The 115,343-nt window shown below is 51.5% G+C and carries 114 protein-coding genes; 101 read left to right on the forward strand and 13 right to left on the reverse strand.

Annotated features, from left to right (window positions below):
• Positions 1-1,268: 1,268 nt before the first annotated feature.
• The 9 genes from G7W63_RS08010 to G7W63_RS08050 all read left to right on the forward strand — a co-directional run bounded on the left by G7W63_RS08010 (position 1,269) and on the right by G7W63_RS08050 (position 7,273).
• Positions 1,269-2,744 (forward strand): PH domain-containing protein, encoded by a 1,476-nt coding sequence (locus tag G7W63_RS08010; protein ID WP_166255869.1) that lies wholly within the window; start codon positions 1,269-1,271, stop codon positions 2,742-2,744.
• A 97-nt stretch (positions 2,745-2,841) separates the two neighbouring features.
• Positions 2,842-3,273, forward strand: a complete 432-nt coding sequence (locus G7W63_RS08015; protein WP_166255872.1) for a hypothetical protein — start codon at positions 2,842-2,844, stop codon at positions 3,271-3,273.
• 104 nt (positions 3,274-3,377) lie between these two features.
• A complete protein-coding gene (locus G7W63_RS08020) occupies positions 3,378-3,536 on the forward strand; it encodes a hypothetical protein (protein WP_166255875.1) in 159 nt (52 codons plus the stop codon).
• Positions 3,537-3,769: 233 nt separating this feature from the next.
• Positions 3,770-4,231, forward strand: coding sequence for a hypothetical protein (locus G7W63_RS08025; protein ID WP_166255877.1), 462 nt, complete (start codon positions 3,770-3,772; stop codon positions 4,229-4,231).
• Between the two features lie 13 nt (positions 4,232-4,244).
• Positions 4,245-4,586, forward strand: coding sequence for a DUF805 domain-containing protein (locus G7W63_RS08030; protein WP_166255880.1), 342 nt, complete (start codon positions 4,245-4,247; stop codon positions 4,584-4,586).
• 438 nt (positions 4,587-5,024) lie between these two features.
• A complete protein-coding gene (locus tag G7W63_RS08035; protein ID WP_166255883.1) occupies positions 5,025-5,357 on the forward strand; it encodes a DUF559 domain-containing protein in 333 nt (110 codons plus the stop codon).
• A gap of 299 nt (positions 5,358-5,656) precedes the next feature.
• Positions 5,657-6,127: a metal-dependent hydrolase gene (locus G7W63_RS08040; protein ID WP_166255886.1), complete on the forward strand. Its 471-nt coding sequence runs from the start codon at positions 5,657-5,659 to the stop codon at positions 6,125-6,127.
• 111 nt (positions 6,128-6,238) lie between these two features.
• Positions 6,239-6,712 carry a hypothetical protein gene (locus G7W63_RS08045; RefSeq protein WP_166255889.1) on the forward strand — a complete coding sequence of 158 codons (474 nt, stop codon included), beginning with the start codon at positions 6,239-6,241 and terminating at the stop codon, positions 6,710-6,712.
• Positions 6,713-6,835: 123 nt separating this feature from the next.
• The gene (locus G7W63_RS08050) at positions 6,836-7,273 is read left to right on the forward strand and encodes a hypothetical protein (protein WP_166255892.1); all 438 of its coding nucleotides are present in this window, start codon (positions 6,836-6,838) and stop codon (positions 7,271-7,273) included.
• A 125-nt stretch (positions 7,274-7,398) separates the two neighbouring features.
• Here G7W63_RS08050 and G7W63_RS08055 read toward each other — a convergent pair whose 3' ends face one another.
• Positions 7,399-7,932, reverse strand: a complete 534-nt coding sequence (locus G7W63_RS08055; protein ID WP_166255895.1) for a hypothetical protein — start codon at positions 7,930-7,932, stop codon at positions 7,399-7,401.
• Between the two features lie 166 nt (positions 7,933-8,098).
• Here G7W63_RS08055 and G7W63_RS08060 point away from each other — a divergent pair, with 166 nt between their 5' ends.
• The 13 genes from G7W63_RS08060 to G7W63_RS08120 all read left to right on the forward strand — a co-directional run bounded on the left by G7W63_RS08060 (position 8,099) and on the right by G7W63_RS08120 (position 20,573).
• Positions 8,099-8,905, forward strand: a complete 807-nt coding sequence (locus tag G7W63_RS08060) for a hypothetical protein (protein WP_166255898.1) — start codon at positions 8,099-8,101, stop codon at positions 8,903-8,905.
• Between the two features lie 97 nt (positions 8,906-9,002).
• Positions 9,003-9,638 (forward strand): uracil-DNA glycosylase, encoded by a 636-nt coding sequence (locus G7W63_RS08065; RefSeq protein WP_166255901.1) that lies wholly within the window; start codon positions 9,003-9,005, stop codon positions 9,636-9,638.
• Positions 9,639-9,763: 125 nt separating this feature from the next.
• Positions 9,764-10,153, forward strand: a complete 390-nt coding sequence (locus tag G7W63_RS08070; protein ID WP_166255904.1) for a hypothetical protein — start codon at positions 9,764-9,766, stop codon at positions 10,151-10,153.
• Between the two features lie 13 nt (positions 10,154-10,166).
• Positions 10,167-10,676, forward strand: coding sequence for a hypothetical protein (locus G7W63_RS08075; protein WP_166255907.1), 510 nt, complete (start codon positions 10,167-10,169; stop codon positions 10,674-10,676).
• 94 nt (positions 10,677-10,770) lie between these two features.
• Positions 10,771-11,682: a hypothetical protein gene (locus G7W63_RS08080; protein ID WP_166255910.1), complete on the forward strand. Its 912-nt coding sequence runs from the start codon at positions 10,771-10,773 to the stop codon at positions 11,680-11,682.
• 69 nt (positions 11,683-11,751) lie between these two features.
• A complete protein-coding gene (locus tag G7W63_RS08085; protein ID WP_166255913.1) occupies positions 11,752-12,957 on the forward strand; it encodes a hypothetical protein in 1,206 nt (401 codons plus the stop codon).
• 10 nt (positions 12,958-12,967) lie between these two features.
• On the forward strand, positions 12,968-13,315 hold the full coding sequence (locus tag G7W63_RS08090; protein WP_166255916.1) for a hypothetical protein: 348 nt from the start codon (positions 12,968-12,970) through the stop codon (positions 13,313-13,315).
• Between the two features lie 119 nt (positions 13,316-13,434).
• Positions 13,435-13,860 (forward strand): hypothetical protein, encoded by a 426-nt coding sequence (locus tag G7W63_RS08095; protein WP_166255919.1) that lies wholly within the window; start codon positions 13,435-13,437, stop codon positions 13,858-13,860.
• A gap of 2 nt (positions 13,861-13,862) precedes the next feature.
• On the forward strand, positions 13,863-14,429 hold the full coding sequence (locus G7W63_RS08100) for a hypothetical protein (protein WP_166255922.1): 567 nt from the start codon (positions 13,863-13,865) through the stop codon (positions 14,427-14,429).
• 2 nt (positions 14,430-14,431) lie between these two features.
• The gene (locus G7W63_RS08105) at positions 14,432-14,815 is read left to right on the forward strand and encodes a hypothetical protein (protein WP_166255925.1); all 384 of its coding nucleotides are present in this window, start codon (positions 14,432-14,434) and stop codon (positions 14,813-14,815) included.
• A 1,242-nt stretch (positions 14,816-16,057) separates the two neighbouring features.
• A complete protein-coding gene (locus G7W63_RS08110; protein ID WP_166255928.1) occupies positions 16,058-17,818 on the forward strand; it encodes a hypothetical protein in 1,761 nt (586 codons plus the stop codon).
• 151 nt (positions 17,819-17,969) lie between these two features.
• Entirely contained in the window at positions 17,970-18,470 is a 501-nt protein-coding gene (locus G7W63_RS08115; RefSeq protein ID WP_166255931.1) for a PilZ domain-containing protein, read from the forward strand.
• A 12-nt stretch (positions 18,471-18,482) separates the two neighbouring features.
• Complete coding sequence (locus G7W63_RS08120; protein ID WP_166255934.1) at positions 18,483-20,573, forward strand: DNA topoisomerase III; 2,091 nt, start codon at positions 18,483-18,485, stop codon at positions 20,571-20,573.
• Between the two features lie 74 nt (positions 20,574-20,647).
• Here G7W63_RS08120 and G7W63_RS08125 read toward each other — a convergent pair whose 3' ends face one another.
• Complete coding sequence (locus G7W63_RS08125; protein ID WP_166255937.1) at positions 20,648-21,124, reverse strand: hypothetical protein; 477 nt, start codon at positions 21,122-21,124, stop codon at positions 20,648-20,650.
• A gap of 789 nt (positions 21,125-21,913) precedes the next feature.
• Between G7W63_RS08125 and G7W63_RS08130 the strand changes: the two genes are divergently transcribed.
• The 3 genes from G7W63_RS08130 to G7W63_RS08140 all read left to right on the forward strand — a co-directional run bounded on the left by G7W63_RS08130 (position 21,914) and on the right by G7W63_RS08140 (position 25,040).
• Positions 21,914-22,777, forward strand: coding sequence for a ParA family protein (locus G7W63_RS08130; protein WP_166255940.1), 864 nt, complete (start codon positions 21,914-21,916; stop codon positions 22,775-22,777).
• The gene (locus tag G7W63_RS08135) at positions 22,774-23,889 is read left to right on the forward strand and encodes a ParB/RepB/Spo0J family partition protein (RefSeq protein ID WP_166255943.1); all 1,116 of its coding nucleotides are present in this window, start codon (positions 22,774-22,776) and stop codon (positions 23,887-23,889) included. Before G7W63_RS08130 ends, G7W63_RS08135 begins: the two co-directional genes overlap by 4 nt.
• Positions 23,890-24,080: 191 nt before the next feature.
• Positions 24,081-25,040 carry a S49 family peptidase gene (locus tag G7W63_RS08140; RefSeq protein WP_166255946.1) on the forward strand — a complete coding sequence of 320 codons (960 nt, stop codon included), beginning with the start codon at positions 24,081-24,083 and terminating at the stop codon, positions 25,038-25,040.
• Between the two features lie 56 nt (positions 25,041-25,096).
• Here G7W63_RS08140 and G7W63_RS08145 read toward each other — a convergent pair whose 3' ends face one another.
• Entirely contained in the window at positions 25,097-25,507 is a 411-nt protein-coding gene (locus G7W63_RS08145; RefSeq protein WP_166255949.1) for a hypothetical protein, read from the reverse strand.
• Between the two features lie 97 nt (positions 25,508-25,604).
• Positions 25,605-26,288 (reverse strand): hypothetical protein, encoded by a 684-nt coding sequence (locus tag G7W63_RS08150; RefSeq protein ID WP_166255952.1) that lies wholly within the window; start codon positions 26,286-26,288, stop codon positions 25,605-25,607.
• A 253-nt stretch (positions 26,289-26,541) separates the two neighbouring features.
• Between G7W63_RS08150 and mobH the strand changes: the two genes are divergently transcribed.
• The 20 genes from mobH (at position 26,542) to traN (ending at position 54,741) form a co-directional block, all read left to right on the forward strand.
• Complete coding sequence (gene mobH, locus G7W63_RS08155; protein ID WP_166255955.1) at positions 26,542-29,529, forward strand: MobH family relaxase; 2,988 nt, start codon at positions 26,542-26,544, stop codon at positions 29,527-29,529.
• Positions 29,526-31,370, forward strand: a complete 1,845-nt coding sequence (gene traD, locus G7W63_RS08160) for a conjugative transfer system coupling protein TraD (RefSeq protein ID WP_166255958.1) — start codon at positions 29,526-29,528, stop codon at positions 31,368-31,370. Before mobH ends, traD begins: the two co-directional genes overlap by 4 nt.
• Complete coding sequence (locus tag G7W63_RS08165; protein WP_166255961.1) at positions 31,367-31,903, forward strand: hypothetical protein; 537 nt, start codon at positions 31,367-31,369, stop codon at positions 31,901-31,903. The genes traD and G7W63_RS08165 overlap by 4 nt, the downstream gene beginning before the upstream one ends.
• On the forward strand, positions 31,860-32,480 hold the full coding sequence (locus tag G7W63_RS08170) for an IncC plasmid conjugative DNA transfer DtrJ family protein (protein ID WP_166255964.1): 621 nt from the start codon (positions 31,860-31,862) through the stop codon (positions 32,478-32,480). The genes G7W63_RS08165 and G7W63_RS08170 overlap by 44 nt, the downstream gene beginning before the upstream one ends.
• A gap of 275 nt (positions 32,481-32,755) precedes the next feature.
• On the forward strand, positions 32,756-33,040 hold the full coding sequence (gene traL, locus G7W63_RS08175) for a type IV conjugative transfer system protein TraL (RefSeq protein WP_166255967.1): 285 nt from the start codon (positions 32,756-32,758) through the stop codon (positions 33,038-33,040).
• Positions 33,037-33,645 (forward strand): TraE/TraK family type IV conjugative transfer system protein, encoded by a 609-nt coding sequence (locus tag G7W63_RS08180; RefSeq protein WP_166255970.1) that lies wholly within the window; start codon positions 33,037-33,039, stop codon positions 33,643-33,645. Before traL ends, G7W63_RS08180 begins: the two co-directional genes overlap by 4 nt.
• Positions 33,645-34,733 carry a TraK domain-containing protein gene (locus G7W63_RS08185; RefSeq protein WP_166255973.1) on the forward strand — a complete coding sequence of 363 codons (1,089 nt, stop codon included), beginning with the start codon at positions 33,645-33,647 and terminating at the stop codon, positions 34,731-34,733. The genes G7W63_RS08180 and G7W63_RS08185 overlap by 1 nt, the downstream gene beginning before the upstream one ends.
• Positions 34,733-36,097, forward strand: coding sequence for a TraB/VirB10 family protein (locus G7W63_RS08190; protein ID WP_166255976.1), 1,365 nt, complete (start codon positions 34,733-34,735; stop codon positions 36,095-36,097). The genes G7W63_RS08185 and G7W63_RS08190 overlap by 1 nt, the downstream gene beginning before the upstream one ends.
• 17 nt (positions 36,098-36,114) lie before the next feature.
• Entirely contained in the window at positions 36,115-36,756 is a 642-nt protein-coding gene (gene traV, locus G7W63_RS08195; RefSeq protein ID WP_166255979.1) for a type IV conjugative transfer system lipoprotein TraV, read from the forward strand.
• Positions 36,757-36,882: 126 nt separating this feature from the next.
• Positions 36,883-37,254, forward strand: a complete 372-nt coding sequence (gene traA / locus G7W63_RS08200; protein ID WP_166255982.1) for a TraA family conjugative transfer protein — start codon at positions 36,883-36,885, stop codon at positions 37,252-37,254.
• A gap of 173 nt (positions 37,255-37,427) precedes the next feature.
• A complete protein-coding gene (locus tag G7W63_RS08205; RefSeq protein WP_166255985.1) occupies positions 37,428-38,009 on the forward strand; it encodes a porin family protein in 582 nt (193 codons plus the stop codon).
• A gap of 2,732 nt (positions 38,010-40,741) precedes the next feature.
• Complete coding sequence (locus G7W63_RS08210; RefSeq protein WP_166255988.1) at positions 40,742-44,374, forward strand: hypothetical protein; 3,633 nt, start codon at positions 40,742-40,744, stop codon at positions 44,372-44,374.
• Positions 44,375-44,544: 170 nt separating this feature from the next.
• Positions 44,545-45,405 (forward strand): disulfide isomerase DsbC N-terminal domain-containing protein, encoded by an 861-nt coding sequence (locus tag G7W63_RS08215; RefSeq protein WP_166255991.1) that lies wholly within the window; start codon positions 44,545-44,547, stop codon positions 45,403-45,405.
• Positions 45,406-45,415: 10 nt separating this feature from the next.
• Positions 45,416-47,941, forward strand: a complete 2,526-nt coding sequence (gene traC, locus G7W63_RS08220; RefSeq protein WP_242634360.1) for a type IV secretion system protein TraC — start codon at positions 45,416-45,418, stop codon at positions 47,939-47,941.
• Entirely contained in the window at positions 47,941-48,261 is a 321-nt protein-coding gene (locus G7W63_RS08225) for a hypothetical protein (protein ID WP_166255994.1), read from the forward strand. The genes traC and G7W63_RS08225 overlap by 1 nt, the downstream gene beginning before the upstream one ends.
• Positions 48,262-48,265: 4 nt before the next feature.
• Complete coding sequence (locus G7W63_RS08230) at positions 48,266-48,775, forward strand: S26 family signal peptidase (protein WP_166255997.1); 510 nt, start codon at positions 48,266-48,268, stop codon at positions 48,773-48,775.
• The gene (locus G7W63_RS08235) at positions 48,738-49,955 is read left to right on the forward strand and encodes a TrbC family F-type conjugative pilus assembly protein (protein ID WP_166255999.1); all 1,218 of its coding nucleotides are present in this window, start codon (positions 48,738-48,740) and stop codon (positions 49,953-49,955) included. Before G7W63_RS08230 ends, G7W63_RS08235 begins: the two co-directional genes overlap by 38 nt.
• Positions 49,956-49,971: 16 nt before the next feature.
• On the forward strand, positions 49,972-50,637 hold the full coding sequence (locus G7W63_RS08240; protein ID WP_166256002.1) for a hypothetical protein: 666 nt from the start codon (positions 49,972-49,974) through the stop codon (positions 50,635-50,637).
• 11 nt (positions 50,638-50,648) lie between these two features.
• The gene (locus G7W63_RS08245; RefSeq protein ID WP_242634361.1) at positions 50,649-51,662 is read left to right on the forward strand and encodes a TraU family protein; all 1,014 of its coding nucleotides are present in this window, start codon (positions 50,649-50,651) and stop codon (positions 51,660-51,662) included.
• 112 nt (positions 51,663-51,774) lie between these two features.
• Positions 51,775-54,741, forward strand: coding sequence for a conjugal transfer mating pair stabilization protein TraN (traN, locus tag G7W63_RS08250; RefSeq protein WP_166256005.1), 2,967 nt, complete (start codon positions 51,775-51,777; stop codon positions 54,739-54,741).
• Positions 54,742-55,415: 674 nt separating this feature from the next.
• On the opposite strand, the gene G7W63_RS08255 is transcribed toward traN, so the two are convergent.
• Positions 55,416-56,117 carry a hypothetical protein gene (locus G7W63_RS08255; protein WP_166256008.1) on the reverse strand — a complete coding sequence of 234 codons (702 nt, stop codon included), beginning with the start codon at positions 56,115-56,117 and terminating at the stop codon, positions 55,416-55,418.
• A 497-nt stretch (positions 56,118-56,614) separates the two neighbouring features.
• On the opposite strand from G7W63_RS08255, the gene G7W63_RS08260 reads away from it, so the two are divergent.
• From G7W63_RS08260 to G7W63_RS08345, 19 genes are all read left to right on the forward strand, one after another.
• A complete protein-coding gene (locus tag G7W63_RS08260) occupies positions 56,615-59,503 on the forward strand; it encodes an adenosylcobalamin-dependent ribonucleoside-diphosphate reductase (RefSeq protein WP_166256011.1) in 2,889 nt (962 codons plus the stop codon).
• A gap of 266 nt (positions 59,504-59,769) precedes the next feature.
• Entirely contained in the window at positions 59,770-60,192 is a 423-nt protein-coding gene (locus G7W63_RS08265) for a hypothetical protein (RefSeq protein ID WP_166256014.1), read from the forward strand.
• An 84-nt stretch (positions 60,193-60,276) separates the two neighbouring features.
• Positions 60,277-60,825: a hypothetical protein gene (locus G7W63_RS08270; protein ID WP_166256017.1), complete on the forward strand. Its 549-nt coding sequence runs from the start codon at positions 60,277-60,279 to the stop codon at positions 60,823-60,825.
• A gap of 135 nt (positions 60,826-60,960) precedes the next feature.
• Positions 60,961-61,173 (forward strand): hypothetical protein, encoded by a 213-nt coding sequence (locus tag G7W63_RS08275; protein ID WP_166256020.1) that lies wholly within the window; start codon positions 60,961-60,963, stop codon positions 61,171-61,173.
• Between the two features lie 42 nt (positions 61,174-61,215).
• Positions 61,216-61,596, forward strand: a complete 381-nt coding sequence (locus G7W63_RS08280) for a toxin of addiction system (RefSeq protein WP_166256023.1) — start codon at positions 61,216-61,218, stop codon at positions 61,594-61,596.
• A 115-nt stretch (positions 61,597-61,711) separates the two neighbouring features.
• Positions 61,712-62,284, forward strand: a complete 573-nt coding sequence (locus G7W63_RS08285) for a hypothetical protein (RefSeq protein WP_166256026.1) — start codon at positions 61,712-61,714, stop codon at positions 62,282-62,284.
• Positions 62,285-62,406: 122 nt separating this feature from the next.
• The gene (locus G7W63_RS08290; protein WP_166256028.1) at positions 62,407-63,564 is read left to right on the forward strand and encodes a hypothetical protein; all 1,158 of its coding nucleotides are present in this window, start codon (positions 62,407-62,409) and stop codon (positions 63,562-63,564) included.
• Between the two features lie 191 nt (positions 63,565-63,755).
• The gene (locus G7W63_RS20205; protein ID WP_423202285.1) at positions 63,756-63,917 is read left to right on the forward strand and encodes a ribosome modulation factor; all 162 of its coding nucleotides are present in this window, start codon (positions 63,756-63,758) and stop codon (positions 63,915-63,917) included.
• Between the two features lie 633 nt (positions 63,918-64,550).
• Complete coding sequence (locus G7W63_RS08295; protein ID WP_166256030.1) at positions 64,551-64,700, forward strand: hypothetical protein; 150 nt, start codon at positions 64,551-64,553, stop codon at positions 64,698-64,700.
• Between the two features lie 229 nt (positions 64,701-64,929).
• Complete coding sequence (locus G7W63_RS08300) at positions 64,930-65,112, forward strand: hypothetical protein (RefSeq protein ID WP_166256033.1); 183 nt, start codon at positions 64,930-64,932, stop codon at positions 65,110-65,112.
• A 199-nt stretch (positions 65,113-65,311) separates the two neighbouring features.
• Positions 65,312-65,533, forward strand: coding sequence for a hypothetical protein (locus tag G7W63_RS08305; RefSeq protein WP_166256036.1), 222 nt, complete (start codon positions 65,312-65,314; stop codon positions 65,531-65,533).
• 250 nt (positions 65,534-65,783) lie between these two features.
• A complete protein-coding gene (locus G7W63_RS08310) occupies positions 65,784-66,764 on the forward strand; it encodes an AAA family ATPase (protein ID WP_166256039.1) in 981 nt (326 codons plus the stop codon).
• Positions 66,765-66,903: 139 nt separating this feature from the next.
• Positions 66,904-67,932, forward strand: a complete 1,029-nt coding sequence (gene bet / locus G7W63_RS08315; protein ID WP_166256042.1) for a phage recombination protein Bet — start codon at positions 66,904-66,906, stop codon at positions 67,930-67,932.
• 166 nt (positions 67,933-68,098) lie between these two features.
• On the forward strand, positions 68,099-69,118 hold the full coding sequence (locus tag G7W63_RS08320) for a YqaJ viral recombinase family nuclease (protein ID WP_166256045.1): 1,020 nt from the start codon (positions 68,099-68,101) through the stop codon (positions 69,116-69,118).
• 271 nt (positions 69,119-69,389) lie between these two features.
• Positions 69,390-70,394: a DUF3150 domain-containing protein gene (locus G7W63_RS08325; RefSeq protein WP_166256048.1), complete on the forward strand. Its 1,005-nt coding sequence runs from the start codon at positions 69,390-69,392 to the stop codon at positions 70,392-70,394.
• 62 nt (positions 70,395-70,456) lie between these two features.
• The gene (locus tag G7W63_RS08330; RefSeq protein ID WP_166256051.1) at positions 70,457-72,367 is read left to right on the forward strand and encodes a cobaltochelatase CobT-related protein; all 1,911 of its coding nucleotides are present in this window, start codon (positions 70,457-70,459) and stop codon (positions 72,365-72,367) included.
• A 74-nt stretch (positions 72,368-72,441) separates the two neighbouring features.
• Positions 72,442-72,810 carry a hypothetical protein gene (locus G7W63_RS08335; protein WP_166256054.1) on the forward strand — a complete coding sequence of 123 codons (369 nt, stop codon included), beginning with the start codon at positions 72,442-72,444 and terminating at the stop codon, positions 72,808-72,810.
• Positions 72,811-72,976: 166 nt separating this feature from the next.
• Positions 72,977-73,441: a single-stranded DNA-binding protein gene (ssb, locus tag G7W63_RS08340; RefSeq protein ID WP_166256057.1), complete on the forward strand. Its 465-nt coding sequence runs from the start codon at positions 72,977-72,979 to the stop codon at positions 73,439-73,441.
• 135 nt (positions 73,442-73,576) lie between these two features.
• Positions 73,577-73,789 carry a hypothetical protein gene (locus G7W63_RS08345; RefSeq protein ID WP_166256060.1) on the forward strand — a complete coding sequence of 71 codons (213 nt, stop codon included), beginning with the start codon at positions 73,577-73,579 and terminating at the stop codon, positions 73,787-73,789.
• Between the two features lie 5 nt (positions 73,790-73,794).
• Here the strand turns inward: G7W63_RS08345 and G7W63_RS08350 are convergent, their stop codons facing one another.
• Positions 73,795-73,971: a hypothetical protein gene (locus tag G7W63_RS08350; protein ID WP_166256063.1), complete on the reverse strand. Its 177-nt coding sequence runs from the start codon at positions 73,969-73,971 to the stop codon at positions 73,795-73,797.
• A 472-nt stretch (positions 73,972-74,443) separates the two neighbouring features.
• Here G7W63_RS08350 and G7W63_RS08355 point away from each other — a divergent pair, with 472 nt between their 5' ends.
• The 15 genes from G7W63_RS08355 (at position 74,444) to G7W63_RS08425 (ending at position 85,333) form a co-directional block, all read left to right on the forward strand.
• On the forward strand, positions 74,444-74,926 hold the full coding sequence (locus G7W63_RS08355; protein WP_166256066.1) for a hypothetical protein: 483 nt from the start codon (positions 74,444-74,446) through the stop codon (positions 74,924-74,926).
• Between the two features lie 13 nt (positions 74,927-74,939).
• Positions 74,940-75,185: a hypothetical protein gene (locus G7W63_RS08360; protein ID WP_166256069.1), complete on the forward strand. Its 246-nt coding sequence runs from the start codon at positions 74,940-74,942 to the stop codon at positions 75,183-75,185.
• Between the two features lie 65 nt (positions 75,186-75,250).
• Positions 75,251-76,279: a phosphoadenosine phosphosulfate reductase domain-containing protein gene (locus G7W63_RS08365; protein WP_166256072.1), complete on the forward strand. Its 1,029-nt coding sequence runs from the start codon at positions 75,251-75,253 to the stop codon at positions 76,277-76,279.
• A gap of 65 nt (positions 76,280-76,344) precedes the next feature.
• On the forward strand, positions 76,345-76,575 hold the full coding sequence (locus G7W63_RS08370) for a hypothetical protein (RefSeq protein WP_166256075.1): 231 nt from the start codon (positions 76,345-76,347) through the stop codon (positions 76,573-76,575).
• A gap of 191 nt (positions 76,576-76,766) precedes the next feature.
• Entirely contained in the window at positions 76,767-77,117 is a 351-nt protein-coding gene (locus G7W63_RS08375) for a hypothetical protein (protein ID WP_166256078.1), read from the forward strand.
• A gap of 126 nt (positions 77,118-77,243) precedes the next feature.
• Positions 77,244-77,738: a DUF3085 domain-containing protein gene (locus tag G7W63_RS08380; protein WP_166256081.1), complete on the forward strand. Its 495-nt coding sequence runs from the start codon at positions 77,244-77,246 to the stop codon at positions 77,736-77,738.
• Positions 77,739-78,025: 287 nt separating this feature from the next.
• A complete protein-coding gene (locus G7W63_RS08385; protein ID WP_166256084.1) occupies positions 78,026-78,370 on the forward strand; it encodes a hypothetical protein in 345 nt (114 codons plus the stop codon).
• A 304-nt stretch (positions 78,371-78,674) separates the two neighbouring features.
• Positions 78,675-80,129: a DUF7146 domain-containing protein gene (locus G7W63_RS19815; RefSeq protein ID WP_207308924.1), complete on the forward strand. Its 1,455-nt coding sequence runs from the start codon at positions 78,675-78,677 to the stop codon at positions 80,127-80,129.
• Positions 80,119-80,421, forward strand: a complete 303-nt coding sequence (locus tag G7W63_RS08395) for a hypothetical protein (RefSeq protein ID WP_166256087.1) — start codon at positions 80,119-80,121, stop codon at positions 80,419-80,421. The genes G7W63_RS19815 and G7W63_RS08395 overlap by 11 nt, the downstream gene beginning before the upstream one ends.
• Positions 80,422-80,690: 269 nt before the next feature.
• Complete coding sequence (locus G7W63_RS08400) at positions 80,691-81,179, forward strand: PilZ domain-containing protein (protein WP_166256090.1); 489 nt, start codon at positions 80,691-80,693, stop codon at positions 81,177-81,179.
• A 135-nt stretch (positions 81,180-81,314) separates the two neighbouring features.
• The gene (locus G7W63_RS08405) at positions 81,315-81,737 is read left to right on the forward strand and encodes a hypothetical protein (protein WP_166256093.1); all 423 of its coding nucleotides are present in this window, start codon (positions 81,315-81,317) and stop codon (positions 81,735-81,737) included.
• Between the two features lie 77 nt (positions 81,738-81,814).
• Complete coding sequence (locus tag G7W63_RS19820; RefSeq protein WP_207308925.1) at positions 81,815-82,210, forward strand: hypothetical protein; 396 nt, start codon at positions 81,815-81,817, stop codon at positions 82,208-82,210.
• Between the two features lie 94 nt (positions 82,211-82,304).
• On the forward strand, positions 82,305-84,164 hold the full coding sequence (locus G7W63_RS08415; RefSeq protein WP_166256096.1) for a phosphoadenosine phosphosulfate reductase domain-containing protein: 1,860 nt from the start codon (positions 82,305-82,307) through the stop codon (positions 84,162-84,164).
• A gap of 120 nt (positions 84,165-84,284) precedes the next feature.
• Positions 84,285-84,905 carry a hypothetical protein gene (locus G7W63_RS08420; RefSeq protein ID WP_166256098.1) on the forward strand — a complete coding sequence of 207 codons (621 nt, stop codon included), beginning with the start codon at positions 84,285-84,287 and terminating at the stop codon, positions 84,903-84,905.
• 56 nt (positions 84,906-84,961) lie between these two features.
• The gene (locus tag G7W63_RS08425; protein WP_166256100.1) at positions 84,962-85,333 is read left to right on the forward strand and encodes a hypothetical protein; all 372 of its coding nucleotides are present in this window, start codon (positions 84,962-84,964) and stop codon (positions 85,331-85,333) included.
• Positions 85,334-85,473: 140 nt separating this feature from the next.
• Here the strand turns inward: G7W63_RS08425 and G7W63_RS08430 are convergent, their stop codons facing one another.
• Positions 85,474-85,677 carry a hypothetical protein gene (locus G7W63_RS08430; RefSeq protein WP_166256103.1) on the reverse strand — a complete coding sequence of 68 codons (204 nt, stop codon included), beginning with the start codon at positions 85,675-85,677 and terminating at the stop codon, positions 85,474-85,476.
• A gap of 420 nt (positions 85,678-86,097) precedes the next feature.
• Here G7W63_RS08430 and G7W63_RS08435 point away from each other — a divergent pair, with 420 nt between their 5' ends.
• The 17 genes from G7W63_RS08435 (at position 86,098) to G7W63_RS08515 (ending at position 100,604) form a co-directional block, all read left to right on the forward strand.
• Positions 86,098-86,385, forward strand: coding sequence for a hypothetical protein (locus G7W63_RS08435; RefSeq protein ID WP_166256106.1), 288 nt, complete (start codon positions 86,098-86,100; stop codon positions 86,383-86,385).
• A 41-nt stretch (positions 86,386-86,426) separates the two neighbouring features.
• Positions 86,427-87,077 (forward strand): hypothetical protein, encoded by a 651-nt coding sequence (locus tag G7W63_RS08440; RefSeq protein ID WP_166256109.1) that lies wholly within the window; start codon positions 86,427-86,429, stop codon positions 87,075-87,077.
• 80 nt (positions 87,078-87,157) lie between these two features.
• Positions 87,158-88,576 (forward strand): DNA cytosine methyltransferase, encoded by a 1,419-nt coding sequence (locus G7W63_RS08445; RefSeq protein WP_166256112.1) that lies wholly within the window; start codon positions 87,158-87,160, stop codon positions 88,574-88,576.
• A gap of 94 nt (positions 88,577-88,670) precedes the next feature.
• On the forward strand, positions 88,671-88,946 hold the full coding sequence (locus G7W63_RS08450) for a hypothetical protein (RefSeq protein ID WP_166256114.1): 276 nt from the start codon (positions 88,671-88,673) through the stop codon (positions 88,944-88,946).
• Positions 88,943-89,191, forward strand: a complete 249-nt coding sequence (locus G7W63_RS08455; protein WP_166256117.1) for a hypothetical protein — start codon at positions 88,943-88,945, stop codon at positions 89,189-89,191. The genes G7W63_RS08450 and G7W63_RS08455 overlap by 4 nt, the downstream gene beginning before the upstream one ends.
• A gap of 61 nt (positions 89,192-89,252) precedes the next feature.
• Complete coding sequence (locus G7W63_RS08460; protein ID WP_166256120.1) at positions 89,253-89,696, forward strand: hypothetical protein; 444 nt, start codon at positions 89,253-89,255, stop codon at positions 89,694-89,696.
• Between the two features lie 289 nt (positions 89,697-89,985).
• On the forward strand, positions 89,986-91,494 hold the full coding sequence (locus tag G7W63_RS08465) for a hypothetical protein (RefSeq protein WP_166256123.1): 1,509 nt from the start codon (positions 89,986-89,988) through the stop codon (positions 91,492-91,494).
• Positions 91,495-91,598: 104 nt separating this feature from the next.
• A complete protein-coding gene (locus tag G7W63_RS08470) occupies positions 91,599-91,784 on the forward strand; it encodes a hypothetical protein (protein WP_166256126.1) in 186 nt (61 codons plus the stop codon).
• Between the two features lie 706 nt (positions 91,785-92,490).
• On the forward strand, positions 92,491-93,447 hold the full coding sequence (locus G7W63_RS08475) for a hypothetical protein (protein ID WP_166256129.1): 957 nt from the start codon (positions 92,491-92,493) through the stop codon (positions 93,445-93,447).
• A 13-nt stretch (positions 93,448-93,460) separates the two neighbouring features.
• Positions 93,461-94,129 carry a hypothetical protein gene (locus tag G7W63_RS08480; RefSeq protein WP_166256132.1) on the forward strand — a complete coding sequence of 223 codons (669 nt, stop codon included), beginning with the start codon at positions 93,461-93,463 and terminating at the stop codon, positions 94,127-94,129.
• Positions 94,130-94,174: 45 nt separating this feature from the next.
• On the forward strand, positions 94,175-94,459 hold the full coding sequence (locus tag G7W63_RS08485) for a hypothetical protein (protein WP_166256135.1): 285 nt from the start codon (positions 94,175-94,177) through the stop codon (positions 94,457-94,459).
• 91 nt (positions 94,460-94,550) lie between these two features.
• Entirely contained in the window at positions 94,551-94,877 is a 327-nt protein-coding gene (locus G7W63_RS08490; RefSeq protein ID WP_166256138.1) for a hypothetical protein, read from the forward strand.
• Between the two features lie 604 nt (positions 94,878-95,481).
• Entirely contained in the window at positions 95,482-96,039 is a 558-nt protein-coding gene (locus G7W63_RS08495) for a hypothetical protein (protein ID WP_166255866.1), read from the forward strand.
• A gap of 163 nt (positions 96,040-96,202) precedes the next feature.
• Positions 96,203-96,949 carry a hypothetical protein gene (locus G7W63_RS08500; protein ID WP_166256141.1) on the forward strand — a complete coding sequence of 249 codons (747 nt, stop codon included), beginning with the start codon at positions 96,203-96,205 and terminating at the stop codon, positions 96,947-96,949.
• 79 nt (positions 96,950-97,028) lie between these two features.
• Entirely contained in the window at positions 97,029-97,901 is an 873-nt protein-coding gene (locus tag G7W63_RS08505) for a DsbA family protein (RefSeq protein ID WP_166256144.1), read from the forward strand.
• A 166-nt stretch (positions 97,902-98,067) separates the two neighbouring features.
• Positions 98,068-98,997, forward strand: coding sequence for a hypothetical protein (locus G7W63_RS08510; protein ID WP_166256147.1), 930 nt, complete (start codon positions 98,068-98,070; stop codon positions 98,995-98,997).
• Positions 98,997-100,604 carry a S8 family peptidase gene (locus G7W63_RS08515; protein ID WP_166256150.1) on the forward strand — a complete coding sequence of 536 codons (1,608 nt, stop codon included), beginning with the start codon at positions 98,997-98,999 and terminating at the stop codon, positions 100,602-100,604. Before G7W63_RS08510 ends, G7W63_RS08515 begins: the two co-directional genes overlap by 1 nt.
• Positions 100,605-100,659: 55 nt before the next feature.
• Here the strand turns inward: G7W63_RS08515 and G7W63_RS08520 are convergent, their stop codons facing one another.
• Together G7W63_RS08520 and G7W63_RS08525 are read right to left on the reverse strand one after the other, a co-directional pair.
• Positions 100,660-101,361 carry a hypothetical protein gene (locus tag G7W63_RS08520; RefSeq protein WP_166256153.1) on the reverse strand — a complete coding sequence of 234 codons (702 nt, stop codon included), beginning with the start codon at positions 101,359-101,361 and terminating at the stop codon, positions 100,660-100,662.
• A 218-nt stretch (positions 101,362-101,579) separates the two neighbouring features.
• Entirely contained in the window at positions 101,580-102,995 is a 1,416-nt protein-coding gene (locus G7W63_RS08525) for a hypothetical protein (RefSeq protein ID WP_166256156.1), read from the reverse strand.
• Positions 102,996-103,473: 478 nt separating this feature from the next.
• Between G7W63_RS08525 and G7W63_RS08530 the strand changes: the two genes are divergently transcribed.
• The gene (locus G7W63_RS08530) at positions 103,474-104,931 is read left to right on the forward strand and encodes an RES family NAD+ phosphorylase (protein ID WP_166256159.1); all 1,458 of its coding nucleotides are present in this window, start codon (positions 103,474-103,476) and stop codon (positions 104,929-104,931) included.
• Positions 104,932-105,302: 371 nt separating this feature from the next.
• On the opposite strand, the gene G7W63_RS08535 is transcribed toward G7W63_RS08530, so the two are convergent.
• A complete protein-coding gene (locus G7W63_RS08535) occupies positions 105,303-106,892 on the reverse strand; it encodes a KAP family P-loop NTPase fold protein (RefSeq protein ID WP_166256162.1) in 1,590 nt (529 codons plus the stop codon).
• 498 nt (positions 106,893-107,390) lie between these two features.
• Between G7W63_RS08535 and G7W63_RS08540 the strand changes: the two genes are divergently transcribed.
• The 4 genes from G7W63_RS08540 (at position 107,391) to G7W63_RS08555 (ending at position 111,421) form a co-directional block, all read left to right on the forward strand.
• Positions 107,391-108,191, forward strand: a complete 801-nt coding sequence (locus G7W63_RS08540) for a hypothetical protein (RefSeq protein WP_166256165.1) — start codon at positions 107,391-107,393, stop codon at positions 108,189-108,191.
• A gap of 156 nt (positions 108,192-108,347) precedes the next feature.
• Positions 108,348-108,677 (forward strand): hypothetical protein, encoded by a 330-nt coding sequence (locus G7W63_RS08545; RefSeq protein WP_166256168.1) that lies wholly within the window; start codon positions 108,348-108,350, stop codon positions 108,675-108,677.
• Positions 108,678-108,826: 149 nt separating this feature from the next.
• On the forward strand, positions 108,827-110,089 hold the full coding sequence (locus G7W63_RS08550; RefSeq protein WP_166256171.1) for a tyrosine-type recombinase/integrase: 1,263 nt from the start codon (positions 108,827-108,829) through the stop codon (positions 110,087-110,089).
• Positions 110,090-110,554: 465 nt separating this feature from the next.
• Positions 110,555-111,421 (forward strand): SIR2 family protein, encoded by an 867-nt coding sequence (locus G7W63_RS08555; protein WP_166256174.1) that lies wholly within the window; start codon positions 110,555-110,557, stop codon positions 111,419-111,421.
• 478 nt (positions 111,422-111,899) lie between these two features.
• Here the strand turns inward: G7W63_RS08555 and G7W63_RS08560 are convergent, their stop codons facing one another.
• Genes G7W63_RS08560 through G7W63_RS08570 form a run of 3 tightly spaced genes read right to left on the reverse strand, consistent with a single transcriptional unit; the run spans position 111,900 to position 115,177 of the window.
• Positions 111,900-112,313 carry a type 2 periplasmic-binding domain-containing protein gene (locus G7W63_RS08560; RefSeq protein ID WP_166256177.1) on the reverse strand — a complete coding sequence of 138 codons (414 nt, stop codon included), beginning with the start codon at positions 112,311-112,313 and terminating at the stop codon, positions 111,900-111,902.
• Between the two features lie 11 nt (positions 112,314-112,324).
• A complete protein-coding gene (locus tag G7W63_RS08565; protein WP_166256180.1) occupies positions 112,325-113,527 on the reverse strand; it encodes a hypothetical protein in 1,203 nt (400 codons plus the stop codon).
• Between the two features lie 36 nt (positions 113,528-113,563).
• On the reverse strand, positions 113,564-115,177 hold the full coding sequence (locus tag G7W63_RS08570; RefSeq protein ID WP_166256183.1) for a methyl-accepting chemotaxis protein: 1,614 nt from the start codon (positions 115,175-115,177) through the stop codon (positions 113,564-113,566).
• Positions 115,178-115,343: the final 166 nt, after the last annotated feature.

The following is a 115,343-nucleotide window of genomic DNA, read 5'->3' on the forward strand; positions in this document are numbered from 1 at the left end:
TGCGACTCTCCGGGGATAGTTTTTGCATAACCTCTACCCGCCTGAGGGTAGTTTTGTGGAACCCTTTACCTGGTTGAGCACATCGAATAGAGGGTAGTTCCATGGAACCGTTCCTCTACAGGGTGGTTCTATGGAACCGATCAGCGCTTTATTCAGAGCCAGAGGGTGGGTAGTTCCATGGAACCTTATAGCGGGCACTGTGCGATCGGTAGGTAGTTCTATGGAACCCTTGGGGCGTGAGAGTAGTTCCATGGAACCCTTTGCCGTGAGGGCGGTTCCTGCAACCTTTCAGCTGGCACTGTGCGATCGGTAGGTAGTTCTATGGAACCCTTAGGGCATGAGGATAGTTCCGTGGAACTCTTTGCCTTGAGGGTAGTTCCATGGAACCTTTTAGCCAGCACCGGACGATCGGTAGGTAGTTCTATGGAACCCTTGGGGGCGGCAGGGTAGTTTTATGGAACCTTTAACGCTCCAGTGCACCGCTTCTGGGCCGAAGTAGGTAGTTTCTTGGAACCTTTCGGCAGTGGTACCGGCCTTCAGCGCTTGGAAAGCCTCAGCGGATAGCTGGATAGTTCTATGGAACTTTAGCTCATCAGATCCCCTGTTTGCCCGCCTGGACGGCGTCACCGTAGATAGTTCTATGGAACCTTTAGCCGGCCCGGCCGGAAAACAGGGGCTTCAGGAGGTATTCATGCAGGACCGAGAGAATGACCAGGTAGTTCTGTGGAACCGCACGGACTGGCAGGTAGTTTCATGGAACCTTTCATAGGTAGTCTGGTGGAACCGTTACGCTGCAGCTAGGTAGTTCTGTGGAACCGAAGTGGGTAGTCTGATGGAACCGTTCGTAATTCGCCTCCAGATTACCACTCTAGCTCATGAATACAGGCGTTTCGGTGTCTGGTTTACCACCACATAGCCCGGATCATAGGTAGTTTTGTGGAACCTGAGAGTTTCTACCTGTGGATAACTAGTTGTTTAGGCAGGGATTGAGCAAAATACTGGGTAGTTTCGTGGAACCGAACTAGGTAGTTGTGTGGAACCTTTGGCAAGGATTATTGATAGGTAAGGGTTTGATTATCGGGAATAAAGGAGCAATAGAACAGGCTACTAACCCTTCTCTTAGCCTTTAACCCTTTATATAACCTTTGTCGCCTGGAACAACGACCGTTGCAAATTAAAATACCATGGCAATATCAGTCATGCCTGCGCAAAGCCCTGATAAAGCCTAAAATATCGCCAAAGGTTCCATCACTTTCAGAGATCCGTTGATGCAGTACGAAACCGGACTTCCAATTAGAGGCCTCCTCCCAGTCCTCATTGAAAAACTGAAAGACTTCCGCGACGGCTGGTGGCTCAAAATCATCCTGGTCGCTGCCGTTCTGGGTGTCGCTCCAGTTCTGAAGTCCAATGCGATACTGGCACTAAGCATTATCGGTATTAGCATTGCTGCCTACACTTTCGTTCTCTGGCGTACCTATCGCTACTCTCGAAACGAAGATGACATCCATATCCAATCCGGCCTAGCGGAAAAACTGAGGGTCCACTATCACACCTCACAGATCAGCCGGCTGGAACTGGAACGAGACTACTGGTGCCTAATGTTGGGCCTGGTAACAATATCGATCTATACGGAAGGCAGTGATACACCGTCTGCGAAGGCCCAATATATTACTCGTGAGATCGCCCTAAAACTTGCTGGAGACCTTCTGCCAGAGGAAGAAACTAAGGACGACCAGGACCTGTTCTATCGGATGACGTTTCTGGACGCCATTAAGGGAGCTATTCTCGTCCCCATCAAACAGCTACTGCTGCCCGCGCTGGTGATATTCGCCTTGGCCATGCCCTTACTGGACTCTTCAACCGAAAGGCCCGACGAGAAGCTGCTCAAAGAAGGCGCTATGGAGAACGCCTCCAGCTTACTGACCACCAAAATTCATCCTGGGGTCATCAGCACAATCACATTTATGTCTATTTCACTGGTTGTCATGCTTTCTACAGCTTCCCGCGTCTTGTATGCCCTACCCTACTTTCTACGGACAGAAGTCCGTATCACAGACGGCGTAGTGTTCGTGAGATCCGGTATATTCAATCTCCGGCAATGGCGGCTTCGGATCAGTGATATAGCGTCCATCGAAACCCGACATGGGATTTTTACACGTCTGCTTGGCGGCTCTGCTGCGCTACTGCAAACCCGAAGCGCTGATCTTACGCCGGGCATGCACGGGAATTACCTCGCATTTCTGCCTGAGGCAAAGATACAAGAGCTTTACCGCGCCATTGGCATTCAGCCCGTCACCATGGCTGACAGGAGGCTGAATATGCGCAACTTCATCATGGATAGCCTCCGGGTGGTCATCGAGGCGAGCCCTATAGTGCTGGCGGTCGTGTTATTCCTTCCAGCCTCGTTTTGGAATGGCCACGACCTGGTGTATTACTCTGCTGAAGCGGTTGTGCTTTTCCTCGTTTATACGCTCTGGCGCTGGCGGAAGCACTGGAACTCTGGGTTTGCAATGACTGCAGGAAACGTGGAAGTGGCTCAGCGCCGCTGGACAAACAACCATTCCTCCGCACGAGCTGCAGATCTTCACGGTATGACCACTTACTCACTACCCTGGTGTGGAAATTCGTTGATCGCCTTGAAACCGGGACTGCCAGGACTCGATCAACGGGTTACCGCGACCTCCCCTTGGGACGCTGAGAGTTGTTTCGGGATAACAAAGCAAGCGGCTTTGAAAACCAGCTGACCAGCCCGGCCTGTACTATCCGTTCCCTCTTCCGACCTCCCCTTGCATTTCTAACTCCCGTGAGACGCTTTCAGTAATCAACCACGGGAGATTTCTCATGCAAGCAATGATCACTATCAGTCGTGACAGCAATGACCGGATGAAAATCAGACTGGTGGACAGCACATCCCTTGCTCCGATTTATGAGGGCAGCATGACCCTTTCCGGGTTTACCAGGGCACTGACCGGCGAGGCCCGCATACTTACTGAGACAGACCGCATCTGCACGCCAGAAGAAGCCGCAAAATTCGGACTTAACCGGATTGTTAAGCATAAGCATTGCCGCAAAGTCTCCCTTTCCGACATGCAAAGCCAAAGAGAAGCTGTCCTTGAAGACTTCGAGAGGTATTGGAAGCCAAACCACTTTCAACTTCTCGACGACGGCACTGGCACCCAACAGCCCACCCAACACCATGCCTACCTTATTTGCCGCTGGCTTACAGACGAAGAAATTGAGCTCGAAAAGCTGCATGGCGAGGTGTCGTTTTAACCCGATACCGCTTTGTGCAACAAAAAAGCATCTACTCAGGAATCAGTTCCCGGAATAGATGGGATGCTTTCGACATCACCGAAAAGCAATTCGAGGGCGCATCAATGACATCTTTTGATCGGGATCTCACCAGAGCTCTGTATGAAGTTGCCTTTGCAGCACTGGACCTCCCGCAACCTGAAGCAATGAGCGAGCTTTCAAATGAAGAAATCGAGACACACATCGATCGGGAACTGCAGTTCGACAGCGACCTGGTTGCCTGAGAATCATGACGGACTGCTAATCGCCGTCGAAATCGAGCTGGACGATGATGTTCATGTAAAACCTTGCCCGCTTATGAAGCTGCCTTGCGGGTCAACCGATTATTCGGCCATCCGCGATTACTTCGAGCGCCAGAATTTTGCAGTCGGCCAGATTCTGGCTATTCGGCACGGAATGCAGACGTTTTTATAAGCCCTTCTGGACAACAGCAACAGCCAGTATTGAGTGAGCCAATATGACAGCCAATGAGTTCCTATCAGCCAGAACCGTCCTTGAAGCCATCAAGCCTCAGGATCTGGCTAAGCATCGCAAGGACTTCCTTTACATAAACAAACTCCACATGGGCTCGGACATCATCTGCTATTTGATTGGATCTGCATGTCTCGCCGCCTTAGGTGCCTTTTCAGAAAACTGGGCTATGGTTATTGTCGCCAGCATTGTCGCGTTAGCACTCGTCGCAATGTATCTTCTTGCTGGCTTAAACGATCAGAGAGACTTTGCTAAAGCGACAGCGGCAGTAAATGTTCAAAAACTTCCGAACAAACTAACGTTGACCAGCGAGGCCGATCCTGTTGTCCGTACTCAGCTTTTCTATTTGCTGAATTGCCAGGGCAATATCGTATACCGGTATCAGATTAGTGGCCTGTACGACGTAGGCCGTAAACAGCGCATTAGCGCACTTCAAACAGCACAGTAGTAAGGAGTCGTGCATGGAAAACTTTACCGCTGCATTTCGCAATTACGCCAACTTCTCGGGTCGGGCCACCCGAACTCAATTCTGGATGTTTTTTCTCATCTACTTGGGGATCATGATAGCTCTGTATTTTCTTGAGGGTCTTATCAGATTATATTTTTTAATTGATATCTTCAGTTTGGCTCTCCTTATCCCCACTTTTTCTTACGGGGCCCGACGTCTCCATGACACCGGCCGAAGTGGCTGGTGGCAATTACTGTTAATCATTCCAATCTTGGGGCCTATCATCCTGTTGGTAATGCTAGCTCTGCCCTCCAAAGAAACCGCTGCTGCCAAGTTTTCCCCTCAAACTCCCTGATGCTGGAGTTTGGGCATCCGATTTAACTTGGTACTAGCAGAAATATTCAGTTTGCCAGTCCTGGAACAACGGGCTCACTTTGCCTCCGCGTGCAGAGCCCCACCTTCGCTATCGAGCTGGTAGAAATTCACGAACCATCCCCTTACTGCACGGTAGTAACACTTCATGTCTGGGCTTCGAATAAAAACAGTTCATGATCTTAACCAGATGCGCGAAAACAAAATGCTGGGTGATCGTGCCGCTTCGCGCATCTAGCGGGAACTGGAGGCTGCGAAGCAGCACGCAAAGAGGAGAGGGTTAGAACGACGACCCGCACAGGCGAAGACACAAGCCCTTCAAGACCAGTCATTCTGTCCTCTTCCACCACTCCAGCCAGCTGACCGGCTCTACCAGGCTCTGGTGAGCCGCTGGGGGCGCTTTTACTCCGGGGGTGAGGTCGTGTGGGAATTGCAGCCGTTTAGCGATTCTGGGTACCGTCTGGACGCAGCAGTGGTCAATTACAGAGTAGGCCTGGAGTTGGATGGCTGGCAATTCCACGGCAAGACACTTTCTGGCTTCAAAGAAGACCGCAAAAAGCAGCTGCTTTTTTGCAGACGCGGCTGGCTACTCTTCCGGATATCCAATGATCAGGTCCGCAATAGTCTGGATGATGTTATCGAGGCTGTAGAGGAAGCGATGTCGTTTCAGGTTCGCCGAGAAGTACAGCTTTACCAGCTGCCTAAAGGCTGGTCACGTATCGTTGAGAACAAGGAGCCTACGCCAGGACAGTAACCGGCCCGGCTCTTTTAAATCTACTCTCTTCCCGACAGCCAGCAAGACGGTCTCCCGATGCTGTTCTATCGTTGAGACATCATCAATGTCTACACCCACCTGCCTGAATATTTCTGCATACGTTGTTCGGCCAATGTCTGTGTAACTGATAGTCCCGTCGGAATCGTGCTGGTACCAGATGGAACTCAGATCCTGCCCGGATAGATTCATTGTGAAAGTCCCCCCTATTGAGCGGAGAGTTGCATTTTCGGGGCTCGCGATACGATCACTTAAAGATACAGCCAAAGAGCGACACTTTTATGAATCGTATAGGGCACCATGCAACCGGGGCGATATCAGGGGTGGGCGCAGCGACTTACTTGGGCCTGCTGCAGCCAGAAAGCGTTTTGGCTGGCGTGATCTGCATTCTGGCGGGCTGGCATGGGGGCGTCTTCCCAGATGCTGTAGAGCACATCAAGGGACGCTACTGGATAACCCATCGAACGGTAACCCATTGGGTACCGTTATGGTTGGCGTTGGCGGTCTGGCTCTTAATTGACCCGTACAGCGGCTCGCTCCCATACGCGGCGCTTACCTACCCTGCCCTTCTGGGGTTTGCGATTGGCGGATTAACCCACTTGGTGTTCGACTGGCCCAATCCTACCGGGATACCGTGGCTACACCCCTGGAAGCGCCATTCGTTGAGACTTTGGAAGTCCGGTCGAGCCGACCTTATCCTGGTCGTGCTCTGGGGAGCCGCGATCAGCTCCGTAACCATCACTCAAACCTGAAAGCTGCCAAAACACGCCGAATTTGCAGAAAAAAAACATCATCTCTGACCAACTAAGTTTCGCCGGGCAATAAGCTAACCAGGTACCGGGCTCCAACGTCAGAGGTAATGGATGAAAGAATACTGGTCGATCTATCCAAAGTACGGCAACTTCGGTGTTGAGCTGTACCTGCGCATGACCCGCGAGAGAAAAGTCGATTACAGCGTCCTGGTTGCTAAGACCGAAATAGACCAGGCCTCCGCCATTGCCCTTGAAAACCTGCGAGGTCGATCGGAATCGGATGCGGCAACACCCGAACGAGAAAGGAAGATTTGGCAGTCCTGCTACCAAAACTGGGATCTCGCCCGTGCCATGCTGCTGGAACAAATGACCCCTTGTGAAAAGCACCTGGTGGCGCTGATGAACAACAACGCTACTTGGAAATCACCTGCGAGCTCTGTTCCTGTATTCAGTGTCGTAGCCGACATCGTGCCGAAGCCTTCAGTTCATCTTTTGTGGCTAAAAAATGACCGTTGCAAGCTTGGCCAAGAAAATCAGCCACTAAACGAGGAAATTCCTGAAGTTATCAACGAAAACTGTGGATAAGTCCGTGCGGCTACCGAATCTGTGGATAATTTCATTCTTGAATTGAAACCATAAATTGTCCGTCTTGGACAACTTATGCTTTCAATACCAATTCGCTCCAGAAACCCCTTGTATAGCGACCCTATGAGCAAGCGTTTAGCCAGTCTCCCACCGAATATTGCAGAGCTCGATTATCAGTCTCAGCTTGGCTACGTAGCTTTGCGAGCATTCTTCCAGATCTGCGAAGACTGGAACACCACTGTCGCTGAGCAATGCAAACTCATGCGAGTCGGCCTGCTTGAGCTGGAACAGCTCCGGAAGTTGCCTGCAAGGCCACTGGAACGCGAGACGTTGATTCGAATTCGCTGTTACGTGCTGATCTATAAGAAAACGGCTAGACGTGCTGGCACTGTCGACAAAGCACAGCGTGAACTCCGGCTGGCACGTACTGGCCACCCCTTCTTCGGCAAGTCACCAATTCATCTCATGATGCATGGCGGAAAGGATGGCGTAGCTGATGCGTGTATGGCACTAACTGGCCGAGTCCCGGAAATGCGGGAATATGCCCGGAAGGCCTCGTAACCCAAAGCCTGCCGCCCGGTACTACTGAAATAAATCCCGCTTCTATTTTCGTCAGCCGTGGGCCGAAGGCCTCTCTGAGTGCTTCGCTCCCGAAGGCAAAACTGAGCTGGCGGAAAAAAATGAGCTCAGGACACTTCAGTACGTTCAGCGAATTGCGATGAAGGTCGCACAGATGGTTTAGGTTCTGCTACCCCCTTGAAGCTTCTGGTTAGCAAGTTCATAAGATCAGTTTTAGACATGGTCTGGACGTTTTGATGTAGCTGGTCTATTGCCATGTCCGCTACCCAGAAAACCTCGTCTCCAGTTAAGGCGATGAAATGCTTTTTACCAGGTTTCGAGAGATCCAGGCGCAACCCTCCCCCACTCTGCCACTGCAGCTGGTAGCTCTTGTTCTTGTGTTCACCGTGATACTTGAACTCAACTTGGGTCAAAATCCTCAGCAGGCATGCGCAAAAGCGTGGTAACTCAACAGAGCTGACCTGCACCGTGGTTTTTTCGTCCCAATTAGCCTCCCGGTTAGATACAGGAGCCAGCTCCAGGTTTAGCGTTCGATTGCCCCCACGCGTCGATACTTTCTGGACAGAACAGGCTACCTGGGGCCGGAAAAACTTTAGGGCCTCTCCAAACTGGCCATCGGAGCTTGCTGGTTGTCTTTGCATAAAATGACGCCATACGGAGTTGTAATAAAATTGGTACCTGGTAAGCAACGCCAAAAAGCGTCACCGCCGGGAAAATGTGCTGGGACGAAAACAGCGTCCTCTTACCAACAGACCTGCTCCCACTTAGTCACAATGACATGAAATCACAAAACGCAATGAGATCCAGATGGTTGAATTATCGATCCAGCTCATTTTGGAGTTTCTCTGGCTTGGCATGTATATCGTCGCCCCAGGAATTTTCCTATACGTAGCGAACGAAGCTTGGTACCGGGGGTTTCGCCGGCACACCCGCCGCATTGAACTGTCTACTGGTCTTGTCGGTGTACCTATTCACGAACTGTCGCATGCTATTGTCGCGAGACTGTTTGGCATGAAGGTCATTGAGCTAGCTCTTTACCGGCCAGACCCGCAATCCAGAACGCTCGGGTATGTTAACTACAGCTACCAGCAAGGACACGCCTGGCATTCGATCGGTCGTTTTTTTGTGGGTATCGCGCCACTCATCGGAGGAAGCCTGGCTGTGTTGACCCTGTTTCATCTGACCGGCCTACCGAAACTAACCCAGTACGTCTCTCGTCCGGATTTTGGGGTTTTTGTCGGATTCGCTGGATGGCTAAGAGATCTTGCGACCGCCATAGACTCCCCGGAACAAATCGGAGCGATTGTGTTGAGCATCATGATCGGAACGCACGCCAGTCCCAGCCGATCAGACATGAAAGGCGCGGCAGCTGGCCTGGTAAGCGTTTTGGTTCTGTATGTGGTCTATCGGCTGGCAACGCTGGCGTTGCCAGTAGTCTTTGATCGGTATATCGACCCTTATTTCGATCTACACGCAAGCGCTATGGATCTAGCCGCCTTGATTGCTCAGATGGCTGCTGTAGGGGCCATCGCATCACTAGTATTAGCTACGCTGTCATTTGCAATTGGCCTCAAACGAAAACCCTTCGTCAGCGAGGAAGCGCCGTCTGGTTAATTAAACCGCACCCTCTCGACCGCAACACTCAAATGAAACTGACATACTCCTGGCAATTAGCGCCCTGCGAATTATTCCGAGATAGGAGAGCCAGAAAATGATGAACCCAAAAATATACGTTGAGGCGCTTGCGGTCCCCATGCTTCCACGGGTGCATAATCCCTGGTCGCAAACGTGCCCGATGGAGGTTAGCTATACAGGTGCTGAGGACCGCCAGAAAAGACTTGAGGCGCATCTTGATTGTCCAGCACCGGTGCTGATTCTTGTCGGTAATGCCGCAGGCTATGAGGAAACACGATTCACTGGCATTCCATTCACAAGCGAGAAAGTGATCCTCGACGGTCTTGTGCCCCGCGTATCGCTTCCGATCGGCACTACCCGCCTGTCGAAGCTCCATGAGCCCTTGCACGAGCGAATGGCGGACATTGTGTGGAAGGCGCTTCATGAGCATGGAATCGCTCATAAAACCGTCCTATGTAACGCAGTACCCTGGCACCCTGAGGGAGAGAGAGGTAGTAAGTCGAACCGAAACCCCTCTGCCAGAGAGATCCAGCTGGGCCGAATTTACCTTCAATCTCTGCTCGATATGTACCCCAACGTCCCCATAGCAGCGGTTGGAGCTGTAGCCCAAGCATCTCTTGCCGATCTCGGTGCCCATTTCAACTCCCTGGATGATCCGAGTGTATTCGGATACCAGGCTTTCATCGAATCGATCGAAAAGCTGTTTCTGTAGCATTGCATTCCCAGTATACGTGGCATGATCACCGTGCTTTAAGAGGATGGCCACTTCGAGAAAGCTTCTTTGAGGCGAATGACCGGCACATGAAGTCGGCAACTCCAAGTTTGATAGAGGTACCCATGAAAAAGAACACCACTGTTTCACGTCTTTTGAGCCAGTATGTTGGAAATTCGCAGCAGAAAGTTGTGGCTCTGATGCTCGGGGACGGCATAAACGCTATTCCAGATGATGTCGCGTCCTCAAAGCTGAGATACGCAAGAGTCGGTACAGGGAAAGATCACGATCTCACTGACCTGGTAGACGCAGACTGCGTGATCATCGACTTTTTCACCACGGATAGCCGTGCTATTGCAGCTCTTAAAGCATTCCTTTACTCCATTCAGGACAACAAGGACTACTTGATCATAACCGAGGCTTCAGACATTTTTGGCTCCGAAATAGTTGAGCTGCTGGAGTCCTTTCGTCCCAGATTAATCGTCACATCTGACCGCATGGGCAAGTGCGCTTAAAAACGAGGATTTCATGCAAGGAATCAGGTTCAGGAAATACATCCGGAAAGGTTACTTCGATCTCAACTTATTCGCCTCAGACCTTGTCATTTCACTTCAGCAGGATGGCTGCCCAAGCGCAACGCCTTGGCTTATCCATGAGTGCTTTGAGTCGGCCCAGTTACTAGGATGGGCGGAAGAGGGCCAGAATTACGCACTTGAGACCGCAGAAGGCTGCTTCGGCCTGTACTCCCACGCTATGGGGTTGGTTGGCTCGCGCATTGAACCTAGATCGACACAAGAAGCAGGTTCGTTTTACCGTGACGATTCTTGGGTTGATGAATCATGGCCCACGGTTGAGGCAGTCGTGGATCATTTGAATGCTCAGATGGCACAGGCCCTCTCTGTCGATGACGACCAACTGAATCACTATGAAGCTCCTGGTGACCCCGGCTGGGGGAAAGTTCAAACATTCATCCAGTCTGCCCTTGGGACAGCGACGAACCAGGCTCAACATTCCGCTGTTATTTATAAAATATCCTGACCACCGTGCATAGCCCCGTGCAGGCACGGGGCCCTTGCATTTTCTGAACTCATGAGACACTGAAATTAGATACAACGCCAAGAAGGAAGCATTCATGAAAAACATTATTTTCACATCACGCCGCTTAACTCAGGCGTTGTTAATGATTGCGGTAGCTGCCCTGTTCACAGGGTGCGCCGGTCAACCCAAATCCCAGGCGTACATGCTCAATGAGACGCTGGGCGGGCATCGCGTCAACGATGAAGCAAGCAACGAAGAGCACCAGAAAGGGTCACCCGTTGTTAAACACGGAATTCTGATTGCGGGCAGCACAGCTGGCGGATCTGGTGGTCTTGCCCTGACTGGTCTCAGCTATGAAGCACTGACTGCTTCGCTGATTACTGCAGCTTTGGACATTGTGACCCCGAAAACCTACGAGAAAACGTGGATCGTTGGTCGAATTCCTAAGAGCGAAGCTGAAGACCCCTATAAATTGCATTCTGAGATATTTGATTCCTATAACCAAGCTACACAAGAGACGCTGGACCAGTGGGGGTTAGAGTATGAAACCTTCACGCTGAAGGAGCCGATTAAACGGAATCCAGATCTCGATCTTGATGAAATCTTTGAGGCCAAGCTCTACCTGATCAATGCCCCGGAAGCCAACTGCACATTCCGCACCGATGATACTGGTAGACAAAACAGTAACTGTGCCGTCCTTGTCCGTGCCGGGGGCTTAGAAAGGGGCATTGCTCCAATGGGACATCCTCATGCAGGTAAGGAGGTATGGGTGGTCGATTCAGGTGAATACCACAACGTGCGGTTCATCATGGATCAAGCCCAGCTGCCGACGATGGAACTCCACCAGGCGATCTCTGAAAAACTCCCGGAATGGGCCTATATGTTCATGCCCGATTCACCGAATTATCTGGTCGTGAACACCGAGGGGAAGGCCAAGGGTTACCCATACTTCCTGAGATCTGGTGAAGAGATTCACTTTGTGACACCCGAAGAAGCTCAACAGTAACCCCCTCCCCTACTCCCCGAGAGGCTTTCAATCTCTCGGGCCAGTTGGCGCTCCAGGATAAAACAGTTCATGAACAAAGCATTCGTAAATATATTATTCGCCATCCTCGCCAGCGCTTTTTTGGCGACTAATACAGCCTGGGGCTGGGAAAAGAACGTTACCGTCGACTACGCCCTTGGGGATGCTGACAGCCGTATTACGGCACGAGAGGCTGCCTATGAAGCTTTGAAAGTAGAAGCCGCCAGATCAGCCAAAACTTATGTGCAGACAACCCAGACCCTCAAGAACGATGAGCTTTCAGAATCTATAGAAGTGCTTGGGGCGTCAATGATCAAGCTTCAAGGGGTCCAGGAAGCGTTTGATGGGGCAAAATCCCGGAACGGCATACTAACGGTTGCCGGAACAGCTGTGATCGATGAGGGCGAGCTCAAGGCCCGTGTGGCGCAGTTGCAAGGGAGCAGCGAGAAAGCCGGGTCTATGAAGGCACTCACAGCTGAGAACAAGCGGTTGCGCCAGCGGCTAGAAGATCTGCGCCTGGATCTGCAAAGCAAGCGGATCTCAGCCCAACAGATCCCAAGTGTTCTGGAGCAACAAAACAAAGCTCGCGAAGAGTTGGAGGTAGTCACCCGGAAGATAAACAGCGTATTTGAAAAAGGGACTCTTCTGGAGATGGCGTCCAGTAGTGAAAGTGAACTGCAATCTATAAAAGATGAATTGACCGACAGCGTGCTAAGTGTAATCCAGAACGCGGATTATCAGGTGTCCATTGAAGATGTGAGACAGACTGGGGACGCTTATACCGTGCTCGTCGACCTTCGATGGAATCTTCCGGAGACGGCGCTTTCCACAGCTCTAGGTAAATATTTAAAAACGACGAAAAGCTACAACTATCTCGAAATTGGAAGCAACGAAAATACTGATAATCGAGGCCCAGGCAAGCACTCGGAAGCCCTTATAGGTTGGCTCAGAAACCATGAAATTGTCGCGCAAGTAAGTGTCGCAGGAGTAACCGTCGCAATACCGATTCTATATGTTCAGCGCTCTTTTTTTAACAGATGCACAGACTCCGCCAGTCAAGCAGGATCGAATGTGAATACTCCACACTTCGAGATTTGTATTCCCCTTAAGCCTGGCTCGATGGTGTATGGCAATGGTAGAGACCCAATGCCCTTGCGGCTTCCCATGACCCAACAACAGGCAGCCTCAGCCACTGGGGTTGATCTGGACATCATCATGCGGGAACCGACTCCCAGAGCTTTAGGGGTCGGTCAGTGAGGACAGGAAGATGAATCATAGGCACGCATTGCCCCTCATTGTCATTACAGCAGTAACCGCAGCCATGATCGGTCTGTCCAGTGCAAAACCGGATTGCACGGTACTGCCGGCAAACGCTTCAGCCCAAAGGATCAAGATCGAAAAGATCAAGTTGCTGGCGGAGCACACTCAAGACAGGGTTGAGATCGATGGTCGCTCCAAGCTGAAGGACTCACAGCTCGATGAGGAAATTCGACGCAGAGCATACGGGTACACCAGCGCCAACGAGATTGAAATTCATCGATCAGATACCTCTGTGCGGGTCTGCTTGTCTTCCGCACAGGACTTTTCTCAACCTGAAATAGGAGAAAACCAATGAGGGCTCTGACTACACTTGTTATTGGTGCAGTTCTAGGGGTCGCTGTTCTACGCCAGAACCCTGAAATGACGCCGTTAGTGCTCGATATCTTCGTCATGCTTCGAGGCCTGGTGTAAGCCATGCTAAAGCCCAACCTGACATCCGTTGGATTCGTTGTCCCAGCCACACTGGGGATGGCGCTTCTAGGGATGTGTCTGAATTTTTTGGTTATCCAGTACGGCCCCGAAACAATGGCTCTGTCCGCGTTGATCTACGGCCCATTTTCCAAAGGGGCTGGAGCAAATGGGTTTATGCTTATGGGCATAGCTGTGTTGTTTGCCCTATCGCACCGTTGGATAAAAGGAGTGGTCTTCTTAATTCTCGGAGCCGCCCTGCTCTACTTCAGTTACGGGATTTCGCTTGAGATGGCTCTTGTGTCCCGCCCGACCCTGATACCTAACATGATCGCTACCGATATGGGGTGCTACCCGAATCACTTGATAGGCGTCCTTCAGGAACTTGAGATCCCACTCGCCGACTCGACCAAGCTGTGTGAGGAAGGTTAACCGTGGCCAAAAGTGCTGAACATATCCCTGCTGAAGTTAGAGACCTGTTAGCTGAATCGCGGTTTGGCATCACTTTCCCCTGCCCGACCGGGTGCCAGATGCGTTTCATACAGGAAGGAAAAGATCTGGGACAGTTTTATGCCTATAGCCACTGGGGAGGAATGCGGGGGGCTGTCGAAGCAGCCATTTCCAGAAACCAACAGTTGCGGGCGCTGTATAAGCGCAACAAATCCGGGCGGCCACGGTCTCGTGAACGTTCGCCAAGCCGAAGCAATACCGGTGTGCTTGGCGTGTCGAAAAACACCTATTTTGATAAGCGTCGAAATCGCTATTACGCCCGCTACATGGCGTCCTGGCGCAAGAATAGCGAGAACCGCTCCAAGGGCTTTCACTTAGCGGCTGAAGCCACTCCAGGCCAACATCTTCACGCATTCCGCTCGGCGATGGCCTTCCGGCATGACTGGGAGGAACACGGGGACACGTTTGATCCGGCCCGGTTCAAGCCCTGGAAGCAAAAACGACTGTACGAGCCAGGAAGCCCAGATCTTCCTTCCGGTTTCTGGGAATGACTATGGGCAATACGGGACTGACACTTAGTGAAGACGCTCTTGATGACATCGATCTGTTCCTGGATCGCGTCGACGAGCTCTCTGCTTTGGAATGCAACGCCATCACAGATCTAATCTCCCATGAACTTGAGCGCGAGTGTATTCCACACCAACGAATGTGTGGGTCTGCCAGGCAGATTTACTCGGGCGATACCGTGTTTCCACATTGTTGGATTCAGCTTGCAGATGGGCAGATCCTGGATGTCCGGCTGAGGATGTACTTCCCCTACTGTGAAGATGTACCGCACGGGCGCTTCAAGCCAACCGTCACCCACTATATTTATACAGGCCATGCCAACCCTGAAGAACGCCTCGATGAATCGCTTTTAATATCAATGATTGGCTGATCCAGACTAAAAGTTGCGCATGCGCAACTTAGCAGGACAATTCCGCCCCCCTCACCTCCTTGAAAAAGTTGCGCATGCGCAACTTTCGACGTCCCGACATTGCTTTCGACCGCCCTATCCCTTTAATCATAGTGATTGCTCAGATGCGTCCCGACATTGCTTTGCGCCAGGGCCTGTATAACCAACGCAATGAAAAGCGTCCCGACATTGCTTACTCATAGCGAAACACGTCCCGACATTGCTCTGGCACAAGATTGATCCGGCCTTCAGCAGAGCTCCCTACCACAAGCCCAGTATGATCAAAGCCTGTCTCCTAATGAAATTAATGCGTGATAAACCATGAGCTTAGGGGTGGCCCACCTGGAGTAGAAAAGCGTCCCGACATTGCTTTTGTATGAATCCAAGCCTTGGCCCCTATAACCGGGCTTAAATGGCATCAAAAATTAGCTAAATAAACAGCTGGCAAACCAGCCTTAAGCACAATAAATATAAGCATTCCAACCAGTTAGGGGCGGTGCAGGTGTAGGGTTCTAGTTTTTATTATCAGCCAAGCCCCTACCTACCGAACCAAAGCGTCCCGACATTGCCCGAATACGTCCCGACATTGGAACGTCATAACTACAGGTATAAAAGTTCAAGGAAAACAGAGACATGAGCGGGGATAGATTGCATAACAAAAAAACGTCCCGACATTGCTCGTCCTGTGGATAACCAAGTTATGCACACGTCCCGACATTGGTAATTCGCGTCCCGACATCGAACAAAGTCGTCCCGACACTGCAAAAAGCCGTCCCGACATTGAAAAAACATCAAAAAACACCTTAGATATTAATAAGCTACGACGCTGTAATAGTAATAGTAAAGTTAAGAGATAAAAGAATGGCTGGTTGAGCAATCTCTTAATATCAGGCCCATACACCAGATTCTGTAATCCGTTTTGTCGAATACGCACAAAGCAATGAAGGAAAAACTCCCGGTACAACCGACGTAAAAAAACACGAACCTTGAACACAATGACAAAAAAATGTGATAGGAGCTGATTTTCAACAGAAAACGCACATTCACTGCAGAGCCGGGCTTGTACTTATGTAGCCAATTCACACGCAATGAAGGTAGAGAGCCTAAACAGCAAACGAATGACGGCCTAAACGCCTTATAACAGACGAATGAAGGGAAAATTCCTACTTGACGGACGATCAATCTGTGTCCAAAATCGCCGTGCTCAATAACAGGTGTACGGAAATGACAGCAAAATCCCAGCAAAGCAAAACAACAAAAAAAATAAGCAGCTTTGTAGTCCCCAAGCAGCTCCGAGATAACGTTGAGCTGGTACTTGAATACCTTGAGCGGGACACTCACCTGTCTTCCGCTGATAGAAATTTCATTCGGTGTTTGATCGAGACCTCCTACAAGCACAAGGCGGACGACCTAACCAGTGATGTGACTTTCACCTACGTTGACCTCCAGTCCAAGCTCAAAGACTCGAAGCTGGGTTCTACTCGTCCGACCATAATGGAACGCGCAAAAACCCTGGTTGATTATGGGATTTTGAAGTCACGTTCGATCTACAACGAAGGGGGCGGTCGGCCCGTTCAGTTCTTCTACCTGAGCGACATACATCGCGCCGACTTTAGAAGCACCCTCCAAGAAGCTGCGGATCAGACAATGGGCGGTCGGGTACCCAACGGAACAACATTCCGAGCAGCCCTCAAGCGCCTGGCAAACAACAATAGCGCTCCCCTATTCCTTAAAGGTGATAATCCGGTCACAGCTCGAACAGACACGTTGTTTTGTGGCTTGCTGGATAAGAGCATGCGTATCTCTCAAGGCGAGCATATCAATGGCAATCGCATTACTTCGTCGACAACGATTAAGAAGTGCAAAGTGGTTGTGCAATCAACGACGCTCACCAAAGAAGGTTCTGAGCTGGTGTGTCTTGCTGATCAACGCGTAATGCGTGCTTTGACCTCTGAGTGTATTGCGTTGATAGAACGTCAGATCCAGAAATTGATTGAGGACCAGGCTGGTAGCCAGCTGGCTCTTACCTATGAAACCCAAGATTTACTAATTGACGTAGATGCGGCAGGCAATCATTCGGTCACAGAGCAAGTGAAAGATAAGAAGATCGATATCGACCGCGTCTACTCGATGATCCCAAACGAATTTTTCATCGACGTCACTGCCCTGGCGAAGCTCATGGGATATAAAACCCCCTCTGCCGGTTCCGTCCGTGAGCCAATCAATAAGGCGCTCAGGCGGCTCAGTGATACCAACTTCACGATCCATATCACGCACCCAGAGTCTGAAGAGGCAGAGCAACTTAGGAATCTGTTTGGCCTCGATGACACAACATCAGAGTTCAGGTTCATTACATCGCTGAAGTCGCAATACGAGTCAGGATTTTATAGAGATGCTACCGGTGAACAGTATGACTTTGACAAAGAGCTGACACTCACAGGAGACGTGGCGAGCGAACAAGACGCAGAACGCTTGGTCAGCCATTACCAGGACCAGGATATGAAACGCGTTCGGTTCTGGAAGATCTCACTTGACCCCCATCTCTTCAAGATCCTTCTCGATGAGGATGCCCGACGCTATTACACGTTTACGGCTCATGAAGAAATCATGCGTGAGTCATCAGGTCTTGCCCAGATGTTGTACAACTACATAACGGGAATACTTGGGCGTAAAATGGGCCCTAATGGCAAGCCTCGCGTGTTCAAACAGCCCGTCTCATATCTTCATCAGCAGTTGGCTGGCTACCGACCTGACTGGCAGTTTCGCGAAGATCTTGTTCGGCTTTTGAAGCGGCACACAAAGCCTGGCAAATGGGATGAATCGTTGAAGCTCAACGTTGTCAGGATGTTTGGCTACGTCTTCACGCTGACTCGCGAAGTCAGGTCGATCAAAGATAAGCCCACTGACGTCTATTATCTCAGTGTTCAACTCGATGCCAATGACCCGATCAATCGCCGAGTCCTGGAAATGACCGACGCTGCGTGACCCTGCCAAAAGTTGCGCATGCGCAACTTTCTGTCGCCTTCGCTCAGATACCAGACTTTCAGACTGACTTCGTAAAAAAAACCGCACTAACCCTTTCCGCGCATCTCGCGCAAACCAGTAACCTCCTGTTATTGACTACCAGGAGGTTACGATGTCCGTCTCACAATTGCCCTATAGATATTCTGATTCGGCGCAATCAAACGCGCTGTACGAAGATGTAAGCAGGGAATTGGTGCAAGCTACCAGACAGCTTTACGGTGGCGATCGCCGCTTTCATAAGCGCCGAGTCCTACAGGGCTGCGAAGTTAAAATTCGCCACTACGATGGTGCCGAAGCGTTCTGGAACCTTGTAACCGTTGAGGACTTTTCTCGGGGCGGCACTCTTATCTCATCAAGACATCGGTTCCAGAAAGGGAAGCTTGTTTGGCTCAAGATCGCTCCTGACCGGAGTTCTACGAACCTGGACGCTTTCCTGATAGGTGGTGAGGTTCGTCACTCGACTCAGGTCGGCGAAGAGCATCGTGTAGGCATCGAATTTCGCGTCGATTTGATTCAGGACATGCGCCGGGTTCATGCAGAGCATGCGCTGATTCGTCTTGAAGATTTTCAGCATGCCTTGGAGATCAACCAAGATTCGGATAGTGGCCTGTAGGGGGCGTCATCGATGAAACTTTACTTGTGTGAAAAACCCAGTCAGGCGAAAGATCTTGCCGCAGTGCTCGGGGCTCAGAAAAGAGGTGATGGTTTTATCCAATGCCAGGGCGATCAGATCGTCACCTGGGCATTTGGGCATCTTGCTGAACAGTTCATGCCTGATGATTACGACGACGCCTGGAAGCGCTGGGAAATAGAGCCACTACCGATTGTGCCTAAACCATGGAAAATGAAGGTTAAGAAATCGGGTGCAAAACAGTTCAAAGTGATCAAGGGCCTGCTGAGCAAAGCAGACACCGTATGTATCTCCACCGACTATGATCGTGAAGGGGAATCAATAGCTCGTGAGCTGATGGCGTTGTGTCGATATACCGGACCCGTGACCAGGTTAAAGCTGCAAGCACTGGACGACACGTCCATTCGAAAAGCTTTGGCGAACCCCATGAGGGGCGACCAGACAGAGTCACTGTATTATGCTGGTTTGTCTCGGGCACGGGCCGACTGGTTGGTGGGAATGAACCTGTCCCGGCTTTACACTCTACTGGGGAGGTCAGCTGGCGGAGAGTTGACACTTCATGTGGGACGCGTAGTAACTCCAACCGTGGCTCTCGTGTACGAACGAGACAAAGCTATCGATAATTTTGTTCCATCGCCGTTTTACGAAGTAACAGCAAACATCCTGGTCCAGCGTGGCCACTTTCAGGCCAAGTGGATCTGCCCCGAAGACATGGCTGATAGTGAAGGGCGCTGTATTAATAAAGGCTATGCTCAACAAGTCGCTCAAGCATCTGGGAATGCTCGGGGTCGTATCGCAAAAGTGACTCAGAAGAAGTGCAAAGAAAGTGCGCCCCTACCATTTGATCTGACCAGTCTGCAGCAGTATGCGGCCAAGCGATGGGGCATGACCGCTCAACATGTTCTGGATACCACCCAGTCACTGTACGAAACATACAAAATCGTCTCATACCCTCGAACTGAATCCAGATACTTGCCCGATTCTCAGCATCCTGATGTACCTGGCATTCTGCAGAGCCTAAGCAGAACAGATCCGGAGTTTGCCGGAGTTTGTGCTGGCGCTGATGTTTCCCGTAAAGGCAGAGCGTTTGATGATGCGAAAGTGACAGCTCACCATGCCATTGTTCCTACTAATGCGGTAGTAAACCTGGGCGATTTGTCGGAGCGGGAGAAGCAAATTTATGATGCGATTCGGCGCTTCTATGTCGCACAGTTCTACGAGCCGTATCAGTTTGAATCAACAGACGTCATTGCTGAGATCGGTGGAGGTAATCAGCAGCAGCCACTCCAGTTTGTGGCCAAGGGAAAGGTGCCACAAGCTATGGGATGGCGGGTGCTGTTTCAGCAACAAGATGAGCACGATCCTCAGGATGAGGGTGACGAAAAAGAAGAGAACGCCACTCTCCCAGCAATGTCCGAAGGGGAGGGCGCTCAAGCAAGTTCAGCGCAGTTCATGGAGAAAATGACTCGCCCAGCGCCACACTTCACAGAAGCCACCCTTTTGGCCGCGATGAAAAACATCGCCCGGTTCGTAACGGAGCCACAGTTCAAAAAGATTCTGAAAGAGACATCGGGTATCGGCACGTCGGCAACCCGAGCTGGCATTATTGAGGGTGCTATCCAGAGAGGATATCTAATCCGCCAGAAACGCACCCTTAGATCTACTACGAAGGCGGCAGCATTGATGATGTTCGTACCAAAGGTCGTGGCTAGTCCTGGGATGACAGCTGCCTGGGAACAGGAGCTGGAGCGCATAGAACTCGGTGAACAAACCATGTCAGCGTTTCTTGCAGAGCTGGAGCGGTGGCTGACGAAGATGATAGTGAAGGTTAAAGCGAGCGGTATTGCTGATTCAGCGGCAATAAAGTCAGCACTTGCCGCAGATAAAGGTCCAACCCATGATTGTCCCACCTGCGGATCTGAAATGCGTCAGCGAAAAGGACAGTACGGGAAGTTTTGGGGCTGCGTGTCCCGCAGCTGCAATAAAACGTTCGACGACTACCGTGGGAAACCGGATTTTGATGGAAAGAAGAAGCGAGCCAAGGTGAAACCAAAGGGAAGCCGGGCAAAAACCACTGCAGCTTAAAGTTGCGCATGCGCAATTACTGCCGTTTTATATCCCGGCTTGTGGGCCGGGAGCTTTCCTATTTATGTTGATGATCAGCAGCCCGTGCTGTTGAGTCCAATCGACTTCCCAGACACACATCCTCCGCTTTGAACACTGTTCACCTTAGGCCCGTCTGTAAACTCGTAGTCAGTGAACCAGTCATTCGCAGGGTAATAGTCCTGGGATGGTTGTTGCGGATTCGCCTCTTGCTTTGTCCAAGTTTCTGAAAAGCCGTCTTGTGTTTGCGTTGCGGCCTGGCCGAGGAGACTCTCACTAGCCTTTCTTGCTGAGTTTGCTAATTGATCCCAGTTTTCCGAATAGTCGAGACCAGTGAAAGCATCGATGGCATCACCAGGAGATTCTGCAGTCGGAACCTCTTTTTCGCCCAGTAAGACGCCGGCAATAAAGGCCATATCATTCGCCATCAGCCAATGCTTCAAAGCAAGCTTCTGGGAGTCCGGCAATATTGTATTGAGAGCAATAGGGGTAAAGATTGAGATCGCAACAAAAACGATGAGCAGGCGAATCATGGAAACCTCATTTCCTGGGATGAAACAAAAGTATCCAGCAAAAATGAGAGCAGGGCAGGGCAGGTGAGTGCTTTTTAAGTGTTTCCGAGTTTGGTTTTAAGGCGAACGAGGGACAATGGGAAACGAAAAACAGCGACCATCACAGCCGCTGAGAGGCTTTAATGAAGAGCACTTCGTAAATAAACCACATCGGCTGATTTAGTCTGGGGAGGGCGAGAATTAAAGGCTTCGCCCATGGGACGGTCACCAGAGCTGGTAGATGCTCCAATAGACTGACGCATGATGTTCCAAGTCTTTAGAAGCTTATCCCGCTCTGCTTTGGTAAGACGATTACGGTTATCACTTGATAGCTCTAATGCCATCTGGTCGGTTAGAGCTACCAGGTCAGAAAGAAGTTTGTCTCTCATAACAATGCCTTGTTCAAGTCTCGCATGGTCGTTGTTATCTAATTGGTCGCGCCGAGAATTAAGTAAACTCAGCCAGAAAGATTCCTGAACATACGTTCACTTTTTAAAGATGCTAGCCCAAATACTACGCGAGGAAAAGACTAAGTTAGCCTATCACCCAACTAGAAACAGTTAATCAGGCCACAGTTTGCAATATTTTACGAGCCAATAGAGGCTACACACCGTTAATCAGGGCCGAAAAGTTGCGCATGCGCAACTTTTTCAGGTTATTCAACCGCCGTGACTGGACAGACAAGCTCCTTCCTGTAAACTGCCATCAAAGGATGCCGTGAGTGGTGTCTGTGAACAGACGCGAACAATTAACGATCTGGAGATTGGATACATGACGACAAGCCCCAAGGTTCCGACCATCGCCTTTGCAAATCTGAAAGGCGGGGTGGGGAAGAGCACTATCACACTCCAGACCGCCTACTACCTCTCTCAGAAAATCGGGTTTGCAGACGATAAGAAGTTGCTTGTTGTCGACTTTGATCCGCAGGGCAATACAAGCACCCGCATGCTCCAAAGAACTGACATAGAGGATGCTGGAGGTACGCGCTCGTATCAGCTATTCAATGAGACGCTGGATACGATCAAGCCGGTTCTTACCCCTTGTGGGGCCGATCTGATCTACGCGACCCAGAACGATACAGTCCTTGATGACATCGAGCTCCTGAGCATGGATGTGTTCGTAAATCCAATGGAGCACCTAACCAGGCTGGCAGAGTCAGGTAAATACGCAGCGATTTTGATTGATTGTCCTCCGTCACGGTCACGCAAGCTCATTGCTGCCCTCGCGTGTGCTACCGATATCATCGTTCCGGTGGAAGTGTCAGGTTTCGCCAAAGATGCGCTCACGGGCATTATGAAATCGATTGAAACTGCTGAGCAGGTCAATCCGGATGTGAGACTCACGGGTGTCATCATCAATAAGTTCGCGAGCCGGAGCCATCGCCATGTCCATGAGAAAAACCTCCTCAAGGAAGCGCTGGGAGACCTGCTCTTCGAGCAAACGCTCAGCTTCAGGACACCGCTGGATGAGGCAAACAGCCTCGCAATCCCTATTTGGTCCATGGGGAAGGGGTCAGCCCGAGCAGCAGCGGCGGAGATTAAAGCAGTTTGTGAGGAAATTATCAGGCGTACCGGCCTTAAGATGAACAAGCCAGTGCCCCCAAAGAAAAAATCAGTTAGGAAGGCAAAATCATGATGGATGATGCACAAAGCTTATCCAAGCTCAGTGGTTACAAAAACAAGCTCGGTAAACCCCGAGTAGATCCGACTAAGCAGATCCTGTCCGTCCATTGGAGCGAGGTTTATTCCGACACTCAGGTGCGGAAACGGTTTCGGGACATCGAGAGCCTGGCAGACAGTATTAAACAACATGGTCAGGACCACCCTATCCGCGTGCTTCCGAAAGACGACAACGGCTATAAAATACGGAAAGGGGAACGACGTTGGCGGGCCTGCAAGCTCAATGACTCGACCGTAGACATCGTTATCGACGATCGTAACGCGGATGGAGATTTAAACGAGCTGATTGGCCAGATTGTTGAAAACTTCCAGCGCGATGATCTTTCACCACTGGAGCTGGCGCACGGGTTTGGCGCTCTCAGCGACAAAGGAATGACGCAGAAAGATATTGCCAAGCAGGTTGGTATCGACGCACCAAGGCTTTCTAAGTATCTCTCATTACTGAATGCCCCTGAATGTATAACGGATTTGTACGAGCAGGATGTTACGAGCGATCTGGAATTATCGACAGTTTTGAGGAAGATTTACGAGCTCGACCCGAAGCGTTGTGAACAGATGTGTGCAGCCGCCCTTGAGGATGGGATTACCCGCAGTCACGCCAAAGCGATACTGCGCGGCCTGCAACAAGAAAAGAGCGACATAGATCGCCAGGACGCAAATCCAAAGTCCAGTTCGCCGAAACTTGATGATCCTGGGGCGCTCGCGGACCAGGATCATGAGCAAGAGCTGAATGAAGCTGGACTGAACGAAAACGGGTTAGAGTTGCCGCCCGAACCTGATCCAGAGCCCACGAAAACCTCAGCAAAGGCACCTGCACCACAAGATCCACACAAGAAGCATGAAGCTGCGTTGCTGAATGCTGATGGCTTCTACGAGCGTAAGCCGGAAGATGCTCTGATCCTGTGCGAGGTAAAGCATGACGGGCTGAAGCGTACCGGTGTGATTCAGCTTCACTTGGTGGCTACTGAAGAAAACAGCTTTGTGGTTCGCGTCTCCAATGACGCGGGAGAAGACGACATGATCGTGGTAAGCGCGGATGCTATTAAGTTGATTGGCTATAAGCAGTAGCAATCAGTTTTCCGCTGATCTACGGGGGGCAGGGTGCCACTGGCATCCTGCTTCTTAACTAACCCTATTTTCTAACCTTCAAATCATCGATTTAATCTTGTTGGATGCGAAAAAACACACGCACTCTGACATGCTGCATTGCATAGAACGCGTACAGTTTCCTCAAAACGAATCATACAGAGGTTATACGCGTGACTGATCACACCAGCCAAACAACAGCGAACGAACACCTTGAGCCACTGCTCAAAGAGTTTATGCGCGAAATCCGTTCAGATAAGCGAAAAACATTCATTCTCAGACTTTTAATGTGGACCTATCTGATCGGTTCTTCTGTGGCGTTTGGCCTGTTTCTAACCTCGAACCGCGAGGAGGCAGCAACCACTGAGGTACCCCACGTCGCTCAGATCGATATCATCGGTCAAATTAAGCGCAAAGGTGGTGTCGCGGCATATCCGACAATCGACGCTCTGAAAAAAGCATTCGAGTCTGAGCAAGCAGTCGCCATTATCCTAGATATGGATAGCCCAGGAGGCTCTGCAGCACAGTCTGACCTGGTTTATCGAGAACTGCTGCGGTTGCGCAGTGAGTATCCTGAAAAGCCCGTATACGCGGTTGTAGGGGACGTGTGCGCTAGCGGGTGTTACTACATCGCCAGCGCTGCAGACCAAATTGTTGTGAACCGGACATCGATGATCGGATCTATTGGCGTTCGTATGGACGGATTCGATTTTACGGGCCTGATGGATAAAGTCGGCGTTCAGCGCAGAATATTGTCAGCTGGCAAAAACAAGATACTGGCGGACCCGTTCCTTGATATGGACCCAGTAGTTAAAGCTCACCTGGAGCAGAACATTCTTGCCGAAACTCACCAAGTGTTCATTGATGCAGTCAAGGAGGGCAGGGGAGAGCGGCTTAAAGTGGAAGAGGAACTATTCACCGGGCTGATCTGGATGGGTAACCAAGCCATTGAAAAAGGCCTGGCTGACAGCTTCGGAAGTATTAACACGATTATGCGAGACCAGGGGGCCGACCTAGAAGCAATTAACTACACTCAGCGGCAGGTACGCCTAATTGACTGGGTGACTGGTAAGGCTGTTCATCTGGCTACCTCAATCGTTTCTGACGCGCAAACTCCTCACCTGGAATTCTAACGTACCAGCGATCTGAAGCCGGCCATCCCTGGTCGGCTATATCTCTTTCCTTCACGTTATGATTGCAACCGCCCATTCTTTGATTTCACGCGGGCACCGGTCACAATTTGCTGAGTTTTCGCCACTACGGGATCGGTCATTTCCGTCCACTTTGCATTCACCGGGTCAGCGTTTGGCGTATCAACACAAAATGTTCTCTGTAACTTGCCTTTCGAGAAAGAGAATCCCTCAGAGGCAGGCTCTAAATTGAGGGCAATGGTCCATTCAATCCCTGCGAAATCCTTTCGGCTCAATGTTAAGTCTAACTGATTGGGGGCTTTACCTCCGTCAGCCAATACAGGCATCGTGAAGGTCCTAAAGTGTTGATCCTGCTTGGCTGGGTCACACTCCCAGTCTTGTGCCTGCGACTCCAAGAATATTTTTTCTGCCAGTTCAGCTTGATCATCAAAGGTTGAGAACTCGGCCATCTTCATTTCTTCCTTATTGCCAAATTGAATACGTTAAGTCATACGGCATAAAAAAGACTCGCTTGAAGCGAGCCTTGTGTTCAGCCGGGCTTATCTCTTAGCCATTATCAGAACATTTGATCTCTTCTTCATGCTCCTGGATGACAAACTTAGCACGATTTGAAAGTGTCTCTCCGGAGCAGTGCGCGGCACGGATATCATCTGTCGGCGAAAGGTCCGGAACCTTACAATCTGTTCTTACGGCCTCAGGGATCTGGTCGACAGAAGAAGATAACATCTGGCCCCAGTCGTTCTCGGACATTTCCTTCCCCTCGGAACAGAACTTGTCCCAGAGGCTCAGATCATAATGGCTCAAGTGCGCCTTTTTATCGGTCGCCTGAATACTGGAAAGTGTTTCCATAGCCTTGCTGAGCTTCTTTGCTACCTGTTCATCATCAGACCCTTCAAGGCTGTTTAGCTGGTCCATGACGGTATTCAGCTTCGCCTGCTTGGCCTTCCGTGCGCGAGAGCCTTTCGAGGATTCCGCTGTGTTTTCCAGACTCTCAAACTGGGTGGCTGTCCGACGCTCGTCGGCCATGACATGAATGGTGGCTGGTTTCAAAACAGCGGCTCCGCCTAGCCCTTGGTTCCCGTATTCCGTGGTTGCGATGCTGTGGATATAGCGCCGGTTATCCTCTTCGAAGATAAGGGTGCGTTCGACAATAACGGTGGGAGGTTCTTTACTGGCACAGCCCGTCAGTACGAGCGCTCCGACGACGATACTTAATGATGTTCTCAACATGGTTTCCTCGCTGCTTGGACAATAACACCAGTGTAAAAACGTCGAACTCTTAAAAGTTACGAATAGAGGTGAAAAAACAGCGCCTACTTTCAACGAATGCTGGATAAGCTCTGGAAAAATGGAGTCAACTCAATCAACAGTGACTCTATCGCCAATGCTTTCGAAAATTCTTAGCAAAATTAAAGGCGGCTCACACGCGACCAGAGCGGACGGTACGCTTGACCTACCCCCTGTTGAGTCATGCTCTCTAGAAATGCTGAAGCGATCTGATGAGCAGATCCCGCAAAAGTGGAAAGACATCGAGATCTACCCGCCGATAGCGAGGGCAATCCCCGCTGAGCCGCTGGATGGAATTCTTTATAGAAACCGCGAGCGCATTCTTAATATCAGTGAAGCCCTGGGTCTGCGAGACGCGGATTTCGATAGTTTGATGATGCCTGTTATTCGGAACTTCGCCAGTTTCGTTCATCTGCTTCCCAGCTCTGAGAACCATCATCACCGGGGGGCGGGCGGTGCGCTGAAGCACTCTCTTGAAGTGGCCTTTTGGTCAGCCCGCGCCGCTGAAGACATCATTTTCTGTCGCAATGCGGACCCCAGAGAACGTCGGAAGATTGAGCCGCTTTGGCGTGTTGCGACCTGCGTTGCTGGCCTTCTTCACGATGCCGGGAAGCCGATTGCTGATGTGACCGTTACTGATGAAAAAGGAGAGTTGTGGCATCCACTTGAACAGTCGCTTTACGAGTATCTGCGCCAGAAGAAACGCAATGGCTATTATATTTCGTGGCGCGGAGGTCGGTATAAGCGGCATGAGGCCTTCACCCAGCGAGCGTTCGACAAGATTGTTCCGGCCTCGTTCGTAACCCACATGATGGCCCACGATCCAAACATCATGTTTGCGATCAACGATGCCTTCTATTCACTCGACGATTCCAACCACATCGCAAAGATAATTAACTGGGCCGATCATGAGTCTGTTCGCAGAGACGCCATGGAAGATGTGGAGAGAAAGGTCGGTGCTGACTTTGACTACGGTCTGCCGGTACACCGCCATATTTTTAATTCCATTCGCCGTCTGGTCCAGTCCGGGAAGTGGACCGTCAATCAGCCAGGCGCAAAGATCTGGCACGGTGATGACGGAACATTTCTTGTGTTCAAGCATGGTCTCACCGAAATCATCAGCGATATCAAAAAAGAAGTTGGTGTCACGATTCGAAATGATGCGGATGGTCTGGTTGACGAACTAATACAGCGGGGACTTGTAAGGCCCCGGTATGTTCCTGGAGGGGAACCCCAGAGCGATGAAGAGCTGGGAGAGTATTACCTGTACTGGGTTATTACACCGAAAGCGCTTGAACAAGCGGGTGGCGGCCAACCAATCAAGCTAACCACAATCAAGATCGACAGTGCCGAACGAATTTTCAGAAATGAAGTGCCGGCGACTGCAGATCTCAAAATATGGTCTACCGAAGATCTTGGTGGTGGCTTCCAGCCCGAGTTTGGCTCAGGGCGAGGGGTTTCTAATGTCGGTGGAGATGCCATTAATACTGAGACTGGGGAGGTTGTTGCTCGCGGCACTTTGGACCAGCCCACGGAACATTCAGCTCCGGTAAGTTCTCCAGTAGAAGATCCGGGCGGGGCCGGAGGTGATGTTCAAGGCCAGGAGTCATCTGAAGAATCCGAAGTGCTCTCCGTGCAGCAGGCTTCTAGTAATACCGGGACGGTGCAACCTCATTTAGCAGATCCAGGAATGTCTCCAGAGGACGATCCCAAACAGTCGCTTATCTATCGAGCGAGACAGGGTAAGCCTACTCCAAAGCCGAAAAAACCTGACTTTAAGGAAGTTCAGAAGGAGCCTGTTTTTAGAGATACGACTGATGCTGGGCGCCCCGAGCCAAGTGTAGAGCAACAGGCCAGTCAGCCCAAAGGGCCTGAGAACGATCTACAGTCCGTTCTGGCTGCAATTGATGATGACATGGAGCTGCCATTTGGCGGTGGTTCTGTAGAACCAGAGCTGCCAAATTCAATCGCCACTCAGGGCAGTCCAGCCGTTGATGACCAGGCTAGCTCAGTTGGAACGCAACCCCCCGAGATTGAGGCTGAGAAGGCGTCTCCTTCACCAACTCTAGGCAGCGCTCAGCACGACGCCTCCGATACTGCTGGCGAAAAGGAACTATCACAGGTCCAGGAACAGCCGGCCAAGCCCAAGGGGACAGCCAAGGCTCGCAATACAAAATCAGCGGCTCCGAATCCCTTGCTGAAAAAGTCTGCCGAAGCTGCGAAAACGGCTGGCGGGCGCACCGTTACTGTCAAACGGATGGGAAAGTATAAGGACATCGCCAAAAAGCCCTCTGACTCCTCTGTACTTTACCAGCCGGTAGATCGCGACCCCGTCGCCGGGTTCAAACAGTTTATTACTGACAACACGGCGAGTGGAGCCGGACAAATTATCGAAACGCTTGTAGACAGCGTTATTCACAAAGGTGAGTTGTTGGGGAAACGCTGGTTCATCGAGGACGGTAGCGTGGCCATAGCATATCCGTCGGCTTTCGAAGGAATCACCAGCAGCTCTGCTGACGCTCTCAACCGCCTGGACACTGCAAAACTCCTTAAAAAGAACCCAAAGCAGCCCATGTCCAAGGTCATGGAAGTGCATGAGGTCATGGCGATTGTCCTCGATGACCGGACCTCCGAGATCATCATCGCTTATCTCAAGGTTCAGGAGCACGCGATTGACCCGCTGTATGTGCCTCCTCACCCCGACCTTAAAGTTGTGAAGCGTGCTGTTAAAGCAGTTCCGGATCGGAATAACACCGCCCTGCACCGCGAGAAAAGCAAAGACGCGACAAACCGGGAGAGGCAGCCTAAAAAGCGCACCAACTCTGGCAAAAAGTCGCCCGTTAAAAGTGAAACTAAGCCCGCGAAGCAAGTGGCAGGTGAACCTGAGAAGAGTGAAACCGGAAACGATGGCTCTCAGAACCTCACCAGGCACGGCATTGCTGCTGAGGCAATGATCGAGCTGGTTGATCAGATGATTGCCGGGACTGGGGAACTTACGGACGACATGACCACGGATGGCGAGGACAAGAGTGTTCCCCATAGCGTCGTCGACATTCTCAAGATTCGATATCCGACTCTCACGCAGTCCAGTGCCCGAAAGCAGTTTTGGGTTGCAGCTAAGAAGCGAGGTTTTGGCTGGTCTGTAAATAAGGGCTTTTTCACGTTGAGGAAAACTGAATCATGAGCATGGAATATGACGCACATGGTTATGAAATGGCATGGCGTCCGAACTATGAGTTTCGGGCAGTCGTAGGGTGGGGTGTAGCAATCCTTGCTGCCGTGGCCGTGAAATTCGCTGCTGGGATGCCGTCCGAACCGCTGTACATCATGATTGGGATCTGCACTTTGATGGCGCTGGCGCGTGCGCGTGATGCCTACCACTTGCATCAGACGCATAAGAGTTTGCGCGGAAAAAACCTAAAAATTGTAGAACTAAGTGAAGTGGTGAAACAGATCGAAGGAAAATCCGACCAACTATGGCTCGGCTACGGGTTTGACTGGGGGCCAAAGCACGCACAACGGGCGTTTGAGTTGAGCAAGCGCGACTGGTCAGAACTCAGAGGCAAAGACAAAGACCCTGACATGGGCGTTAAGTGGCTTCATGGAATTGAGCTGCACGAGGAGCCAATTTTCCAGCCGATGAAGCACGTTGAAGGTCATACCTTGATTACCGGAACTACGGGGTCCGGGAAAACTCGCCTATTTGATTTGTTGATTACACAAAGAATTCTGGCCGGAGAGTCGGTCATTGTACTGGACCCGAAAGGGGATGCTGAGACCCGCGAAAATATGCGCAGAGCATGTAAGTTTATGGGCGATCCGGGCAAGTTCATCTCGTTTCACCCCGGCTTTCCTCAGGAATCCGTCCGCCTCGACCCTTTGGCAAACTTCTCCCGGCCAACTGAGCTGGCTTCACGTATTGCCGCACTGATCGCCACATCTTCAGGCGGGGAGGTCTTTAAAGACTTTGGCCAAATGGCAATGAACAACATTATTCAGGGTTTGCTATTGGTCGATGCGAGGCCGTCTCTGACCCGTCTGAGAAGGTATCTTGAAGGGGGCACGGAGTATCTGGTGCTGGCGGCTGTAAGCAACTACATCGAGAGGCAGGCGCCCGATTTCCAACGAGACTTCCAGGAAGTGCAGACGCGCAATGAAAAAGCCTCTGCTTTAAAGCGTGCAGCCGCTGCCGTCCGGTTTTACAGGGAGTTCGTTCAGCCAGAAAAGCCCAACAGCGACCTTGAAGGCTTGCTCACAATGTTCGAGCACGACAAAGCCCACTTTTCAAAGATGGTCGCGTCTTTGCTCCCAATAATGAACATGCTCACAAGTGGTGACCTGGGCCCCATGCTGTCGCCTGACCGCACTGACCAGAACGATGAACGGCCCATCTACGACACCCGGAAGATTACTGAGCTTCACAAGGTAGCTTATATCGGCCTGGACAGTCTCACCGATGGGATGGTGGGTTCAGCAATCGGCTCGATGGTATTGAGTGACCTGGCCGCTGTTGCCGGCGACCGATACAACTATGGTAAGGATCTGCAGCCGATCAATATTTTCGTGGACGAGTGCGCAGAGGTCATCAACGACCCGCTCATCCAGCTGCTCAACAAGGGACGAGGCGCAAAGCTGAGGCTTTTTGTAGCAACGCAGACTATTGCTGATTTCGAAGCAAGGCTGGGCAATGCGGCTAAAGCAATACAGGTTCTTGGCAATATAAACAACAATATTTCGCTGCGTGTAATAGATCCCGATACTCAGAAATACTTCACCGACAACCTCCCGCTAACGCGGGTCAAGTACGTGATGAGAACGCAGGGTATGAGTTCAGACTCCAGCGACCCGGCTATGTATGGAGGCAACCACGGCGAACGACTCATGGAAGAAGAATCGCCATTGCTCCAGCCTCAGCTGCTCGGATATCTGCCTAATCTTGAATATATCGCGAAAATATCGGGGGGCCGAGTTGTGAAAGGCCGCTTGCCGATCCTTGTTGAAAGTAAAGAGAGCGAAGCCGCATGACAAATGAACACGCACTGGCAGAGCATCTGGCTCAGCAGGTTGCCAGGGATACGAAAAAGCTTAACCGTCGGTCGAGCTGGATTATCAAAATCATGGAGTCCCAGTGGCCTACCTATTTGCTGCCAATCACCCGGATTATTGAAGCAATCGGAATACAAGGTGACGAACAGCTGGCGGACCACAAAAACAACCTGGTCCAGTTGCTCGCCAAGGCTCTCAATGAGTACCGGTCAGGTGCGGAAAAGATCTGCGAGAAAAGCGGTCTGATGCCTTATGAAATACCGGATGCGACCCGGTATGCCATGTACTTGTCTGGTCTGGTGGATGAAGTGATTAAGCGCTTCGAATGTGTGGAGGCCAACGACTGCGTAACGTTGAAAGCAAGGCCGAAACCCTTGGCAAAGACATCCAAGAAAATTGAAGTGCGTGGGCAAGTGTACTTTCTGCTTTGCTCTGACACCCTGCAAGAATATATGAGAGAGACTGGCAATGAACAAGCCATTGTTGCTGACGCTGCTTCTGATTGCGCTTGAGGTTCTTTTCATCGCGGCATTGCTGCCCGGCAAGTGGTCGGAGACGGCTATGCAGAAAGAGGTGCAGATGATCGAAATGATCTCCGGGCGCGAGCATCGCGACCAGGTGCTGGGCAATGCGACCAGTTGGTACACGTCCTCTCTGGTTGATACTGGCGTCTGGCATGCTATGTATCAAATGCTCATTCCTGAGGATCACCTACGGGAAAAAAGCGTCATCAAGGCCGACGGGTGGTTCGAAATTGTCGAGTCGCGGCTTATAGCTATTCAGCAGTCCGTTTACTTGGTTTTCGTTCGTGTCTCGCTGCTGTTTACCTGGCTACCGTATGTTCCTCTGCTACTTCTCCCGGCGCTCTGGGATGGGTTGATGACCTGGAAGATCAAAAAAACCAATTTTGATTATGCCTCGCCAATTCTTCATCGCTACGCGATCCGAGGCTCTGCATTGGTCGCGGTTCTCACCCTGATCTCATTCATGATGCCACTACCAATTGCACCAATTTACATCCCGATCGCGCTGATGTTTTCTGTCATTGCCGTGGGCATAGCTGCAGGGAACCTGCAGAAGAGAATTTAATAAGAGCGAAAGACCTTTGGTGAACACCAGCGCCTCCCCAGCAGCATTTCATAAGCGAGGTAGTCTGGTGCTCTCCGACTGGTCTTATTTAGGCGCGACCGGCCTGGGCTGGTGGCGCTGAGTCTACTCAAAAGCTCTGCAACAACTTCCCGTTCATGTTTTTAATCGGTTTTTCGACAAACACCTAAGTAGTGGTCGAAAAACCGCATCAACCTCCAACTTCACCTGCTCATAAAAATCCGACAATGCTCCCATCAACATTTGGGAGTACGTGAATGCGCAAACCTACCAAGATACCCCAGCGGGTAGACGAGTTTCCCCACTTTCTACTTTGGTCACTCGACGAGATGGCACCCCTGATGTTCCTGGTGATCATCGGAATGTTGTTTGACGCGCTCGGTATTTGCCTGGTCATCGGACTGGTGGCAACCAATGCCTACCGCCGTATCCGCGAGAATTCTCCTGACGGCATCCTTCTTCACACTCTCTACAAGATGGGTATCCCCCTTACCAAGAGCAAAACCATGATTAATGTGTTTATCCGGAGGCTGTTTCCGTGAATCTTCAGAATTTTAAAAAGAGCTATGCGCAGCTGGTCGTGAGCCAGCAGTGGACCCGCGGCATGCTGGCGATGACTATTTTGGCCTTGCTCATCGCAGTGTTTTCTCTGGTGAACAAAACGGAGCGAGTTGTGCTTCAGCCAGTAACACTTACCGATGAAGCATGGATCGAAGAGGGAAGGGCGTCGGAAAGCTACAAAACAGGCTGGGGCGCTTACCTTGGCATGCTGATGGGTAACATCACTCCCAATAAGCTGAGTTTTATCAAAGAGCGGTTGGAACCTCTGCTGGCCCCAGCGATTTATGGAGAGACGATGCAGGCATTCGAGGCTCAAGCACAGGATCTTCGAGACAACCGCATCTCATTACGGTTCGAGTTGAGAAGTGCTGATTACGAGCCATCGACCGATAAGATTTTTGCCTACGGCTACCGCTATGCGACGGGCTCTGGCTCTAAGGAAGAACAGCGCACAGAGCGTACCTACGAGTTCAAGATCAACGTCCGCAAATACACCCCTGAAATTACGCACATTGATACCTATCCGGGGAAACCCCGCACCGAGAAGATGCTGCGCATGTTGGATCGTTCGGAGGACAGTAAGTGATGAAATTCCAGTTAACCATGATCGCAGTGGGTCTTGCCGTCGCCGGGCCAACTGCTTTTGCTCAACAGTACCCCGATATGCCTGTCTCGCCGATCGTTTCGACTGCTGACATGATGGGCGCTCCTGGCACGGGATCGGCCACCGATGAGCAGCAGCTCGATGAGTATGGTCTACCTGTGAGCCATGAAGACCATGCGGCGAATGACAATGGCCAGCCAAATGGCTCCGAGATGCCGATCGCTCCCGTCGGTGTGCTGAGTAAGAACGTGCCCAGCGCAAAACCGCTGGCGACTGGACAGAAAGTCCATGACGTTAAAAAGATCTCTGAGCAGGGCGACGAGGCGAAATACAACACGAAACCGATTGAGGTAACCACGCAGTTTGGTCAGACAGAGCTTGTAAACGTAGCCATGGGCCATCCCACCCGCATTGTCACACCTTTCATGAAGCCCAGCGTTCTTAAGATTGATGAGGATGCCATTGTCTCGGTAAAGCAAAACGTCATCTATTTTGCCAGCGACAAGCGCACGCCAGTCACCCTGCATGTGCGTGAGGAAGGGTACGAAGCCCAATCTATTACTTTGACTCTATTGCCACAGAAGATTCCGCCACGCGAAGTCCTCGTGAAAATACCAGGCCGAGAGATGGCCGACGCCAATATGTTCGCTGGCCGGAACGAAACCGCCGAGAAGTGGGAACAAAGTAATCCCTACGAGCAAACTCTTGTGCAGATGTTGACCACGATTGCGAAAGGAGAACTCCCGACTGGATATCGCATGCGGGACTTCCTCCCTAGTGATGAGGCTCCTTTATGTCAGCAACGGGGACTGCGATTCGTGTTTGAAGAAGGGCAGGTGCTCACAGGCAACGATTTCACTGTGTATATCGGGGTTGTGAGAAATATGGCCGATCAAGCAATCGAATTTGTCGAAACGAACTGCGCTTCGCGTGAAGTCGCCTCGGTTTCAGCTTGGCCTGATGTCTACCTGGCACCGGGTCAGGAAACAGAAGTTTTCGTGGTCGACAAGGACCAGCCTCGCGAATCGAACACCCGTCGTCGTCGCTCGCTGATTGGTGGAGGCCAATAATGAAGCAATATTGGGAAAACCTAGATCCGAAGCACAAGCAGTGGGCCGTCATGGGGCTCTCTATTATTGGTCTGGTGTTTGTTGTCAGTCTCTTTGTCGGTGAGGCAGAGCAAAAGTACGGCGGTAGAGGTAACCAAGAGGTTGTCCGAAACGTTCTTAATGAACGGACCTCTCGGGACATAGGCATCGATGCTATGGCCTCCCGGCTTCGAGCACTCGAAGAAAATCTTCGCAACCGTAGTGATGAGCTTACTGAAACCAGAAGCAAGCTGGAGGAGACCCGAAATTCCGTTGGGGTTGGCAAGGATGTGGCGAGACAGCTTGCGTCTTTAAAAGAGGAAGTTTCACGTATCCGAGAAGAAAAGCAGCAAACCTCGAAGGAGCTGGAAACGCTGCAGCGTGACATTAAAGAGGGCAACCTTGATATGCCGCGCCTCCAGGGCGACGGCCAGCCTAAGGATACTGTTAATCCGATCGGTACCGATGACCTGGTTACGAACTATGCAGACAGCACCGAACCAGCAGACCGCGACACGAATAGCTCGTTCAGGTCCGCACCGGTTCCTCAATTTGGTGACAGTCGCCGCAACGGGGGCGGGGGGCAGGGGAGCAGTCAGGGCGACCAGGTATCTGACGCAGCTCCAAGCCGAAACCTGAAAATGACAACTGTCTCTGAGGCAAAGACTCCTGAGCCCTCAGAGTCAAGCGATGATGCCGAAGGCAAAGGTACAGGAATATACATTCCATCTGCCTCCCTTCTATCTGGAACCTTGATGACAGGTCTTGACGCACCGACTGGGCAGGGCGCTCGCCGCGATCCTTTCCCGGTCGTCGTTCGCCTTCAGAAAGACGCAATTCTCCCCAACGACTACTCAGCTGATGTTAAGGGCTGCATGGCCATTCTGTCAGGCTTCGGTGACCTCTCCAGCGAAAGGGTCTACCTGAGAACTGAGGGGATCTCATGCATTCGTAACGATGGCAAAAGTATTGAAGCGAGACTCAGCGGTTACGCCGTTGGTGAGGATGGGAAAGCAGGGGTTCGATCCCGCCTGGTGACGAAACAGGGTGCTCTTGTAGGGCGCAGCATGGTGGCAGGGTTCTTCGGTGGTGTCAGCCAGGCATTCAACGTGAGCCCGGTACCGACGATCAATACAACGGGCAACCAGCAAAACGTTCAGTACCTTGACGCGTTTTCAGATCAAGCCGTACAGGGCGGGCTCGTAGGCGGTGCCAGCAATGCGCTCGAAAAGGTCGCAGATTTCTGGTTGAAGATGGCTGATTCGATGTTCCCGGTCCTGGAAATGGATGCCGGGCGTCAGATGGATATTGTCTTGGTTAAAGGCGCTGAGCTGAAGCTGCAATAAACGTGGAGATTCGCAAAATGAAGAAGTTAAGAAATATTGCATTGGTTGTCGGACTTTCAGCGCTTACTGGCTGCTCAGCTATAGGCATGGGGGAGTCAGAATTTTCCTGTTCCGGAATTCCGGAAAAAAGAGGGTGCATGAGCGCTCGTGACGTCTACGAGGCCACTGCCAATGGCGGGAGCATTTACGACAGAAACTATTCGTCGAATGTTGAACAAACTGAGGCTGTTTCTGATGCTGGCTCCGTCTCTCAATTCAGGAGCAAAGAGGAGCGGCTGTCTGGGAAGAAAGCCGACCGAAACAGCGACAGTTCAACTCGTGTAGAGAGAATTGTTCGCAAAGTTGAAGATCGCTATGTGGCTCCCAGTACGCCGAACAAACCCGTGCCTGTGCGGACGCCGGCTCAAGTAATGCGCGTGTGGATCGCTCCGTGGGAAGACAAGAACGCAAATCTTAAGGTGTCCTCTTACGTGTTCACTGAGATCGAAAAGCGCAGGTGGATGTATGACATGCGCGGTGTTGCGCGGGGGGAAAGTATTCAGCCTCTTCAAATGATGCAGCCAGATCCACAGGGTCAGCCAGACGCCCGGCCAGGCCAGAACAGAAACGCACCCTCCTACGAGAACGCTCTCCCTGGTGGATTTAGCGGCAATCACTAAAAACTCAGTTTTGTAAGAAAAAAAGCAGTTACTCGGAAAAGTTTTGACTGTGACATACCTAACATAGTCAGTACGAACTAAGTGGCAACCAAATTACCCATTCAAGTAAAGGTCAGGAGTAGCACGATGACACACAATCACGAAACCAACTTCAACAAGACAGCAGTGTTCGCGTTCGCGCTGGTGGCTGCGGTCGCATTTGCCATTGTTCCGGATAGCGCATTGGCGGGAACGGGTGGTGCATCGTTCGATCCGGTCTGGACTGACCTGAAAGAATGGATGCAGGGCACTCTCGGTCGAATAATCGCTGCAGCTATCGTCATCGTTGGCATCATTGCTGGTGTTGCCCGCCAGAGCCTCATGGCATTTGCCATCGGTCTATTTGGTGGCTTCGGACTGTACTACACCCCAGACGTTCTGGAGAACATTGTTACCGCCACTATTGCCCACGCCGATAAGGCAAACACTGCGGTAATGATGATCAGCAACGGTCTGTAAACATTTTTGTTGTCTAGCTTTGAGCCGTAGCTTTGCCCCGCCGAGCGGGGCCTTTTTTTGATTGGTCAAAAATTTAGCATCTATTCGCAGTTGCATTTTTGAAACCTCATATAGATTTGTTTTCGACAGCCACAAACGATGGCTTCAAACCCCACCGCAACCGGAGTTTTACATTGAAAAAAGTATCAGCTTTAGCCGCAGTCGTTTTGGTATCAGGTTTTGGTGCGTGCGCAGCTAGCGCTCAGGAAAAGTCCTTTACAGAAGGACTCACTGACAATTGGCAGGAACGCTCCTATGCCCAGATCAAACTGGGTTTTGCAGACCTCGGCCTGTCAGACGATGCCATGACCCTTACCGGTACCTACGGTATTGAACTGGCCCATATTCACCCTCAGCTTTCTGCAGAAGCAGACCTGCTTCTGACTGTTGCTGATGCCGAAAGCAAGATCTCCCATTACTGGGGTAGCACTACGGTAGAAGCCAGCGTCTTCGGCATGGGTGGCTACCTGGTTGGTAGCTATGACCAGTTGCCTATCGAAAACCTCGTTCCTTATGTGCGTATTGGTATCGCTTATACCAGTGCGGAAATTAAAGCCTCGAACGGCGGGGCAAGCGCTGGCGGCGACGATAGTACCTTCGGCCTGGGCTATGGTATCGGTGCGAGATATAACTTGAACAGCCAGTTTGGCGTGGTCGCAGAATTCAGCTCGACCGAGTACGACGTATTGAACGTTGGTGCTCACTACAAGTTCTAAATTTCAAGCGATGACAAAAACCCTGCCATAGTGCGGGGTTTTTTGTGGCCGGCACAAAAGTGTCGTTTTGTTCAAAAAAGAGCATCCACTTCAGACAATCAACTGCCCCTAACAACGAGAATCAGCCACATCTAAAGAATTAACTTACTCAGGTGTGCGTGATGGATCGACGTTTCTTAACGATGATTTTGGGTCTTTTGCTGGCGATTTTTTCTTTCGCTGCCATTGCCGACACTGAAGCTCCAGAATTAACCCCCGAGCCTGAGATTCCAGATGTCATAAGGGATCTTTCTCCACTGATTTTCCGGGCTGTAGATAACGTAGATCCGGAGCCCGAGCTAGAGGGCGTCACGCTTCGCAACGATAAGGGAGAGACCGTTTCGGGTATAAAAACCGAATGGGGCGTTCGGTGTCCTGCTGGGTTTAGCCCTGTAGACGCTGAGACTTGCCAAAAAATAACTCTCAAGCCGAAACAAAGCGTTTGCCAGGATGGGTTTAGCCTTACCCAGTCAAGCGAATACCTCGATGTGTGCCATCAAGTCACTACTCTTGAAGCAGAGGCTGCGTGTTCAGCTGGGTACGTACTGAAACCTGATGGCGCTACCTGTACCAAAACAGAAACAAAGGAACCTTCCCCGGTATGTGATCCTGGTTGGACAGTCATTGGAGATAGCTGTCAGCAAACGATAACGCAAGCCGCGAGTATTAAGTGCCCAACAGGATATACGGATGTTGGGGCTGGCCAATGTGAAAAGTCGAGCTTCGTTGAGCCGTCACAAGAGTGTCCGGCAGGCTCAGACGAGATTGATGGAATGTGTAGTAGCCTCGAAGTTGCGCCTGCCGAATTGGGCTGTAAGCCCGGCTCAACGCATACCACTGATGGTCTATACAACGGCACATGCAGGTACCCCGCTGGCCTGTATGAATCGTGGTATCCGCCTACCTATAACCTGGATTGCAAATCTGGTTATGACGAGCTCAATAAGGGGTGTTACAGGGAAGTAAAACCTAACAGCTGTAAGTGGGGGTCTTTTATTTCCGCTCGTTATTTTAGCGGAGATGGATACGAGTGTGTTTACGCTCCCAGGGAAAGGCAAAGCACTGGCTACATGAGTGGGACACAATACCAGTGCCGGGACGGGAGCGGAGTGTGGAAAAACACATTCGGCGGCAATCCCGGAACCTCCCTGCATTTTGCTCAGATTACCGGTTCTTACGGTACGCGAACTTGTGTTAACACAAGCCATCATTTCAACTGTCCGGCAGGCTACTCAGGCTCACAGGGGTGGTGTAGGGCAAATACTCCAGCCCGAGCAGGTATCTCAAGAGAATGGTACACCTGCCAAGGTTATAACACTGAGTACAAAAACGGGGTTTGCTGGACCACTAGTGAGTCAGTTCCTTACGAATGTCTCGATGGCGAAAAAAACCCTGAAGCTACAAAAGAAAACTGTTCTTATAACTGGATGACCGGGGGTCAGACTTGCAGGGATGTCTGGGACAATAAACACCCTGAGGCCTGCATGAGTGGGACGATGGTTGCAAAAGGGACGCAGTGTCCCTCAGGGTATGAGTTTGATGGTACAGACGCGGTCTGCGGCTCCGAAACAAAGACTGCGGCAGCGGAAAGTTGCCCAAGCGGCTACACAAATGCGGGAGGTATCTGTGCTAGGTCTGAGGTCTTTGACGCTCAGGTAAGTTGCCCTTCGGATTTTGAGCGAGTCGGAAACTCTTGTGTTGCAACTACCACAATGCCCTTAGAGCAGTGTGCTAACGGGTTTAGCCTGGTTGGTGACAGCTGTGTTAGGTCAACGCAGATTTCCGCAGAGAAGGTATACGTCTGTCCTTTAGACATGCTTCCGCAATATTGTCAGAAGCCCAACTCTCTGTTCCCTCTATACGGAGCAAACCCAGACGACGTGAATCTCTCCGTTGCGGAGCAAGAACAGGCGTGTAGTAGGTACATCGAGTATTCTGCCAGCCCAGCATCATTCACACCTATAAATTCCGACACGACGTGTACAATTCCATACTCCCAGACAAGCCAGGCTGGGGTTGAGCCTCACTGGAATATCGTAGGTCATGATGAATCAGCACCGATCGAGACATACTCTTCGTGCCCCACAGGTTATTCGCGTGAAAATAACGGCGGGGAAGTGTTTTGCGATAAAACTGACGTAATACCAGCTTGCCCTGATGGGTATTCCGCCGATGGAAACCAGTGTGTTGCTTCAGAATCACTGCCTTTGGACATTCAGTGCCCAGACGGCTACCGCGTCAGTGGCGAGAGTTGCGTTTATTCCGACACTCAACCTGTCGAATACAGCTGCCCTGAAGGGCAAACTCTTAGGGGGTCCAGTTGCGTTGAAATCACCTTCAGTGATACCTGGGTAGAGGGCCAAGGATGTGCCGATGGTTCCATTGTCGTGGGAGGTGAGTGTGTATCGAAAGACTTCGCTACCTCCGCGATGTCCTGCCCTGATGGCTTCGATATGCAAAGTGGTGGGTGCAAACGTACTGACCAAACGCACGTTGATCTTTCCTGCGGAGATTCATCATGGAATCTTCAGTCAACGACGTGTTGGAGAACGATCAGTGAGCCGTCGTTTGAGCAATGTCCAGGTGGCGATTGGATAATCGAAGGCGACGGGTGCGTACAAACGATCGTAGACGAGGCGCGACGAGTTTGCCCAGAGGGCTTTACTCAATCTTCTGCCTACTACGATGAGTGCGTGAAGGAAGAAATGGTAGATGGAATTCAGGGCGACCTTCTGACCGTCACCCTTCCAAAGGTCTGGCCTGGGAGCTACACGCTCGATCTAACTGTGCGGGACCGATCTGGCAACAGCAATTCTGAGTTGTTCGATATCAACTATCAGCCTCAATCTCTTGCGCTCCGTGACGGTGCCGCAAAGCTGAACGTTCCAGCAGTCATGCACGCCTTTACGTGGAAAGACGGCGCAGCAACTCTCGTAACAGAGCCTGTAAAGATCGACGGTATCCTTTTAGAAGAAGTTCGCCCTGTTTATGCAGGTGTAGCGGCAGACGCGGAGTCCGGATACAGCATTGCTGGAATCGATATAGCTCCGGGGGAGTACAAACAGGTAATCAGTGCTTATGACTTCGGGCTCTTTAAAGGATCTCTTGAGCTTCCGATGTACCCCCTCTCTGGAGAGCCTTCTACTTCAGATATTGTGGTGTCTATTGGAGGCACAGGTGAGGCCGCATCCGTCATTAAGGTTGAGGCGTGGACATTCTCCGGTGAAGTAAATCCTGAGAAAGATACTGTCATGCAGATTTTTGAAGAACTGAAAATCTCAGCAGTAACAAACGGGGAAACACCTTGTTCTCTTACAGGTCGCGAATACGTGGCCCAGACCGCGAGTGAGCTTGAAGATCCTTACTGTTTAATTGAGTGGTCGTCTGTCCCCGGCCCGATGAACGTGAGTGGGGAACCTCCCAGGATGGAAGGCCGATTTGATTATGACGGAGAAAAAGAAGCGGGTTTCATCGCGTATCTTGTTGACCGCAACGGTGCTCGTTTTGAGGTAGGCCGGGCATCAGCACCAGTCGAGGTGCAAAAGGCTATGGGCTCGTTCTCTTTTGAGTTTGCTAGAGATATCTCGACTGTTCTTCATACAGTTGAAGAGTTCAACGCAGAACTGAAGCAGGTCGAGGGCCCTGGCTGTACTCTTACCACAGATGAAGACAGAGCCATCAAATACGCGCAAAACGGTTACATGGGCCGACTCTGCCATCTTGAGTGGTTTAACTTGCCCGGCACGCTGGCACAGGCTCCTGAGAGTTCCAGCCCACGGCTGAACGGAAGAGTTTACAGCGCCGGACCCTACGATCTCGGATTCAGAGTATTCGCTTACACTTCTGTCGGGGTTCCGGTCCTTATTGCAGAGCAATCAGTGAGTTTTGAAGCCGTTGACCCCCCAAAACCTACTGTTGAGTTTCGTGATGGCAAAGAAATTGTCGATGGTTTGTATGAGGCCTATCTCGACGGAGGGCGCGTTGCGAGTGCTCTCATAAAAAGCAAGAACGCTGACCTTGCTGTAGTCCACGAAGCAAATAACGACGTGGTTGAAGAACGGCTGTTCGGGGCTTCACCTTGGAGCAGGGAGTTTTCTACCTACCAGCGTATTAAAAGTATCTCGACACAGCTTTGGCAGCGGGATACGCACTCAGTAACAGCTCGATATGTGGATCTGCCGGCTGTCATGGCCGGTGCGACAATAGAGACATTGTCAGTTCCGGATGAAACTATCGGGCCGGTTATGTATTCCGACGCAGACTATGTCTTAAACGATGATGTGATTCCGGTCAGCGTCCGAATTGGCCATATCTACCAGGATCAGATGCCTTATGATGCATCCATTATGGGCGAATGGCAGGTACGAATCGTTCGGCAAAAGACCTACGACACCTATGAGCCGGTCACCGACTGGAAAGACCACGACGGGGAAGGCAAGTCTAACCACACGATTGCACTGACTGACATGGGCATTAAGGAGGGGTATGTCCGCCTTTATGCGCAGGCACGAGTTAAGAGCCCTGTACCTGAATACTCCCGAGTAGAGGTTTCCTCCCGTCCAGTGTTCTTGACAATTCTCTATGGTGGCGAGATTGACGCTGATATCGACGGGCGTCGGATTTCAGGCCCCGTACCTTTCAGAGGGGTGTTCAATCTTGACCTAAGCGATCGTGGACTTTTCCGTGCAATCGGTGACGTGACATGGGAAATGTCGACGGACGGAGGCGAAACTTGGGTAGAGCGAGAGAACAATGCCCGGAATATGCAATATTTCGACATCACGCTCCAAGAGCCTGGCAAGTACATGCTCAAAGCAAAACTGAAGAACCGCAATTCTGGCGTAGCCAAAGAGACGACACCAATAGAGATAATTGCCTACCACAAGCCAGAAGTTCAGGTTGATTGGCGCAGCGATGTGTTCGTGGGAGACGAGGTCACACTGACAGCGAATGTAACTATAAATGGTGAGGAAGTAGACGCGAGCGAAGTTGATATTGAGTGGTCGAACGATGCCGGTCAGACGTTCGAGGCTGGCGGATTTCAGCATGTATTCGAGCGGACCACTGACCCAACTGAGCCCCGGCGTGAGCGCTGGGAAGTTCGGGTTAAGACGCCGATCGCCCCAGAGGATGATCCACTGGCATGGACCATAGAAGACGGTTCCATTAGTTTCCGGGGAATCCGCGGCCCTAGGCTGTACATTCAAGGGCCTCGCGTCACTGAAGTTGGCAAGTCCTACGAGTTCAATATTTACAAAGGACTGCCGTACTCGCGCATGGAGTACGACATTAAAGGTTACTTCACTCTTCCTGATGGCACAGAGGTACATGGTGACAGCGTAATTTATACGCCTACGGAAGAAGACCTCGAAGAGCGTTACGTGAACCTGACCTACCATGGCTGGGTAGATGGTTGGAAAGAAATGGGGGCGGTGAACACCGACGATCACGCGTTGCGGGTCTGGGAGTATCGTTTCCCTGAGTTCATCATCTATGGAAGGTACAGCGCGGATGTGGCTCCTGTAGAAGCGACCTTATACGCTCGTCCCGATAACATGAGCGGGCGTTTAGACGGCCCTGTTTACGAGTGGAGCATACCTGATGGGATCGAGATCATTGAAGACGGGAACCCGGTCGCAAGAAGGTTAGTTATACCGGAAGCAGGAACCTACGAGATCGGGGTTACTGTGACTGACAGCAGAGGTAACCAGGGCGGAGTCACTGAAGTGATACAAGTGGGCGAGCCGGAGCCGTATAAGCTAAGCATGCGCCTGGTAGGCTCCAACGAATATAACCGCGCTCCATTCGAGATACTTGCCAGGCCTGACATGAGGGGCGGTCATCCGAGAGACAAGGTTGTGGAATACAACTACACCGTAAATGGCGAGCCAATGAAGCTTGTGGGCCGATATGGTCAGACAGTTCTGGATGCAGGTGATCACACCGTCAGACTGGAGATTGTCAGTGAGTTCGGTTTGACCGGAACGGTAGAGCAAACCGTATCGGTCTATGAAAACGAGCCGCCAGTGTGCGAACTGGAGATCTACGAGGGTACGTTCAACTATACGGTACGCAATGCTTGCAATGATCCAGATGGTTACGTGAAGAACTATAGGTGGTGGATTAACGATGAGCCCCTGGTACTGACCGGGTATCGAATCTCAATTCCGAAGAAGATCAACGGGGAGCAGATTACGATTAAGTCTATTGGTACCGATGACTCGGGATTGGACTCTGCATTACAGGAGACCCAGATCACAATGCCTGAACCGGAACCACCGGAACCAAAAGATCCACAAGAAGGCGACCAACAACCCGCCGAATAGAGCACCTGAATCTGTACATCAAACTAGTGTCGCGGTAGGCGCAGGGGAGGACTCCTGCGCCGCTGGGCCTTAACTTGAAGTAGAGGGTTGTTTTCGACATCAACCCTGTCCTTTCTTTTCCGCCGACCTCTTAAAGTTGATCCATTGGATTTTCGTTTCAAGAGGTAGTCATGGTCTCCTTCAAATCTCTCCGATTTTTAGCGCTCGTCGCCGCTTTAGCTGTGTTAAGTAGCCTGGCGTCTGCCAATTCGTTTGAAAAACTCAAGGAAATGGGGCTCAACCCCAAGTCTGTCACCGAGATGCCCATCGACGGCATGATTGCTTATGAGGCTCAGAACGGCCAAGTCATGTTCATGACTAAAGATGGCCGGTACGTGTTTAGCGGAACCGCTTCAGACGTGTGGAACAAAAAGGTTCTGGAAACTGGGGCCGACGTAATGAACTCTGCCCGCACTATTCCGCTGGCTCAAATGGAGATCGATTTCGATCAGCTGGGCGCTTTGACGATAGGGGCAGGGTCGAAAATCGTGCATGTCGTAACCGACCCCAAATGCTCCGCCTGCAAGAAGCTGAATGATCAGATGCAGGATTTGTCTAGCGAATACACGTTTAAGGTTCTTGTACTGCCCGCCCTGGGAGAGATGAGCAGAGAAGCATCTAAAAAAATCGCCTGTACACAGGACCGTGAAGCCGCTGCGAAAGCATTCCTCGCCAACCAGGTAGATGATCTGGACCTGCCTCAAAACTGCAACATGGATGCCTACAAGCAGGCTCTGCTGGTCGCTGACTACATTCGGGTTCGGGAAGTGCCCTTTCTGATAGGCCCTAACGATTTTGTGAATCGGGGGCTCCCTCAAGATCTGGAGACCTGGCTTGCGTCATCCAGCTCATTTATCACTAGTCCAGACCCAGCAAATGCAACGGAACCATCTGAAACGCCTGATGCTGAATCCATAAAGGAACCATCCTCCGGGCAGACTCTGAACAGCATCAATAGCCTCAACAACCGTCTTCGCGAATCGCTGAAATAAGGCCTCTCCCATGGAAATGATCTCGTTCAAGAAAGAGAGTAATAAGCGCTATGTCCATGAGGACATGAGAGCTGCCAAAGTTTTTCCCATCGCCGCGTACGACGATGACACCAAAATTTTTGTGAATGATGACAACACTGCGGGCTTTGCTTATGCCTGCGAGCCCATGAAGGGTGCGGACGAGCAATACGAGGAGCGGCTGAAAAGTTTCATCAACACAGACTTCCCCGATGAGACTATCTTGCAGATCTTCTGGTTCCGCTCCCCTGACATCATGAAAACGATTGCTGATATGCAGCTGATGCGGATCGAGAAGCAGATCAAGAACCCGCTGCTGACGAATTTCACTCAACAACGTGCTGATTTCTTCAGGCACAGCACTCTGCACCCTATAGACCGGCAAACAAACCAGCGGGTTCACGATCTCAAGGTGATCATTAGCGCTAAGATTCCGATTAAGGGCAAGTGGCCTACCAAGGAAGAGCAGTACACCATTGAGTCGTACCAGAAAAAAACCAGCGCCTCTCTGAATACACTGGGAATGCGCCCTGAAGCCATGGGGGCCAAGCACCTTCTGCGTGTACTTTCTTCCACACTGAATTGGTCGCCGGATTCTAGTTGGCGTCAAAATGCGGTCGAACACGACGAACATCGGCCGCTTAGTGAGCAGATCCTCGACTACGAGAATGACATCACTTATACCCATGGCCATGTGAAAGTTGGGAACACTTACATCAAGTGTTTGTCGGCGAAGCGCCTCCCAGACTCAATGTTCTTTGGTGATGCAATCAAGTATGTGGGTGACCTGCGAGGCGGCAACGTCGCGATAAAACAGAACTACGCCATTGTCTGCAACATCTATTACCCCCCATCAGATAAGTCCAAGCACTCCATGGAGCGTTCACGAGCGATCGCCCTTAACCAGGCTAAGGGCCCTTTGGTTTCGTTGGTACCGATTCTTGCGGAAAAAAAGAGGGGTTTTGACACTCTGTACGACTCCGTCAATGACGGAAACCGCATCATCAAAATGACTTACACCATGATGATTTTCGGTAGTTCGGAGGATGAAATCACCGAAGCGGCTGTACATGCTCGTTCCTACTGGCGAGAACAGCGGTTCACTATGCTTGAGGATCGCTTTGTCCAGCTGCCGCTGCTAATCAACAGCCTCCCGATGATGGCCGATCGTGACGCCGTCAGCGACCTCTGGCGCTATAAAACGCTTACTGCAGAGCATGCAGCTGTCATTCTTCCACTGTTCGGTGAGTGGAAGGGCACCGGGACTCCCCACCTGAACCTGGTGTCCCGAAATGGACAGCTGATGAACTTTAGCCTTCATGACACCAGCTCGAACAAGAACATGCTGATCTGCGCGACCTCCGGGGGTGGCAAGTCATTTTTCACCAACGAGATCATCCTCTCCTACATGAGTGAGGGTGCTCAGGTTTGGGTCATTGACGTAGGCCGCTCGTATTTGAAGCTGGCGGAAGTGATGGGTGGTGATTTCGTTCACTTCGGGCCGGATTCTGATATCTCCATCAATCCGTTCCCTTTGATTGCCTCCATGGATGGTCAGAGAGACACCCGCTCCAAGAAGCTGACTGATGACGAACTCCACGCCATTGAGAGTGGCGATGAGCGTGATGACGGTGAGGAAGATGCGATTGTTGGCCTGATCGCTGCAATGGCGACCATTAACTCCCCGCTGGACGACGTGCAGCTCACGGCGCTCAGGACCATTGTCAGTGAAACCTGGCTCGAAAAAGACAGGGACATGCTAGTAGACGACGTAGCCATGCGCTGTAAAGAGCATGAGGATCGCCGGGTCCGAGACCTCGCAACTCGTCTGCACTCGTTCACCAGCAAAGGCAGCTATGGCCGCTATTTTTCACGTCCGAACAACGTCAGTTTCAATAAGCAGCTCACCGTGTTGGAACTTGAGGAACTGAAGTCGCGAGTCCAGCTGCAGAAGGTTGTTCTGTTCCAGCTCATATACCAGATCCAGCAGGCCGTTTACCTGGGGGATCGTTCCAAGCGCAAACTAATCGTAATCGACGAGGCTTGGGATCTCCTGGCAAACGGTGGAACCGAGGTTCAACGATTCATCGAACATGCGTATCGCCGGTTCCGTAAGTACGGTGCGAGTGTTCTTCTGGTTACCCAGTCAATTCAGGATATGTATAAGTCACCTGTAGGCGAGGCCATCGTTGAGAACTCCGCCACCAAGGGTCTCTTCTCACACAAGGATGAGGCCGTCGACAAGCTCAAGCGTGAAGCCAAACTGACGCTCCCAGAAGGAGGCTATGCACTCCTCAAGACCGTCCATACAAATGCACCGTGGTACTCAGAAATATTCCTGGAAACTGAGCGTGGTGCTGGCGTGGGTCGGCTATTCGTTAATGACTTCCAGAAGCTCTTATATAGCACCGATCCGGACGAGGTCTCGCAGATCGAAAAGTTCAAGAAGCAGGGCTTATCAACGTCTGAGGCCATAAATGCCGTTCTGCAGAATCGTCGCAACCGGGGGAGGGCATAATGAAGATCTTTGAAATCGCACTATCTGCCGTCTTGGGGGCCACGCTTGGTGTGGCGCTTACTTACTTTGTGCTGGACTCGAGGATGTCCAGGATGGAGGAGAGGCTGGCGGTTGTGTCGCCGGTCGCCTCGATTGATTTCCTCTCCATTGCCAATAATGCCCCGCCTGAGGGGTTGAGCGATCGGGTTATGAAACAGAAGCTCGACTCGCTCCGCGAAAAGGCGGAAAGCCTTTCGCAGCAAGGTTTCATCGTACTTCGACACGAACAACTCTATTCCGTGCCAGAAGGCCTGGTGATCAGAGACACGAGCGGTGAATAGGGTTGTGGCGACGTTTATAGGCTCCCGCAAAAGAATTCTGATCCAGATGGTTCTGCTTGCTGCAATCGGAATCAGTGCCATGGAATGGTTCAAAGCCAATTATGTACTTGGAATAGATGAGCAGATCGTGAAGTGCATCCCTGGGGTGGATTACGTCATTGGTGATCTCAATGATCGGGAGCTCGTCCGGGGCGGCGTATTCATCGTTGAGAGCAAAGGTATTGAGCCATTATTCGATGATGGAACCTTGCTGGTGAAATTTCTGATGGGGTTTCCGGGAGACACCGTCAAGGTTTCGGATGACGGGGTATTTGTTAACGGGAACAAAGTGGCTGTGGCTGGGCTTCCGAATGCCGAAAAGTTGGGCCGAGAACCCAAAGATTTTCATGGAGAAAAGGTACTGGGTGATGACGAGTTCTGGATACTTGGCACAACGCCAGAAAGCTTTGACAGTCGCTATTGGGGATCGGTGGGTTATGAACAAATCAAGGCGCGGGCTTATCCATTCCTTTAAGGTAATTGCTGGCGGACTGGTGTTCTTATTAAGCCCGCTGTTGCTCGCTGAACTTCCTCCAGAACAGCAGGGCATCTTCGAAGCCGCTAAGAAGCGGTCACAGACTGTAGATTTAGGTGACCTGATCAATAACATCGACCGGCAGCAATCAAGAGGCCAGGCGTTGATTGATAGCACGGTCAATAAATCCGCTGAAATCGCGATGAGCCAAGGCAAGGGAAAAGAGGAAGCAGAGCAACGCGCCAAAGCTCTTTGTAAGGCCCGGACCAGGTACATTTTTGCCTCTCGTTCCCTTGGCAAGCAGGCACTGAGCGAAATATTCGCTGAGGCATCCGCTAACCCTGAACTGACGGTGGTTTTCCAAGGCATACCCAAAGGTACGAAAATGCCAAAGGGCTTCCTGGATCTGCAGCAGCTGGCCAGCCAGTATGATCCAACGCCCTCTATTGCTCTCAATCCTCTTATGTTCCAACGGCACGATGTCACTGCAGTCCCAGAAATGATGGCTTTAACGGAAGGAGAATGGGTCAATCGTGAGTGTCGTCAGGATATTCGCACTCGTGTGGCCGGTATAACGTCGATGAGATATCTGGAGAGTCACCTCGACGAAGGGGATCTGGGTCAGCGAGGCCCGGTTCAGGATGTTTCAGAACCGAACCTCATGGATACGATTGCTCAAAGAATTTCTGAAGTCGATTGGGACGAGAAAAAGAAGAAAGCCATAGAAAATGTCTGGAACAATGTCCCGATGTATCCATTGCCCCCGGCCACTGAGAATAGAATTATACGAATAGACCCCACAGTGCAGGCACAAAGAGATATTCTGGATGCTCAGGGAAAGGTTCTCGTCACCGCAGGTACTCGCATAAACCCGCTGGATATACACTCATTTAATTCAATTGTGATTGTTTTTAATCCGTTGAGAGAAAGCGAGCTAGAAGTAGCCAAGAAAATGGTCAAAAATTACGTTGCGCAGGGGCAGAAAGTCATTCCCGTTCTGTCAGAAATTGACAAAACGGAAGGGTGGGCCATGTATAATAGTGTAGCCAGGTCGTTAGATCATAGGGTTTACATGCTTAGCCCAGATCTTAAACAGCGCTTTCACATAATGCGGACTCTTTCGGTTGTTCGTGCCTCAGACGGCTTCTTCGAAGTACGGGAGATAAAGACCGATATGTAGCCAGACGGATTCAGGTATGAATGCACATATATGGCTGTTCTCGATAGTTGAAGTAAAGGCACACAAAACGGGGATGATTTTTGTAGGGGCCACTGTCGGAGATGAAGAACCGAAACATATACATGAGATCGAAGTCCAAAATACAGCTACCGACTTCGCTGCACTAAGATTTATAGAGCAAGCTAATCACGATTGGAACAATGAACTTCCCGTTTGTGTCCGGCTAACGCCGGACACTTTCAATTCAGATGACAGATTTGAAAAATGGTGTGTAGAGGTTAAAAAAACACATCAACTTCTCAATGGCCGGCTCCTGGTTCTGGTTCAATCTACGGTTGATAGAGAGTGGTTCCGGACCAAAGCTACCGAGCTGAACGACCTGCGTGGAAATGGGTTGGAAATCGGCCTCGAAGTCGTTGGGGGGATGGACGATGCAAACAGTTGGCAAGATGAGTTTGACTGGAATGCTACCCAGCTGAATTTGGGTAAGTGTCGCAGTGAGTTCAGTGCGTTCGTCGTCTACACCTCACAGATGTACGGGAAAGACATCCGGAATATGGTGATTGATGTTCACGATCGATCAGAGCTGATCACCATTGAACAAGTCTACGCTGATTTTGCCAGCGGCCCCGTATTTGGCAACGCCTGTATTTGGAACGGACCCCTCTCTCAGCTTAACTGAGGAGGTGGAGTGTGTTGTCACGGCAGATCCTTTTGGGTGGTGCAGCGTTAGTTCTGGTTTGTGTGTCTTTCCTGTTTTATACGGAGAATGCCGAAGCAGCCCTGTGTGAAGATGCGGAGATTCTAGGGGCCTCTTTGATGACTGACATCTGCTGGGACTGCATGTTCCCGCTTAAAATAGCAGGTGTCACACTGTCTCCCGGCGACAGAGAAAACCCACCAGGTGGGGCTGCTGCACCACTCTGCGCCTGCGACATGAACGGTATTCCCGAGCCTGGCGTCGTCATGTCAATGTGGGAGCCGGCACGTCTTGTTGAGTTTCCTAGACAAGCAGGATGTTCCCCAACCCTCGGTGGGGCCCAGATTGGTGCTGACCCCACCTACATTGGAGGTAAAGATCAGGGGGATATTGAGTCGTCCTTTTATCACTACCATTACTTCAGCTTCCCGCTGTTTGTCATGATGGAGCTTTTCTCCCCCAGCTCATGCCACGATGGGTACCTGGATCTGGACATGATGTACCTGAGCGAGATCGACCCCACCTGGAATAATTCAGAGCTCGCGTACTTTCTGACGCCCGAATCGTCCATGGTAGCGAATCCGATTGCCGGCGCGGCCTGCCCGGCGGATGCGGTTGCCGCAACGGCGGGCTGGCCACTGGATAACTTGTTCTGGTGTGCCGGGTCCTGGGGGAGCATCTACCCGTTATCTGGCAATAACTATGGCTCTCATGGCGTGATTCGAAGCACAAGCCTCCTTAAAAGTCGTTTGCTTGCTTCACTGCACCGAAAAGGCTTTGCCAGAAAAACCATGGGAGACGACGCCCTTTGTGAGCCTAAGATTTACCCCATGCTCCCGAAGAGCCAGTACAAATTTTCGCTAATGCATCCACGCGCTGAGACCGATCGGGCTCACGTCATGGGCGAGTCCGTGGCGCGATGGGGGCTAGGACGAACCATTCCCGGTGTGGCGTCGACGCCTGTGTACCTTACATGGCGTCTGAACGACTGTTGCAACACGCTTTAAAATCTCGGGCCCAGCCATGATGGTTGGGTCCATTTTTTGACATCCTCTTAAAACTCGAACTTCAGACAGCGTCATATACTCACGGTTATTAAAAATCAGGTTGAGAGTGACGATGACTGAACCGCAATCCCGATTTTCAAAAAGTCAGCGTATCCTTGCAGGTTTTCTCGTGTGGTTGATGACATTTTCGCCGGTCATAGTGATGGCAGAAAATGCTCCTCGGTTGCCTCCTGCACAGGTAGGCAACGCTCAATCTGATTACTGGGGTAGTAAGTCGAACCCAAATTCAACGCAACGGGACCAGGGCGTAGCGGCAGGGAAGTTTGGCTCGCAAGTTGGAAAGTCCATTGGTGAAATGGCGGTACAACCTTCTTCCGGTAGCAATGGTTCTCTCAAGCTCGGTACAACAACTGACGAAGATGGCTTTACGTTCGAACGAGAGGCGGACGCTTCAAGTTTCTTTCCTGGCACAGCTGGCGGAGCAGAGCAGTCTGCGTCAGCAGCATTCCCTGGCGGGGACCAGCCAGATATCAATTCGTTGAAAAATGCAGGTGATGAAAGCCTCCGCCAAGATTCTCCAGGGTTCAAGTCGGCGCTCTATCAGGACGCACAGAAAAGCCAACCTGACACAGTCATGGGAGGGGCATATAAAGTTCTTTTGAACGACGCAAACCGAACCGAGCCGGATCTGCGTAACGACGCAAATTTCTCTCGTACCCGCGACACCTACGCACAAGCTCAAAGCGTTACAGAAGAGTTCTCAGACTGCTCTATCAGTAATCAGGTTCGACAAACCTCGAATCAAGTACGAGTTCCCGACTATAAATCATGTCAGAGAATTCAAGATAAATCAGAAGAATGCACGATTAAGCACGTCTACGGAACGGATGTGCTGGAGATTGCTAGTGGTGAAAATTTTAACCTAACCAAGTGCGACACCGGCAACTGTGTCCTTGGGTGGATAGGCAAAGTTGGCCACAACTATTGGGAGGGCAACTGCGCCGAATTCAATCAGCGTACTGCATTTAGAGTTCTGAATCCTGAGGCTATAGTTAAAGCGACCATAGATTACATTATTTTCGATGATGTTATGCAGCTCTATTTGGGGCCAGAGGGGGAGGAAGAAAAGATTTGGCAGGGGCCTGTAGACTACTGGCCACCGGATCATGGGTTGTCCTGTGAGCTGCGCACAAACGGGACAGCTTGGCCAAATATTGATGTTACTGAAAACTTCAAGAGCCTTGATCCGGGTGATGTGGTCAATTTCCGTATAAGGGTTGTCGTGGGGGGAAGAGGGGACGGTTATGCTCGTCTCAACATCCAGTACGATCCCGCCAAGCTCGTAGCGAAAGACCAGTGGGTTCCATCATCTCCTTCATGTATGGAGTCCGCTCTGGCCACTCACGATGATTATGTGGGCGGTGGCTACGAATGCACTGACCAGCCGCCCCTGGACTCCAACGGGTGTGCGACAAGCGCCACGGGCATTAAGATTTGCCCGAGCTACTTCGACGCCCCCCCGCTTAATGTTAATCCAACCTGCAAAGAAGTCACGGTCGATGCAAATTACTCATTTTACTCAGGGGATGCCTGCTATTTTGACCGTGATGGAAACGAAATATGCACGGAGATTCCAACTAAAGTCGGCGGCGGGGAGGTCACCAGCTGCAAGAAGTATGAAGATGACCAGCAATGCTCATTCGTTCAAAGCAATTGTGTTGAGGGGACCAAAGGTGAGGATTCCGGGAGTTGTTATATTCAAGATGAAACATGGGACTGTGGCGAATGGGTAGATGTCACTGATTATGAATCGGAAGAAAATATTCAGTGTGACGGCGAATTTCTTTGCCAGGGCGATAGCTGTGGTGACGTAGAGGACACGCAAAGCAACTCGTTTAATCGGGCTGCTGCGATGCTTCAGGCAGCCAATTTCATGGCTATGGACGGGGTGTGTGACGAGGTTGATGTAAACCAAAACCGAAATTGCACCGTGTTCCCTGGCAAGAGCATGGAGTGCAAAATTGTCGGCCTTCCTGAACTTGGCGTTGATGCTGTGGATTGCTGCGATCAACCAGTGGAGATAGGACCTGGTCAATACATAGGAACTATGGCCAGAATCGGCGTAATGGATGCCGCCTTTATGAATATCGACCCTAATATGACCATGGGGAGCGTGAAAGGGGCTTACACGACGCTCAGAGACCCTGTGACATCAGCATTCAGTGAAGTGACACAACCCTTTACTAACGCTGCGGAGACCGTGACAGGCCCGGTAAAGGATGCTATCGCTGAAAACATAACGCAGCCGATCGGTAATTTCCTTACGGAACTCAAAGCGAAGCTTTCAAAAGAGTTGGGGCAATTCTTCGGTGAGCAAGCAGTGCAAGGTGGTGCACAAACGGGCGCTGGTGCTGGTGCTAATGTAGGTACAGATGCCGTGGCTGGTGAGGCGGCAGGAGCGTTGGGCGCTGCCGGCAACATTATGTCCGCCGTAATGGGTGCCTATACAGCGGTCATGGTTGCTTATATGGCGCTGCAGATCATTTACGAATGCACTGAGGATGAGATCAACCTGGCAGTAAAGCGCGAACTAAAAGCGTGCTCCAAGGTTGGAAGTTACTGCAAGCAAGAAGTCTGTGTCGTGCCAACTACCTTTGGTTGTGCTGCAAAGGCCTGTGTAGAAGTAAGGGATGCGTACTGCTGCTACAACTCTCCACTGTCCCGTATCGTTATGGAGCAGGCAGGGCCTCAGTTGGGGCGAACTGGTAACAAAGGAATGGGAGGGGCTAAACATCCTCAATGCGGAGGCCTTCCGTTAGCGCAAATGGAAACGCTCGACTGGGACCAGATTGATTTGGGTGAGTGGACTGGCATTCTTCAAATGGAAGGAGCCCTGAAGACGAATCCAGCTGATCTGGATATTGAAAGCTTAACCGGGTCTGGGAATGCGTTTGCGATGCCGGACAAATATGGTGAACGAGATAACACGGAGGTAAGAACCAAGGACCGCCTTTCCGAGGGCTCGGTCGACGACATGAGAGTAGAGCAAGGACAGAGCTTCAGTTTCGATCCAGACTGATAGCGCTGGGGCACGCTTACAAGGCTGCCCGAAAGAGGCTTATTACCGCTCCAGCCAAAGAGAGATCACTTTGGAGACATCGAAGATAAGGCCAGTAACCATCGGGATAAACGTCGCAGTTTAACTGTCGTCTGTGGACAGATGTGCCCGGCAGACCTATAGTTCCAAAAAATTTAACAAAGGCTGTAGTTATGATTGGGTACTTGATGGCGCGAGCTGGATTTCCACATGTCGCGGGTGCTATCGCTATGATGCCAATAGGGCTTCTGCTTGGGATCTGGCTGGGTCCATACTTGCAATCATTCTTAGCAGCCTGGGGGCAGTTTTACGGCGACATACAATACGTATGGTGGCTCCCCGACAGTTGGTTTATAGCGTCCATAGTGGAGCTGTCTGAAAACACCGCGCGTGTTAGCTACACCTGGTTGCACGAAGTTCTGCAAGTAGCTCAGGATTGGCTGACGGTGAGGGACAATACGGCCGTAGTCCTTGTCTTGGCTGCGTATGTTATTGCTGAGTGCGGGATCTTTATGTACCTGTTAGTGAACCCGTATCGAAAAGGTCGCCAGCCATTTGATCCAAGGTAATTAGCCCCACCCTCGCATAAAAAAGATGAAGCTAAAAAAAGCGCCTTAGTGAAAACCGGGGCGCTTTTTTTGCGATAGAGCTGGAATTCAGGCGGCCTTAGCGTTCGCCTTCTTTTCAACCTTCGTATCAGCCTCGACTTTGGGTTTCGCTTTCGCCTTCTTTTCCTTCTGGTCGGCTTTAACGGCTTCCATCAACTCTGGGTCCATTCCTTCATCGGTCGGCTCCTCGCCTGCCACTGATTCGACCAACTCCTTCTTGCCAGAGTTGTAGGCTTCCTTACGGACCTTCCTCGACAGGCCGATGATGCGGCCGGCAACGTTGATCATGCGGCGGCTCCATTCAAAACGGGCGTTAGAGGCCTGCCGGTTGTCCAGAATCGAGTGCAGCCAAAGTGAGTCGATTATGCTGACCAGGTCATCCATGCGGCCTACTAGCCCGGTGAACTGGGCAAGATGCGGCGTGTTGATCTCCAGCTCATAGGTGACCTGGTTCGTATAGTCCGGGCTGATGCTGACCCCGTGTTGTTCTGCCAGCTGCTTCATCTGTTCAATTTTTGCTTCGATATCGGTGCTGGCGGCCTCGAAGTGCTTGTTCATAATTTCTTCAGCTTCGTCGACATGCTCGCGTTCGCCGATAGCGCGAAGAATGACTGAGATCTGGAAAAGGGATTCGGCCAGCTTCTCAAAACTGCGGGTCATTACTTTCTGTGCCGCCAATGTCGAGAGGCTGAGGTTTTGTTTGATGACGGGGGCACTTTTCGCCTTCCGATCGCCATCGATCTGTTTCATGAGAGCCATAACTTCCTCCGGTTTGTGTGAATATCACACAGAAATCGTACCCCTCGGGGCAGTCAATGATGGGCAAGAGGGTGCTAAAAAATGCACCACACTTAGCTCATGCGCTCTCATCTCATGATCGGTCAATTCGCATAGTGAATCCGCATGGTGGAACTACCTGGTACAGCAGGACAAAGCTAAAAATGTCTCGGGCGATCAAAAAAAACGCATCCACCTCCGGAAAAGATTCACCAAAGGCCTGTAATTTAGAGCCTGATCGAAGCGGGCCATGTCGGCTTCGAAACCGATTTCCTTTCCAGTGACGCTCACCGGGTTCAGTAATGTGAGCGCCACCCCTCCGATTTCTGTGCCGTTGGCACGAAACGGGTAGCTGACCCGACCAGTCCGGTAAGACCAGCAAATCAAAGAACCCTAAACGGGCTTTCACGATATGTTCCCGTTTAGGGAGCGTGTCTGAGGCCCTTCTGTGAAAAGAAAGGAGCAAAGACATGAAAAATTTTACCGACCAAACTATTTCCTTGGACGTTATCCGGGAAAAGTACGCCAAAGGTGCTGAGAAAAACCTGGATTCTGTTGCTGAGACCAAAGAGATGATCTTCGGTCGCGTTGCAGATGCCCTCGCTAAACCGGAGGCATCCGACAAGCAGGCAGAGATTCGTGAAGCATTCTTCCAGGCGTATTCAAGCGGACTGATCCCGGCTGGCCGTGTTGCTTCTGCAGCAGGCACGGACATCAAGGCGACTCTAATCAACTGTTTCGTACAGCCTGTTGGCGATGCGATACAGGGAATCGTTAACGGAAAGCCGGGCATCTACGATGCTCTGCGCCAGGCCGCTGAAACTATGCGTCGTGGTGGTGGTGTTGGTTACGCCTTTGGCGATATCCGTCCTCGTGGCGCATACGTCAAAGGGACTGCCAGCAACGCTTCCGGCCCAGTGAGCTACATGCACGTATTCGACAAGTCTTGCCAGACCGTTGAATCTGCCGGTGCTCGCCGTGGGGCGCAAATGGGTGTGCTTCGTATTGATCACCCTGACATCGAAGAGTTTGTGAATGCAAAGCAGACTCAAGGCGCTCTGACCAACTTCAACATCTCTGTCGGTGTTACCGAAGAGTTCATGCAGGCGTTGGTTGAGCAAAAGCCCTTCGAGCTATATCACGAGGCGGAACCTTCCGAGGAATTCAAGGAAGCGAACCCAGGTGTGTACCAGCGCGAAGATGGAATGTGGATCTACCGCACGATTGGTTCTCAGACTCTCTGGGACAGGGTCATGCAGAACACTTATGACGCGGCTGAGCCGGGGATTGTGTTTCTGACCAACATGAATCGGGACAATAATCTGTGGTACTGCGAAGTCATCGAGGCGACCAATCCCTGTGGCGAACAGCCTCTGCCGTCCTACGGTTGTTGCTGTTTGTCTTCAGTGAACCTGGCTGCTTTCGTAAGAGCCCCATTCCAGAAAAACGCGGAATTCGACTTTGAGGAGTTTTCAAAAGTAGTCCGTATCGGTGTCCGTACTCTGGATAACGTCCTGGAACTGACCTACTGGCCGTTGGAAGAGCAGCGTCAGGAGGCGATGAACAAGCGCAGAGTCGGTTTGGGCTATACGGGCCTCGGCGACGCGCTGATCATGCTCGGTCTGCGGTATGACCGCAAAGCCGGTCGCGACATGGCAGAGAAAATCTCTCGAGTTATGCGTGATGAGGCGTACCGGGCAAGTGTAGATCTGGCCAAGGAGAAGGGGGCGTTCCCGCTGTTCGATGCTGAGAAATACCTGGCATCGGGATTTGCGAAACGTCTGCCAAAAGATCTCCGGGCAGCTATCAAGAAACATGGAATTCGAAATTCTCACCTGATGTCTATTGCGCCCACTGGCACGATCAGTCTGGCCTTTGCAGATAACTCTTCAAACGGTCTGGAGCCCGCATTCAGCTGGTTTTATGATCGCAAGAAGCGTCTGGCGGATGGGGGTCACGCAATGTATCGCGTAGAAGATCACGCGTTCAGGGTGTATCGCGAAACCATGGGTATTGCACAAGAAGACGAGGAAGGCGTGAAACGTCTGGTGGGAGATCTTCCTGAGTCCTTTGTATCAGCGCTGCAAATCGAAGCGATTGATCACATGAGGATGATGGCGGTAATCCAGCCCTACGTAGATTCAGCCCTGAGCAAGACCGTAAATGTGCCTGAAGACTACCCGTTTGAGGCATTCAAGGATCTCTATCTTGAGGCCTGGAAAAGCGGATTGAAGGGTCTGGCCACGTTCCGTCCTAACTTCGTCACCGGGTCCGTGCTGAGCACGTCAGAAGAAACGCAGGATCTGGATCAGGATGATCCTGATCGTCGAATTCATCTGGATAAGACACCGGAGCCTGTACTGGCAAGCTTGCGCTGGCCGAGCCGCCCTGAAACGCCTGCGGGCAATCCATCCATGACATACACAGTCAATGCGCCGAATAGCCCGTTCGCGGTGTTTATCGGTCATCTCGAAAATGGCGAGAAGAAGCCATTTGAGGTCTGGGTAAATGGAGCGGAGCAGCCGCGTGGGATTGGGGCACTGGCGAAAACCTTGTCTACAGACATGCGGAGTTTTGACCGCAAATGGTTGCAGATGAAGCTGGATGCTTTGTCTCGCACTTCCGGGGAAGCCTTTGACATGGCGTTCCCACCGAAGGGTGAGGCGACCCTGGTGCCCTCAGCAACCGCAGCATTAGCTCGCCTGATCGAATACCGATGCAATGAACTTGGTGCGTTCGATGATCTGGAAGGTGCCGCGTCACCCATGGTGGATGCGCTTTTCAGTAAGAAGGAGCCCAAATCGGGTACTGACGGCACACTGTCTTGGACAGTGGACGTGAAAAATCCGGCAACTGGCGATGACTTCGTGTTGTTCATGAAAGAGCTGGTTATGCCTGACGGATCACACCGTCCTTACTCAGTCTGGATGGCTGGTAAGTATCCTGAGTCGTTTGATGGGCTTTGTAAGTCCCTCTCGATCGACATGAGGATAATTGACCCTGCATGGATTGCGAAAAAGCTCCGTTCACTGACCAAGTTCAAGGGTGCGCAGGAAGATTTCCTTGCCCGAGAGCCCGGCAGTGAAAAGCAGCAGAATCAGCCGTCCACGGTTGCATACGTGGCGAAGCTGGTCCTTCATCGATACAAGCAGCTCGGTATCCTCAACAAAGAGGGCTATCCGAACGAGGATATGGGTGTCATGGACACCGCGAACCCCGAAAGTTCGTTGAAGGCCAGGAAGTCTATGGTCGCGACAACGCCCGGAAAGCTGTGCCCAGAATGCGGTAACCACGCCATGATCAAGAAAGATGGCTGTGATTTCTGCACCTCTTGTGGCCACATCGGTTCATGCGGTTAAATTCACCTATGAGGGACGCGAAAGCGTCTCACCTCAACTTGCCTCAGCCCGGTCGACTTCGGTCGTCGGGGCTAGGCTTTTTTAGTCATCATCCGAATGGACTGCTATTCCCATGATGATTCTTGTGCCCCTGGCACAGAACGGGCAGCTGACCCGACCATACCGGTAAGTCCAGCACTTCAAATGTCCTAGATTAGGACACCCAACCCTGGCGGGGTTTTCTCCGTTAGGGGATGACTCCGCCTCCACTGAGTAGGAGTCATACCATGTCAAAAACCCTCGTTGTTGAAACCAATGCGGGATCACTGTTTGTCGAAGCGCCGAGCTTTGTAGCGGTGAAACTTACCTCACAGTTCATTGCCCGCCTTAAAGAGCTGCAGGACGTGTCAAACAGCCACGACCTGACTGAAGTGAGGTGTGACGTTGGCCTGGACTGGGAAGCGGTAGAGAGTGAAATGCTCTGCATGCCTGAGATGGTAGTCACCTCAGCGTCGTTCTGGTTCACCGCAGAGTTGAAATATGCGGAGGAAACCACTGTTCGTTCGCATAGCATCTCCTCGCTGTCCTGGAACCACCTGAAATCGCGATTCGAGGCACCGGACAAAGATAACCTTATGGTTGTTGCTCAGTCCGAAGACGAGCTTCGTGATCTCTATCTTGAAAAACTGGCAGCTGACGAAATCGTCTGATTTGCCGGCATCACACAAACCCCAACGGGGAGATCTTTCTCCCTGAGGGGAAGGTCTCTCCTCAAAAACTGAAAGGAGAGTCACATGGGCTTTTATAGCTACAAAACTGCAGACACCAAAGAATCCATCGCCAACCAGCACTCGGTGCGCGAATTACGCCCGGTGTACTTGCTCCAACCTGGTGGGAAACCTCCCATTGAAGAGCAGGTGTATGACGGTTATGGCGTGTTTGGTGGTGTGAATGCTATGAACTGGCTGGCGGAGGCTAATGCTGAAGCGCTGGGTTATGACACATCGAAACTTTCCGAGCAGGAAACCTTTCTGCTTGGGGTTTCGCTGGATTGCGGCCATGTCTGCGAAGACACGCAAACTGGCGAGTTCTGGCATATCTTCTCAGATGCTCGATCGCTTGTACCAGGTCATTTCGTTGCGAAGCGATTTGATGAGGTCATTCCCGAGCTTGGCGATTCAGCTAACAACCTGATGGAGTCCGGGAGGCTGGTGCATCGAGACATCGCTGATGTTGTCGGTGTGCCATACCCGTTGAAGTTCAGCTTCGACAAGAATGCGGTCTACGAAGACCTGCCCGCATCTGAGAGGTGTCCCGACCAGGGCTTCTTCTACGAAGACTGAACTTCACTCAACCCCGAGGGCGAATCCTACCCTCCGGGGTAGGGGGCCTTCCTTACACGCAAGAGGAGGTGACTCTAAATGCTTGAAAAGGGTGTGCTACGATTGCCTGAGATACGAAATCTCAAGGCGGTTTGTATGCCAACCATCAAACTCCGCTTTCACGAGCGGGACACGCTGCCAGACGCACTGGAGCGCAGAGCCAACGAACTCGACATCACTGTGGAGCAGCTGGTGAAGCGCTTTATCTGCACCGGCATGGAAGACTACGAAACTGAAGATGGCCCAGCCGAGCCGGGAGAGTCGTTAGACGACTTTCTGGTGAAGAACGGAGCATTGAAGGAAAAGTAGTCCTCACACTTCAATAATCGCCCATCGGGGCTGGAGGTAGCTATGTCTAACCTTTCGGCCCTTACGGGCTGCATTCTGTTTGCCTGGCTGCCAGAGGATGAAAATCCCCATCAGCCGGGCCCGAAGTTTCGACCAGTTCTTGTGGTTGATGCTGATCCTGAAGGGAAGCGACTGTGTCTCGCCTATGGGACGAGCCAGCGCGTAGACCAGAACGGGAAAGGCGAAATCACGTTCCGTCGAAATGAGATCGACGGTCTTGCGAAAGATACAAAGTTCTGCCTGGGGAAAACCAAATGGGTTCCCATGACAGCTGAGTATTTCTCAAAGACCACATCATCCGTTGGCCTGGCCGTTATAGGCTTTGTTCCGAAAAAGCGTACCAGGGAAATTCTGATGCGCCTTGAGGAAGTCATCGCGATTTGATCTTGATTACTTTCATTACGGGAGAGCTTAGCGCTACCCGACTATACCAACCCCCACGGGGCGAACCTTCGCCCTTACGGGGGAGGTTCGCTCCTGATCTCACAGGAGACGATCCATGAATAACATCACTCAAGTTGAACGCGCCAAGGCGGCAATGGCGAACATATCGCAGTCTCTGCAACTGCCAGCGCATTACCCTGAGGATTTCGATAAGGATCTTGAAACCTTGTCCAATTCGCTGGGTGGGAAGTGGCTGTGGTTATTGAGAACTTGTGGAACCGTGCTAGTGCCGTTGAATGTTGGTGTACACCCTGTCTACATCAACTACTGGCTTCAGGGCAGTCATGGCCAAAAAGTCGTTTGCTTTGTTGTCGATACCCATAGGGGACTCGTGACACAGGCGACGTTTGAAGAAGCGGAAAAGCTGATTGAACAGCCCCCGAAGAACCTCCATTCGAGCATGTCTCAGGAGCAGTTAGTGCATGCAGTGCATGCCGTCCTGGAGCATGGGTGTGAGCGGAGACTGTGGGGAATGTTTGAGTCACCAACCTCTATGGAGACGTTCAGTAGCTGGCAAGAATGGCAGTCTTACTTTCGCTCGATAGATAACAGTGTGATGGTCGATTTTATGGCCAAAGCCGTCCGATTTGCTCGGGCCAAACAAAACCTGCACGGGTACGCTTTGTAAGCTGACCTTAGAAGGAAAGTCCACGCGAACGCTGGACTCCATTGCAATAACCCCAACGGGGGATCGAGCTATCCCCGTGTTGGGGGTGGTTCGTTCCTCCTTCACGAAAAGAGGAATGACCAATGAACACTCAAACCGTACAAGAGCAAAGCAGCGAACTGGCGGACATGATGGAAGAGCGCGTTGATATAGAACGCTCTCCGATGATGGATTACCACGACGCGATCATTAAGAAGGTTTCGGACACTAAGTATCTGTTCGGTTACCTGGCGGACGATCAAGACGCGGAAAACCCGCTCACTGAGTGGGATGGAGTTGGAAGGATCTACTCCGCTCATCGTGATAGCAATACTCACAGTGAACTGCAGGAAGCGCTTGGCCTGGATAGTGATTGGGAGCCAGACTTAGGTCTGACCCATGACTTCCCGGCAGTGCTTCGCAAACACTGGATCGCGGCAGCTGCCGATGATTCGGACTTTCAGCAATGGTGCCGTGATGAGGGCCGGCCTCCACAGGACGAGTCTAAACTGGCTGCGTACTACCTCGACAAAGCCAAGCGTTTTTGGCGTGAGACAGGAGGCTGCGACCAGGTCTACTACAACGTGGACATGGAAATCTCGGACTTTGGCACTGCGACAGATCTTGCTGAAGTTGCAGCTCACGAGGAGCTTCTGGAAGCCGGCAAGATTGGCGATGTAGATCGGGTTGTCCTCGACTGCTACCAGCATTCAGGTGTTGCCTGGTCAGTCAGCGGTGAAGGAATGCAGTGTCGATTCGATACCGCGTCTGGAGCTGGGGTCTGGGTACCGGATGACTGCACTCGGGAAGAGATTCAACGGCGAGGAGAGAAGGTATATGCCTTCGGTAGCGTCGTTGAACTTCGCGGTTTGATGGGCGGTAAGCGCCTGCCATTTCTGTATAAACTGGACGATCAGTTTGGCGGAGTGGAATCCATGCGCTTTGAGACCTGGAGTGAAGCCTTTGAGGCCTTCCAGGGTTATATCAAGCACCACAAGCTGCGTCTGCCCAAGAAGAAATCCGAAAGGGAAGCGTGTATTGAGCGAGGCCGGACTCGGGCGAGAATTGAAATAGCCCGTGGCAGTGTTGAGTTATACAACGACTACCTTAACGGGAACGTGTTCGGGATCGTCATTGCGACCTTCGAGGTCGGGGAAGATGGCGAGCCGGTGCATATAGAAGATGATTCCGTGTGGGGCTTTTATGGAAATGATGATGCCTATCAAAGCTTGAAGGAAGAAATCGCCGCCCGGGACAACTGAGCCAGCTAAACCGCCACGCAGGGAAACCTGCTGGCGGTTTTTTTATGCTCCAATTCACCCCGTCGCGGTCAAAGAAATCGCTAGCTCTCGACCCAACTATGCCGGTTTATCGGTCATTGTTACGGTATCTTTCAATCACCGAGGAGCGAGCATTGAGTGAGATCGAACCGTTGTACAGCGAGGGAGGTCGGATGCACCAGGAGGGCTACGAGTGCGGCTTTCGCGGTATGGACCAAGATAACAATCCTTACCCCGAGGGGATCTGGACGTCAGAAGTATGGAGTGAAGGCTGGCGGCGGGGCGATCTTGAACGCCGGGCGCTGAGTGAGCCAATTTTGGTCTTCCCAGGGTAATTTAGCCAAAAGCAGTCAAAAAAAACGCATCCACTACTGGAAAAGTGCGTCAGGAATTCGATACATTTAACTCAACGACAGACATTGCTCCCTGCGCAAACGGCTATTCAGTTTTCGAACTGAAGATGCTTTGCAGGAGCATAGAAGAGCTAGCCTTGCTCTATAAATAGATGGCAATCCAGCAGCATTCGCTGAACTGGATCTATCACTCAACCCCAGGGGTTCTCTAACCCTAGGGTTATTGAACCTCTTCTGATATCGAGGTTCATATGTCTGATTTCATTACTGTTCTGTTTTTCGTAAGCCTTCCGATTCTGCTTATAGCAAGTTGTGTATTCGCCTTGGTGGGAATGTATAAAACTGCTAAAAGTGTTCGGATGAAGTGCTTCACTGCTAAGCCAGCGAATCACACTGCGAAATCGCAAGCTACTGCTAAGCCAGCTTCTTGTGCCACAGAATTGCCTACTCGCACTATTGCGGGTGAATGGTTTTCAGCTCCGGATGTATCGCATCTTGAGGCTCCTGCCTTCTTTCGGAAGCAGGCTGCGTAAAACCAAACTCTTTTAAACCCTGCCGGGGGTATTTACCCCCGCTGGGGGTAAGTGCCTCCTCTTTTCTAATGAGGAACTTGCCATGAAAAAGATCATCATCATTGCTGTTATTGCCGTTACCGTTCAGATGTCTTTCGCATTCAATGACTCTGCAGATAATGCAGCTGAGATTGCGGCGAACTCTGCTTGCGAGCTGCGCTACGAAAACAATGTTGATCTGATGTGCCCTTAATGGGCCATCAATGATCTAACCAGACACAGCCTTCCCGGTGTGTCTCCCACAGCCTCCTGGGCATGCCAAAAGTTGCGCATGCGCAAGTCAGGGGTCTCTGGGAGGCACACCGGGAGAGGCGCAAAATTGGCTTATGCCTATTTTGTGTATGCGTGCAATCGGGGAATAACCGTTTGCGTCTCTCTCTGGGGTGCCCTCTTTCAAATGGGGAGCCACCGGAGAAATGACTATGAACACCATGCACATCTACGATCACGAAAAAGCCTGCCTGTTTCTTGATAACGGCAAAGTTGTCCGGGTCCGGGACAAAGTCAAGCGCGAAGCTGACGAACTGCTGGAGCCGCTGACTGAAAAAGCTCGTAAAAAGGGCCTGATTGGTGAGAAGGACGTGGTGGTAACTTTTTCTGCGTGATCATCGAAGGGGCTCCATTCGTGGGGCCCCTTTTTTATTACCCGAGTGCTTTTCGGTTTGAGACAAACTCAAAAGCATTCACTCCCTCGCGGAGCGATCAGGCAGCTGGCCTGGATCTTACGATCAAGCACAGCACAACAAAAACCCAGACGGGGTATTCCCCGCTGGGGAAGCTCCGTCTTTAACCAACGGAGCGCCTATGAGAATTCCGACCACTTTTTTGAAATGGGTGGCAAACCTGTTTCAAAATTTCGGCATCGGCTTTTTTATGCTAGGGCTGGGTACCTTGCTCTTCGAGGACACCGTTAACAACAGCATTCCGGAGCAAACTGGAGCGTTGTTTATGGTTCTGAGTTGGGCACTGATCATCTTCAGTGGCCTAGTTGAAGCCTGGCTGGTCATTCGCGATAAGGGGAAGTAGATCTTGCTTTCTCTCGTGATAAACTGGCTAGGAATTTTAACGAGGTCGCTATGATGAGCGTTTACACAGCCTTGATAGGAACAGCGATCGCAGTGGCAATTTCGATAGCGTTGCCACTCGCTGCCGCCTACTTTATACAGCATAAACAGCCGAAATAAATTCTCGGGCTTTGGCCTGAATTTAAAAACCCCAATCGGGACACTACCTCCCGATGGGGGGTGGTGTCTCTCGCAATCAAAGGAGACATCTCATGTCCAACGAAACCGTCACCCGTCAAACCGTAGCCACTCCTGTAGCTGACCTGTTTGGCATCGACGCCCCCAAAAAGGTCACTGCAGATAAATTCGCAGATGACCAGAATCACCAGATCCCCAGGCAAGACGAGCACTATGTTTTCCGGAAGGAATTCGTGCGCGAAGTCCTTGCTTACATTCAAAAACCGCATAACGACGCCATGTTGGCCTTTGGTCATACGGGAACTGGTAAGAGCTCCGGCTTCAACCAGCTTCTTGCACGGCTGAACTATCCCACTGAGGAGGTCACCTGCTTTGAAGACATGCGGTATACCGACCTGGTAGGTCAGTTCGTTATGCGAGCTGAGCGTCCAGGTGAGCAGCCTCAGATGACGTGGGTCGATGGCCCTCTGACTCGTGCTGCTCGGTATGGTCATGCTTTGATCTTGAATGAGTGGGATCTCATGGAGCCAGGCGAACTCGCCGGGCTTAACGATCTGCTTGATGGTCGTCCGCTGATGATTTCCCAGAATGGTGGAGAGATCATCCACCCGCACCCAGACTTCCGCTTGTTTGCTACTGGCAACAGCGCCGGCTCCGGGGATGAAATGGGCCTTTACCAAGCGGTGAAGACTCAGAATCTTGCGGCAATGGACCGCTACCGGATAATTGAAGTGGATTATCCGGCTCCTGAAGTAGAAGAGGGCATTCTTGCGCGTGTTGCGCCCAAGCTGCATGAGGATCTTCGCAAGGGGATGGTCAAAGTAGCCAATGAGATCCGCGCTGTGTTCAAGGGTGAAAACCCCGAAGCACAGATTGGTATCACTATGTCCACACGGGTTCTCCGGCGCTGGGCCATGTTGACCCTGGATTTCAAAGGCGCAAAAAACTCCAGTGCTTACGCACTCGATATCGCTCTGCTGCGCAGAGCCGATAAAGAGGAAAGGGAAGCGGTCACTCGCATCTGCAAAGATGTGTTTGGTGAGCTCTGGGGCTGATTTGTGCGGTTAGCACTAAGCAGGTAACTGCCAGCCTGGGCATTTAGCCAAATTGGCAAACCACTACCCGTCAGGGGGATAACGCTCCCTGACGGGAGCGTTGTGCCTCTACGGGAATCGACATTCCTTCGGAGGAACAATGAATCAAGTAGCACAACAAACTGCAAACACAGCACCTCGCGGTGACCAGGCCAGATCGCTGGTCGCAAAGATGGCTGAGAAGTTCGGCGTTGATGGCGATAAGTTCATGGCCACCTTAAAGAGCACTGCCTTTAAGCAACGCGACGGCTCTGCACCAACCAATGAGCAAATGATGGCGCTGATGGTCGTTTCTGACCAGTACGGCCTGAATCCCTTCACTAAGGAAATCTACGCGTTTCCGGACAGGAACAACGGCATTGTGCCCGTTGTAGGGGTGGATGGCTGGAGCCGTATCATCAATCAGCACAAGCAGTTTGATGGTGTTGAGTTCCGGTACAGCGAAACCATGGTTCAAATGCCAGGTGCCCTTAGCAAAGCGCCAGAGTGGATCGAAGCGGTCTTGTACCGTAAAGATCGCTCACGACCCACGGTGGTTCGGGAGTATCTGGACGAATGCTATAAGCCACCTGGTACCTATGCAGGTCCGTGGCAGACTCACCCAAAGCGGTTCCTGCGTCACAAAGCCCTGATTCAGGGTGGGCGGATCGGTTTTGGCTTTGTCGGGATCTACGATCAAGACGAAGCGGAAAATATTATCGGTCAAACCATCGATAATGCTTCCGGACAGGTAATCCCAATGGCACCGAAGCGGGCTGCCGTCGAAATGAGTGACGATAAGTATGAGCAGTTCATCGAAACACTTATTCAACGCGGTAAAGCCGAAGGTTGCTGGCCTAGCATCATTCAGCTTCTGGATGAGCGATTCCAAAATAATCCGGCGCTTTTGCAGAACGCGAAGCAACGGGTGAATGCCGCTGAGCTGGAGACTCTGAACGCTGCTGAAGAGCAGACCGAGGAGAACCCGGAAGCGAAGCCGGCGAAAGCCACGAGAAAAGCCAAACCGGGGAAGTCGGCCAAGTCGACCAATTCGGAAGAGCAGCCGCCCGTTGGCGAGTATCCAGGAGCCGAAACTGAAGCAGAGCAATCTGCAGATAACGGTCCTCAGGGTTCACTCGATATGGGCTAATCAAACCAGTGTGCCAGCCCTCGGGCTGGCCTCTGTAATCACCAGATCTGCGGAAGCGAATACCCTAGCGGCATTGCTTGCGTACCTCGTCCTTTTGGACAGCTCCACCACAACCAGGTCCAGTCGATCCTTCGGGTTTGGCCGGATCTCCTTTTAAGGAGGTTTTATGAAAATAGTCACGTTCGGCCAACGAACGCATGAATGGTTGCAGTGGCGAAAGGAGGGTGTAACAGCCTCTGAAGCTGCAATCATCATGGATGACTCACCCTACATGACGCCCTGGCGTCTCTGGGCTGAAAAAGTCGGCCTGGCAGAGCCAGATGACCTGTCGAAAAACCCCTTTGTCCAATATGGCATTGAGCATGAGGACGTGGCAAGACAGGCCTTCGAAGAGCTGCACCCCGGCGAAGTGGCATTGCCTTTATGCGCAGAATCCAGCGAAGAGTCGGTGCTGCGAGCGTCTTTTGACGGTGTAATCAGCCGAAAGAGGCCGGTAGAACTGAAGTGTCCGGCTTCAAAGACGTTTGGCGATGTAATTCAGTACGGAACTGAGTCAGCGCCTTACAAGCTGTACTGGCACCAGGTTCAGCACCAGATGTACGTGTCTGGGGCTGACGAAGGGTTCTTGGTGTTCTACCACGAGAGCCGCGATCTCAAAGTCTTCCGGATTGTTCGTGACGATCTTTATCTCGCTCGACTGGTCAAGAAGGCAAAGGAGTTCCGTGATCGCGTCTTAAAGGGCAATCCGCCTGAGAAAATTCCAGAGCGGGATATCCTTATCCCAACCGGCAATTGTGCCGAAAAGTGGGTTGAGGCGTCTGAAACCGTGAAGGTGTACGACGCAGAAATAAAATCGTTGCAGAAGAAGATCGATGAGCACAAAGCCGCTCGTAAAGACGCGGAAGACACGCTCAAAGGGCTTCTAGGCGAATACCACACTGGGGAATACAACGGCGTTCGCGTTAACCGTTATTTCCGTGAAGGTAAGGTCAACTACAACGAGTTTTTGCGTGACAAGCATCCGGATGCGGATCTCTCTTCACTCTCGCAGTACAAAGAGCAGGCGAAAGAGGTTTACCGGATAACGGTGACAGATAACGCTCTGCCAAAATGGAGTCGCGACGAATCAGCCATTGATGAGGTTGAGGAAATCAAAGACACCTACGAGCAGAGTCTGTTCTGGTGATACGAAGCGGGGGTTTTCCCCCGCTGAGTATTTCCCCGCTAAATGGGCAAAAAAAACACGCCTTCTTTAGCCAACCTTTACAGAATTTGCAGCAAGATAGCACTGAGTCTATTTCGGTTTGAGGTATCAAACTCAAATGGATTCACTCCCTCGCGGAGCGATCAGGCAGCTGACCTGACCTTTTGGTAAAGCAGCACTTCAAAAATAACCCATTTGGGGGCACTGACCCCCGATGGGGGTTTTTGTGCCTCCTCTATCCGAGGAGTTTACAATGACTACTGAGATCAAAGATCTTGAAAAGCTGGTACTGGTTAATCTGGACATCGATATCTGGAGCGGCCAGGCCAAGCTACAAGCCTCCGATCTGAAACGGATTTCCGTTGAAGATCTCCCCCCCGAAAGTCTTGCTTCACTCGGCTCAAAGCGTCTCTGCAGTAAAGAACACCTCCGTGTGTTCTCAACACTCAAGACGCGAGCTGTTCGAGCGGTGTTGGACTTTGGCGAACCCTTCCTGGGCGGCTATGCCTATCCTGCAAGCCGGATCAGGGATTTGGAATCACAGCTGGCGGGTATTGAACTTGAGTACCAGGCTGAGAAAACTAAGTTCCTGAACATCTATGACCGTGCGGTAGGTGATTGGATCAGTGAAAACCCGGATTACGCCGATGCGATCCGAGCTGGGGCTCTGTCCCGAGAAGAAGTCAGTGAACGGCTGAACTTCGGTTTTCAGATCATTAATGTGTCACCGACCCAATCGACAGATGCCCAAGACCGGCTGAAAAAGTCAGTTCGCGGTGTTGGCGATGCGCTTGTTGATGAGATTGTGAAGAAAGCCAACGAGTTCTTTGAAAAGAGACTGGTGGGTAATGAGCAAGTCTCAACGCAGACGCAAACCACGCTGAGAAACATGCGGGACAAAGTGTCCGGCATGGCATTTCTGAACGGCAACCTCGTCATCATGGAGCAGCTGCTCAACGAAATGTTGAAGGGGTACGAATCGCATCGCGGGAGCAAGCATGTGACTGGTGAGGATTACAATCGAATCCTGGCCGCCACGCTGATTCTGAGCGATCGCAACAAACTTGAACGCTGTGCGAGTGGTGATTTGAGCCTCGAAGGGCTTCTCGAATCCATGTCGCAACGCAATGAGGAAGAAAAAGAACCTGAAGCCGAGGAGTCGGGTGATGACGCTCAAGCGGATAACGAACCGCCAGAGCAAGGCACTCAAGCAGCACCTGCTGCAGATTCCGAGGAAGAAGACGATTACTTCTTCTAAACAACCCTGAGGGGACGCGTTCTCCTCAGGGGGAGCGTGTCTCCGTTTCCTGGAGATGTGCCATGCGTAACCACGGACAAGATCCGATCAGTCGCTCCATTCCTATTGTCGCCACAGCTTATGCCCGGAAATTCGGGATCAAGATTGGTATCGGTGGGGGAGAGGCGTTTACAGACGGCGATCACATTCAGTTGCCGTCTATCCCAGAAGACTATCCCTACAAGGATGCCTTGTGGGGCTTTCTCGCACACGAAGCCTCTCATGTTCGTTATACGGACTTCGGCGTTGAAGCGCCGAATGACTACCATCACTCGCTGATGAATAGTCTGGAGGACGGACGCATAGAGCTAAAGTTCATCCGGGAGTATCCGGGTGCAAAAGAAACTCTCGATGAAGCGCTCCGGTTATTCGTGTTCCAAGGCAAGATGGAAAAGCCAGATGGCTCAGAACATCCTGCCCAGATCTTGTCAGCATACGTGCTGTACTGGGTCCGAAATCAGTGGCGCGGTCAGACCATACTGAATGACCAATATGCTGCTGCAGCTCAAGCCATGGACACCGTGTTCCCTGCGGATGTCTTGGCCAAACTCAACGTAATACTTGCTGGAGCTCCGAATCTTCAGAGCACGTCCGACGTGAAAGCGATGGTCGATACCATTCTTGAACTGTTCAAGGATGAAGCCCCTGAAGAACAGCCGGATGAAAAGCCGGATGAGAACGCGGAGAAACAACCTGAGAAAGGGGATTCAGATTCCAATGATCAGGATGGTGACAGCAAGGATTCCGGTAACGGTGATTCTGGAGATGACCAGGACGACTCGAAATCTGGTTCCTCTGGTTCGAATTCGGATCAGAAGGGTGATGGTGAGAGTGGTCAAGATGGCCAAGGCGGTTCTTCAGGGGATAAATCTGAGTCAAACGATGGGCAGTCCGGCTCCTCCGGCGGGTCTGGCCAGAACGACAAAGACCAATCCTCACGAGACCAAAAGCCCGCTGATGGCTCAGGCGATCAGAATGGCCAGCAAAGTGCTGGCTCAGGGCAACCATCTGGTTCCGGCCAGGCCGGCCAACAGGGCGGTCCTGGATCAGGAGGTCAGAAGGGGCAGAATCTAAGGCTGGTTCAAGAGGGAACAGCTAAGCACGCAGCTCCGGATGTCTTTGGTGAAATCAAAGAAGATCTCCAAACCGTTGCTAAAGGAAACCCGAAGAAAAACGTGCTGCTACCTCCGGATGCTGTGCCTGTGGGTTCCCTCTCGGAAGCTCAGGCAAACGAGCTCGAAACTCGGGCCCGCAGCACCACGGTCGCTCTTCGAAAGCAGCTGATGGCCCTTGTCCAATCCAAGGATAAGGTTCAGAAGCGCTACGACAAGCAGGGGCTGAAGGTAGCATCGAATCGCTTATCTGGCGTTACAGGCGGTGATTTCCGGATCTTCCGTCGGGAAAAGCGTACGAAAAAGGTGAATACCGCCGTTCATGTTCTGCTTGATGCCTCAGGCAGTATGAGAGGAGAGGAAATCATCGTCGCCAACGAAGCTGCGTTGGCGATTGCGCAAGCGCTAGAAGCGATACCACGCGTTTCAGTGGCAGTAACAGCGTTTCAAGGTGGGGTGGCAAGCCCGGTCTTCGAAATGCTGAAACACAACCAGACCGCCCGCGCTAATGCAGGTCGGTTTGCGGTTGGAGCAAGTGGAGGCACGCCGTTAGCTCCCGCGCTCTGGCACGCAGCCCGCGATCTTTGCAGTCGCAGAGAAGAGCGGAAAATTGTGATGGTGATAACTGATGGGATGCCGGCCATGCCGGATGAAACCAAACACGTTATTTCTCTCATGCAGCGTAGTGGGTATGAAGTGGTTGGCGTCGGCATTGGAACCAATATTGTCGGCAGCTTCATTTCAGATCATTGCGTTATCCAAAATGCTAGCGATCTCAAGCACAGTCTATTCGATATCTTTCGGAAAAAACTGGCCGCTTGAACCTGGCTTTTCCCTGTGGGGGTGCATTCCCCCGCAGGGGAAGTGCGCCTCCTCTGCCTATGAGGAGTTATGTAATGGGCGCACAAAGCCGGATTGAGAGCAGCGATGCTCAACTATCCTTCGAAATGACGCACCTGATGGAGCTTCAAAAGCCCGCCAGGTGGACGGAAGCCAATGTAGAGATGCTTCGTTCCAAATTGCTCGTGACGACCGTTCGAGAAATCGCCGATCGGCGAACCTCGAAAAGGGTTGTTACGGAAGTTTGGGACTGGATTCTCTCGGATGATGTTCATCCGTTCTCTTTCCGAGTCTGCTGTGAGTCCTCTGATCTGGACCCACTGAAGATGAGGGAGGCACTTACTTCGCTGTACCGGACGCTCTCGCGTCGGGATCTGGCGGTTAAAGTGGACCTTGAAGCAATGCTAAAGGTCGCGAGCGCATAAACTAAAACCCAACGGGGGTCACGATCCCCGCTGGGGGATCGGCCTCTTCAATTTTTTAACGGCTACTTTCCATTTTTCCTGGGAAGCCGTCACTAAACTAACCCAAAGCTAAGGGCTATGCTGAACTCAGGTTCAGGAGGCCTCATTGATTTCAAAGGAGAAAATTATGTCTCGTGGTACCGTTAATCAAGTAACTCTCATCGGTAATGTTGGCCAAGATCCGGAACCGCGTTCAACGCCAAACGGAACCCAGATCGTGAATCTGAACCTGGCCACCGACGACAGTTATAAAGATCGGCAGACCGGGCAAATGGTCCCTCAAACTGACTGGCACCGTGTGGTGCTGATCGGAAAAGTTGCGGAAGTTGCAGGCCAGTATGTGCGCAAAGGGCAGAAGCTCTACGTGCAGGGCAAGCTAAAGACTCGCAAATACCAAAAGGACGGCATTGAACGTTTTACCACTGAGATCGTCGTTGATATGCAAGGCACGATGGAAATGCTCGGTGACAGTTCTGGCCAGGCGCGTCAATCGCAGGCGGAGCCAAAACAACAGGCACGTCAGCCCCAGCAACAGTCGCAGCCAACAAGCGCTGATAATGGGGCACCACCGGATGATGATTTCCCCTTCTGAAAAATGAAAGGCATCGTCTCGGACTGATTTGCCGAAGCTGTAAGGCATGGGGTAGCCCATGCCGCATCCTTATAACCCAACGGGGTATCTTGCCCCGTTGGGGCATAGGTACCTCGTCAACGTGTAGAGGTACTTATGAAAACAGTCAGTGCAATCTGTATTGCCATCGGTCTTTTGGTGATGTTCATGGCTCTTGGAGTCGATGTTGAGCAGCCGAATGCCGTTATGACAATCGCAGGACTTCTTGCCGGAGGGTACGCGCTCTCGGCGGTTGGTAAGGCCCTTTCAGGCCCCATCCGTCCGCCCCTTGATGAATTTCATCGGGAGGCTGAGCCGTGGACCCTGTGACCCAATCAATAAGCTTTCACTGCCATGCGGCGATACTCAAGGTCGAAAAAGATCTGGATAGACGCTGCTTCAAAGGCAAGCGGCTGACTGAAGAAGATAAGCGCGACGTCCTTCTGGTCCGAGCGTACCGACTTGGTCAGCAGTTTAAGCACTACGGAGACAATCCATTTGCTGAATGGCATCACCCGCTTTCTCAGAAGCTCAGTGAGAGCTTTTTGCTGGGAGCCGGGGAAATGTCTAAAGCAGTCGCATAGGAGTGATGAGATGTTCAGATACAGTGAAGTCGTCATCACCTGCGAAGGGCTTGGCGAGTTGATTCTCTTCCGGACGGTGTACGCCTATAAGGCTCAAACTTTCAAGCGTGAAACGCGTGGGAAGATGATCTTTGGGGCGAAACCGAGTCTGAGAGAAGTGATCTCCAGTCGTCCTAAGAGGACTGGGGTATTGCAAGAAGCACTATGAGAGTCGGCCTTCGGGCCGCTCTCTTTCTCAAAGTCATTCCTTGAGTGATTTTCAGAAAGAGAGATTTTGTGCCACTGGCACGAATCGGGCAGCTGACCCGACCATCCTGGTAAGTGCAGCACTTCAAAAACCCATCAGGGGTGACCTATCCCTGGTGGGGAGGTTGCCTCTCTAATCCTTAGGGAGAACACCATGAGCACAACTCAACTTGAGACCAACGTCAGCATTCGATGGTGGCCTGCCGCTGGGCAGACTGAAATCAATGCGTCGGACAAAGATTCCCTGCACGAATACGCTATGGATCATGTTAATAGCTCGCTCTCTTGCGGCTTTCGTGAGGGGCATCTGTCATTAGGCCTGCTAGTGGGCCCGGATTTGGACCAACGTTCTTATCGCGGCTACTGGCAATACTCCGAAGACCAGCCTTCAGCGAAGGTTTACGATTTGCCTTTCGGCATTCGCATACAAACCACTACCGATGGTGCAAGCCAGATTTCATCAACCCTTTCCGAGCAATTTACGCTTGATGGGAACCTGGATGAGAAGGGCAAGGCTTATGCCGATGCTCTGGAGGCTCTGCTTGTGTCATTAGCTTGTGCCGGCGTTGATCTTGATAACCCCAAGGTCAATTCCGCCCTGAAAACAGCTGTAGAGCAGATCGCCCAGCACGCCTGAGGAGTCGATTGAGATGGAAATTGAAACTCAAGTCAGCCCTCAGCGCCTCAAGATTGAGGATGCTGGCGGAGTCTGGGGATATGTGTATTGCATGTTTCGGGCCTGGCGCGGAGAGCATTACATGGATATTGAGCGCCGTGTAATTGTTCGCAAAGACTTTGAAGACTGGCGCGACTGTTTCGATGCAGAGTGCCGTGACCTGAAGAGTGAACCTTACGGATACGACAACGCTGAATTCGTGTCTATCTGTCAGGCCTAAAACCTAAACCCATGCGGGTGCTATGCACCCGCTGGGGCGTAGCACCTGCCTATCTGGAGGTGTATATGCAAACCAATCAAATCGCTCTTTTCGATGTCACTGACTTCGAGGATGAGATCGTAGAGAAGCCGGATCTGGATTCCTACGATTACGTGCTGGTGATGATGTCAGGCGGCAAGGATGGCCTGGCGTGTCTGCTCAACCTGATTGAAGAGGGGGTTCCGCTCTCTAAAATCGAAATGTGGCATCACTCGGTCGACGGTAAGGGTAATACCAACCCGTTATTCGATTGGCCAATCACCGAAAGCTACTGCGAAAAACTCGCAGAGGCGATCGGAATTCCCATTTATTTTAGCTGGAAATCTGGCGGTATAGAGTTGGAGATGCTTCGTGAGAATGCTCTGACACAGCCCACTTACTTTGAGACTCCCGATGGGACTTTCAAAGCGGGAGGGCTAACCGGGAAGAAAGCTACACGGCGCAAATTCCCACAGCTGTCCGCCAATCTCAGCACTCGTTGGTGCAGTTCGTACCTTAAAATCGATCCTGCTAGCAAGTCGCTGACGGGACAAACCCGCTTCGCTCACAAGCGCACTTTGTTTGTAACTGGCGAAAGGGCTGAAGAAAGCCCGGCTCGGGCGCGTTATAAAACGTTCGAGCCGCACCGCACAGACCGCCGTCATGGCCGGTCCAAGCGCCACGTTGATCACTACCGCCCCGTTCACGCGTGGAAGGAGTTTGAGATCTGGGAAATCATCCAGCGACATCGGATTAACGTCCATCCAGCTTACAAGCTGGGCTGGGGCCGGTTGAGCTGTATGACCTGTATCTTCGGATCAGCGGCGCAATGGGCAAGTGTGAAGGCCATCGATCCCGATCGGTTTGAGCGCATTGCCAACTATGAGGATGAGTTCGGAGTCACCATTCATCGGACTGAGACTGTCAGAGATCGAGCGGCTAAGGCACTGCCTTATGAGTCGTTAGATCAAAGCCAGATCGAGGCCGCGTTAAGCCTGGAGTACAAGGAGCCCATTTTTGTGGACGACTGGACCCTCCCGGCCGGCGCATTCGGTGAAAGTAACGGCCCGACATAAACCCCCACCAGGTGCCACCCGGCACCTGAGACACCCACCTAGCACCATTACTGGAGGAATTCGGTATGTGCGATGAAGACGAAGCGGATCTGTTCGAGAGCCCCGAGCTGTTGCCTGATGACATGCAAGCACTCATTGAGCATTACAGCCGGGAGATAGAAAACAGAGACCCTTACGAGGTTTGCCGGGAATTCCTGGCAGATGCTCAACAACGTGGTTACACGTTCGAATATGGGCTGGATGGGCAACCATACGGTCTTTGTCGAATGGTAGACACAAAACCCACCAGATCTTGAGTGCTCCGGCGCTTGAATCTGTCAACTACAGGTGAATGTATGGGAATTTCCGCTGAGGCGATTAACGCCTTTGTTCAGTTTGCCCCTTTGGCGATCGGACTGGTTCTGATGTGGCCAAAGCGCCATTCATAACACGAAAACCAACACTCAAGAGCGTCCGGAAGGGCGCTCAATAACTCAAGGAGTTCAGCATGATCGAGAAAGTTTTGAATCGCGGCCTGGAGAAACACTACGGGCTGCACGTTCAACTTAACGCGCCAGAGTTTTTCCAGAGGAAAGACTTCTTGCATTACATCGAGAACCAGGTGGTTTTCTCTTGGCATCAGCCTGGTGAAAACCCCAACGAATGGTCCGATGTCGCGGTCCTGGTTGAGCCCAATCTCGCGGGAGAGGGTAGTAGCTCGGACATGCCGGAAGATATCTGGGAGACGATTCTGGCCACGCTCAGATCGAGGTTTGGCCCGGAAGGTGATGGCATTCCACCCCGTGCGAGGAATCGGCATATCGTGGTGCGCCTTACTAACCTGGAAACACAGGAATAGTGATCGCCCTGGTACCGAAACATCAATAACCGATCCAGTCATTAAGCTGGCGGAATTTTTTAATGCCCCGCGTTCAATTTGGTCTCCGGACTGGGTGGTTCGCTCAACAACAGAAGGGGAATAATCATGGCTTTGCTTACTTTCAAAATGAGTGATGTGGCGCGTCTGGCTGAAGAGCTAAACGAGGCTCCTGGGTTCTCCGCGACAATGGATCAACTCTTTGACCCTGAGAAACATGAGGGCGGAGTAGTTCTCGACGCCGAGGGGCGCACAGCGGCTCAGGTTGAAGAAGCTGGCGGACTCTTTTGGCCATCGGCGAAGAACATTCGCGTAGATGCGCTTGAGCGCTGCTTTCAACTCGTCGGTGATCGTGGGGTTTACCTGATCACCAATGCCAAATTCGAAGGTGATTCGACACCTGCTTCACGCGGTACCGTGGCTTATGCCAACGGCTGCAATCCCGAAGTGGATGAGGATTACTACGAAAATAAGGTAGCTCTGTTCGGCGGTGATGATGGGACGGTAACCATCCCGTACCAGTGGTATGTCTTAGCCAAAGAGAAGGGCAAAAGGGTGTTCAAGATCAAGCTCTCTTCCAGCAGTGTAAGTTTGGTGATGTGACCACAAACCCCAGACGACTTCGGTCGTCTGGGGCACTTTAGGCAAATAAAACGCATCCACTCTGTGCGTGATTCTGTTCTGGATAGGCAGAATAGGATACATCGCGAGTCTATTTCGGTTTGAGATATCAAACTCAAATGGATTCACTCCCTCGCGGAGCGATCAGGCAGCTGGCCTGGATCTTCTGATCAAGCACAGCATCACAGCAATGCCCCGAGGGCTTCTAGTCCTCACCGGGGCAGAAGGTCTCTCGGTATTGTTTTTACCAACAAACCAAAGAGGCCTTTATGAAAAACACTATAAGTAAGGCCGCTGAAGCATTAGGAATACCATGCCTTTTCGCAGGAATTTCGCTCACGGCCCAACCGCTCATCCTAGTTGGAATCGCTCTTTGCATACTATCTGCAAGTCTGATTCCTCGATCTGATAAACCCTTTGCCACTTATACCTTGGTCGCAGCTACTTTTGTGTCCATTGGCTTCCTGGGTGTCCTGAACCTTAATCCTTTGCCAACGCAAGCCGCAGACGTCGTACTGTCTGTGCTCTTCGTGGTTACTGGCTTTTTGGGGTTCTTCGCAGCGACTGCCGTCAAACTTGTGTTACAACTCGTTTGTCAGCAGAATGATCAATAAGTAAACAGAATAGGTGAGATTAAATGAACACTGAGTTCATGATCACTACGGGCATACTTCTCGGCTGCTCCATCCTCGTGATGGTCGGCATTGATTGGTACCGTAGCCGCCAATCGTAATTACTTGATGTGAGGTGCCGGGACTTCCCGCGCCTCATCCGCTTACCCACCCAGCAGGGGGTTTCTACCCCCTCCTGGGGGATAGTTTCCCCTGTTATTCCTCTGGTCGGGGTATCCCAAAGCCTCCTTCCAGGGGCGGTTTTGGGATACCTCGACTGGAACCCAAAGCTGACAGGAGAAACACTATGTCTGGATTTTATCCCACTCAAGAAGTCCGCGATGCGGCCACTGGAAACTGGGTTGCCATTCTGGCGACCATGATCCCTGAAATTGAACCAGCGCTGAAGAAGCAAGGCCGTGGCCATGTGCCATGCCCGATGCCTGGCCACGGTTCGAAGGGGAAAAAGTTCCGGGTCTTCAAGGACGTCAACGAAACGGGCGGCGCAATCTGCTCATGCAATAGCTGGAAAGAGGGCTTTAACGTCCTCATGGATTATCACGGCTGGGACTTCGAAGTAACGAAGGAACAGATCGGAAGATTCCTCCAGCTACAGAAGGTAGTCCCGCGTCGAGACCGCGAGCAACAGCCCGAAAATAAAGCCGCTGCAAAGCCTGCCCCTGAAAAGGCAGCTTCTAAGCCAACTCTAAGCCCCATTGAACACGGTATTGCCATCGAGCAAGACGCCATGAAGGCCTACGAGGACGCTTACCTGAACACCGCTGCAAACGAAGCTCAGCCTGAAACGGTTGAGGAGCCTTATGTGGATGCGTGTTCAGAGCCCGAAGTGTCGCAAGATAGCAAAGTAGAGCTCCCAGAGCAGCATTCTCAGCCTAAGGCGGAAGAGCAGCAAACGTCACAGCCTGTGACGATCGCTGACATCTACCAGTCCAAGCCATGGCTCGCAGCTACGGCTGACGAGCTGGCGGAGCAGAGGAAGCGAGATGAGCTTTATCAGGCCAACCTGGTAGGGCGCATCGAAAAGCTATGGAACGAGGCTTTGCCCTTGGATTCACCAGCTGCAGAGCCTGCCAGAGCGTACATCAGGAATCGTCAGGTCTCGATCCGAGGCATGAACCTGGTCAACGATGTTCGGTTTATCCCGAAGCTCGTGTACCGCGACGAAGATGGCAGCAATCTCGGAGAATTCCCGGCGATTGTCGCAGCGATCAGAGATAAGAACGGTGACCTGGTAACCCTGCACCGGACCTATCTCACCAAAAACGGCAAAAAAGCCCGTGTACCGTCTCCCAAGAAGATGATGCCGGTGCCAATCACGAAAGCTGTGGTTGGCGGAGCTGTTCGCTTCGGCGAGCCTCAAAACGGTGTTGTGGGGGTTGCAGAAGGTATGGAAACCGCTTGGTCGGTTTACCGCGCCACTGGCCAAACAGTTTGGTCATGTGTGTCGTGCTCGATCCTTCAGGGGTTTGAGCCGCCTGCAGGTACAAAGGTAGTGGTTCACTGGGCAGATAAGGATCGCAGTGCAGCTGGCGAACTCGCTGATGCTGTATTGCGTGAACGGCTGGAGCCGCGTGGTATCAAAGTTGTGACCATGCTTCCCTCTGTTCCCATTCCTAGAAATGCCAAGGGGATCGATTGGAATGACGTGCTGATAGGCCAGGGTCTGTTCGGGTTCCCCCGGAAAGATTACCTGCGCAGCCTCTGCGAGAATCCTCATGGAGGTGTTCAGAATGTCGTCTGATCAAACCGCAGTGCAGCCGATGCAGAACATCATCGACTTCAATGCGCTTGTCACGGAGCCGGGTGGACCCGGCCCTTTCTCACCTCCTCCGGGGTGGGAGGGGCCGGATGACACTTACCGTCGACGCATTCGGGAAGCGCTTCTTCAGAAGCGAGATCGACACCAACAATTGCTGACGTTGTTCATTTGGAGCGAGAAAGGCTATTCAGTAGGCTTTACCGGTCCATACGCGGACTCTGCACGAGAGGTCTACAACGATCTCAAGGCGGAGCTCGGCAAAGCTGCAGCATGAGGAGGTGGGATGTCGAATTCTGCAAACAAAGCCGCCAAGACCGGGTCTGTGAGTTTTATTCGCTGGCCCGATCTAACACTACGGTCGATCAATCTGCACAGCGCCTACATATTGGATGTTTACCAGAGGGGTCGGCAATCCAAGCCCAAGCGTCATTCGTGACCTTGGGTTTTTTTTTGTCGGTCACGTAAAACACATCCACTTTCTACTATGTTTCCGGCCAGTCCATAAGATAGCCCTCAGGTAAAAATGAAACTGAGGACGCAAACATGGGTGTCAGCCTGTTTAACTATGCTGCTATAAACGACATCATTGAAAGGCTGCAAGAGGTGACAGTTGCCTCGCCTAGGTATGAGGCAAAAGCCTTGCAGGGCTTTATCACCCCCCGGTGGAACCTTCGAAAGCGAATGGAAGTTCGCTTGATTGACTTTAACCGTGATGGCGCAGGATTGACCATTCCTGTGCCTGCCTGGGAGCAGGGCGACGATGTCTGTCTCCATGTCCGCGCTACCAACAAACCCGAATTGAAATTAACGGCCATGCCGGCGAATGTGAGATACCGGATAACCTGGAACGGCGAGTATCGGATAGGGCTTCAATTTAAACCCCAGAGCAGTCTTTTGCGTGAAGATCACTTTCGCTTACAGGCCAGCGCCCTGGAAAGTTATCTGGCAGAAATTAACGAGTGCCCCACCATCGCCGTGTACGACAATTTGGCCCAGGACCAGGCTATTGCTGCAAGTGAGCCGTCCTACTGAATTCATTTTTGTGCCGTAGGCACGAAACGGGTAGCTGCCCCGACCATCTGGTAAGCACAGCATTCCAAAACACCCATATCGGGGCCCTTATGCCCCGGTGGGGTAAAAGGCTCCACTCAACGTAGGAGCGCCATCATGGCTTTAATGTTCTTCGTCGAACTCAAAGCAGATCCAACACTGAACGGTAATGTCAGGCAGAAGCTCGCTGATGCTTTTGATTGTGTCGTCAGGATGCGAGATTTCCGTGTCCCAGTGCTGGATTTCAGAGTCGACGAACTCACCAACGAAGATCAACAGAGCGAATACTGTCTGCAGATCTATTACGACTCGAAAGAACCTCGCGTCGAAGTGGATGACTATCTGGAGGTATCAGTTCTTTTCGATCTGATGCTCAAAGGCCCAGCTAACCCCCACGGCGTAATCTTAGATTTCAACGTGGTGGCCAGTGCTGACGCGCCCGCGCCGAAACCTGGTTTCAAACGCGGCGATGCGGCCTTTGACACACATGAACAACTCATAACTCTGAAACGTGATCTGCGATCAGAGCTGACCATCTGAAGAGATCGAATCTCTTACCAAGCCCGAGGGTACGCTGAACCCCTCGGGGTGGCGTGCTCACTTATCAGGAGAACGCTATGAATAATCCGGACGATGTTCGATTCAACAACCCGTACACACTGCCTGAGACGCTTACAAAGCTTCGTGGCTATTTGAAGGCCACGCAGCAGTTGGATGGTTTGGCTTTGCTCCAAAAGGCAGAGGCCAAAGCGGGCGAGGATGTACATTACGCTCGTGAGTTCGAGAAGACGTTTCTGTTTGGCAGCACTGTGCAGTACCGGGTACTGTTCAGCCACTTTGGTGATTACATGGAGAAGTCTCGTAAGACCTTTCCTTTTTATCCCCACGTTGACGCGGTGAATGCCGTTGATAGCGCCATGCACAAGCTCAAGTTGGGCTTGGACCTGGACGAAATAGCGGCTGAATACAACTGGCTTCATAACCACAACAGCGCTCGGGCAGAAATCGCCTGATCTGTTAACCAACCGAAGAGACCTGGTCTCTTCCAACCCTGAGGGTATGCCAATCCCTCGGGGTTGGTGTGCTCTCCTGTTCAGGAGAACGCAAATGACCGTTCAAATTCACAACTCAAGATTCGAACGTATCCAGCAAAAAGCCGAACCTGTGATTCTTCACATAATCGACCTGCTGCAGAAAGGGTATGCCCTATCGGTGGCAGTTTCGTTCGGTAAAGATTCATCAGCCGTACTTGTTTTGTTCTTCGAAGCATTGAAACGAGCCAAGGATCAAGGCATTGAACTGCCTCGGTGCTACATTTCCCACTCAAACACCGGGATCGAAAATCCGGCCATTGACAGCTACACAGGGGAAATGATCGGGTATGTTGACCGGTTCATAGAACAGCAAGATCTCCCTGTGGAGGTCGTGCTGGCGGAGCCTTCACTCTCTGCGTCGTTCATGTATGCGACGGTAGGGCGGGGGAAGCTGCCACGCTTCGTTGACTCTAAGCACCGCGAGTGCAGTATCGATTGGAAAGTTCGACCGCAGCAGAAGGCGCTCAAGCGCATTCGTAAGCAAGCCGGTGAAGGCCGAGATCTTGTTGTCCTGGTGGGAACCCGGACGTCGGAATCAGCTGGACGCGGTGATCGAATGACAAAAGCCGGTCATACCGCAACTGCCCTGATCCCAGCTGAGGGTCAGAACGCATTGTTCTCATGCTCTGTTATTGCCGATTGGGAAATGACGGATGTGTGGGAGCTGCTGATGGCTGTGGACTCAAAGCGAAACGGCATCTATTCCACCTATGTACCATCGTTCGAGCATACGCTTGAGCTTTACCGGGCATCCAATGAGGGCGCATGCGCCATCATCGTTGGAGACGGTGGTAACAAATCGGCCTGCGGCTCAAGACATGGCTGTGGGATATGTACGATCGCTGGGAAAAAAGACAAGTCAATGTCGGCCATGATTGAGTCCGAACCCGATACATTCGGGTACCTGGACGGGATCAACCGGCTTCGGAATTTCATCGTCAGAACCCAGCACGACTTCGGTCGTCGCGAGTGGTTCCAACGGGGCATTTCTGACATTGGCTACGTGGCTCTGTCTCCGGACAACTACTCATCCCGGATGCGGCGCGAACTGCTTCGCTACATGCTTACTCTCGATATTCGGGAGGAAGAGCGTGCAGAGGAGCATGCAGCAGCTTTATCTCGCGGTGACATCGCCGATACCCCGGCGAATCGTCGCCTGGCACATCCCCAATTCAATTGGATCACACCGAAGATGTTGCTTGCGATCGACTTCGCATGGGGCATTTACGGAGCATTCGATCACGCCTTCCCAGCTTTGAGAGAGTGGTACGAGGTGGTACACCTGGGCCGTCGCTATGACGTCCCGGAGGTCGCTGAGGATGTCTACCCCCGCATACCTGTGCCAGAGAAGCGGTATTTCTACATCGGTGCTTACGAACACCCGTGGAAAATCGACGGACTTCGAAATGCATACGCTGAGGCGATAAACCCGTCTCGACGCCCGGATCGGCCTCCTTTTGGAGCCTACCGGGATGCAGAAACCGGAGAGACCCGTCGGGTCGCCTACTTCGAGGAAGAGGATGAGCTGAACATCGATGGGATGGAGGCAAATCTCTTCTTAATGGAGTACGAGGAGATCTACTTCTCAACTCTGTCACTGGAGAACGCCGATGGCGTGCGCTATCTGCTTGATCGCGGTCTGGTCAAGGTAGGACGTGGACAAATCGCGACCTACGACAAGATCGCCCGCCGTGCCCAACACTGGATGCGACTGGAAGAAGATCTGAATGTTTACGACATTCAGCAGTACGCAATCGAAAACTCCATTTCCAAGGCCGAGCACTTCCGGCTTCTGGAAGAGCACCAACGACGAATCGCATCCCAAGTAAGCGACCAGGGCAACCTGGACCTGTTTACCGAGGAAGCGGCTTAACGGCGAATACGACTTCGCCATTCAACCGTCTTGGTGGGCCTATGGCTCACCAGGACATTTCTGACAGCTATCGCGTGAACCTCCGGGTTTGCCTGGTGGCACTACCAATGGAGAAATGTCATGGGCTATTCCCATTATTTCAAGAAAAGACGAAAGCCAACCGCTGATGAATGGGAGGCCATCGAACGGGCCGCCAAGTTTCTGATTGCGAATGCGCCAGTTCGAACAGCAACAGCCGGGGGTTATTGTCAGGATGATCCGCTTTCCGGGTACCTCATCACGTATGTCGAGAGGAAAGATCCGGAGACAGGTGAATATGTCGATGAGGCAATCGCCATCGATCATGCCGCTCCCAATGTTGTGCAAGCGATGGAGGGTAATCCGTGCATCTGTTTCGACGGTGTTGAGGATCTGGGCCACGAAACCTTCCTGATGACTAATCTGGGGCCAGAAGAGGATAGGGCGCTTTCGCCCTGTATGTGGTTCTGCAAAACAGGGCGAAAGCCCTACGATCTACTGGTTTGCGGATTGCTGATATTGGTCAACGATATCGCACCGGATCTGCTGGCGATTAGAAGTGATGGCAAGGTCGATGATTGGGAGCCTGCTTTGCAGTTTGCTCGAACTTATAACGACCATGTCAGCCTTCCAAAAGGCATTGATCCAGAAGCGCAGCAGCAAACAGGTGCTCCGCTAAGTCAGTTCTTGGAGTCCGCACCGGAACCCGGCCTGTACTTTTAACCAACCATCCCTTTGAGGCCTCCGGGCCTCTTTGGGATCTAAAAAATGAGGAAATGATGATGAAGAAACTCTCAATTGCGGTTGCCTTAAGCGCTGGGCTGATCCATGGCTGCGTTGATTCCACAGTAGCCTTTGAACAATCGAAGCTCATGCCTGACAACGGTCAGGAAGTGACTTTGACCGGGACTGACGATGAGGCAGTGATGACTCTCAGCACACGTAGTAAAAAATACGTGTTCGAGGGAAAACTTACCGAGCGCTCAGTGTTGCGGGTGCGGTTTGAAGGCTTGCTTCAAAGTGGAGGTGAGCCCGTAACTGAGACTTTCATCCTGAACCAATACCATTCCGGTGGCATTTGGCTCTGTGATGGCTGCGTACCCTGGGTTGAAGTCCATCCCGTCCTGATGGTGGAAGCATCCTCAAAATAAACCTCAACGATCGTCTATGGGCCTCCAGGCCCATAGGTGACCTATATCGCATGCGATAACTGGTGCAGGAGCGCAGGGGAGGGAGCTGAAAACGTCACGCTTCTGCCGTCCGTTTGACCGCTTTGGGGGTAAGTTAGTAATTAGGGCATGGCCCTTCTCTCCCCAAAGAAATACGCTGTCACAATCAGTGAAAGGGTTTTTATGTGATCCCAGATTTGTTCGGCTGCCAGCGCCTTATCGTCGCTGTATTCCACGTAAACGGTTGCAGCCGCAACTAGCGCGAAGAAGATCAAGACTGACAAAAACGGAATAATTGGGGCAATGACTTTAGGTTGATCAGACATACACACCTCAACCGTTGCTAAAGCAACTTGAGATGCGATGTCAGGGTCTGGCCGCACTCACAGAATGGGGCATCGCGAAACAAGATATTTGCGGAGGCTTTCGCCACCGAGCTCAAAGGCCCGCACCCCCATTATACCCCATTTAAACGGTCCTAAGGGGCCTCAGGCGTACTACGCTAGACACTTTTTCCGCATCTTCTTGCCACTAGACAGGGCCTATCAGGGGTAACCTGGTCCCTATTCTGGAGAATTCTTTTTGGCTGCCGCGTTCTTGGAGCGTTTCGGCTAAAACGAATTTTGTGCCCCTGGCGCAAATCAGGCAGCTGACCTGGCTTTTATGCAAGCACAGCACTCCTACCTAAACCCATGCGGGGTCCGTCCCTGTATGGGGCGACTCCGTTTCTCAAGCGGAGAATTTCAATGAGCAAAGAAATCGTTGCTTACCACCTCAGCTCTGAACAGAAACTGAGTTTTGTTGGCTCTGAGCCGTTTATTTGTCCGGAGTGGGCCGTCGTGTACGGCTACGCAATGGAGAACAATCGGACGGGCGAAGCGCTAAACATTCTTCATGATCACCGTGAAGACCTGGTGCCGGCGCTTAAAGAGCGGTTCCCCATTCGTTATGGCCAACGCAGTGTTGGTTGCGGCGACTGGGCCACTCTTCTCGCCTCGTCTGAAGCGGCTTCCCTCAACCCACTGCCACACTAATCTCCGGATTGGTGCAGCGGAACAAACCAAGGAGAAAATGTATGGTTCATGCCCATTATTTCCTTAAACAAAGAGCACCTACCGCCGTCGAATGGCGTCGGATAACCCGTGCTGTTAAGAGGCTTTTTGCAATAACTCCCATGCGGAGCTTGTCTGCTGGCGGCTTCTATCAAAATAAGCCGTTACATGGAGCGATGATCACCTACGTCGAAGAGATCAATCTTAAGGGCGAGCTGATCCAAAAACCCGAAATCGTCAGGCACTCCAGGATGAACGTCGTTCAGGAAATGCACGGCTTCTTTGCCATCATGTTTGACGGTAAGGATGATCTCGGGGAAGAAACATTCTTTCTTACGAATGCCGGACCTGAGAAAGATCAGGAGATCTCACCAGGTATCGGGGCCTGCAACACTGCGGGCAAGCCTTACGACCTGATGGTGTGTGCAGCCTTGATAGTGGCAAATCACATTGCTCCGGATCTGTTAGAAATTATCAGCGATGGCGGAGTTGATGACTGGGAGCCGGCGTTAAGTCTCGTCCGAATCTGGGACAAAAGCGCTTTCTTGCCACTTACCATCGATCCCAATGCGAGGTGCGATCCAGCGCCAATGAGTGTTGAGGAGCGCATGCAGCAATTCACGCCAGTCAGTCAGTTCGTGGACACCTGCTCGGAACCCGGACTGTACTTCTAATCAATAACCAACCCAGCTGGGGCTCTTACATTCCCCAGCGGGGAGTGTGTGAGCTCCTTTAAATCAGAAGGAGCAATACCATGACCGCAATTATCGTGACCAAAGTCGGTACCAACCGGAATACACCCAGAATTTGGCTTGAGGGCCGGAAACTGGAGCGTGAAGGGTTTCGCGTTGGCGAAACTTACAACGTTGACCATTCCAACAGTGATCGACTCATCCTGGTGAGGATAGCCGGTGGCAGGCGGAACGTATCCTCGAAAAAGAGGAACGGCACCGAAATGCCGGTTATCGACCTGAACGCGCAGAAGCTGGCGGAATGGTTCGACCAGGAGGAAAAACTTCGGGTGACAATTCGCAAAGGGCGGATCGTCATTCGCAAGCACTACCTCAAGGAAGCGGCTCAGGAACGCCTGGAGCGTATCCGCAAGAAGATCGCGGATAACCATAAGCTGGCGGTCCATAGTCTTTTCCATGGGGCGGGTGTCCTTGATACGGCCATTCATGCAGGACTAGCCAAAGCAGGCGTGGGTACGTTCGTTCAAGTCGCTGTCGAAATAGAGCGCAAGTACCTGGATATGTCTCTTGAAAGCAATCCGCATCTTTTTACAGATGAATCGGTGCTGATCGAGGCTCCCGTTCAGGATATTTGTATCGACCGTGCCATTCAGGCCGATCTATGCGTCATGGGAATCCCCTGTACTGGGGCCTCAACCGCAGGACGGGCGAAAATGCGCGACACGAAAGGGGAGAAGAGAACATACCTTCCAGAGGAGCACGATTCCGCTGGGGCCCTGTTCTTTAATGCCCTTCGTTGGATTGAGCAAACCAACCCAGCACTGGTGGTCATTGAGAACGTCAAGCCGTACCAGAGCACTGCCAGCATGGCGGTGATCCGGTCGGTATTGGCATCTCTCGGCTATGTGGTGCAGGAACGAATCCTGAATGGATGTGAGTTCGGAGCATTGGAAAAGCGCGATCGCCTTTGCGTGGTTGCGTTCACTGAAGGCATGGAAGATTTCATCGATATAGATGACATCGTGCCCCTGCGGACCAAGCCAGAAAAACTGAGTGATGTGCTGGAAGATGTTCCGCTCGATGACGAGCGCTGGAAGTCCTACGACTACCTGCGTTTGAAAGAGCAGCGGGATATCAAAGCCGGGAAAGGTTTCAGAAGGCAGTTGTTCACTGGCGAAGAAGGTCACATTTCGACCGTAACCCGCGAGTACAACAAAGCCAGGAGCACAGACCCGTTTATCCAGCATCCAACCGATCCGCTGCTCTCGCGTCTCCTGACGCCCCTTGAGCACGCTCGGGTCAAAGGTATCCCAGAGGCATTCATCGATGTGTCCTGGGTTGCTACGACTACTCGACATGAGGTGTTAGGCCAGAGCGTTATATGGCCGATGTTCGAAGCTGTTGGCTATGGCATCGGCAAAGGGCTTGCCTCCCTTCGGGAAAACATTCAACAACCGGTACCAGCTTTGGCTGCTGCCTGAACCGCTTGGGAGCTTCGGCTCCCGGCTTTCCAAAACAAAACGGGAGTTTCGCTAGGCCGCTGGCCTGGCGGCTTCCCCAAGCAGGAGAATTTTCATGGACTTTGAAACCTTTCGCGGCAGTGTTCAGCATCTGACTCGCGAGGAATCCCTAATATTCGTTCGATCCAACGGATTGCAAACTGTCTTCCCTGAGATCAACGAAACGTCACCTACGGAACTGCTGATCTATCCGGGGGCGTTGGTCATTACCAATACCCACGAAAGGTTCAGCGTCACTCTGGGGCTTAGAACGCTGAGCTCCACGTCGCTTCGCAAGCTGGAGAAGATGATTTTCTTCTATGGCGTTGAGCAAAAGAGGCTGGCGGCATGAGGGAGGTTGTTCCGGCATGTGGCGGTACCGAACCGATCAGTGTGATCAACGGTCGGCGTTGGCAATACGTGTTCGAGCCCTCAACGGGCAGGCATGGGTATCTCGACGTCGATAACGATCTGATCACCTGGCACCGATTGTTTCATCCTGCGCATTGTCCTGAACTGGAAATGTGTTCAGAACCGCCTCTTCCTGAGAGGTGGGAGGCGATCAAACAGCCAGAAGAGCAGAGCCTCTACTGGTAAAACCCACGGTCAGCGGCACTTCTAGGAGTGCTGCCGATCGATCATCAAAAGGAGAATGACCATGGCCAAAGTAATCTTTGTGGCCGGTACCGTGCTGCGGTTGCCTGCCAAAGATGCCGGTTTGGTGAATTCCATAGTGCGAGTGCATTCGTCTCGGATTGGCACGACCAGGTCTGGCAAAGGTCAGCAGGTAGAGCGCAGGGAGCCAGTTCGTCTAGTGAATGAGACAACTGGGGCTCACACGCTTAGGTTTGCGATTGGAAGTGGAAGCATGGACATTCGCTCACCGACAGCGATTGCTGCCGACTACGACACCTGTGATGCGTTGGGCATTAAGCCTGGCGAAAAGGTGGAAGTCGGTGTGTATCGAGCAGGGTACTTCGCGGTTTTCAAACACTATCTGAACCATCCGGATTGGGGCTACAGGCTCGCAACCCACATGGGCGCTGGCGGATTAGTGTTTGGCGTCATTGGGGCCGCTTTGGGATCAGCATCCTTGCTGTGAGCAAGCGACTCTCAACTCAGTAATTAAACCCGGCCCCGGATTTCCGTGGCTGGGTTTTTTATTGCGCACTTACAAAATGAGCACTATATGGAAATCTGAAGGCCAGACCTCAGGAGCGTTCTTGACAGACATTGAGAGCCGACCAATACTATTATTCAGGTCGCCCGATACCTGCTGTGTGCGCTCCATGCGAACAGGGCCTCATTCCTTACTACTTCTTTCCTGACACCGGCTTGGGCCTGGTTAATGCACACGACCGCCCCTGCAGAGCCGACAAGGGGAAGATGTCATGACTCATCCTTTATTTAAAATCGAAGATTCATTGGAAAAGGCCACCTCGCGTTTAGTTAAAGAGCTTGCCTACAAAGGTTATGAAATCCTGCCGGAGTTCCTTGAAACTCCATACGAAATGACCGGCTCTCAAGAGCACCAGATGCATGACTCTCGTCTGTTTAGGAGCTTGCTGAGCATTGTCGATTCACGAGCTCATCGATGGCTATACGCATTAGATTCAAAAGACTTAAGCCCGGACTGGCATGCGATACTGCTTCCTGATGAGACGCCAATTGAATTTGAGAATTACATCCTTGCCTCACACAGTCTTTCAGAAGCATTGGGCTATATTCTATGGCTCATGAATCACGCCCGGACGAAACCGAATCGCGTTTATTGGAACCCGGCTGGTGAGCTGGTCCTTCAGGGCGATCATTGTGAGATAGCTCGGATTTGCCACATACCGTTTACAGCGGTAAAAGATGATGAACTGTGCAGGGTCCGTACAGCCCTTCGTGGCCTTGAGTCGGGTGCTTCCGGTGAGGTGTTCACCAAGCACCTTCGGAAGATTCGTGGATTCCCTAAAGTCGATGCCATCCGATGTGATCAAGATGATAACGTTGCGTCGAACTTGGACGATTTTGAATTCTGGAACTTGGGCCGCAGCATGTTTGAGCCTAGTTGCTCCAACCTGTCCACCGCTTTTATGCGTACCCTGTCCCAGATGGTCGCCAAACCTTTACCCCGTCACCTGGTTCAGGAAGTGACTGCACACTACTTTGGCTTTGAAAGCTGGAACCATTTCACGGGGGCAGGCAAGCATCGAGGCGAGGATCTACTGACCCCATTTTGCCTGTATTGTGTTGAAGACGATAACCCAATGATAGAGGCCCCACTAAGCTTTCATCGGGGGCTAGCAGCTGGTCTCCACGCTTACGGTGCTGAACTGCATTCACAACACCGCAAAACCTCTCATCTCGCGTCGACGTCATTCGTTAGGATCACCAACAGGACTCGTAGTAGTCGCAAAGAGATCATTGCTGGCGGCTCGCGCTACAAAGAAAGCTCAGGTATAGAGTTGGCCGAACTCCGCCATGTCAGCGGAGATGAGGGGTATCAGGATCTGGCAGCCATGATGTTGAGCTCCGGGGACATCGATAAATTCACACAAGAGTATTTCTATACGGAAATTTCCGTTCGGCAGCGGGTTGTCGAGTTTAACAAGCGCTGCGGCTCCACAGAGCAGGATCATCTATTCATAGGCGGTTGGGTTTACTGGATTAGCCGGGAGAGCAGCCGACCTACTTTCGTTGCCGAAAACCTCGAAAACGTGGGTTGTTCCCAGTTATCCAATGTTTCAGCCTCGCTTCACAAGGCAGCGCTAGTTGAGCAGCCTGACGGTTTCTACCTGGCGAACGATTGGGATCGGGAACCTAAGTTCAAACTACCAAATTTGGATAGCATTGGCGCTGACCGGATCGAGCAAAAATTTTTCCATAAAACTAATTGGCGAAGATCCCAATAAGGTACATTTCCGGCACGGCTATCTGCATTGCATTTCCCAGCCCTGTGAGAATATCAGTAGCAATGCCATTTTAATTTCCGGTTTAGAATGGGGGAGGGAAACTCATGCATAGAGGAATGACATTCAAGCAGGTTCTGGACAATCCGGAAGGCCGGGCGCTGGTCGATGCAATAGAAGATACCATTGTCAGTCTCCGGGGCCAGGAGAGCGAACCTGTACTACAGGATGTTCTTCGTTCACAGATTGATGACCTTGAGGCTAAAACCGGCTACCGGTATGAGGCTTGCTGACTAATGCGCCACCCCAATGACTGTTGGAATTGGACATGAATGAAAAGACGATGAAAGAGTTTCGGGACTATTACGCAGGCCCATGGCCACAGGCAATCCTCCACCTTCTACTGGTGGCCATAGGCGGGCCATTTCTTGCGGTGCTCCTTACTGACGAACCTTTCTCAGTCAGACTCTTTGTAGGGAGTTCATTGGTAGCACTTCTGGCTTTCGCAGTTGGAGTATGGGCCAAACGACGGTATCCGCGCCCGACAAGTCGCAGTTAAATGGGAATTCGTCATGACAAGTAGATCGGAAGCAAAAGCACCGCCACCCCATCCGCTGTTTATTGTGGGAATGCTGGCGGTCCCGTTGAGCATTGTGTGGAGCCCCCTACTAATACTGGCTCCCTGCTGTCTCGGCTGGTGGGTGCTCAAAATTGAGAAGCCAAGACTGCTTTTACGGCATGAGGATGGGGTTGAGGGTGAGGAAATTGACCTGGGGAAGCACAGATATCCGCTGACTGATTGCTCAATGACAAAGCCAAGGTTCTTCCCCTTCCAGTACGGACTGCCGCAAGTGAGGCAACTGGTAACCCTGCAACACATGAACAGTGGGACGACCCAGCAATTCTGGATCATCACCAGACCTGTAGGCCGAACCACGGTCCATCCAATCACTGATAACTGACATTGGAATCCGCCAGAACTGCCTTGGGAATTTAAACATGCGCAATATTTATAATTTAGCAGGCCCATTCGGATGCCGCTTCGAGACGGCCGTATTCTTCAGCGACATGGAAAAAACCCTGCCTGGCCTTCAGCATATTGAGATAGAAATGGCTAAACCGTGCGCAGGCGACGTTATCGACGTAGCGCATCAAAGAGCCGAGACGGCAGCGGTCTTCTTTGAGAATGGAGACTCTTTAGAATTAGCCGGGCCATATTTGTGGAAATTCCTAGACAGCGTGCCCCACAACCTACTCAATGAATCAGGAACTGATTATGCAGATAGCCGATGCGGAGGCATTCATGTGCGAGATCTTGTCAACGTATTAAGGCGACTCTATGGGGCAATGATTAGGCCCAACAATATGATTGAGGAGAGCAACGAAGCAGACTTGATCGAGAGCATCAAAATCGATGGCCAGGGCCGGGTATCCACAAAGCTTGCACCAAAGATATCCGAGGACGACGTTAAAGAAATAGCGGCTCTGATCAAGGACTATTTTGATCTAAACAGAAGCGAACTTCTGACTGAGATTTCGGACTGGATCACAGGCATAGTTTCTGAGCCCTTCCTTGAACAAAGCTTTGTGCGAGAGGGGAAACATCTCCGCCCAGTATTTGAGCCAGTTGAGTGGGGAGATGAGCTGAGGTCCATAACCTGGGACGAATTCACAACTAAGCTGACGAGCCGCACCGGCGAGAACTCCCCCGCTTACCTCCATGTCTTCGATTGTTGGCTGGCTCAGAACGAGAGCATGGTTGAAAAAGCTCTCCAATCGGTCATGAACAATCACAGAGACAACCCATCTGTTCAAGCTCTAAGTGAGCTGATCATTGAAAGTGGTCATCACGTAACGCAAGTTCATGGCACCAGTACTTTCTTTAACGTTTTCTCGGAGGCCGCGGCGTGTCTTGGAGAGATAGCCTTACGTAGCAATAGAACATCAATCAACTAATGGTAAATCGGAGATGGACAAACAGGGCACTACATACACGCTGTTTTTTTCACTATCGATATTAACGGATGAACGCCGCTTCGGCGAAATGTTGGCTCAAACAGGGTCGCTGCCCTTCCACAATCTCAAGCAGACCGACTGGGAAGGTTTGGGTATCAAGATTCGGGACACGTTGATGGACAATTATCCTGAGATTCGTGACTGCGTGACGGTAAAACTCTTTGATGACTCCCTGGAGAGCGCTACAAAAGGTACTTTGACAGAGAGCCAGGCCTTCAGTTATCTGAAAACTCTGGTGGCACGAGCGCAGGATGGAAATTTTCAAGCCCATGATCTGAGAGCGGACACATGGATGACTACCTACACCCAGTCAGCACCACCGCAAGATTTCAATGGCGTCATTGTCATTGATGACGACGGATCAGAAGACATTCTGGAAAGTACGGTGAACGGGATGCTCAGGCATTTCTACACGGCAGGAGAAAGCCGCTTCGGGGGACTTGGAGCCCTACCGATGATCTTTTCTGGACAAATAAATGACTCAAGTGGCTTCTCAACAAAAATGCTGGAGGTCTTTATACAGACTTTTGATCATCCATTTTCCAATGATGTCAGACCGATGATTTTGAATGAAGGCCAGCAAAGAAATATTGCGACCGCCCACTCCATGCATGAACTTTAGCAACCGTCTAAGAGCTTCAGAACATGGGAAACCGGAGTTAGGCGTATGGATAACACAATCTTTGTGGCAATTGTCTTGATGAAAGCCGCTTCAACCCTGTTTTTGCTGGCAACCCCATGGCTCGCATGGCGAAAAGGCTTCGCCGGTCGAGCGGTGATTTTGACGTTCATCGCGCTGGGATTTTCCACTCTGGCGTGGTGGCCGGCACCGGATCAGCCATCTCAAATCATGGCGCAAATTGAAACACAAATGCTGTGGTTCTCTGTGGTTGTTGTGGCGCTGGCACCGTTGGCTTTTCAGTTTCATAGGGTCGAAAAGAGCGTCAACTAGGCGCATCGAAGAATGCTACCTGGTAATTTGTGCCGGGCCAGAAATTGTTTAACCTTTCTTACGAACAATGACGCCACAGCAAGGGCTTATCATGATTAATCGCCTCCTTATTACAATCGCCTTATTAATGCCAGTATTGTTGTTTTTCGGAGCTATCGTTTATTTTCTCTTCGATATTAATGGTGCCTTCAGTTTTAACGTGTACACAATCTTAGGGTGGCTAATCATCGCTTTTAACGTATACAAGGTTGGGCAATACAGCAGAAAAGACTCGGTTGATAGAGCCTTGACCGCCCCAATAAATACGAACTCAGCCACCAACCAGTTCGATGATGACGAAACGAAGCAGGGGCGAAAATTCGGGCTCTATGGTTCCGGTTACTCGATCACCGGAGATATAAACCAGCCGGAGGACTAATGCTCGACTGGCCGTTTCCTGTAGGTTTCGAGGCGGTGGACTGCTGGAGCATAACGGCAAAATTTAAGACTATGAGACTGCGATGATATTACGGTACCAAGATGGAATTCTCGACCTCATAACTGAAATTGGCCCAGGCGAACTGGAAGCGCTGGAGCACGGTCACCCCTTTTTTGTCCGGCTGCAGGAAGGGGATTGGCAACAGTGTTACTCATTCGGAGCTGGCGGCGTCCCTGTTTGGGAGGCCATTCCGGAAGGGGACCAGTGGCCGGACCCCAGGCCAACGATCAATTAAAGCCTCAATGCTAAGAACTCCTTTGTGAGAGTTAAGAAAAGGAATCGATATGGGCTGGGACTATACAAGGTATACCGCCAAGTGTAAGGAATGTGGTCGCGAAGGCGTCTGTATTAGAGGCGAGGATGATTGGTTTCGTTCTTCTACTTCGTGGGAAGGCTTCAAAAGGGCTGAACCTGATGCCACCTCTGTAGGAAGGAAAAAATCAGATCTACGTGACTTCAGGCCTATATGTGCGTGTGGTTCAACTGAAGTTGAGGTTGGATCTGTAATTTTATAGCAGTGCTTTCATCGTAGGAAAGGAAGGGCATGGACAATCTAACGCACATGGTATCGAGTGCTTTGGCTGCGGCTCAACAAGGTTATGGGGCACTATCTACAGGTGAGGCACTAGCAGCTGCTCTGGTGCTTAACGATGCCGAAGCTCTGGCTGACCGGGGAGTGTCGATCGCTGAGGCCCTGGAGCGGATAGGTAAAGAATGGGCCTCACTGATTCCGGCTGTCTCCAAGCGCGTAGCCTCAAGACTGGGTGACATCGAGCAGACGCGCCAGCAGGGTCGACTTTACAAAGCTGAACAGCGCGTTCTCGATCTGGCCGGAGATGCTGAGCCGGTTGATCTTGAGGCCAAATATGTGACTCACGGCGAAGCGCCTGGCTACCGGGACATATATCTTACACTCAAACTAGCGCCCATCGGGGCAGGGATAGACGGCCCGCAATCAGTCACCGCTACGGTGCGGCTCAATGCTGAAGATAGCGCAGTTGTGGCTAAGGAAATCTTAAACATCCATCGGTTTGCTTGGCGGAATGGTGATAAGCCGATTGATGTCAAAGAGGGCGAACATCGCCCCAGCTGGCTGGCATAAAGCGCGGGTAGAGCCAGGGCTAGTAGCCCTGTAAGCCTTGCTTGTAAGGCTGATCAAATCACTCTGCTTGCATCGTTACGACTTCGGTTATGATGACTTCCAGAAGAACCCACTAGCTGCAATTTACTCTCCGGAGGGCCTGCAGCCTCTACCTGGAGCCATCATGAACATTATTAATGTCAAAGCAATTCGAACGGGCGAACGATCAGCAAAGGTGCTCTGGCATGTGGGGAAGGAGCGCAATGGTGCCCTCGATGTCTCAATACCGTTCGACAGCACCAGCGTCGAAGCACTGGGCGAGCTGGCAGCCCTGCGGTATTTGATACTTGAAAATCCACAGCTGCCAGGCCCACCACGCTCGGGCAAAGGGATTCGTGCCGTTGTCACAAAGGGTGCGATCAAGAAAGCGATGAAAGGGAAATCCCAGATCACATCGATGATCAGATACAGTCGATTCCTAACCAGCAGGCTGGCGGGCATTGAGCTGGAAGTTAATCCGAAGTCGCAGATGCTCCCTGACGACCAAACGCCGGCAACAGACCATATCGAAATGAATCTGGAGCCGCATGAAACGATTTCCACTCCTGTCCTTGGTCGTGTCCAGATTACTGACCATGCCTATGAGCGGTGGCTTGAACGGGTGGATGCCAGGAGCGAAGATCGACCTTTCGACTCACTTGTTCGCCGCCTTCAGTCTCCTGATCTATCCCCCGTAGCTATGCCAGATAATGTCGTTCAAGGAAAGATCCGCAAATATGGAGAGGATGGTGTTGTTCTGCTTTACCGGCACCCAACAGAACCTATCCACTTCGGTTTTCTTGAATGTGATGATGCCTACCGGCTGGTGACTGTATTTCTGAGAAATGACACCCTCCTGACTTCAAAAAGCGCAGTTAAGGGCACTTTTTAGCACCCACTTAACCCTTGACCACCAGCCTGCCTCGGTACGATGAGCCTAGATATTTAGCCTTCATTGATCCGAGGTACAAATGGCGAAGAACAGTAATGCTCAGTCAGCTGGCAACAATAATGGCCTGATCAAGGCTCTTTTGGCCGTGGTCACTGTTGCTGTAATTGCAGCGCTGGCCCTGTCGTTCATGTCGTTCAGCACGGCGAACCAGAACCAGAGTGAGCTCAAAGCGGTGACCGCCGCTATCGCAAAGCAGACTGAAGTGCTGGCGGATATGCAAGGCCAGGCAAGCCCGGAAGAGCTAACCAAAATCATCCGGAACGAGATGGATGCCGCACGCAGAGATGACCTTCTAAAGTCCTATAAAAACCTTGTCGGTGATTGGAATAACGCCAAGCCTCAAATCGACAATAGCGATGATGCGAACCTTTATGGTGCTGAGGAAGCTGAGGTCAGCGTCATTGAGTTTTCTGACTTCGATTGCCCTTACTGCCAGCGTTTTCACGAAACCCCCAAGCAGGTAGTTGATCAGTCTGGAGGACAGGTCAACTGGGTCTGGAAGCATTTCCCGGTTCACCCCTCGGCACGTCCGCTACACGAAGCCACTCAATGTATAGCTAAGCAGGATAACCGTTTGTTCTGGGTTGCTACCCAGCTGGTGTTCGATGAAGGCGGAAGCCGTGGTATTAAGCCTGAGAAACTTGGGGAAATGCTGCCAATTGATCAGGAGGCCTATCTCAACTGCCTTGGTAGCAGTGAAATTGCTCAGTCAGTTCAAGAGGACTACAACTTTGGCCAAGAAGCCGGAGTGACAGGTACCCCTGCAACGTTCGTGATTCATAACCGCACTAACCAGGTCATGCAGCTTAAAGGTGCGGTACCAGCTAGCCAGGTGAAAGCAGCGGTACAGCAGCTGATCCAGGCAGCAGCACAAGGCTCAGAGCAGGGCTAACCGTGAAGCTAATCTCCTAGCGATGAATGAATTGCCGGTCCTGTGGCCGGCTTTTTGCGTTGTTACAACGCATTATCCTGCGAGCTGGCAGCAGTCTGGCCCTTGCATTATTGAGACCCGAGTTATCGTGGGAAACATAACCCGATAACAGCAGTTCGGAGAACACATGATGAGAAGTCCTGGTTTTTTAGCAATTCCATTGGCGATGACTACGGCCACGCTTTTGGCGGGATGCGGTGGGGGGGAGGGCGGCTCCAGTGATAAGGAATCCTCAGTCTCATCAGTAAGGGCAATCACGATCGATCAAACGTACTTGGCGTATGACGATAATCAGGTGATCGAAATAACCGGCTCCTTCTCGACGCCTGATAGCGTTCATTTTGAGCATACGCCGGACATAGGCATTGAGCTTGGGGCTTTGAAAAACGGTGCCATTGAGCTGGTCCTCCCTGATCTTGATCGGCCTATAACGACGCAGCTCGACATCACCGTGCTCTCAGGGTCTCACGAATTAAAGAAGCAGGTCTCGCTCCTCGTTAGGAACGCCTCTGCAGCACAACTTGAGGCTAAAGCGGATGCCACTCTGGACCAGTCGGATCAGCTCCTGTCTTTGGGCCAGGACGCCGCCCTACATACGTTTTTCCTTGATTACGCTTATCTGGCCGGGGTGATTACTCATAGCGAAAAACAGGCTTTGGCCTGGAACTTCGCGCCAGAAATGACGGCGTCTTTTTCTGGTCTTGGCGTTGCTCTGGTAAGCCTTGGGCACACACTGCAAAGCTACAGGGCAGGGCGAATTGGAGAGGAAACGCTGAACAATGAGCTCCAGCTGCTTGATAGCAGTGTTAGAGATCACGGGAACTTTGGTGTTCAACAACTGGCAGGCATATCGATCTACACAAGCATACTGGTGCCCGGCTCCTTTGATGGCGATCTGAAATACGATGAAGAGCTAGGTCTCTGGTCTCGGTACACAACTAATGAGCAATACGGTCAACTCCAGGATGGTGGATTCCTGGTCGCCGAGCAATATGGCTCCATAGCTTCAATATTAAGCACGTTCGTTGCCCAGTCTCTGTCCTGTGAGGTGCTGTAATGATTAAACACGTCGCCGTTCTATTCGCATTAAGCGCCGCCATTTCGACAACCTCGGCTGCAGAACCGGTGCGTCAGCTGGCCAGCTCCACGGGATCGTCAGAACCCACAACCCGAGTAATCGTCAAATATAAAACCGGCGTCGCAGTCTCTCTTAGTAACCAGGGCCCTGGTGGTGCAGGAGTTTTCGAAGTTGCCCAATCCGACTCAGAAGCGTTTGCTGAGCAGATGATGAACCGCCCCGAGGTTGAGGATGTAGCGGTGGATGTGATTGCCAGAAACCCTCCTTTGCCGCAGGCTCCGGCCGGCCATCCGATGGTCAATAGCGCAGGCTTTCTCCCGACAGGTGCGCCATCTGACCCAGGGTTTAACCAGCAACGATCGTGGCTGGAGCCGACATACACGAGTCTCGGCTACCAGGACATCTTGAACGCTTATCTCACCACCATGAGGGAACGTAGCATTCGAGTGGGTGTGCTGGATTCCGGGTTTCATCCAGTGGCGGATCTTGACTGGTCTGAGGGCTATAACCTCTCCGTGATTGGCGCCGGAGTTTATAACCCTGACTTTTATGAAAATACCTGGGCACCTAACTGCACCTCACCCCACGGCAATGCTGTGGCAGGGATTATTGGCGCAAAGGCCAACAACGGTGTTGGTATTGCCGGAGTAACTGACGCTGAACTGGTCGCTGCGCGGGTTCTTGAGTGCGACAGTGGTAGTCTTTACGACGCCTCAATAGGTATTCGTTGGCTGGCGGGAGATCCAACCATAGAAGGTGTCCCGGCCATTAGTGAGCCTGTTCAAATCATGAATGCTTCGCTTGGCGCACAGATTGATTATTGTCCGTTCTACGTTCAGGAAGCGATTAACTACGCGCATGAACGAGGGATACTTGTCATTGTGGCAGCCGGGAACGAGAACATTGACGCGTCGCTGGTGGCTCCTGCGAATTGTGAGAACGTGATCACCGTAGGCTCCGTGAACATGCAAGGTGATGGGTCGGGCTTCTCGAACTTCGGCAGCGCCGTCGACATTACGGCCCTAGGGGAAATGGTTGGCTCACTAAGTGTGACTGACGTTACATCGCAATGGTATGGAACCAGCTTCGCAGCTCCCATTGTGGCGGGTATCAGTGCTCTGATGATGCAGGCAAACCCAGCTTTGGATTCCGAGCAGGTGGCGAACACTTTGGTTTCAACAGCCAGATCGCAGGTCAATCCGACGAAGGGTCTTGGTGTAATCGCCGACGCAGGCCGGGCCCTAGGCACTGTCAATGCCCAGCTCAATGCGAATCGTCCGGATGTGCGCCTGGCGCTGAACAGTGTGTCCCGGTGTAACGAGCAAGCTTATCTTCTGAATGAACCAGCGGGTATGGATTTCCGTGCCGCTTACGAGGTATCTGCCGGCAACATCTTCAGAAATGCGGCAACAGAACGCTTCGCTGTATTCAAGACAAACAGTGAGGGCGTAAAAGAACTGGTAAAGCTATCTGATGAGGACACCTTTATTCTCAATGGTGTGGACATTGAGAATGACCAGGTGTGGTTCGATGTCTGTGACGAAAATGCTTTGAATTGCCGATTTGGGCAAAGTTTACCGATCTAAGTTTTTGCGTTGCATGGATGCCCTTTTAGCCCGGTCTTGCCGGGCTTTTTTTCGTTCAGAGTTCGAGAATAGGGCGGGGGTTAACGTCGTATAGGCCCTGGATCAGCTTTCTGGCCGGCTCGATATATCCCTGTGAAGCAAGAGCATGAGAAGCACTAAATATACCCGATGCACGGAGTTGGCCATACTTTGAATCAATGAGACAGAACCTGGGTACGGGGGTGTAAGACATCTCGGCGGCCCTATGCTGCAGCTCAGTGGCCAGCAGATGAATGACCGGTCGATCATCAAGCGAATCACAAAGGTGCTCAGCTTCTTTAACCAGTTGCTTACCAAGCTCGTGAACATCGATGGTTATCACTTTGTCGGCCGGAGACAAATCTTGCTGGGAGGGCTGCCCGAGCGCGATCTCAGCAATTCTGTTGCGTTGCTCAGGATCTTCAAGACTATCGAGGTATTGGGCAAGAATGTCGAATGGTCCATTAGATAGTGCTTCGAAAACGTCAGTGGGTGCCAAAGAGGCCTTAGGACAACCGTCTGGCAGTTTGATGTCGAAGTGGCGCTCCAGGATCGACAGGCATAAACCCGTGGCCAGTTCGACAAATAACTGGTCCACATGGGTCAGTTCCTTTGGCTGGCGGCCTATAAGTTCGTTGATGCTCAAGGTCTTCATCATAGAGCTGTTTTCGTCGCTTCGGTCGCTCTTCTCCTGGTGTTCACCGTTGAAGTCAGCACGTTTGTTGATCACTTGGCTCATACCCCTCATATAGACGAAGTGATAAGACTAACGCATAGCCAAATTGCAGTTTTTGCAGAAGCTGCGGTATTTGACCCCCACTATGACGAATCATCAGTATCATTCAATTCTCAGTTTGTATTGCCCAATGTCTTACATCTATAGGCAGGGTCTGTTCCCAATCTTCAGGTCAAAAAAAACCGTGACGAGTCACGGTTTTCAAATCTTCACCCAAGGCGTTACAGGAGGCTGGCCATGATGCTGCCAAAGTTGTCCTTGAATGACTGGTAGGTCAGGTCAGGATGGTTCGGCGCCTGTACCAACTCAGCAAACGCGTCGCTGAATCCCTTGTTCGTCGAGTCTCCGTCAGCCTTCGGAATGAAACGCTGGGCGTAGTAGAGATTCATCAGGAAGTCGGTGTTCTTGTCGGCCTCAAGCCCTTCAACGATGCTGGCGTAGGACTCCTCCGCCAGGCCAAAGTTATTGAGCGCATCCTGCTCAACCAGCGTGTCGGCATCCACCTTATCGTAGGAAGTGACGATCAGGCTGAAGGCCATGCCTTCGGTGAACCAGAAGGGCATCGCCTGCACATAGTCGTAACGATACGTGGTCGCCAAGTGCAGGCCGATGACTTTGGCCATGGCCTTGCCCACTTCCACGTTATCGGTGCCGGTGCCGAAGGTGACGCTGTTGATACCAACCTCAGCATCAAATTGATCCGGTGTGTTGTTTTCAGACAGCACGCAGACATTTACCACGGGATCGACCGCAGGATTATCGAACAAAGCGGCGTACTCCGGATTGGCGGCCATTTCCTCGTTGATAACTGGCTCAGGGCCCCAGCTCCAGTCATAATCTGGCTCGCCCACGGCATCATCACTTCCGCCTCCACCAAGCGGAGCGTCAGGATCAAACTCTGCGAAAGTGACTAGCGCTTCCTGAAGAGCAACGAGCACCTTCATCTTTTCCCAGGACTGCATGGCCATAAAATGAGACTCGATTAAATCGCGATACTTCACGTGCTCGCCTGCCTCAAACAAAGCCATCTCATCCTCATCCAAGAGATCGTAGAATGATATCACTGGGTTGTGGATAGCGGACCTAATGACGCCCCACTCAGCACCGTCATGCCAATTCACAGGCACTCCGGACTCGGCGTAATCCAGAATCTCACGCACCGCTTTGGGGTGGAGAGTACTGAAAAAAGACTGCTGAAAGTCGTCGATCGTCAGACCGGATGCGGTCAGGGTCATTTCCAGGGTGCCCCGGGCCTGATCCCCTGCCTGCTTCAGCTCCTCATCGGTCACGCCACCATCGGAATAAGCACGGACCAGACCATTGTCGTAGTAACGGTCGCTCATGCCGTCACAACTGGCGGCGAAGGCATTCCCCATTTCGGCTTCCATGGGATCAAAAGCCTTTCCGCTTACGGAGACATAGTCGTAGTTACCGTCGTAACTGAAGGACTCTGCCAATACTGAAGATCTCTTGGTGACCTCGGCCTGGCCACGATTAGACGTCTCTTCAACCGGGCTCGAAGTATCAGGAAGGGTATTACCCGTATCGACAGTTTCTGAGTCAGACCCACCGCCACCCCCACACCCGGAGATGAACATAGCTGCAATCAATGCACTAACGACGTATTTGCGGTCCATTTTATTGCCCCTCCAATCAGGGCTGTTATTTATTCGGTTTATACCAAGACGACTGTGACTAATGATGACTACCGACCCAGTTAGAGACCCAAGCCAAGGAAACGGCAAGAGCAAATTGTGAAGTCAGTTGAAATAAAGATTAACACAATGTAACAAGGCATATAACGCCTAATAACGTCAATAATGCTTTAAATACATAGCATTGCGAACTACAAAGGATTAGGTTTCTGGTTGTAATGTGACCAAGGTTCGGGTGAGGTGCTTCCCAAGTTACAGGTGAAAGTGGGTAACTCATTCTGTTATAGCTTAACCAGTCCGCTCGTGAGCATTTTGAATAAAGGCTTTGGACGGTTCAGACGAACTGTTTCAGAAATGGTTTAAAGTTAAACTAACCGACACTCAAAGGCTGTTAGAGGCACCTATCGCCTTGTAACTTCGCAACAATAAGTTTTCCTAAGCACTGTCACCAGGAAGATCAATGAAAGAACACGCCCCCTCCACTCGAGAACACAAGCGCCTATGCGCCCACTGCATTGGCGAAGAGTTCTTGTCAGAAGAGATCATCAATACAGGAACAAAACAGCCCTGCGACTACTGCTCGAATAAAGATGTCCCAACCTGGTGCCTCGCAGAAGTTGTGGTCCGTGTTCATAGTGCGATACTGGAGCACTATGAACTCACCCCCGAAGAGCAGTCTGAGTTAGATCGTGTCATGTTTGATGAGTTTTGGTATCGCGAAGGCAGCCCAGTCATCGAAACAATTGAAGAACTGGCCGAAGTTTCCAGCGATATCGCAAACGATATCCGTGCTGTATTAGAAGTATGGTATCCGGGCGATGGTGATCCATTCGACGACCCCCAAGAACCTCCTTTCTGCCTAGAGGCCCACTACCAAGAGAAAGGTATCGATACCTCCGAATGGGATCAGCAATGGGAGAAGTTTGAGTTTGCACTCAAAGAAAAAAGTCGTTTCTTTAATAATCTGGCGGCTGAGATCCTTGACGATGTTTTTGCAAATATTCACTCGCTGCCAGCGAATGGTGGGCTGAAAATAATAGAAACTGCAGGGCCTGGGACCAATATTACCGAATTGTTTCGGGCCAGGGCCTTTCAGTCTGCTTCTGACGTTATGAAAGCTATTGAACGACCCGACAGGCTTCTGAGCGCTCCTCCGGCCCGATTTGCTGCATCAGGACGAATGAACGCACGGGGTATCGCCGTGTTTTATGGTGCCAGCAACTCAGATATTGCGCTGGCGGAAGTGAGACCACCCGTGGGTAGCGATGTCGTGGTGGCATGCTTCAAAATAATCGTGCCCCTCAAACTCCTGAACTTGATTAACCTAGAGAAGGTTTCCCACTCGGGAGGTAGTCTCTTTGACCCGGCATTCGGAAAGGAGATAAACAGAATCTCTTTCTTGCGCACTTTGGGTAAGCGGTTCGCAAGGCCGGTGATGCCCGGTGATCAAGATATTGATTACATAGCCACGCAAGCGGTTGCCGATTATTTAGCGAATCATGTAAATCCAAGTTTAGACGGCATCATTTTCAAGTCGGTACAGGGGTCTGCCGAAGGTTATAACATTGTGCTTTTTCATGAGTCTTCACTAGTAAAGGAGCTTGAAATACCTGATGCAGCTCAAGTAACTACTCATATGGAGGCTGACCCAGAGATCGATGAGCGTGGTCATTATTCAGTAATTGAATGGTTACCAGGCACAACCGTGGACAGATACAATAAGAAGAAAATCAGCAAATATTTGGACTATCATGATCAATTAGTTCCTGATTATAATTCGGATTGTCATAATCCTACTTTAGAGGTCGATACGCAGCGGTTAGTGGTCCACTCGATAACCGCTGCTAAATTCGACTCAGATGTACGGATAGTAGAACGAACTCGATACAATAGTTCCGGTCTCACAGGAGATTTTTGATTCCGATAGAAGTCGCTCGGGCAAGGCCCCGGATGTGTGGTTTCCATGCTGGCTAGGGCCGATATCTGTCGCGAGTTATTCACACCTCACGACAACACTAAGCAGGGTACGGTCCAATGCTGGTGTAGGCCCGAATCATCCTATCATAGGTAACGGGCCGCACATTTCGCGCGTGGCCCAGAACAGGGTGCTGCTCTTTGGAGCTTGAGAGTAATACTCCTAGTAGGCGGCTACTAGCAGAGAAGGGCGGCGATCACGGGTACGTCAGATGCTTACACCGATCGCCATAAAGCTGCTCCGCTTTGCCTTGGAAAGGCAATGCGGTTCCAGAGAGAAGATTATTAAAAAATATAATTGGGCATTCTAATTTACTAGGAGACCATTGTTATCTGTTCAAAGTAACTGCTTAAAGGATTACGTGAGAAATCATTAACACCAGCCGTTTGAACTTCCTGTTTTAGCGCAGCCGTGTATAGTGATTCGCTACCATTATATACAGTAGAAGCGCTTTTTACTTCTTTTAAGTAGTCAGGGGGGTTAATGGAGAACATTCTCAAAAATGAAATTAAAATAGTAGGTATCTTTGCATTAATTACTGAACCGTCCTTTGTGTACGTCGAAAAGGAAATGTCGTACTTTCCCCCTGAAATTACCGGTCTTAATAACGGCTCAATTGCCTGGTCACTTTTAATTGAATGAGGGGAATTTTTTAGTTTACGGAATAAAGACTTTTTCCGCTGCCATAATACAGTTAGGCAAAGCGATGGTATAGAATGAGTTTTAAGTCCCTTGCTACTTCTGGCGAGCAGTAAAGTGTGAAAGGAAGCTAAAAGTTGTTTCTGGGAACGCAGATCAAGACCAAAGAACTCAGCAACTATTCGAAAATCCTCGGCCAGAGATAGTTTATCCTCTTTTAATGTATCGATAGCGTAAGGAATAAGTTTATAGTCCTGCACAGCATTTGTAAGACCATATTCGGTAATTAGCGTTTCTGAAATCTTCCGCTGATCTGGTACATGAAGCCCAATCTCTCTATTAAAGATACGGTTGAAGTATATCTCTGCGTCATAATGTTCGCCGTAAATACCATTTAAAGCTGCTTGAAGTTGTTCCCCATCCGTTGCAAAAATAAAATATAAACCATCGACGGAGAATAGATGTTTAACGCACTCAATAAGCTCGATTGTAAAATCAGGGCGACATCGATCTAACTCATCGATCAGAATGTAAATTGGAGCTTTTTTGGAGTTTGATATAACGCCTGGTTTGTTTTGTTCAGTTAAAACACGAATAATATCGGCCAGAGACTTACGGAAAGACTCTACAGCTTCCCGCCTGGAGTTTTCTCCATCAAATATGTCGGAGTCGACGCTGGCCATTGCAGCTTCAACGCTGGCGCCTATGGTCTTCTTAAGATGTTCCTGGTCTTCTTTTGATAAAGCAGGAGGCTTATTGGTCTCGTCGGAATCATCGGAATCTTCCTGAGAACCTGTCAAAACAGGGTACCCAAGGATAAGTGTGCTCACACCGGCAGTAAAGAGTTTTGGGGCGGCTGCTTTGCCTGCTGATTTAATCACCTTCAGGGCACTGGCAATAAGTGAACTTTTTCTGCTGATGTTGTCTTCGGCGCTCGGACCATTTTCATCAAGCTGGATACATAATTCTCTTGTTATTTGGGATATAAAGGAGAGTAGGGGATCTTTAGCGTAGTCATTTGCCCAGGCGTTGTATCGAAGCACAATGTGCTCTTGTATTAAATCCCGAGAGAATCTATTTAAGAAGAAAGTCTTTCCATAGCCCCATTCGGCGTCGAGATTTAGCACGAAGGATTTAGTGCGATCTTCTGAAAGAAACCCTGATGCATATTGTTGGTCAAGGAAAGATTTTAATAATATTGCTTGCTCATAGCGGTCAAGCTTGTCGTCTTTCCAATAATCGGGCATTTCAATTTGTTCAGCCATGGATATCCTTTTCAAGTATTTGAAGTGGAGCTAGAAGGCAAGTTTAGCACTTTGTGTCAAAAGCCATAATCTGTAGGTTCTTGCTAGTGCTGTTTCAACAAGTGTGTCACAAAAAGGACTAAACGCATCGCTTAGCAGAATTATAATGTAGCTGGAGGGTATAGACGATTGGCCAGTATGTGGTTTCGTAGGGCGTCTGAGCAAGTCAAACAGCAAGTAACCTCTGGGTGTAAGTCTATGAGGTGGGTTGAGAAAAGTAACGGATAGTAAACCAACTGTAAGCAAGCATAAAATTAGCTTGCTTGAATGTCATATACTTGGGAGTATATGACAAATAGGCGCGTAGTTTTGGATTTGGGCTGTTATGCCCTTCAAAATTCGAAATCGGAGTTTGGCCGAAAACTGGGGAGAATATGTGCCGGAAGCGATGTGCAGTGAAATTAGTATAGACCAACTGCTCAGGCCAATGTCAAAAAAGTTGAACTGGAGAAAAACTGAATGAATGTGGAGCGCTTCCCTGAAGAACTAATGAGTGAAGGTCGCAAATGGAATTCGCAAAGGCTCGTTCCTGAACACGACGAACTCTTCAGCTCAATGGCACCGGAATTCATTCCACTGACACGCGGCTGGTCATGGCTGGCCATCAATAAGTCGCCGTTCACTCGTGAGGTCGGTCTACTGCTCGTGAGTACCGCTTTATGGCTGATATGCGCTGCGCTCCTCTATTCTTTTCTCAGCCTGATACCATACCCTGATGCCTCGGGTTTAGAGTCCAGAAAGGGACTCGGTGCAATTGTGGGAGGCCTCATTATGGCTGCGTTTGTGGCTCTGATTAACAGTGAGATCAAAACGCACCTGCTCGAAAAAAAGGCTTACTCTCGTCCGATTTCCGAACGTCAAAAGCTGGCAGCTGATGTTATTTGCCTGGCGCTTTCCTTCCGGCGAGAGGATCTGATTGATCAAAACGTACTCCAGCGAGCGCTAGATTCTGGCTTTCAAGCATCTGTGGCTACTCAAAGAATTGACTATGCTCACGATGCGCTTGTTAAAGCAGCGAGAGAGGTAGCAGAAGACCTGATCTCCGAGGAAAAGCTACGTATTAGACGAGGTTATGTGGGTGTAGCTGGTAATGAGAGGCTGGACCTCACAAGACTTCTTGCGTCTCTTCGTGAAGCGGCTAATGGGTTTTCAACGCATATTGACCACCTGGTGGCAGCCAAGGATCTGCAGGCCATAATCGAGCTTCGCCGGCAAGAACTTAACGCCGCCGTGGAAAGCCAAATTCCAGCAAAGCTGTAGGTGTAGCACCATGCAAATGATATTGACCATGGTCGCGTTCAGTATGCTCATGGGATGGCTATTCGTCGGTATATCCATGGGAACTTGGCTTCTTGATCCCATCATCGCCATAGTGTTGTGCTTGGCTGTAGCAGGAGCTTTGACGGAGTACCAACAATGGAGATGGAGAAACAAACAATTATGAATAAGACTTTTCTGGCCGGCGCCGTTTTGCTGGGGTTTGCCGTTTATTGTTTGATGGGCACGTTTGGAGTTGGTGGCGACACGCTGGGTTTCGTTTTGATTGAACTCGGGGTTCCTGAGGAGTATTCGGATAACGGCAGTCGCATGCTCTCGGGCCTGTTGTTCGCGACTGCGATCGTGCTTCAGGTCATGGGTTATTCTGTCGCAGCTGATGGCCGGGTTGTTTCTACTGAAGAGGTACAGGCAGTAATGAAGGCGGTTCGCGAAGCCGAAACCAATCGAGGAGATGGCAATGCGCTCTGATTCACGCTCCCAGGTGAGTTCGGACCCAGAGCAATTTATAGATCACTATCCCGAGCTTAAACCAGGTTCGCGGCCTGCTCTGGAAGGTCCAGCACCGGCACCTTGCTCTGCACACGTTATTGAAGCTGACCTGCAGAGGTTGTTGACCGGTGAATGACAAGGATGCCGTGGTTGACCTTCACCCACTGTTCGATACAGCAAAGCGGCTTATCGAGTCAGAAACGACCCTTAATGACTACCCTTCCCTCGCCCAATACTTGGTTTCACGACCTGTCCCAGCGCTAAGTGATTGGGAGATATCTGCTCAGTATCTCACTGAATATGCTTCCAGCTCTGGCACCTTTAGCCGATTCAGGGGCGAGATCCAACGTTTCCTTTTGTACCTCTGGAACATTTCCGAGCGATCGCTTGTGGAATGCACCTCTGACGACATCAATGCCTACATGCGGTTTCTTAAGGAGCCGGGGCCCTGCTGGGTTGGAGAAAACCCCATACACGGTTTCAAAACCGAGGGCTCAGGCTTCCGTGTGCCGATAGCAGACTGGCGCCCCTTCGTTTCCAGGGGCCAATACGTAATTCGCCAGGCAACACTCGATGCTGCAACAAGGGCGCTTCACGTCTACTTTAGAACGTTGGTAACTCGGAAGTATCTGGACCGGAGCCCGATGGTTTCAGCTCGCAAAGCGGACCAGAAAGCCCGCCGGGAGAACTTTGAAGATGATAATGGCGAAGAAACGGCACCCCGGCTCACAGACTGGCAATGGGGTTACCTCAAGGAATCGTTGCTGGCGGCCTGTGAAGAGGATGATCAGTACGAGCGTCACCTTTTCGTGATCATTACGATGAAAACCCTTTATCTACGGGTCTCTGAGCTGGCTCCCCAGACCAACGAACTTACAGGGGAAACCTACGCGCCCACAATGGGAGCGTTCCGCCAGAAAGTCGTAACGGGACATCGCTATTGGCACATTAAGATCCTCGGAAAGGGCATGAAAGAGCGCTACATTCCCCTTCCCGCTGGCTACCTCCACTACCTCAAGCGGTTCAGGCGCTGGCGGGCGCTCCCTCCCTTGCCCGAAAAAGGCGAGCAAGTGCCAATGATTCCCCGGAAATCCGGTACCGGGCAAGTTGGCAAACGCTCACTGGAGCGCATCATTAAAGAGGCCTACCTGCTGGCGGCTGCTCGGATGAAAAAAGAGGGGCGCGAAGACGATGCTCTGGAAATGAAACAGATCGCAGATCACACACACTATCTCCGGCATACCGGGGCCAGCATGGATATCGAGGCAGGCCGTCCAATTCGCCATGTTTCTGAAGATCTGGGGCATGAGTCTGTAGCGTTCACAGAATCAATTTACATCAGTTCCGACAGCACAGAACGGTACCTGACAGGCCTGAAAAGGAAGGTATGAAGATTGGAAGTGCCCTTTTTTGATTTTCGATTCTCCAAGCGGCAAGCCCCCCGAAATACCGGGGTTCAAACGTAGAACTTACTTCGGCTTTAACTTCCAATGAAAAAGAAACTATTGATAACTGTCGGCGCTGGGGCCTCTCTGGATTTCGGTCTGCCCTCCGTCAATGCTATAGGCGAACTTTTCGATCGTTGTGCTTGTAAAAGTCACTCCCTAGCAGATAACCCTGGCTCGAATCTGTATCGACACTGCCGGAACGCGATCGACCAGTATTATGCTGGCGCCCCGAAGCCTGCGTTACGGAAATGGGCGAACTTTGAGGAAGTGTTGTATCAGCTCAACCTGTTGATCCCATACCTGTCTGACCCATATAAGTTACACGGGTCGAATGCATTGCTTTTGGCCAACTGTTTGCCAGACGTGAGGTTCCTTGGACGGCAGAGGAGAGCTGTTGACGCGGAAGTTATGAGCAGTCTTACCGGTACGCTGATGAGCGAACTGGCCAATCACTTCATCGACCACTGCGATACGGTCAGGAGGACGAAGACAAATGAGATCGCCGATTTGAGGAAGTTCCTAACCACTCTGCAAGCCGAGTTCGAGATCGGCATCATTACCCTGAACTACGATAACCTCTTCACCCAGGCAATGCCGGAACTCCATACTGGCTTCGACAAAGCAGGCACTTTCGCTCCAATGTCTGTTTTATCCCGATCGGACTGGAACTTCATTTATCACCTGCATGGATCGGTTCATTTCGCGATGACCGACGCTTCGCATGAAATGCACAGCATCTCCTGGGTCGATACACCATCGAAAGGCCAAGCGGTTGATCCAAGGGGCCGCAGCAGCCAGAACTCAATGGAAGGAACGTCCTACCCAATGTCCACACTCGTGGCCGGGTACGGCAAGACTCAACAGATACTGCGCCAACCCTTCCGCACGTACTTTTCGCAAGTCAACCGCCTCGTCCACGAAGCCGATAGCCTTCTCTTCCTTGGTTACGGTTTTGGCGACCTCCATCTGAATGCCGCGTTTTCTGAGGTACGGGATCGGCATCGCCCAGTCGTTGTAGTTGACTGGGCCGCCAATGGCCAAGATCCGCTCCAGTTCCGCGACGATGTTTGGGCCAACAATCTCTTCGAGACCCTTCCTGGCAATGCATATAGCATGGGTTCTGCTGGTAATGATTTTCCTGCCTATCTTCGCGAACTGCGTGCTGCGCGTGAGCTGGAAGTCTCTAACGATCCCAACTATCCCTTGGCTGTCTGGTACAACGGCATGCTCGAAGCGTGCCGGCATCCGCAGAAGATCCTGGAACATCTCAAGTAGATGTTGAGGACGCAAATTCAGTTAATCCGCAGGCTCATTTTCGCCCATCTCAAAGGCACCACCTGGAGCGCAACAAAACACCATTCCTAATGCTACGATTGAAGTAGTTGGATCACCTCTCTTTAAGGCATCTGCCGTATTAGAGGTAGGAGAACCTTGAAAGCTCCGGGGGTAGTGTGAATAAGAGTTTGCGTGATACGTGGATTTACCAAGGACGTAAGGCATTCCACGAAAAGAAAACACCGGATGACAACCCCTATAAACTACGCGACTGGCGTCATGTGGATTGGCAGCAGGGATGGGATGAGGAAGAACAGTCTTATCCAGATCTTTTCGATTGGAGAAATAACAGGTTTAAGACGTAATCAACCTTTTCTTGCTGGGGGAGTGCGTGGCTGTTAGGTCTCGCAGAGTTTCAGAACATATTAACCAGAAAAGCCAGAACACTTGAGTTCTGGCCTTCCTGGTTCCCTGCAATTTAGGGCGTCAATATTACTTTGACAGAATCATCCACTTCAGACGCATCGAGGTAGCCGATGCTTCCGGGAGTCGAAGCCACCGATGCTTTCATGGAACCGGGGTTGCCCTGCTCCTGGGGAGGCTGGCCCCGCCCGGTGAAGACCTGCTGTGACCAGAAGGACTTGAGCTGGGCGTCATTCCGTCCGGTCACCTTATCGTGGAACTCAGAACGGGCTGGGGCACCTTCAGGCAACTCGAAAGGCCGCACTTTCTGGCCGTCCGGCAGCTGCTGGCTGCGGTTCAGGTAGATATCACGTACCTGGTTGGTGGTGATGCTGTCCGGACCACCGGGATGACCGATAACCACGACTTCTGCCAGGGCCAGAGGGCTGACCAGCATGCTTGCCAGTAGAATCAGGCTGTATTTTTTCATGTCTGGCCTCCTCAGAATGCAGAGTCGAGTTTAAGGGTGTAGACGTTGGTGCTGTTGATGCCTTGCTCCAGCACGTCGGTCTGGTTCAGGCCACCGGGAGCCTCTTCAAATCCGCGGGCGTGGGTGAAGTCAGCTTTCAATGCGACACCAGGAGTAATATCCCAGCGCACACCAACGCTGTATTCGTCACGGCGGGTATTCAGAATGGCTTCAGGTACGCCCGGAATGAAGGCTCCAGTTCGTTCGTCATCATCCTGACTCTCAACCCACCCAACGACTGCGTAAGGGGTTACGTTGCCAAAGCGCCGGCCTGCTGAGATGTAGGCAGAGTCTGTATCCGCAAACCGTCCGTCGACTTCTACTCTGGTAACTTCTGAGATTACTTGCCAGGTACCATCGTCATAACCAAAGCCAAGACCGTAGAAGTTTCCGCGATCGCCGTCAGCTATGGTTGTGGTGCCGGGTGGCAGCTGGATTCCGTAGCTTTGCGCCAACAAGGCAAGACGTGTTGCCTCGACGGTTGATTCGGTAGTGGCTGCCACAGCCCTTACGGTCCAGAGGTAATCGGTCCAGCTAACAGTGGAGCCAACCAGGTTCCGGAACTCCGTTGAGGCAGACCGAGTGTCCTGGTCATTGAAACCAGTAAAGGCCTGTAGGGTCAGCGCTGAGTTTTCGAGGTTTACGGTATAGGTCGCGTCTGCTCCAACGTAACTGGTGGATTCTACCGGGCCGTACACGCTTTCTGGTGGACGTGCCCACGGCTGGGAGTAGCCGACCTCAAGAGAGTCTGAGTACATGAAGAATGGCAGTCGCATCTTGCCGGCACGCAGCTGGAGATTGTTCGTCGGACGGTGGCTCAGGTATGCCCACTCAATGATCGGCTCCCAGTCTTCGGAACCGCGACCAACCAGCTGCATAACGGCCTGGCTCTTCTCGGTAACATCAAAAGTGCCCTGAAGAGCCAGCAAGCTCAGGTCGGCGACACTGCTTTCGTCAGTGATACGGTCAAAGCCGGCCTCATTGCTCGCACGGGCGAAGCCGGTGCTGAAGAAGCCGTTGAAGCGCACGCGCTCGTCTTTCACGGAGTTCAGCTGCTGTTGCATGGAATCCAGCTGCTGCTGCATTTGGGCCACAGTATTATCGGTGCTTTGTGCTATCGCAGGGCTGGCCGAAATGGCGAGTGCAAGCGGAGCGATGCGAAAAAATCTCTTCATTCTATAATTTCCATGGTTTTGGTGGTTCAGACAGGCTTAAACGCGGAATTGACTGGCGACGGTTTGCAGTCCATTGCTGACTTGCTGGATGTCGCTGCTAACGCTATCCAACTCGCTGGTGCTCTCCATGACAGCTTCGGCGTTCCGGTGCATATCCGTCATGTAGCCGGTCACTTCGTTAAACGTGGTGCTTTGCTCGTAGGTAGCTGCAGCAATTTGCTCGTTGAGCTCACTGATCTGCTGCACATTCTTCAAAATTCTGTTAAGGATCTCCCCGGATTCGTTTGTCGCTTCGACCCCTTCATGGGCCTTATTTACACTGGTTTCCATAGACACAACCGCAGCTGTAGAAAGTTTTGAGAGCTCGGAAATGACCCCCTGTATTTCACCGGTTGCCTTGTGTGTGCGAACAGCCAGCCCACGCACCTCGTCAGCTACCACGGCAAAACCACGACCATGTTCACCTGCCCTTGCGGCTTCGATCGCTGCGTTGAGTGCTAACAGGTTGGTCTGCTCAGCGACTTTTTGGATGGTGTCCAGCAAACCCTCCACTTTGGAGGAGAATTCATCGAACTGATTGACCAGGCCTGCGGTTTTTTCAATCTCAGAAACCAGCGCACGAATACTGGCAACGTTGTGTTCCACCTTTTCCTGACCGGATTGAGCAAACTTGGCGGCATCCTGTGTCTGGTCTGAAGCGCTGGAAGCAAAGCCGGCAACTTCCTCTACGCTGCGCACCAGTTCATCGACAGAGTTACGTGTTGCGGATATGGCCTGAGCCTGTGTGCTGATGCGTTCCAGGTTATTGCGACTCGAGCCAGCCAACTGATCAGCTACAGAATTTAGACTGTTCACATCCTCTTTGATTGTGGCGAAGGATCTGTGGAGCTTACCTACGAAAAGGTTGAACTGGTCCACTAACTCCTTCAGTTCATCATTGCCGTGATACTCCATTCGTGAGGTGAGATCCCCCTCCCCTGAGGCGATATCCTTCAGTGACCTGATGATCTGGTTCAGGCTTTTAGAAATCGACCGCCCGATCATCAGGCTCAGGCCGATGAGAACGGCAAGAGAAATGACCAAAATGATGATGGCTACGGAGCTGGCATCACTGGAGGCTTCAACGGTATTGGTAATTGCCGACTGAAAACTCTCACGGGTTTTGACGCGCATGGCATCGAGATCTGCACGAAGCTGCTCAAGCCTATTCGCATTTATGGCAGCTTCCTCGCCGATACGGCTGAAATCGGCTGTACCATTGATAATGGCGGTCGCGATGCGAGTGGCATTGTCGTAGTAAGACTGGAGACCTTGGCGAAGGGTCCGGGCCTCGTTTGCCAGGGCCGGGTTTAGCGAGGAAATTTCACCAAGGTTGCTGGTAATCGTATCCAGATATTCGCGGGTCGCCTCCAGCTGCTGGTCATCTCCGGTGGCCACCGAGCCATTAATCTGTTGCTCCATTAACCGCAGCTGACCCTGGTTGATCGTCGTCAGCTCAAGAGTGGGGTATAGGCGGTCCTTCACCTGGTTAAGCCGTTCAGAGTTCGCTCGCTCGGTAACAATGGCAAAGCTGTGGCTTATGACAAAGGCGAGCACAGCTACAACTACCAGCAAGCCAAGCTTCTGGGAGATTTTGAATTTTGAAAGCATAATTCTTCAGTTCCAGCGAATGTGCCGTATTTTAGGGCCGCGACATGATAGGGGGGACGACACTCATGCAACATGGAGTGTTCGTGTCAATTTGTTACCCGAAGTTGTCGGCGCAGTCTGATGATTCTTTAGGAGATCCGGGCTCAAAAATCCCCTTCCAACTTGT

This window comes from Marinobacter salicampi, from assembly GCF_011074795.1.
In the GTDB taxonomy this organism is placed as follows: domain Bacteria; phylum Pseudomonadota; class Gammaproteobacteria; order Pseudomonadales; family Oleiphilaceae; genus Marinobacter; species Marinobacter salicampi.

Excerpts from the sequence above, each read along its gene's own strand:
- G7W63_RS08345 (WP_166256060.1), top strand. The coding sequence starts at position 73,577 with ATGAAAACAGTCAGTGCAATCTGTATTGCCATCGGTCTTTTGGTGATG.
- G7W63_RS08305 (WP_166256036.1), top strand. The coding sequence starts at position 65,312 with ATGAGAATTCCGACCACTTTTTTGAAATGGGTGGCAAACCTGTTTCAA.
- G7W63_RS08530 (WP_166256159.1), top strand. The coding sequence starts at position 103,474 with ATGAAAGAACACGCCCCCTCCACTCGAGAACACAAGCGCCTATGCGCC.
- traN (WP_166256005.1), top strand. The coding sequence starts at position 51,775 with ATGACTGAACCGCAATCCCGATTTTCAAAAAGTCAGCGTATCCTTGCA.
- traD (WP_166255958.1), top strand. The coding sequence starts at position 29,526 with ATGAGCATGGAATATGACGCACATGGTTATGAAATGGCATGGCGTCCG.
- G7W63_RS08520 (WP_166256153.1), bottom strand. The coding sequence starts at position 101,361 with ATGAGCCAAGTGATCAACAAACGTGCTGACTTCAACGGTGAACACCAG.
- G7W63_RS08360 (WP_166256069.1), top strand. The coding sequence starts at position 74,940 with ATGGAAATTGAAACTCAAGTCAGCCCTCAGCGCCTCAAGATTGAGGAT.
- G7W63_RS08540 (WP_166256165.1), top strand. The coding sequence starts at position 107,391 with ATGAATGTGGAGCGCTTCCCTGAAGAACTAATGAGTGAAGGTCGCAAA.
- G7W63_RS08075 (WP_166255907.1), top strand. The coding sequence starts at position 10,167 with ATGCAAGGAATCAGGTTCAGGAAATACATCCGGAAAGGTTACTTCGAT.
- G7W63_RS08440 (WP_166256109.1), top strand. The coding sequence starts at position 86,427 with ATGGTTCATGCCCATTATTTCCTTAAACAAAGAGCACCTACCGCCGTC.
- G7W63_RS08310 (WP_166256039.1), top strand. The coding sequence starts at position 65,784 with ATGTCCAACGAAACCGTCACCCGTCAAACCGTAGCCACTCCTGTAGCT.
- traC (WP_242634360.1), top strand. The coding sequence starts at position 45,416 with ATGGAAATGATCTCGTTCAAGAAAGAGAGTAATAAGCGCTATGTCCAT.
- G7W63_RS08050 (WP_166255892.1), top strand. The coding sequence starts at position 6,836 with ATGAGCAAGCGTTTAGCCAGTCTCCCACCGAATATTGCAGAGCTCGAT.
- G7W63_RS08265 (WP_166256014.1), top strand. The coding sequence starts at position 59,770 with ATGTCAAAAACCCTCGTTGTTGAAACCAATGCGGGATCACTGTTTGTC.
- G7W63_RS08560 (WP_166256177.1), bottom strand. The coding sequence starts at position 112,313 with ATGAAAAAATACAGCCTGATTCTACTGGCAAGCATGCTGGTCAGCCCT.
- G7W63_RS08280 (WP_166256023.1), top strand. The coding sequence starts at position 61,216 with ATGTCTAACCTTTCGGCCCTTACGGGCTGCATTCTGTTTGCCTGGCTG.
- G7W63_RS08535 (WP_166256162.1), bottom strand. The coding sequence starts at position 106,892 with ATGGCTGAACAAATTGAAATGCCCGATTATTGGAAAGACGACAAGCTT.
- traA (WP_166255982.1), top strand. The coding sequence starts at position 36,883 with ATGACACACAATCACGAAACCAACTTCAACAAGACAGCAGTGTTCGCG.
- G7W63_RS08510 (WP_166256147.1), top strand. The coding sequence starts at position 98,068 with ATGATGAGAAGTCCTGGTTTTTTAGCAATTCCATTGGCGATGACTACG.
- G7W63_RS08020 (WP_166255875.1), top strand. The coding sequence starts at position 3,378 with ATGACATCTTTTGATCGGGATCTCACCAGAGCTCTGTATGAAGTTGCC.
- G7W63_RS08300 (WP_166256033.1), top strand. The coding sequence starts at position 64,930 with ATGAACACCATGCACATCTACGATCACGAAAAAGCCTGCCTGTTTCTT.
- G7W63_RS08060 (WP_166255898.1), top strand. The coding sequence starts at position 8,099 with ATGGTTGAATTATCGATCCAGCTCATTTTGGAGTTTCTCTGGCTTGGC.
- G7W63_RS08335 (WP_166256054.1), top strand. The coding sequence starts at position 72,442 with ATGGGCGCACAAAGCCGGATTGAGAGCAGCGATGCTCAACTATCCTTC.
- G7W63_RS08125 (WP_166255937.1), bottom strand. The coding sequence starts at position 21,124 with ATGATTCGCCTGCTCATCGTTTTTGTTGCGATCTCAATCTTTACCCCT.
- G7W63_RS08045 (WP_166255889.1), top strand. The coding sequence starts at position 6,239 with ATGAAAGAATACTGGTCGATCTATCCAAAGTACGGCAACTTCGGTGTT.
- G7W63_RS08490 (WP_166256138.1), top strand. The coding sequence starts at position 94,551 with ATGATTAATCGCCTCCTTATTACAATCGCCTTATTAATGCCAGTATTG.
- G7W63_RS08545 (WP_166256168.1), top strand. The coding sequence starts at position 108,348 with ATGGAGATGGAGAAACAAACAATTATGAATAAGACTTTTCTGGCCGGC.
- G7W63_RS08455 (WP_166256117.1), top strand. The coding sequence starts at position 88,943 with ATGAGGGAGGTTGTTCCGGCATGTGGCGGTACCGAACCGATCAGTGTG.
- G7W63_RS08555 (WP_166256174.1), top strand. The coding sequence starts at position 110,555 with ATGAGCAGTCTTACCGGTACGCTGATGAGCGAACTGGCCAATCACTTC.
- G7W63_RS08225 (WP_166255994.1), top strand. The coding sequence starts at position 47,941 with ATGAAGATCTTTGAAATCGCACTATCTGCCGTCTTGGGGGCCACGCTT.
- G7W63_RS08515 (WP_166256150.1), top strand. The coding sequence starts at position 98,997 with ATGATTAAACACGTCGCCGTTCTATTCGCATTAAGCGCCGCCATTTCG.
- G7W63_RS08115 (WP_166255931.1), top strand. The coding sequence starts at position 17,970 with ATGTCCGTCTCACAATTGCCCTATAGATATTCTGATTCGGCGCAATCA.
- G7W63_RS19820 (WP_207308925.1), top strand. The coding sequence starts at position 81,815 with ATGAATAATCCGGACGATGTTCGATTCAACAACCCGTACACACTGCCT.
- G7W63_RS08085 (WP_166255913.1), top strand. The coding sequence starts at position 11,752 with ATGAACAAAGCATTCGTAAATATATTATTCGCCATCCTCGCCAGCGCT.
- G7W63_RS08215 (WP_166255991.1), top strand. The coding sequence starts at position 44,545 with ATGGTCTCCTTCAAATCTCTCCGATTTTTAGCGCTCGTCGCCGCTTTA.
- G7W63_RS08325 (WP_166256048.1), top strand. The coding sequence starts at position 69,390 with ATGACTACTGAGATCAAAGATCTTGAAAAGCTGGTACTGGTTAATCTG.
- G7W63_RS08130 (WP_166255940.1), top strand. The coding sequence starts at position 21,914 with ATGACGACAAGCCCCAAGGTTCCGACCATCGCCTTTGCAAATCTGAAA.
- G7W63_RS08150 (WP_166255952.1), bottom strand. The coding sequence starts at position 26,288 with ATGTTGAGAACATCATTAAGTATCGTCGTCGGAGCGCTCGTACTGACG.
- G7W63_RS08240 (WP_166256002.1), top strand. The coding sequence starts at position 49,972 with ATGAATGCACATATATGGCTGTTCTCGATAGTTGAAGTAAAGGCACAC.
- traV (WP_166255979.1), top strand. The coding sequence starts at position 36,115 with ATGAAGAAGTTAAGAAATATTGCATTGGTTGTCGGACTTTCAGCGCTT.
- traL (WP_166255967.1), top strand. The coding sequence starts at position 32,756 with ATGCGCAAACCTACCAAGATACCCCAGCGGGTAGACGAGTTTCCCCAC.
- G7W63_RS08135 (WP_166255943.1), top strand. The coding sequence starts at position 22,774 with ATGATGGATGATGCACAAAGCTTATCCAAGCTCAGTGGTTACAAAAAC.
- G7W63_RS08525 (WP_166256156.1), bottom strand. The coding sequence starts at position 102,995 with ATGGACCGCAAATACGTCGTTAGTGCATTGATTGCAGCTATGTTCATC.
- G7W63_RS08295 (WP_166256030.1), top strand. The coding sequence starts at position 64,551 with ATGAAAAAGATCATCATCATTGCTGTTATTGCCGTTACCGTTCAGATG.
- bet (WP_166256042.1), top strand. The coding sequence starts at position 66,904 with ATGAATCAAGTAGCACAACAAACTGCAAACACAGCACCTCGCGGTGAC.
- G7W63_RS08445 (WP_166256112.1), top strand. The coding sequence starts at position 87,158 with ATGACCGCAATTATCGTGACCAAAGTCGGTACCAACCGGAATACACCC.
- G7W63_RS08190 (WP_166255976.1), top strand. The coding sequence starts at position 34,733 with ATGAAGCAATATTGGGAAAACCTAGATCCGAAGCACAAGCAGTGGGCC.
- G7W63_RS08185 (WP_166255973.1), top strand. The coding sequence starts at position 33,645 with ATGAAATTCCAGTTAACCATGATCGCAGTGGGTCTTGCCGTCGCCGGG.
- G7W63_RS08365 (WP_166256072.1), top strand. The coding sequence starts at position 75,251 with ATGCAAACCAATCAAATCGCTCTTTTCGATGTCACTGACTTCGAGGAT.
- G7W63_RS08460 (WP_166256120.1), top strand. The coding sequence starts at position 89,253 with ATGGCCAAAGTAATCTTTGTGGCCGGTACCGTGCTGCGGTTGCCTGCC.
- G7W63_RS08370 (WP_166256075.1), top strand. The coding sequence starts at position 76,345 with ATGTGCGATGAAGACGAAGCGGATCTGTTCGAGAGCCCCGAGCTGTTG.
- G7W63_RS08425 (WP_166256100.1), top strand. The coding sequence starts at position 84,962 with ATGATGAAGAAACTCTCAATTGCGGTTGCCTTAAGCGCTGGGCTGATC.
- G7W63_RS08275 (WP_166256020.1), top strand. The coding sequence starts at position 60,961 with ATGCCAACCATCAAACTCCGCTTTCACGAGCGGGACACGCTGCCAGAC.
- G7W63_RS08430 (WP_166256103.1), bottom strand. The coding sequence starts at position 85,677 with ATGTCTGATCAACCTAAAGTCATTGCCCCAATTATTCCGTTTTTGTCA.
- G7W63_RS08270 (WP_166256017.1), top strand. The coding sequence starts at position 60,277 with ATGGGCTTTTATAGCTACAAAACTGCAGACACCAAAGAATCCATCGCC.
- G7W63_RS08290 (WP_166256028.1), top strand. The coding sequence starts at position 62,407 with ATGAACACTCAAACCGTACAAGAGCAAAGCAGCGAACTGGCGGACATG.
- G7W63_RS08070 (WP_166255904.1), top strand. The coding sequence starts at position 9,764 with ATGAAAAAGAACACCACTGTTTCACGTCTTTTGAGCCAGTATGTTGGA.
- G7W63_RS08420 (WP_166256098.1), top strand. The coding sequence starts at position 84,285 with ATGGGCTATTCCCATTATTTCAAGAAAAGACGAAAGCCAACCGCTGAT.
- G7W63_RS08025 (WP_166255877.1), top strand. The coding sequence starts at position 3,770 with ATGACAGCCAATGAGTTCCTATCAGCCAGAACCGTCCTTGAAGCCATC.
- G7W63_RS08090 (WP_166255916.1), top strand. The coding sequence starts at position 12,968 with ATGAATCATAGGCACGCATTGCCCCTCATTGTCATTACAGCAGTAACC.
- G7W63_RS08480 (WP_166256132.1), top strand. The coding sequence starts at position 93,461 with ATGGACAAACAGGGCACTACATACACGCTGTTTTTTTCACTATCGATA.
- G7W63_RS08015 (WP_166255872.1), top strand. The coding sequence starts at position 2,842 with ATGCAAGCAATGATCACTATCAGTCGTGACAGCAATGACCGGATGAAA.
- G7W63_RS08380 (WP_166256081.1), top strand. The coding sequence starts at position 77,244 with ATGGCTTTGCTTACTTTCAAAATGAGTGATGTGGCGCGTCTGGCTGAA.
- G7W63_RS08095 (WP_166255919.1), top strand. The coding sequence starts at position 13,435 with ATGCTAAAGCCCAACCTGACATCCGTTGGATTCGTTGTCCCAGCCACA.
- ssb (WP_166256057.1), top strand. The coding sequence starts at position 72,977 with ATGTCTCGTGGTACCGTTAATCAAGTAACTCTCATCGGTAATGTTGGC.
- G7W63_RS08415 (WP_166256096.1), top strand. The coding sequence starts at position 82,305 with ATGACCGTTCAAATTCACAACTCAAGATTCGAACGTATCCAGCAAAAA.
- G7W63_RS19815 (WP_207308924.1), top strand. The coding sequence starts at position 78,675 with ATGTCTGGATTTTATCCCACTCAAGAAGTCCGCGATGCGGCCACTGGA.
- G7W63_RS08260 (WP_166256011.1), top strand. The coding sequence starts at position 56,615 with ATGAAAAATTTTACCGACCAAACTATTTCCTTGGACGTTATCCGGGAA.
- G7W63_RS08470 (WP_166256126.1), top strand. The coding sequence starts at position 91,599 with ATGCATAGAGGAATGACATTCAAGCAGGTTCTGGACAATCCGGAAGGC.
- G7W63_RS08405 (WP_166256093.1), top strand. The coding sequence starts at position 81,315 with ATGGCTTTAATGTTCTTCGTCGAACTCAAAGCAGATCCAACACTGAAC.
- G7W63_RS08080 (WP_166255910.1), top strand. The coding sequence starts at position 10,771 with ATGAAAAACATTATTTTCACATCACGCCGCTTAACTCAGGCGTTGTTA.
- G7W63_RS08570 (WP_166256183.1), bottom strand. The coding sequence starts at position 115,177 with ATGCTTTCAAAATTCAAAATCTCCCAGAAGCTTGGCTTGCTGGTAGTT.
- G7W63_RS08400 (WP_166256090.1), top strand. The coding sequence starts at position 80,691 with ATGGGTGTCAGCCTGTTTAACTATGCTGCTATAAACGACATCATTGAA.
- G7W63_RS08165 (WP_166255961.1), top strand. The coding sequence starts at position 31,367 with ATGACAAATGAACACGCACTGGCAGAGCATCTGGCTCAGCAGGTTGCC.
- G7W63_RS08485 (WP_166256135.1), top strand. The coding sequence starts at position 94,175 with ATGGATAACACAATCTTTGTGGCAATTGTCTTGATGAAAGCCGCTTCA.
- G7W63_RS08255 (WP_166256008.1), bottom strand. The coding sequence starts at position 56,117 with ATGAAACAGATCGATGGCGATCGGAAGGCGAAAAGTGCCCCCGTCATC.
- G7W63_RS08320 (WP_166256045.1), top strand. The coding sequence starts at position 68,099 with ATGAAAATAGTCACGTTCGGCCAACGAACGCATGAATGGTTGCAGTGG.
- G7W63_RS08385 (WP_166256084.1), top strand. The coding sequence starts at position 78,026 with ATGAAAAACACTATAAGTAAGGCCGCTGAAGCATTAGGAATACCATGC.
- G7W63_RS08120 (WP_166255934.1), top strand. The coding sequence starts at position 18,483 with ATGAAACTTTACTTGTGTGAAAAACCCAGTCAGGCGAAAGATCTTGCC.
- G7W63_RS08465 (WP_166256123.1), top strand. The coding sequence starts at position 89,986 with ATGACTCATCCTTTATTTAAAATCGAAGATTCATTGGAAAAGGCCACC.
- G7W63_RS08475 (WP_166256129.1), top strand. The coding sequence starts at position 92,491 with ATGCGCAATATTTATAATTTAGCAGGCCCATTCGGATGCCGCTTCGAG.
- G7W63_RS08495 (WP_166255866.1), top strand. The coding sequence starts at position 95,482 with ATGGACAATCTAACGCACATGGTATCGAGTGCTTTGGCTGCGGCTCAA.
- G7W63_RS08170 (WP_166255964.1), top strand. The coding sequence starts at position 31,860 with ATGAACAAGCCATTGTTGCTGACGCTGCTTCTGATTGCGCTTGAGGTT.
- G7W63_RS08500 (WP_166256141.1), top strand. The coding sequence starts at position 96,203 with ATGAACATTATTAATGTCAAAGCAATTCGAACGGGCGAACGATCAGCA.
- G7W63_RS08435 (WP_166256106.1), top strand. The coding sequence starts at position 86,098 with ATGAGCAAAGAAATCGTTGCTTACCACCTCAGCTCTGAACAGAAACTG.
- G7W63_RS20205 (WP_423202285.1), top strand. The coding sequence starts at position 63,756 with ATGCACCAGGAGGGCTACGAGTGCGGCTTTCGCGGTATGGACCAAGAT.
- G7W63_RS08505 (WP_166256144.1), top strand. The coding sequence starts at position 97,029 with ATGGCGAAGAACAGTAATGCTCAGTCAGCTGGCAACAATAATGGCCTG.
- G7W63_RS08355 (WP_166256066.1), top strand. The coding sequence starts at position 74,444 with ATGAGCACAACTCAACTTGAGACCAACGTCAGCATTCGATGGTGGCCT.
- G7W63_RS08145 (WP_166255949.1), bottom strand. The coding sequence starts at position 25,507 with ATGGCCGAGTTCTCAACCTTTGATGATCAAGCTGAACTGGCAGAAAAA.
- G7W63_RS08235 (WP_166255999.1), top strand. The coding sequence starts at position 48,738 with ATGAACAAATCAAGGCGCGGGCTTATCCATTCCTTTAAGGTAATTGCT.
- G7W63_RS08040 (WP_166255886.1), top strand. The coding sequence starts at position 5,657 with ATGAATCGTATAGGGCACCATGCAACCGGGGCGATATCAGGGGTGGGC.
- G7W63_RS08010 (WP_166255869.1), top strand. The coding sequence starts at position 1,269 with ATGCAGTACGAAACCGGACTTCCAATTAGAGGCCTCCTCCCAGTCCTC.
- G7W63_RS08375 (WP_166256078.1), top strand. The coding sequence starts at position 76,767 with ATGATCGAGAAAGTTTTGAATCGCGGCCTGGAGAAACACTACGGGCTG.
- G7W63_RS08330 (WP_166256051.1), top strand. The coding sequence starts at position 70,457 with ATGCGTAACCACGGACAAGATCCGATCAGTCGCTCCATTCCTATTGTC.
- G7W63_RS08450 (WP_166256114.1), top strand. The coding sequence starts at position 88,671 with ATGGACTTTGAAACCTTTCGCGGCAGTGTTCAGCATCTGACTCGCGAG.
- mobH (WP_166255955.1), top strand. The coding sequence starts at position 26,542 with ATGCTGAAGCGATCTGATGAGCAGATCCCGCAAAAGTGGAAAGACATC.
- G7W63_RS08055 (WP_166255895.1), bottom strand. The coding sequence starts at position 7,932 with ATGCAAAGACAACCAGCAAGCTCCGATGGCCAGTTTGGAGAGGCCCTA.
- G7W63_RS08285 (WP_166256026.1), top strand. The coding sequence starts at position 61,712 with ATGAATAACATCACTCAAGTTGAACGCGCCAAGGCGGCAATGGCGAAC.
- G7W63_RS08350 (WP_166256063.1), bottom strand. The coding sequence starts at position 73,971 with ATGCCATTCAGCAAATGGATTGTCTCCGTAGTGCTTAAACTGCTGACC.
- G7W63_RS08565 (WP_166256180.1), bottom strand. The coding sequence starts at position 113,527 with ATGAAGAGATTTTTTCGCATCGCTCCGCTTGCACTCGCCATTTCGGCC.
- G7W63_RS08110 (WP_166255928.1), top strand. The coding sequence starts at position 16,058 with ATGACAGCAAAATCCCAGCAAAGCAAAACAACAAAAAAAATAAGCAGC.
- G7W63_RS08030 (WP_166255880.1), top strand. The coding sequence starts at position 4,245 with ATGGAAAACTTTACCGCTGCATTTCGCAATTACGCCAACTTCTCGGGT.
- G7W63_RS08395 (WP_166256087.1), top strand. The coding sequence starts at position 80,119 with ATGTCGTCTGATCAAACCGCAGTGCAGCCGATGCAGAACATCATCGAC.
- G7W63_RS08105 (WP_166255925.1), top strand. The coding sequence starts at position 14,432 with ATGGGCAATACGGGACTGACACTTAGTGAAGACGCTCTTGATGACATC.
- G7W63_RS08065 (WP_166255901.1), top strand. The coding sequence starts at position 9,003 with ATGATGAACCCAAAAATATACGTTGAGGCGCTTGCGGTCCCCATGCTT.